Origin of the sequence: Mesorhizobium sp. CA10, from assembly GCF_020165285.1 — a bacterium.
In the GTDB taxonomy this organism is placed as follows: Bacteria; Pseudomonadota; Alphaproteobacteria; order Rhizobiales; family Rhizobiaceae; genus Mesorhizobium.
This window is the reverse complement of record NZ_JAIUHV010000004.1, coordinates 112,608-218,091: the sequence shown is the minus strand read 5'-3', so window position 1 is coordinate 218,091 and position 105,484 is coordinate 112,608. Positions and strand designations below refer to the sequence as shown.

127 protein-coding genes and 2 pseudogenes (1 of these 129 running past the window's edge) are annotated in these 105,484 nt (G+C 63.8%); 55 read left to right on the top strand and 74 right to left on the bottom strand.

The genetic code is table 11. From position 1 onward, the window contains the following. Positions 1–125 precede the first annotated feature (125 nt). The gene (locus tag LB535_RS11400; protein ID WP_140840737.1) at positions 126–320 is read left to right on the top strand and encodes a hypothetical protein; all 195 of its coding nucleotides are present in this window, start codon (positions 126–128) and stop codon (positions 318–320) included. A 112-nt stretch (positions 321–432) separates the two neighbouring features. On the opposite strand, the gene msrA is transcribed toward LB535_RS11400, so the two are convergent. From msrA to LB535_RS11370, 6 genes are all read right to left on the bottom strand, one after another. After that, entirely contained in the window at positions 433–954 is a 522-nt protein-coding gene (msrA, locus tag LB535_RS11395; protein WP_095768415.1) for a peptide-methionine (S)-S-oxide reductase MsrA, read from the bottom strand. 154 nt (positions 955–1,108) lie between these two features. Beyond that, a complete protein-coding gene (locus tag LB535_RS11390) occupies positions 1,109–1,429 on the bottom strand; it encodes a hypothetical protein (RefSeq protein WP_140840735.1) in 321 nt (106 codons plus the stop codon). Beyond that, positions 1,429–1,623 (bottom strand): hypothetical protein, encoded by a 195-nt coding sequence (locus tag LB535_RS11385; protein ID WP_140840733.1) that lies wholly within the window; start codon positions 1,621–1,623, stop codon positions 1,429–1,431. The genes LB535_RS11390 and LB535_RS11385 overlap by 1 nt, the downstream gene beginning before the upstream one ends. After that, positions 1,608–1,847, bottom strand: a complete 240-nt coding sequence (locus tag LB535_RS11380) for an ABC transporter permease (protein ID WP_140840732.1) — start codon at positions 1,845–1,847, stop codon at positions 1,608–1,610. The genes LB535_RS11385 and LB535_RS11380 overlap by 16 nt, the downstream gene beginning before the upstream one ends. A gap of 109 nt (positions 1,848–1,956) precedes the next feature. Further along, positions 1,957–2,160 (bottom strand): hypothetical protein, encoded by a 204-nt coding sequence (locus tag LB535_RS11375; protein ID WP_140697169.1) that lies wholly within the window; start codon positions 2,158–2,160, stop codon positions 1,957–1,959. Further along, on the bottom strand, positions 2,157–2,909 hold the full coding sequence (locus tag LB535_RS11370; protein WP_224632225.1) for a glycoside hydrolase family 108 protein: 753 nt from the start codon (positions 2,907–2,909) through the stop codon (positions 2,157–2,159). The genes LB535_RS11375 and LB535_RS11370 overlap by 4 nt, the downstream gene beginning before the upstream one ends. A 28-nt stretch (positions 2,910–2,937) precedes the next feature. Between LB535_RS11370 and LB535_RS11365 the strand changes: the two genes are divergently transcribed. Further along, a complete protein-coding gene (locus tag LB535_RS11365) occupies positions 2,938–3,366 on the top strand; it encodes a hypothetical protein (RefSeq protein ID WP_224632224.1) in 429 nt (142 codons plus the stop codon). On the opposite strand, the gene LB535_RS11360 is transcribed toward LB535_RS11365, so the two are convergent. The 8 genes from LB535_RS11360 to LB535_RS11325 all read right to left on the bottom strand — a co-directional run bounded on the left by LB535_RS11360 (position 3,363) and on the right by LB535_RS11325 (position 9,998). Next, a complete protein-coding gene (locus LB535_RS11360) occupies positions 3,363–4,121 on the bottom strand; it encodes a hypothetical protein (RefSeq protein ID WP_224632223.1) in 759 nt (252 codons plus the stop codon). The two genes, LB535_RS11365 and LB535_RS11360, sit on opposite strands and share 4 nt — an antisense overlap. After that, on the bottom strand, positions 4,121–4,561 hold the full coding sequence (locus LB535_RS11355) for a hypothetical protein (protein WP_224632222.1): 441 nt from the start codon (positions 4,559–4,561) through the stop codon (positions 4,121–4,123). The genes LB535_RS11360 and LB535_RS11355 overlap by 1 nt, the downstream gene beginning before the upstream one ends. 12 nt (positions 4,562–4,573) lie before the next feature. After that, entirely contained in the window at positions 4,574–6,187 is a 1,614-nt protein-coding gene (locus tag LB535_RS28985) for a terminase large subunit domain-containing protein (RefSeq protein ID WP_411969559.1), read from the bottom strand. Between the two features lie 164 nt (positions 6,188–6,351). Continuing rightward, on the bottom strand, positions 6,352–7,353 hold the full coding sequence (locus LB535_RS11345) for a bestrophin family protein (RefSeq protein WP_224632221.1): 1,002 nt from the start codon (positions 7,351–7,353) through the stop codon (positions 6,352–6,354). Between the two features lie 207 nt (positions 7,354–7,560). Further along, positions 7,561–8,301: a terminase large subunit domain-containing protein gene (locus tag LB535_RS11340; protein ID WP_224632220.1), complete on the bottom strand. Its 741-nt coding sequence runs from the start codon at positions 8,299–8,301 to the stop codon at positions 7,561–7,563. Beyond that, a complete protein-coding gene (locus LB535_RS11335; protein ID WP_224632219.1) occupies positions 8,249–8,674 on the bottom strand; it encodes a hypothetical protein in 426 nt (141 codons plus the stop codon). Before LB535_RS11335 ends, LB535_RS11340 begins: the two co-directional genes overlap by 53 nt. Beyond that, a complete protein-coding gene (locus tag LB535_RS11330; RefSeq protein WP_224610587.1) occupies positions 8,667–9,035 on the bottom strand; it encodes a hypothetical protein in 369 nt (122 codons plus the stop codon). The genes LB535_RS11335 and LB535_RS11330 overlap by 8 nt, the downstream gene beginning before the upstream one ends. A gap of 246 nt (positions 9,036–9,281) precedes the next feature. Beyond that, the gene (locus LB535_RS11325) at positions 9,282–9,998 is read right to left on the bottom strand and encodes a hypothetical protein (protein ID WP_224632218.1); all 717 of its coding nucleotides are present in this window, start codon (positions 9,996–9,998) and stop codon (positions 9,282–9,284) included. Here LB535_RS11325 and LB535_RS11320 point away from each other — a divergent pair. Then, complete coding sequence (locus LB535_RS11320) at positions 9,997–10,182, top strand: hypothetical protein (RefSeq protein WP_224632217.1); 186 nt, start codon at positions 9,997–9,999, stop codon at positions 10,180–10,182. The two genes, LB535_RS11325 and LB535_RS11320, sit on opposite strands and share 2 nt — an antisense overlap. A gap of 276 nt (positions 10,183–10,458) precedes the next feature. Here the strand turns inward: LB535_RS11320 and LB535_RS11315 are convergent, their stop codons facing one another. Further along, positions 10,459–11,430 carry an IS1595 family transposase gene (locus LB535_RS11315; protein ID WP_224632216.1) on the bottom strand — a complete coding sequence of 324 codons (972 nt, stop codon included), beginning with the start codon at positions 11,428–11,430 and terminating at the stop codon, positions 10,459–10,461. A 240-nt stretch (positions 11,431–11,670) separates the two neighbouring features. Between LB535_RS11315 and LB535_RS11310 the strand changes: the two genes are divergently transcribed. From LB535_RS11310 to LB535_RS11295, 4 genes are all read left to right on the top strand, one after another. After that, complete coding sequence (locus tag LB535_RS11310; RefSeq protein ID WP_224632215.1) at positions 11,671–11,994, top strand: hypothetical protein; 324 nt, start codon at positions 11,671–11,673, stop codon at positions 11,992–11,994. 153 nt (positions 11,995–12,147) lie between these two features. Next, positions 12,148–12,612, top strand: coding sequence for a hypothetical protein (locus LB535_RS11305; protein WP_224632214.1), 465 nt, complete (start codon positions 12,148–12,150; stop codon positions 12,610–12,612). 244 nt (positions 12,613–12,856) lie between these two features. Continuing rightward, positions 12,857–13,111: a hypothetical protein gene (locus tag LB535_RS11300; protein WP_224632213.1), complete on the top strand. Its 255-nt coding sequence runs from the start codon at positions 12,857–12,859 to the stop codon at positions 13,109–13,111. Between the two features lie 71 nt (positions 13,112–13,182). Beyond that, positions 13,183–13,488, top strand: coding sequence for a hypothetical protein (locus LB535_RS11295; RefSeq protein ID WP_095768409.1), 306 nt, complete (start codon positions 13,183–13,185; stop codon positions 13,486–13,488). Positions 13,489–13,579: 91 nt separating this feature from the next. Here LB535_RS11295 and LB535_RS11290 read toward each other — a convergent pair whose 3' ends face one another. Beyond that, the gene (locus LB535_RS11290; protein WP_140841066.1) at positions 13,580–13,993 is read right to left on the bottom strand and encodes a DoxX family protein; all 414 of its coding nucleotides are present in this window, start codon (positions 13,991–13,993) and stop codon (positions 13,580–13,582) included. Between the two features lie 213 nt (positions 13,994–14,206). Next, positions 14,207–14,998: a tryptophan 2,3-dioxygenase family protein gene (locus LB535_RS11285; RefSeq protein ID WP_224632212.1), complete on the bottom strand. Its 792-nt coding sequence runs from the start codon at positions 14,996–14,998 to the stop codon at positions 14,207–14,209. A 137-nt stretch (positions 14,999–15,135) separates the two neighbouring features. Here LB535_RS11285 and LB535_RS11280 point away from each other — a divergent pair, with 137 nt between their 5' ends. Further along, entirely contained in the window at positions 15,136–15,609 is a 474-nt protein-coding gene (locus LB535_RS11280) for an Lrp/AsnC family transcriptional regulator (protein WP_095768406.1), read from the top strand. A gap of 429 nt (positions 15,610–16,038) precedes the next feature. Here LB535_RS11280 and LB535_RS11275 read toward each other — a convergent pair whose 3' ends face one another. The 3 genes from LB535_RS11275 to LB535_RS11265 all read right to left on the bottom strand — a co-directional run bounded on the left by LB535_RS11275 (position 16,039) and on the right by LB535_RS11265 (position 17,925). Then, positions 16,039–16,398 (bottom strand): SPW repeat protein, encoded by a 360-nt coding sequence (locus tag LB535_RS11275; RefSeq protein WP_224632211.1) that lies wholly within the window; start codon positions 16,396–16,398, stop codon positions 16,039–16,041. Positions 16,399–16,563: 165 nt separating this feature from the next. Then, the gene (locus tag LB535_RS11270) at positions 16,564–17,619 is read right to left on the bottom strand and encodes a PAS domain S-box protein (protein ID WP_224632210.1); all 1,056 of its coding nucleotides are present in this window, start codon (positions 17,617–17,619) and stop codon (positions 16,564–16,566) included. A gap of 60 nt (positions 17,620–17,679) precedes the next feature. Beyond that, complete coding sequence (locus tag LB535_RS11265) at positions 17,680–17,925, bottom strand: hypothetical protein (protein WP_095768404.1); 246 nt, start codon at positions 17,923–17,925, stop codon at positions 17,680–17,682. A 268-nt stretch (positions 17,926–18,193) separates the two neighbouring features. Here LB535_RS11265 and LB535_RS11260 point away from each other — a divergent pair, with 268 nt between their 5' ends. Then, positions 18,194–18,526 carry a hypothetical protein gene (locus LB535_RS11260; protein ID WP_224632209.1) on the top strand — a complete coding sequence of 111 codons (333 nt, stop codon included), beginning with the start codon at positions 18,194–18,196 and terminating at the stop codon, positions 18,524–18,526. Positions 18,527–18,566: 40 nt separating this feature from the next. On the opposite strand, the gene LB535_RS11255 is transcribed toward LB535_RS11260, so the two are convergent. Further along, positions 18,567–18,980, bottom strand: coding sequence for an HD domain-containing protein (locus LB535_RS11255; protein WP_140840707.1), 414 nt, complete (start codon positions 18,978–18,980; stop codon positions 18,567–18,569). A 546-nt stretch (positions 18,981–19,526) separates the two neighbouring features. Between LB535_RS11255 and LB535_RS11250 the strand changes: the two genes are divergently transcribed. Together LB535_RS11250 and LB535_RS11245 are read left to right on the top strand one after the other, a co-directional pair. Then, positions 19,527–19,730 carry a CsbD family protein gene (locus LB535_RS11250; protein ID WP_095768401.1) on the top strand — a complete coding sequence of 68 codons (204 nt, stop codon included), beginning with the start codon at positions 19,527–19,529 and terminating at the stop codon, positions 19,728–19,730. 358 nt (positions 19,731–20,088) lie between these two features. Continuing rightward, positions 20,089–20,289, top strand: a complete 201-nt coding sequence (locus LB535_RS11245; protein ID WP_095768501.1) for a hypothetical protein — start codon at positions 20,089–20,091, stop codon at positions 20,287–20,289. Between the two features lie 94 nt (positions 20,290–20,383). Here LB535_RS11245 and LB535_RS11240 read toward each other — a convergent pair whose 3' ends face one another. Then, positions 20,384–20,578 (bottom strand): hypothetical protein, encoded by a 195-nt coding sequence (locus tag LB535_RS11240; protein WP_224632208.1) that lies wholly within the window; start codon positions 20,576–20,578, stop codon positions 20,384–20,386. Between the two features lie 106 nt (positions 20,579–20,684). Continuing rightward, the gene (locus LB535_RS11235; protein ID WP_095768399.1) at positions 20,685–20,894 is read right to left on the bottom strand and encodes a cold-shock protein; all 210 of its coding nucleotides are present in this window, start codon (positions 20,892–20,894) and stop codon (positions 20,685–20,687) included. Positions 20,895–21,298: 404 nt separating this feature from the next. Between LB535_RS11235 and LB535_RS11230 the strand changes: the two genes are divergently transcribed. From LB535_RS11230 to LB535_RS11210, 5 genes are all read left to right on the top strand, one after another. Continuing rightward, positions 21,299–22,609: an Nramp family divalent metal transporter gene (locus tag LB535_RS11230; RefSeq protein ID WP_224632207.1), complete on the top strand. Its 1,311-nt coding sequence runs from the start codon at positions 21,299–21,301 to the stop codon at positions 22,607–22,609. 203 nt (positions 22,610–22,812) lie between these two features. Further along, on the top strand, positions 22,813–23,325 hold the full coding sequence (locus LB535_RS11225) for a ferritin-like domain-containing protein (RefSeq protein ID WP_224530884.1): 513 nt from the start codon (positions 22,813–22,815) through the stop codon (positions 23,323–23,325). Between the two features lie 286 nt (positions 23,326–23,611). Next, positions 23,612–23,914, top strand: a complete 303-nt coding sequence (locus tag LB535_RS11220) for a DUF982 domain-containing protein (protein WP_140840699.1) — start codon at positions 23,612–23,614, stop codon at positions 23,912–23,914. Between the two features lie 26 nt (positions 23,915–23,940). Beyond that, positions 23,941–24,228: a DUF982 domain-containing protein gene (locus LB535_RS11215; RefSeq protein WP_224530880.1), complete on the top strand. Its 288-nt coding sequence runs from the start codon at positions 23,941–23,943 to the stop codon at positions 24,226–24,228. A gap of 381 nt (positions 24,229–24,609) precedes the next feature. Then, entirely contained in the window at positions 24,610–24,822 is a 213-nt protein-coding gene (locus LB535_RS11210) for a hypothetical protein (RefSeq protein WP_224530878.1), read from the top strand. A 26-nt stretch (positions 24,823–24,848) separates the two neighbouring features. Here LB535_RS11210 and LB535_RS11205 read toward each other — a convergent pair whose 3' ends face one another. Continuing rightward, positions 24,849–25,907 carry a YihY/virulence factor BrkB family protein gene (locus tag LB535_RS11205; protein ID WP_224530875.1) on the bottom strand — a complete coding sequence of 353 codons (1,059 nt, stop codon included), beginning with the start codon at positions 25,905–25,907 and terminating at the stop codon, positions 24,849–24,851. Between the two features lie 9 nt (positions 25,908–25,916). Next, the gene (locus LB535_RS11200; RefSeq protein WP_095768393.1) at positions 25,917–27,020 is read right to left on the bottom strand and encodes a flavodoxin family protein; all 1,104 of its coding nucleotides are present in this window, start codon (positions 27,018–27,020) and stop codon (positions 25,917–25,919) included. A 267-nt stretch (positions 27,021–27,287) separates the two neighbouring features. Between LB535_RS11200 and LB535_RS11195 the strand changes: the two genes are divergently transcribed. Continuing rightward, positions 27,288–27,473 (top strand): hypothetical protein, encoded by a 186-nt coding sequence (locus tag LB535_RS11195; RefSeq protein ID WP_224632206.1) that lies wholly within the window; start codon positions 27,288–27,290, stop codon positions 27,471–27,473. 22 nt (positions 27,474–27,495) lie between these two features. Here LB535_RS11195 and LB535_RS11190 read toward each other — a convergent pair whose 3' ends face one another. Both LB535_RS11190 and LB535_RS11185 read right to left on the bottom strand, forming a co-directional pair. Continuing rightward, the gene (locus LB535_RS11190; protein WP_095768391.1) at positions 27,496–27,801 is read right to left on the bottom strand and encodes a hypothetical protein; all 306 of its coding nucleotides are present in this window, start codon (positions 27,799–27,801) and stop codon (positions 27,496–27,498) included. 19 nt (positions 27,802–27,820) lie between these two features. Next, entirely contained in the window at positions 27,821–28,840 is a 1,020-nt protein-coding gene (locus tag LB535_RS11185) for an SDR family oxidoreductase (RefSeq protein WP_224632205.1), read from the bottom strand. A gap of 545 nt (positions 28,841–29,385) precedes the next feature. Here LB535_RS11185 and LB535_RS11180 point away from each other — a divergent pair. Next, positions 29,386–29,685: a DUF982 domain-containing protein gene (locus tag LB535_RS11180; RefSeq protein ID WP_095768390.1), complete on the top strand. Its 300-nt coding sequence runs from the start codon at positions 29,386–29,388 to the stop codon at positions 29,683–29,685. Between the two features lie 4 nt (positions 29,686–29,689). Here LB535_RS11180 and LB535_RS11175 read toward each other — a convergent pair whose 3' ends face one another. Then, entirely contained in the window at positions 29,690–30,409 is a 720-nt protein-coding gene (locus tag LB535_RS11175; RefSeq protein WP_224632204.1) for a Crp/Fnr family transcriptional regulator, read from the bottom strand. A 163-nt stretch (positions 30,410–30,572) separates the two neighbouring features. On the opposite strand from LB535_RS11175, the gene LB535_RS11170 reads away from it, so the two are divergent. Both LB535_RS11170 and LB535_RS11165 read left to right on the top strand, forming a co-directional pair. Then, a complete protein-coding gene (locus LB535_RS11170; RefSeq protein WP_095768388.1) occupies positions 30,573–30,803 on the top strand; it encodes a DUF6894 family protein in 231 nt (76 codons plus the stop codon). Between the two features lie 39 nt (positions 30,804–30,842). Next, complete coding sequence (locus tag LB535_RS11165) at positions 30,843–31,736, top strand: alpha/beta fold hydrolase (protein ID WP_224632203.1); 894 nt, start codon at positions 30,843–30,845, stop codon at positions 31,734–31,736. Between the two features lie 55 nt (positions 31,737–31,791). Here the strand turns inward: LB535_RS11165 and LB535_RS11160 are convergent, their stop codons facing one another. Then, positions 31,792–32,064 carry a hypothetical protein gene (locus LB535_RS11160; protein WP_224632202.1) on the bottom strand — a complete coding sequence of 91 codons (273 nt, stop codon included), beginning with the start codon at positions 32,062–32,064 and terminating at the stop codon, positions 31,792–31,794. 274 nt (positions 32,065–32,338) lie between these two features. Between LB535_RS11160 and LB535_RS29060 the strand changes: the two genes are divergently transcribed. The 5 genes from LB535_RS29060 (at position 32,339) to LB535_RS11135 (ending at position 34,044) form a co-directional block, all read left to right on the top strand. After that, on the top strand, positions 32,339–32,554 hold the full coding sequence (locus LB535_RS29060; protein ID WP_095768385.1) for a KGG domain-containing protein: 216 nt from the start codon (positions 32,339–32,341) through the stop codon (positions 32,552–32,554). Between the two features lie 144 nt (positions 32,555–32,698). Next, positions 32,699–33,193 carry a hypothetical protein gene (locus LB535_RS11150; protein ID WP_224632382.1) on the top strand — a complete coding sequence of 165 codons (495 nt, stop codon included), beginning with the start codon at positions 32,699–32,701 and terminating at the stop codon, positions 33,191–33,193. Between the two features lie 27 nt (positions 33,194–33,220). Then, positions 33,221–33,439, top strand: coding sequence for a hypothetical protein (locus LB535_RS11145; RefSeq protein WP_140840683.1), 219 nt, complete (start codon positions 33,221–33,223; stop codon positions 33,437–33,439). 50 nt (positions 33,440–33,489) lie between these two features. Continuing rightward, positions 33,490–33,687, top strand: a complete 198-nt coding sequence (locus tag LB535_RS11140) for a hypothetical protein (protein WP_095768383.1) — start codon at positions 33,490–33,492, stop codon at positions 33,685–33,687. Positions 33,688–33,723: 36 nt separating this feature from the next. Beyond that, positions 33,724–34,044, top strand: coding sequence for a plasmid stabilization protein (locus LB535_RS11135; protein ID WP_095768382.1), 321 nt, complete (start codon positions 33,724–33,726; stop codon positions 34,042–34,044). Between the two features lie 41 nt (positions 34,045–34,085). On the opposite strand, the gene LB535_RS11130 is transcribed toward LB535_RS11135, so the two are convergent. Beyond that, positions 34,086–34,544, bottom strand: a complete 459-nt coding sequence (locus LB535_RS11130) for an Lrp/AsnC family transcriptional regulator (RefSeq protein WP_224632201.1) — start codon at positions 34,542–34,544, stop codon at positions 34,086–34,088. A gap of 171 nt (positions 34,545–34,715) precedes the next feature. Here LB535_RS11130 and LB535_RS11125 point away from each other — a divergent pair, with 171 nt between their 5' ends. Further along, positions 34,716–35,459, top strand: coding sequence for an AzlC family ABC transporter permease (locus LB535_RS11125; protein WP_224601430.1), 744 nt, complete (start codon positions 34,716–34,718; stop codon positions 35,457–35,459). Then, a complete protein-coding gene (locus LB535_RS11120) occupies positions 35,456–35,755 on the top strand; it encodes an AzlD family protein (protein WP_224530856.1) in 300 nt (99 codons plus the stop codon). Before LB535_RS11125 ends, LB535_RS11120 begins: the two co-directional genes overlap by 4 nt. Before the next feature lie 5 nt (positions 35,756–35,760). Here the strand turns inward: LB535_RS11120 and LB535_RS11115 are convergent, their stop codons facing one another. The 3 genes from LB535_RS11115 to LB535_RS11105 form a co-directional block, all read right to left on the bottom strand. After that, positions 35,761–36,264: a hypothetical protein gene (locus tag LB535_RS11115; protein WP_224632200.1), complete on the bottom strand. Its 504-nt coding sequence runs from the start codon at positions 36,262–36,264 to the stop codon at positions 35,761–35,763. Positions 36,265–36,430: 166 nt separating this feature from the next. Beyond that, a complete protein-coding gene (locus tag LB535_RS11110) occupies positions 36,431–36,829 on the bottom strand; it encodes a hypothetical protein (protein WP_224632199.1) in 399 nt (132 codons plus the stop codon). 90 nt (positions 36,830–36,919) lie between these two features. Then, entirely contained in the window at positions 36,920–39,034 is a 2,115-nt protein-coding gene (locus LB535_RS11105) for an EAL domain-containing protein (RefSeq protein ID WP_224632198.1), read from the bottom strand. A 35-nt stretch (positions 39,035–39,069) separates the two neighbouring features. On the opposite strand from LB535_RS11105, the gene LB535_RS11100 reads away from it, so the two are divergent. Beyond that, positions 39,070–39,231 carry a hypothetical protein gene (locus LB535_RS11100; protein WP_224632197.1) on the top strand — a complete coding sequence of 54 codons (162 nt, stop codon included), beginning with the start codon at positions 39,070–39,072 and terminating at the stop codon, positions 39,229–39,231. A 140-nt stretch (positions 39,232–39,371) separates the two neighbouring features. Here the strand turns inward: LB535_RS11100 and LB535_RS11095 are convergent, their stop codons facing one another. The 3 genes from LB535_RS11095 to LB535_RS11085 all read right to left on the bottom strand — a co-directional run bounded on the left by LB535_RS11095 (position 39,372) and on the right by LB535_RS11085 (position 43,206). Next, on the bottom strand, positions 39,372–40,568 hold the full coding sequence (locus LB535_RS11095; protein WP_224632196.1) for a diaminopropionate ammonia-lyase: 1,197 nt from the start codon (positions 40,566–40,568) through the stop codon (positions 39,372–39,374). Positions 40,569–40,771: 203 nt separating this feature from the next. Then, the gene (locus LB535_RS11090; RefSeq protein ID WP_224632195.1) at positions 40,772–42,007 is read right to left on the bottom strand and encodes a Zn-dependent hydrolase; all 1,236 of its coding nucleotides are present in this window, start codon (positions 42,005–42,007) and stop codon (positions 40,772–40,774) included. Beyond that, positions 42,004–43,206 (bottom strand): diaminopropionate ammonia-lyase, encoded by a 1,203-nt coding sequence (locus LB535_RS11085; RefSeq protein ID WP_224611539.1) that lies wholly within the window; start codon positions 43,204–43,206, stop codon positions 42,004–42,006. Before LB535_RS11085 ends, LB535_RS11090 begins: the two co-directional genes overlap by 4 nt. 106 nt (positions 43,207–43,312) lie before the next feature. Between LB535_RS11085 and LB535_RS11080 the strand changes: the two genes are divergently transcribed. Beyond that, the gene (locus LB535_RS11080) at positions 43,313–43,786 is read left to right on the top strand and encodes an Lrp/AsnC family transcriptional regulator (protein WP_224544621.1); all 474 of its coding nucleotides are present in this window, start codon (positions 43,313–43,315) and stop codon (positions 43,784–43,786) included. 191 nt (positions 43,787–43,977) lie between these two features. Here LB535_RS11080 and LB535_RS11075 read toward each other — a convergent pair whose 3' ends face one another. After that, a complete protein-coding gene (locus LB535_RS11075) occupies positions 43,978–44,304 on the bottom strand; it encodes a DUF1330 domain-containing protein (RefSeq protein WP_140840663.1) in 327 nt (108 codons plus the stop codon). Positions 44,305–44,478: 174 nt separating this feature from the next. On the opposite strand from LB535_RS11075, the gene LB535_RS11070 reads away from it, so the two are divergent. The 3 genes and pseudogenes from LB535_RS11070 (at position 44,479) to LB535_RS11060 (ending at position 45,974) form a co-directional block, all read left to right on the top strand. Beyond that, positions 44,479–45,171, top strand: coding sequence for a winged helix-turn-helix transcriptional regulator (locus LB535_RS11070; protein ID WP_140840661.1), 693 nt, complete (start codon positions 44,479–44,481; stop codon positions 45,169–45,171). Between the two features lie 178 nt (positions 45,172–45,349). Continuing rightward, a pseudogene (locus tag LB535_RS11065) lies at positions 45,350–45,632 on the top strand (type II toxin-antitoxin system RelE/ParE family toxin). 39 nt (positions 45,633–45,671) lie between these two features. Continuing rightward, on the top strand, positions 45,672–45,974 hold the full coding sequence (locus LB535_RS11060; protein ID WP_140840657.1) for a HigA family addiction module antitoxin: 303 nt from the start codon (positions 45,672–45,674) through the stop codon (positions 45,972–45,974). Here the strand turns inward: LB535_RS11060 and LB535_RS11055 are convergent. The 7 genes from LB535_RS11055 to LB535_RS11025 form a co-directional block, all read right to left on the bottom strand. After that, the gene (locus LB535_RS11055; protein WP_224601409.1) at positions 45,971–46,951 is read right to left on the bottom strand and encodes a branched-chain amino acid ABC transporter permease; all 981 of its coding nucleotides are present in this window, start codon (positions 46,949–46,951) and stop codon (positions 45,971–45,973) included. The two genes, LB535_RS11060 and LB535_RS11055, sit on opposite strands and share 4 nt — an antisense overlap. Before the next feature lies 1 nt (position 46,952). Beyond that, positions 46,953–47,840 carry a branched-chain amino acid ABC transporter permease gene (locus LB535_RS11050; protein WP_224632194.1) on the bottom strand — a complete coding sequence of 296 codons (888 nt, stop codon included), beginning with the start codon at positions 47,838–47,840 and terminating at the stop codon, positions 46,953–46,955. A 7-nt stretch (positions 47,841–47,847) separates the two neighbouring features. After that, positions 47,848–48,552 (bottom strand): ABC transporter ATP-binding protein, encoded by a 705-nt coding sequence (locus LB535_RS11045; protein ID WP_224632193.1) that lies wholly within the window; start codon positions 48,550–48,552, stop codon positions 47,848–47,850. After that, the gene (locus LB535_RS11040; RefSeq protein ID WP_224632371.1) at positions 48,545–49,297 is read right to left on the bottom strand and encodes an ABC transporter ATP-binding protein; all 753 of its coding nucleotides are present in this window, start codon (positions 49,295–49,297) and stop codon (positions 48,545–48,547) included. The genes LB535_RS11045 and LB535_RS11040 overlap by 8 nt, the downstream gene beginning before the upstream one ends. 44 nt (positions 49,298–49,341) lie before the next feature. After that, on the bottom strand, positions 49,342–50,550 hold the full coding sequence (locus LB535_RS11035; RefSeq protein WP_224632192.1) for an ABC transporter substrate-binding protein: 1,209 nt from the start codon (positions 50,548–50,550) through the stop codon (positions 49,342–49,344). A gap of 289 nt (positions 50,551–50,839) precedes the next feature. After that, on the bottom strand, positions 50,840–51,256 hold the full coding sequence (locus LB535_RS11030) for a type II toxin-antitoxin system HigA family antitoxin (protein WP_224632191.1): 417 nt from the start codon (positions 51,254–51,256) through the stop codon (positions 50,840–50,842). Beyond that, entirely contained in the window at positions 51,256–51,552 is a 297-nt protein-coding gene (locus LB535_RS11025) for a type II toxin-antitoxin system HigB family toxin (protein ID WP_224632190.1), read from the bottom strand. Before LB535_RS11025 ends, LB535_RS11030 begins: the two co-directional genes overlap by 1 nt. Before the next feature lie 307 nt (positions 51,553–51,859). On the opposite strand from LB535_RS11025, the gene LB535_RS11020 reads away from it, so the two are divergent. Next, positions 51,860–52,150, top strand: coding sequence for a hypothetical protein (locus LB535_RS11020; RefSeq protein WP_224632189.1), 291 nt, complete (start codon positions 51,860–51,862; stop codon positions 52,148–52,150). 157 nt (positions 52,151–52,307) lie between these two features. On the opposite strand, the gene LB535_RS11015 is transcribed toward LB535_RS11020, so the two are convergent. Continuing rightward, a complete protein-coding gene (locus LB535_RS11015) occupies positions 52,308–52,904 on the bottom strand; it encodes a YdeI/OmpD-associated family protein (protein ID WP_224632188.1) in 597 nt (198 codons plus the stop codon). Between the two features lie 294 nt (positions 52,905–53,198). Between LB535_RS11015 and LB535_RS11010 the strand changes: the two genes are divergently transcribed. Then, positions 53,199–53,927, top strand: a complete 729-nt coding sequence (locus LB535_RS11010; protein WP_224632187.1) for an SDR family oxidoreductase — start codon at positions 53,199–53,201, stop codon at positions 53,925–53,927. On the opposite strand, the pseudogene LB535_RS11005 reads toward LB535_RS11010, so the two are convergent. After that, positions 53,878–54,827, bottom strand: a pseudogene (locus LB535_RS11005) (LysR family transcriptional regulator). The gene LB535_RS11010 and the pseudogene LB535_RS11005 overlap by 50 nt on opposite strands. A 13-nt stretch (positions 54,828–54,840) precedes the next feature. Continuing rightward, on the bottom strand, positions 54,841–55,743 hold the full coding sequence (locus tag LB535_RS11000) for a S1C family serine protease (protein WP_095768364.1): 903 nt from the start codon (positions 55,741–55,743) through the stop codon (positions 54,841–54,843). Positions 55,744–55,946: 203 nt separating this feature from the next. On the opposite strand from LB535_RS11000, the gene yghU reads away from it, so the two are divergent. After that, positions 55,947–56,816, top strand: coding sequence for a glutathione-dependent disulfide-bond oxidoreductase (gene yghU, locus LB535_RS10995; protein ID WP_224632186.1), 870 nt, complete (start codon positions 55,947–55,949; stop codon positions 56,814–56,816). Positions 56,817–56,853: 37 nt separating this feature from the next. Here yghU and LB535_RS10990 read toward each other — a convergent pair whose 3' ends face one another. Both LB535_RS10990 and LB535_RS10985 read right to left on the bottom strand, forming a co-directional pair. Then, on the bottom strand, positions 56,854–57,399 hold the full coding sequence (locus tag LB535_RS10990) for a YbhB/YbcL family Raf kinase inhibitor-like protein (RefSeq protein WP_140840635.1): 546 nt from the start codon (positions 57,397–57,399) through the stop codon (positions 56,854–56,856). Between the two features lie 280 nt (positions 57,400–57,679). Further along, entirely contained in the window at positions 57,680–58,849 is a 1,170-nt protein-coding gene (locus LB535_RS10985) for a PLP-dependent aminotransferase family protein (protein WP_224632370.1), read from the bottom strand. Positions 58,850–59,125: 276 nt separating this feature from the next. On the opposite strand from LB535_RS10985, the gene LB535_RS10980 reads away from it, so the two are divergent. Further along, positions 59,126–59,866 (top strand): sulfotransferase family protein, encoded by a 741-nt coding sequence (locus LB535_RS10980; RefSeq protein WP_224601391.1) that lies wholly within the window; start codon positions 59,126–59,128, stop codon positions 59,864–59,866. 57 nt (positions 59,867–59,923) lie between these two features. On the opposite strand, the gene LB535_RS10975 is transcribed toward LB535_RS10980, so the two are convergent. The 4 genes from LB535_RS10975 to LB535_RS10960 all read right to left on the bottom strand — a co-directional run bounded on the left by LB535_RS10975 (position 59,924) and on the right by LB535_RS10960 (position 62,968). Further along, complete coding sequence (locus LB535_RS10975) at positions 59,924–60,079, bottom strand: DUF1127 domain-containing protein (protein ID WP_140840629.1); 156 nt, start codon at positions 60,077–60,079, stop codon at positions 59,924–59,926. Positions 60,080–60,384: 305 nt separating this feature from the next. Beyond that, a complete protein-coding gene (locus LB535_RS10970) occupies positions 60,385–61,584 on the bottom strand; it encodes an amidohydrolase family protein (RefSeq protein WP_224632185.1) in 1,200 nt (399 codons plus the stop codon). Between the two features lie 316 nt (positions 61,585–61,900). Beyond that, the gene (locus LB535_RS10965; RefSeq protein WP_224632184.1) at positions 61,901–62,356 is read right to left on the bottom strand and encodes a GFA family protein; all 456 of its coding nucleotides are present in this window, start codon (positions 62,354–62,356) and stop codon (positions 61,901–61,903) included. Between the two features lie 60 nt (positions 62,357–62,416). Then, a complete protein-coding gene (locus LB535_RS10960) occupies positions 62,417–62,968 on the bottom strand; it encodes an isochorismatase family protein (RefSeq protein WP_224632183.1) in 552 nt (183 codons plus the stop codon). Between the two features lie 141 nt (positions 62,969–63,109). Here LB535_RS10960 and LB535_RS10955 point away from each other — a divergent pair, with 141 nt between their 5' ends. After that, positions 63,110–63,637 (top strand): hypothetical protein, encoded by a 528-nt coding sequence (locus tag LB535_RS10955; RefSeq protein ID WP_224544605.1) that lies wholly within the window; start codon positions 63,110–63,112, stop codon positions 63,635–63,637. Between the two features lie 12 nt (positions 63,638–63,649). Here LB535_RS10955 and LB535_RS10950 read toward each other — a convergent pair whose 3' ends face one another. Further along, the gene (locus LB535_RS10950) at positions 63,650–64,558 is read right to left on the bottom strand and encodes a LysR family transcriptional regulator (protein ID WP_224601387.1); all 909 of its coding nucleotides are present in this window, start codon (positions 64,556–64,558) and stop codon (positions 63,650–63,652) included. 21 nt (positions 64,559–64,579) lie between these two features. After that, positions 64,580–64,873 carry a hypothetical protein gene (locus LB535_RS10945; protein WP_224632381.1) on the bottom strand — a complete coding sequence of 98 codons (294 nt, stop codon included), beginning with the start codon at positions 64,871–64,873 and terminating at the stop codon, positions 64,580–64,582. A gap of 33 nt (positions 64,874–64,906) precedes the next feature. Between LB535_RS10945 and LB535_RS10940 the strand changes: the two genes are divergently transcribed. After that, the gene (locus tag LB535_RS10940) at positions 64,907–65,890 is read left to right on the top strand and encodes an MFS transporter (protein ID WP_318012283.1); all 984 of its coding nucleotides are present in this window, start codon (positions 64,907–64,909) and stop codon (positions 65,888–65,890) included. A 35-nt stretch (positions 65,891–65,925) separates the two neighbouring features. Here LB535_RS10940 and LB535_RS10935 read toward each other — a convergent pair whose 3' ends face one another. From LB535_RS10935 to LB535_RS10925, 3 genes are all read right to left on the bottom strand, one after another. After that, complete coding sequence (locus LB535_RS10935; protein WP_224632182.1) at positions 65,926–67,923, bottom strand: amidase; 1,998 nt, start codon at positions 67,921–67,923, stop codon at positions 65,926–65,928. Positions 67,924–68,151: 228 nt separating this feature from the next. After that, positions 68,152–68,829, bottom strand: coding sequence for a hypothetical protein (locus LB535_RS10930; RefSeq protein ID WP_224632181.1), 678 nt, complete (start codon positions 68,827–68,829; stop codon positions 68,152–68,154). 150 nt (positions 68,830–68,979) lie between these two features. Further along, positions 68,980–70,581 carry a WD40 repeat domain-containing protein gene (locus LB535_RS10925; protein WP_224632180.1) on the bottom strand — a complete coding sequence of 534 codons (1,602 nt, stop codon included), beginning with the start codon at positions 70,579–70,581 and terminating at the stop codon, positions 68,980–68,982. Between the two features lie 420 nt (positions 70,582–71,001). Between LB535_RS10925 and LB535_RS10920 the strand changes: the two genes are divergently transcribed. Both LB535_RS10920 and LB535_RS10915 read left to right on the top strand, forming a co-directional pair. Then, the gene (locus LB535_RS10920) at positions 71,002–71,100 is read left to right on the top strand and encodes a putative RiPP precursor (protein WP_224632179.1); all 99 of its coding nucleotides are present in this window, start codon (positions 71,002–71,004) and stop codon (positions 71,098–71,100) included. 116 nt (positions 71,101–71,216) lie between these two features. Then, positions 71,217–71,306: a hypothetical protein gene (locus LB535_RS10915; protein WP_095768352.1), complete on the top strand. Its 90-nt coding sequence runs from the start codon at positions 71,217–71,219 to the stop codon at positions 71,304–71,306. Positions 71,307–71,395: 89 nt separating this feature from the next. Here the strand turns inward: LB535_RS10915 and LB535_RS10910 are convergent, their stop codons facing one another. The 10 genes from LB535_RS10910 to LB535_RS10865 all read right to left on the bottom strand — a co-directional run bounded on the left by LB535_RS10910 (position 71,396) and on the right by LB535_RS10865 (position 83,771). Further along, positions 71,396–72,586, bottom strand: coding sequence for a hypothetical protein (locus tag LB535_RS10910; RefSeq protein ID WP_224632178.1), 1,191 nt, complete (start codon positions 72,584–72,586; stop codon positions 71,396–71,398). Between the two features lie 181 nt (positions 72,587–72,767). Then, entirely contained in the window at positions 72,768–73,544 is a 777-nt protein-coding gene (locus LB535_RS10905) for an exodeoxyribonuclease III (protein WP_224632177.1), read from the bottom strand. Between the two features lie 153 nt (positions 73,545–73,697). Further along, entirely contained in the window at positions 73,698–74,333 is a 636-nt protein-coding gene (locus LB535_RS10900; RefSeq protein WP_224632176.1) for an alpha/beta fold hydrolase, read from the bottom strand. Between the two features lie 211 nt (positions 74,334–74,544). Further along, complete coding sequence (locus tag LB535_RS10895; protein WP_411969563.1) at positions 74,545–75,642, bottom strand: tetratricopeptide repeat protein; 1,098 nt, start codon at positions 75,640–75,642, stop codon at positions 74,545–74,547. A 17-nt stretch (positions 75,643–75,659) separates the two neighbouring features. Continuing rightward, on the bottom strand, positions 75,660–76,568 hold the full coding sequence (locus LB535_RS10890) for a Ku protein (protein WP_224632174.1): 909 nt from the start codon (positions 76,566–76,568) through the stop codon (positions 75,660–75,662). A gap of 405 nt (positions 76,569–76,973) precedes the next feature. Further along, a complete protein-coding gene (gene ligD, locus LB535_RS10885) occupies positions 76,974–79,466 on the bottom strand; it encodes a DNA ligase D (RefSeq protein ID WP_224632173.1) in 2,493 nt (830 codons plus the stop codon). 265 nt (positions 79,467–79,731) lie between these two features. Next, complete coding sequence (locus LB535_RS10880) at positions 79,732–79,956, bottom strand: hypothetical protein (RefSeq protein ID WP_140544568.1); 225 nt, start codon at positions 79,954–79,956, stop codon at positions 79,732–79,734. Positions 79,957–80,052: 96 nt separating this feature from the next. Beyond that, the gene (locus LB535_RS10875) at positions 80,053–81,273 is read right to left on the bottom strand and encodes a GNAT family N-acetyltransferase (RefSeq protein WP_224632172.1); all 1,221 of its coding nucleotides are present in this window, start codon (positions 81,271–81,273) and stop codon (positions 80,053–80,055) included. A 9-nt stretch (positions 81,274–81,282) separates the two neighbouring features. Then, positions 81,283–82,590: a hypothetical protein gene (locus tag LB535_RS10870; RefSeq protein WP_095768344.1), complete on the bottom strand. Its 1,308-nt coding sequence runs from the start codon at positions 82,588–82,590 to the stop codon at positions 81,283–81,285. Further along, on the bottom strand, positions 82,587–83,771 hold the full coding sequence (locus tag LB535_RS10865) for a glycosyltransferase family 4 protein (protein ID WP_224632171.1): 1,185 nt from the start codon (positions 83,769–83,771) through the stop codon (positions 82,587–82,589). Before LB535_RS10865 ends, LB535_RS10870 begins: the two co-directional genes overlap by 4 nt. A gap of 355 nt (positions 83,772–84,126) precedes the next feature. On the opposite strand from LB535_RS10865, the gene LB535_RS10860 reads away from it, so the two are divergent. Both LB535_RS10860 and LB535_RS10855 read left to right on the top strand, forming a co-directional pair. Beyond that, the gene (locus LB535_RS10860; RefSeq protein WP_224632170.1) at positions 84,127–85,314 is read left to right on the top strand and encodes a DUF1972 domain-containing protein; all 1,188 of its coding nucleotides are present in this window, start codon (positions 84,127–84,129) and stop codon (positions 85,312–85,314) included. Then, positions 85,311–86,582 carry a glycoside hydrolase family 5 protein gene (locus LB535_RS10855; protein WP_224632169.1) on the top strand — a complete coding sequence of 424 codons (1,272 nt, stop codon included), beginning with the start codon at positions 85,311–85,313 and terminating at the stop codon, positions 86,580–86,582. Before LB535_RS10860 ends, LB535_RS10855 begins: the two co-directional genes overlap by 4 nt. A gap of 76 nt (positions 86,583–86,658) precedes the next feature. Here the strand turns inward: LB535_RS10855 and LB535_RS10850 are convergent, their stop codons facing one another. Then, the gene (locus tag LB535_RS10850) at positions 86,659–87,978 is read right to left on the bottom strand and encodes a VpsF family polysaccharide biosynthesis protein (RefSeq protein ID WP_411969557.1); all 1,320 of its coding nucleotides are present in this window, start codon (positions 87,976–87,978) and stop codon (positions 86,659–86,661) included. A 1-nt stretch (position 87,979) separates the two neighbouring features. Beyond that, positions 87,980–90,073 carry a GumC family protein gene (locus LB535_RS10845; RefSeq protein WP_224632168.1) on the bottom strand — a complete coding sequence of 698 codons (2,094 nt, stop codon included), beginning with the start codon at positions 90,071–90,073 and terminating at the stop codon, positions 87,980–87,982. A 239-nt stretch (positions 90,074–90,312) separates the two neighbouring features. Between LB535_RS10845 and LB535_RS10840 the strand changes: the two genes are divergently transcribed. The 5 genes from LB535_RS10840 to LB535_RS10825 all read left to right on the top strand — a co-directional run bounded on the left by LB535_RS10840 (position 90,313) and on the right by LB535_RS10825 (position 95,474). Next, the gene (locus LB535_RS10840; RefSeq protein ID WP_224632167.1) at positions 90,313–91,845 is read left to right on the top strand and encodes a formyl transferase; all 1,533 of its coding nucleotides are present in this window, start codon (positions 90,313–90,315) and stop codon (positions 91,843–91,845) included. Then, positions 91,842–93,104 (top strand): FAD-dependent oxidoreductase, encoded by a 1,263-nt coding sequence (locus tag LB535_RS10835; protein ID WP_224632166.1) that lies wholly within the window; start codon positions 91,842–91,844, stop codon positions 93,102–93,104. Before LB535_RS10840 ends, LB535_RS10835 begins: the two co-directional genes overlap by 4 nt. 189 nt (positions 93,105–93,293) lie before the next feature. Further along, a complete protein-coding gene (locus LB535_RS28820) occupies positions 93,294–93,419 on the top strand; it encodes a hypothetical protein (protein WP_263490657.1) in 126 nt (41 codons plus the stop codon). A gap of 191 nt (positions 93,420–93,610) precedes the next feature. Further along, positions 93,611–94,108, top strand: coding sequence for a GNAT family N-acetyltransferase (locus LB535_RS10830; protein ID WP_224632165.1), 498 nt, complete (start codon positions 93,611–93,613; stop codon positions 94,106–94,108). A gap of 364 nt (positions 94,109–94,472) precedes the next feature. Next, on the top strand, positions 94,473–95,474 hold the full coding sequence (locus LB535_RS10825; protein WP_095768336.1) for an aldo/keto reductase: 1,002 nt from the start codon (positions 94,473–94,475) through the stop codon (positions 95,472–95,474). 39 nt (positions 95,475–95,513) lie between these two features. Here the strand turns inward: LB535_RS10825 and LB535_RS10820 are convergent, their stop codons facing one another. The 4 genes from LB535_RS10820 to LB535_RS10805 all read right to left on the bottom strand — a co-directional run bounded on the left by LB535_RS10820 (position 95,514) and on the right by LB535_RS10805 (position 98,041). Then, positions 95,514–95,741 carry a hypothetical protein gene (locus LB535_RS10820; protein ID WP_224632164.1) on the bottom strand — a complete coding sequence of 76 codons (228 nt, stop codon included), beginning with the start codon at positions 95,739–95,741 and terminating at the stop codon, positions 95,514–95,516. 115 nt (positions 95,742–95,856) lie between these two features. Then, positions 95,857–96,486 (bottom strand): glutathione S-transferase family protein, encoded by a 630-nt coding sequence (locus LB535_RS10815; RefSeq protein ID WP_224632163.1) that lies wholly within the window; start codon positions 96,484–96,486, stop codon positions 95,857–95,859. Between the two features lie 137 nt (positions 96,487–96,623). After that, positions 96,624–97,721 carry a flavin-containing monooxygenase gene (locus LB535_RS10810; protein WP_224632162.1) on the bottom strand — a complete coding sequence of 366 codons (1,098 nt, stop codon included), beginning with the start codon at positions 97,719–97,721 and terminating at the stop codon, positions 96,624–96,626. A gap of 86 nt (positions 97,722–97,807) precedes the next feature. Then, on the bottom strand, positions 97,808–98,041 hold the full coding sequence (locus LB535_RS10805) for a hypothetical protein (RefSeq protein WP_224610248.1): 234 nt from the start codon (positions 98,039–98,041) through the stop codon (positions 97,808–97,810). 112 nt (positions 98,042–98,153) lie between these two features. Between LB535_RS10805 and LB535_RS10800 the strand changes: the two genes are divergently transcribed. The 8 genes from LB535_RS10800 to LB535_RS10765 all read left to right on the top strand — a co-directional run. Beyond that, complete coding sequence (locus LB535_RS10800; protein ID WP_224632161.1) at positions 98,154–98,753, top strand: DUF922 domain-containing Zn-dependent protease; 600 nt, start codon at positions 98,154–98,156, stop codon at positions 98,751–98,753. A gap of 180 nt (positions 98,754–98,933) precedes the next feature. After that, complete coding sequence (locus tag LB535_RS10795) at positions 98,934–99,953, top strand: hypothetical protein (protein WP_224610252.1); 1,020 nt, start codon at positions 98,934–98,936, stop codon at positions 99,951–99,953. Positions 99,954–100,226: 273 nt separating this feature from the next. Beyond that, complete coding sequence (locus tag LB535_RS10790; RefSeq protein WP_224632160.1) at positions 100,227–101,303, top strand: ABC transporter ATP-binding protein; 1,077 nt, start codon at positions 100,227–100,229, stop codon at positions 101,301–101,303. A 36-nt stretch (positions 101,304–101,339) separates the two neighbouring features. Further along, on the top strand, positions 101,340–102,665 hold the full coding sequence (locus tag LB535_RS10785) for an ABC transporter substrate-binding protein (protein WP_224632159.1): 1,326 nt from the start codon (positions 101,340–101,342) through the stop codon (positions 102,663–102,665). Between the two features lie 98 nt (positions 102,666–102,763). Further along, positions 102,764–103,702, top strand: coding sequence for a carbohydrate ABC transporter permease (locus tag LB535_RS10780; RefSeq protein WP_224610256.1), 939 nt, complete (start codon positions 102,764–102,766; stop codon positions 103,700–103,702). A 1-nt stretch (position 103,703) separates the two neighbouring features. Next, the gene (locus LB535_RS10775) at positions 103,704–104,597 is read left to right on the top strand and encodes a carbohydrate ABC transporter permease (RefSeq protein ID WP_224632158.1); all 894 of its coding nucleotides are present in this window, start codon (positions 103,704–103,706) and stop codon (positions 104,595–104,597) included. 285 nt (positions 104,598–104,882) lie between these two features. Continuing rightward, on the top strand, positions 104,883–105,116 hold the full coding sequence (locus LB535_RS10770; RefSeq protein ID WP_224632157.1) for a hypothetical protein: 234 nt from the start codon (positions 104,883–104,885) through the stop codon (positions 105,114–105,116). A gap of 63 nt (positions 105,117–105,179) precedes the next feature. Next, a protein-coding gene (locus LB535_RS10765) for a winged helix-turn-helix domain-containing protein (protein WP_224632156.1) crosses the window boundary here: on the top strand, positions 105,180–105,484 show its beginning. 1,219 nt of this gene lie beyond the right edge of the window; the window shows 305 of its 1,524 coding nt (coding positions 1–305); its start codon is at positions 105,180–105,182; the stop codon falls past the right edge of the window.

The window sequence follows — 105,484 nt, the reverse complement described above, 5'->3', positions numbered from 1 at the left end:
TGTCCAACAGCTTCGTTGATCGGGCGTCCCCAGCGCAACCGAGTACAGCTTCACCGCGAGCGAGGCGATAATCTTCGTACAAGCATAGTGAGCCAAACTTACCGCACCGACATTTGGGGGCACCCATGGACCAGCCTAGCAAAATGGAAAACCTGCAATTTGCGCAGGGAATCCTGCGAGAACTTCGCCAGAAGGCGGAGGCCGATGGCGAGAAGCTTCTGACCTACCTGATCGACATGGCTTATCTCGAAGCCAGCGACCGCATCCGCGCCCACTGGATCGGCAACCACGAACACGAAGGCCGCCGAGCCAAGGGCTAAGGCCCGCCGGGCCGGGACAACCAGCCGAAACGCAAAAAAGCCCGCCATGCCTTCCGGCATGGCGGGCAGATCAAAGCGCGTGAAGACTATGTCAACACACCGCGGTCGCTGATTATGATGCGGCCGCCTGTTGGCGAACCGGAAGCTTCCAGCCCGGCCGTGCGAAATGGCAGGTGTAGCCGTTGGGATAGCGCTCGAGATAGTCCTGATGCTCGGGCTCGGCTTCCCAGAAGGGCCCGACCGGAGCGAGCTCGGTGACGACCTTGCCAGGCCACAGGCCGGACGCGTCGACATCGGCTATCGTGTCCTCGGCGATCCGTTTCTGTTCATCGCTGGTATAGAAAATCGCCGAGCGATAGCTCGCGCCGATATCGTTGCCCTGGCGGTTCTTCGTCGTCGGATCGTGGATCTGGAAGAAGAATTCGAGCAGCGTGCGGAAGCTGGTCTTGGCCGGATCGAAGATGATCTCGATCGCCTCGGCGTGGGTGCCGTGGTTGCGGTAGGTGGCGTTGGGGACATCGCCGCCGCTGTAGCCCACTCGCGTCGAGATCACGCCGGGCAAGCGCCGGATCAGATCCTGCATGCCCCAGAAGCAGCCGCCGGCAAGGACCGCGCGCTCGGTGGAAGAAGCCATGTCGTACCTCCTTTGGATTGCTCCATAGATAGGCGTTGCGCCTGGATTCTTCCAGCGGCTCGAGCGGGCAAACCGCTGAAACCGTCATCTTGGTATCGTGTGGACGATCTCCCGGTCGATGTCTCGATGCCTGCACGGTGTCGGTCCGCCGCGATCAGGAATCCGGCATTTGTTTGAATCTTCGCACGACCACCTCGAAAACGATGTCCGAGATCCACATGGCCGAGACTCCGATGAGGAAGGCTGCGGCGAGCGTGGTGGTGTCGTCGGCGGCGGGAATTGGCAGGCCGCTTGCCCGGACCCAAGCGACGACAGGCAATGTCAGATAGGCGGCGGCCAAGGCGCCGCAGATGGGCGAGGCAATCATCTCGCGCAGCTTGTAGCGATGGCGCGACAGCGCCCGCAGCACGCCGCCGGCGAGCCCCGCTGCCACGACCTGGCCCTTGATGCCGAGAAGATCGAAGATGTCATGCATCACGGCCTCCAGCCGCAGAGTTTTTCGCCCTTGCGGTTGTGCGCAAGCAGCGCCCTCGCCTCCTGGTCGGACAAGGCATCGACCGCGCTGGCAGAGAGGCGCATCGGCGGGGCGACGGCGCAGAAGCTGCCCCTGCCCGTCGTGCAGCCGGCGAGCGCGGCGACGATGGCGGCGACGATCAATCCCTTGCCCATGACTTCAGCTCCTTTCTGACCGCGTCAGCCGGCAAAGCGCCGACATCGTTGTCGACCTGGTCGGCGACATCCCGGGCCGCGGCCTCGGCGCCGGCCTGCTTGCTGCGCTCGGCCCTTGCGCCTGCGAGGCGCTGGCGGAAGCCCCAGCCGAGCGCGCCGACAAGGCCGGCTCCGATCGCCAGGATTGTCGGATTGGTGAGAAGCCATGCCAGCAGCGCGCTCATAGCAGCGCTCCGATGAGAAGACCGGCGACAAAGCAGGCGGCGCCGATAACGACATACGGCCTGGCGGCTTCGATACAGGCGGTGAGCAGAGCTTTCAGATTTTCCATGGTCAATGCTCCCAGCCGAAGCGGCGCGCGAGCAGATGCCACCACTCGGCCGCGGCGGCGATGGCAAGACCGAGGCCGGTCTCCAACGCCATTTGAATGTCGGGATCGGCGGAGAATGCCGAGGCGTCGTCGGCGCCCAGAAGGCCGCGCGCGACAAGCACGCCCGCGCAATAGCGCAGGGCGACGCGGATGATGACGGCAATCATTGGCAGAGCACTCCGAAAAGATTGCAGGAAAGATGCGCGGTCCAGGCGGTGAGCGAGCCGAGCGCCAGCGTGATCAGCGCGAAGACGCCGGCTGCCTTGGCAGCCGATGCGGATTTGTGTGGCGCAGCGGGCGCCTCGCCGGCGGCAGGCAATCCGGCGCCGGCAGGAGTTGCGGCTAGCGGGACGTCATCGGGGGACGTAGGCCTCGGCGAAGCGTATCCCTCAGTCGCCGACGGCGCCGCCGACATCAGCAGCGCCTGCCGGCGCACGGAGGCGACTCGGACGCTCCAGCCCCGGCCGAAGCTCGGCCAGGTCGATAGTTTTTTCAGGAAGGCGAGCCGCGCGTCGCACAGCGCATCGATGACGACGCCGGCGGGTTTTGCCCTCACCGCCGCCAGCGTGGCCGGGCCAATGCGGCCATCCCTAACAACGCCGAGCACACCTTGAAGATACTTCGCCGCCCTGCGAGGCCCGCTGTTCACGGCGAAGTCGAAGACGGCGTAGTCGATGCCGCCGGGGAGCTGCGCGCCCACCACAGCATCCCAATAGAAACGGCGGTAGACGGTGGCGACTTGGTCATCCGAGATGGCGCGCAGATCGGCCTTCGTGGCGTCTGCTTTGACGTAGCGGCGGAAATTGGCGAGCGTGACACCTTTCATGGTGGCGCCGCCCGGATCGGCGGGGTTGTCGGACCAGCCGCCTTCGGAGGTGAGGACGAGCGAAAGGGCACGCGTAAAGTTGCGGTCCATGGGGTTCCTTTCCGCCGGGAGGGGCAGGATGGGAGTTGTTGAAATTGTCGGTGGCGCGAGCGTAGTGGCCCAGACTATAAAACGGAGCCGCGCACCAAATCAGGGCAAGGATCGTATGGGAGTCTTATCATTGCTCTTTGGAGCACGATCATCGACGGACAAGCCGCACTGGCTGAAGGTTGAAGACAGAACTGGTAGCCCCAGTTTCTGGAATGATATTCAAAGTCTTTTTGAGCGTGCGATGAGCGAAAGCCAACAGACTGCCGGCGCGGCCATGTATCGGGTGGCGGCACCCGCGAACATTTTCTATTTTTCACCTTCGGCAGCGGACTTTCTGCAACCTCAGATCGCTTTTCTGGAAAGCGCAGAAGTCAAAGTGACGCGATGCAGCCCGCCCCGACCAATCGACGTGGTGTTCATCTCTGGCGACAAATCGCTCACGAGCGGTGCACGCTAGCGCCACGATGCGCCAACAAGCACGTTGCTTTGACTGCCTGTCCAAGAAAGAGTTTCGACATGAGGCGCCTCGGCAGTGGTGTTGATCTTGCTGGCCCAAGTGTTGCGGCGGTTCGACCCATCAGTGAAATCCTGGGAAGCTGAAGACCACGAGGTGCTGGCGCTGTTGTTGACAAGGGCCCCGTAGACAGCAACCCCGCCCGACGCAAGATTGAACGAGACGGCTACCGAGGTGCCGGAGCTTCCGGACGCGCCGTTGGACCCAACCGGCATAGCACTCTGGTATCCAGTGAGTGCATATACACCCAGCCCATGGCTTGACGAGGTGCCACCATTGCCATTCAGCACGACGTTGATGGTATATGTTCCCGCAGTGATGACTCGTGATGCGAGACCACCCTTGGTCAGCGTCGAAGGCGTGGTGACGTGGAGCGTTCCTGCCGTACCGCCGAACGTGATAGACGAGACTACTCGCGAATTGGTGGCCAACGAGCCGAAGCAAGCAATGGCGAGGCAGTCATTCGGAAACGTGAAGTCACCGAAGTTGATAGTTGTTGCGCTTTCCTGCGTAAGGATGCTCTGGCCGATATAGGCAAGTTTGAGCGGCTTCGGCGCCGTTGTGACGGGGATGATCCCTGGCAGTACCCCCAGCAATGGCTTCCTATGCGGATGAAGCAGCTCGAGTTCTGCCGGCCGAATAACGGCTGGCTTCGGTGGGGTGTACAATTTGGCTGGCGGAGAAAGATCAATGAACATCAGACCCCCAGGCCCAGCGCGAATTTCAACTCGCTGATCGAGAGATCGTAGCTCGCCAGCATAGCACCCACCTTCTCCTCTGCCGTCGGCGGCTCCGGTGGCGGCGGGGTGTCCTCGACTTCGTAGACCTGCTGGATCACGCCATCGGTTTCCACATAAGACGGTGCGCCGACGACCTGTTTTCCTTCCGGCGCTTCGAAGGGCACGGCAATCCTGCCGCCCACTGCCTCGACTTCGTCGATCGTCCAAAGGCCCTGGTCGTAGAAGCAGCGCAGGCTGTCGCCGTTCATCTGGATTTCGACAGGATAAGGATCGCATCGCGTCTCCACTTGCCGGCCATCCCCGTAGATGGCGGTATAGGTACCGACCATCTGGGTCACGATCGAGGAGGCGTGCCACTCCTGCCAAACGTCATTGATCTTGCGAACGAGAAGGGACATCGGGTTCTCCTGTTAGGTTCTCAAAACGCTGGTGATGACAAGGCGGCTCGCCGTGTCGACAAAGCCGGCCAGGAAGACGGTTTCCGTCGTCTGGATGGTGATCGGAAAGCTCTCGACGCCGGCCGCTGGCACAAGATTTGCGCTTAGGCTCACGGTGCGTGCGGACGTCACGGCGGTGATCTTGAGCACGAAGCCGAACTGGGGCACCGCATTTGTCGGATTGCCGATCGTCACGTTCGTCGACGCAGCCAATGAAGCGTTGTTGCCAAGCGACATATCCCACGAGACCGACGCGCCGGACGTAAGTGTCTGGTAGGCTACGGTCGACTTTAATGCGGCCGCTGTGAGAAGCTTGTTTGCCGTGCCGAGCTGGAATTCGCTGTTCGAAGCGATCGCCGCCGAAGCGAGCATGGCATAGGTCACCAGCCCGGCCGGCACCATGCCTGCCGTCAACTGGCCGAAACCCAGCGCCGAGGACACGCGCCGCAGCAGAGTGTCATCCGACCCAGCCGCGATGTCCGCGCGTGCGCCGCTCGAATTGGCCGATCGGCCGAGGACCGACACCGCAGCGCTGTCAGCCAGGGTATTCAGTGCTATGGCGTTCGCCGGCGGGCTGAAGGTGCCGGTGAAAGAGGCATTGGCTTTCGGCGCCAGGCTCGCCACCGCCACGCCGCTGTCCTTCACCAGCTTGCCCGTCGTGCCGTTGAATGTGGCGATGTTGTCGGCCGCGGCCGAGGCCGGCCCTGCCACCAGGCTTCCCACTGCCACGCCACTGTCCTTACCGGCCTTCCCCGTGGTACCGGCGAAGGTGACGATGTTATCGGTCACCGAGGAGGCCGGGCCCGTGAAGTCACCCACGCCAGTGCCATCCGCACCCTTGTCGCCAGCGCGTGTGAAGATCAGCCAGATGCCGTCGGTGCTGGTCGGCAAGGTGCCGGCGCCGCTGACATAGGCGAGCGTAAGCTTCCGATAGCGCGTGGCGGCCATCAGATCGTCGCGCAGCTTCACCACCTGGCCGTTCTTGCGATGGTAGAGGCGGAACTCCTCGAACCACGCGGCCAAGGTCGAAAACACCTTGAAGCGGCCGGACTGCATGCGGTCGAGCATGTCCATCAGCCCGGCCTCGACCGAGACGGAGCCGTCGGCGAAGCGGGCGTGGCTGGTCAGCATGTTCAGCCCGTGGGCGGCATATTGTCTGGCCAAAGCCACGCCGGCGCCTTCCAGCGTTTCGCGGCGGCCGTCGCGCGGCCAGGCGAAGGGGAGCCATTCACCCCAGGCCTTCAGCGCCAGCGCCTGCATCGCTGGCGTTTGCTGGGAGGCGCGATGCGCCTTCGTCACGTAGACGACATCCGCTTCGGTATCCCAGGCAAGCTCGACCGCGGCCGACGGATGGTCCCAGCCGAAATCGAGCGCGCCGATGCGCGGCCACCACCGCGGCAATTTGAACGGCTCGCAGGCGATCGTCTCCTCCGCCACCGGAAAGATGCGGCCTGAGCCGAGAACAGGGATACCTTTCGCGCGGGCTTCGCGCTCATGCTCGGGATAGGCCGCGACGATCTCAGCGCGCTGTTCGGACGAATAGTGCCCGGCATCGTCGATGGTCATGAAGGTGACGTGTCGGGACATGGCAAACCTTTCCCTTCTCCCCTTGTGGGAGAAGGTGGATCGGCGCGCAGCGCCGAGACGGATGAGGGGTGTTCCAGCGGAGAGACGCGCTGGCGTTCCCTGGAGCACCCCTCATCCGGCCGCTTCGCGGCCACCTTCTCCCGCAAGGGGAGAAGGAAAGAACTTCACGTCGCGATGTCGTTGACCGGCGCCAGCGGCGCGGGAAGCGCGGCCTCGCCAAGCCCACGCCGCAACTCGATCTCGATGTCGCGGCAGATTTGTGAGATCGGCACGTCGTTGGCGTTGCCTTCGAACGGATTGGCGCTGCTTTCGCCGACCAGGTCCAGCGACATGTAGACCCAGCCCAGCAGCGCGCTGAACGGGATGGTCAGCCAGATCGAGATCCAGCCGAGCGCGCCGCCCAGTTTGGCCATGTCGGCAAAGACCGGGACGACGCCGAAGGGCAGCAAGGTGCAGAAGATAATCATGAACATCGAGCTGACGATCGCGTATTGCCGGGGATAGGGATTGTTCTTGATGCGATCGCAACGCGCCTGCTGGTCCTGGAAGTCGCGTATCAGCTTGATCAATTCGGAATAGACCTGTGTCGGAACGGCTGAGCTCTTCAACAAGCCGTTGACCTCGGCCAATTGCCTGTCGAGAAGTTCTATCGCCGGCTGCGGCGATTTCAGCACGCTTTCGGCTTCCTCGCCCAGCAACCTACGCAGTTCCTCGGCAAGCGAGGTCTTATCCTCCTGGATGTGATAGCGCCGCCGCCGGAACTCGATGTTGGCCGCTTTCGCCAGCGATTCCCAGGGCATCGGCCGCCGCAGCGAAAAGCGCAGCGCCGTCAGCCAGGCGAGATGACGGTAGATCAGCTGGCGGGCGGTGGCAGCATCCATGAAATCCCGGCAGAAGCCGGACAGCATCCGGCTGCTGGCGGTGATCTGCGAGAAGGCCTGCAGAGCCTCGTTGGCGCGGGTGAAGACCTGCGAATTCTTGAATCCGGCGACGAGCGACACCGTGGTGCCGAGCACCAGCACGACCGACCACGGCACCGAGAAGCCCGCGGTCGCCGGAAGGCGGTAGGCGGCGATCGCCAACCCGCTCACCACGACCATGTAGATGACGCTGCGCCGCGACCAGAGCGCGAAGTCCAGCAACCTGTAAGAACGGCCTACATACATTCCTGAAATCCCTTACGGCATGCAAGTCGCGCGACCGCGCGTCGCGCACCATAAGGGGTGGAAATCGTTTTGACAGAGCCTACGGCAAGCTCCAGTTCGTCGCCCCCACGCAAGTGAGGGAGAGATGGCGCGGCGAAGCGGCGATGGAGTGGCGGCAGCGCCGGCCTTCGATGCAAGAGCGGAAAGCTATTCGTAGAGCTTATCGCCCTACGAAGCCCCCCTCTCCGGCCGCTGCGCGGCCACCTCTCCCCCGCCTTGCGGGGGCGAGGAACCCAAGTCCTGAACCGCCTCCGCGCTCAAAAACCGCAGCACCACGTCGCTCATGCCGAGCAGCGGCGTGAACGTGACGATCGTGATGCCGTCCGTGGCATTCGTACGGGTGAGGCCCTCGGAATAGATATCCAGCGGCGGTTCCTCGTCAAACCAGACGCCGTGCAGCGTCTCGCCCTGCCATTTCTCGCGGCCTTTTTCGTAGCTCTTGAAGGAAAGCACGCTCTCGCCGGTCTGCACATCGCCGCCACCGCCCCAGCGCACGACGACGCTGTCCAGCGCTCCCGGCGCGCCGCGGCCCATTACCGTGTCGGCGATGGCATCGGCCGGGATCATGCCGCTGCCCCACTCGCTTTGCTGCTGCGGCGGGCCGACCAGCACGCGCTGCGGATTGTCGCGCGTGCCCTCGCCGGTGACGCCGGCGGCCCAGAGCCTGACGGGTTGGCCGAACACCTTGCCCTTCCACCAGCCCGGATAGCGACCGGTGAGGTGCATGGCCCATTCCGCGCCCCCTGCCCTGGTCTTGCCGAGCTGGTTTCCGGCCATGAACAGACGCTCGCGGTGCGTCGCGCCTGCCGAATGAAATTCGGCCTGCTGCTTGTAAGGCGCGTAGGCTGCAAGAAGGTTACGGCGACGCCTGCGGTCCAGCTCCTCGAGCAGCGCCAGATAGGTCTGCATCGCTGTCCAGGAGGGGCCGGAGGCTCGTTTCGAGGCTGCGGATGCGGCTGCGGATCTCCTCATTGCTCAATTGCCCGAGGCTGGTTTGCTTGGCATCGACACGTTCCGAGAAATCCTTGGCCGAGAAATCCTTGGGCAGCAGCGTCAGCACGACCTTCAGATACTGCTCGGGTTTTTCGGCGCGCACCGCGGCGATGACGCCGGCGCCATGGACGCGGAAATCGGCGCGAAGCGCGGCGGCGAAATCGTCGACGAGCGTCCTTCGCGAGCGCTTGGGGCGGGGGGACGGAGCGGCAGCGGCTTTGGTAGCTTTCGGCTTTCGCCCCGCCCGCTTCGCGCCTACGGCCTCGCGGCGTCTGTTTTCGTCAGCCATGCGTGACAGAATCCGATGGCGCTGCTTTCGCCGCCTTCGCCTTGCGGACCTTGCGGGCCGGCTTCCTGCGCGGCCTTGCCCTGGCCGGCCTGGCGGGCCGGGCATCGGCGGACGGCGCGGCCATTGCCTTCAGCCCCGCCGTGGCTGTGCGGACCGCAGCCGGGCCGAGGCCCTGGCGCGGGAAACCGAAACCGGCGACGGCTTCATCAAGGCCACCGCGAACCATACCGATGCGCACGCCCGGCGCGACCTGCTCGAAACGGCCCGAGCGGTGCGGAAGGCTTGTGCCTTCGAATTCGCCGATAGCGCTGACGATTTCGGCGCCGTCATCGGCGGTGACGATGGTGGCATAGCGTGGCATCTGGGCCTCCAGCAGAATGTTGAAAGCGCCGCAGGACAGGGAAGGCGCCGCCAGCGCTTCGAAAGAATGGATGGCGCGAAAAACAAAAAACCCGCCGGCGGCGGGTCGTTGGCGCAAATCAGCACCATGGACAAAATAGTAGCATAGCTGCCTTCACCAGGCAATAGCCTCTAGGTACATTTTCCTAATTATATACTTGACGTACCAATGAGCGATTCGCTACAACGACCGGGACAGGCCGGCACATCAATCGAACAGTTTGACGATAGACTCCGTAAGGCTCGTGAAATCGCGGAGCACGGTCGCCAGTGGGCGACCCCGAAGCCCTTCCGGTTCGGAGAGGTTTATATCTACCCCCATGTCAGCCTCAATCCAGCTACCCTTTCCGAGGATGGCAAATCGCTGCCTTTTCTTAGTCAGGGGGCTAACGCCGAAAAATTGTCCTGTCGTGATGAGGGCCTGACGGAAGCCGATTTGACCGATGTCCTGCGTCGTCATCATCAATCGCTGGTGCTTTCGCAACAGATCGGCGGAATGGAGCGCGAACAGCATCGGGTTGCCATCGGCGTAGGGCTTCAATCCAGCGATGACGTCACGGTCGGCTTGCGAAAGATTTCTGAGTTTTCGCTTGAGGCCGTCGTCCTCGAAAACGGCGAGGTCTCGGGACACGGGAAAGTAAACGTTTTTGGTCCCTTTGCCGTTTCGAACGGCAAGAACACAGGCCAAAGCGTCTAGACTTGCCCTTAGCTCATGGATGATGAGCCCAGATTCAATGATTAGCGAGCGGGGCGGCTCCTTAGCCAATTCGATATAGAGCGTGGCGTCGCCGCTTATCGGATCGACTTCGTGCGATATCTGGTATGCGCCGGACCTGATAAATGCATCGATCTCGGCAGCTAGAATTGTGGAGCGATTCCGACACCATTGGATACGCTCTTTCGTTTCGTTAAGATCGGCAGCCATGTCAGATGCTCAAAAAGACAAAGACCAGGAAAAGGGCGACGAGGTATTGCGCCGCCTTTTGAATACGCCGCCGGACCATAGGACGGCCAAGAAGCCGGTTAACCGGCCATTAACCAAGAAGCCTGCAAAACAGAAACCGGGCGGCAATCCCGCGAAGAACAACCGCCCGGAAGAAGACGGCTAGGCCGCCTTACTTTTTGATCGTGCGAACAATGTGCGTGTTGGGTTTGCTTTGCGCGGTTTTCACCGACGTAAAGCGGCCCGTCACGGCACTCTGGCCGATCTTGTGGGTCTTGCTCATGCGTATCACCTCCTTTCTCGGGCAGTGGCCCGCCTTGGAGGTGTGCCCGTGAGGTGTGGTGACGACCGAATCACAAGACCGGCGAAATAATGGTGAAGCGCCTACTCGGAGTCGAGTCGGCGTTTCTTGCGCATACGGAGAAGTTTTCGCGCCTTCTGCTTAGGCGAGACTGGTTTCACCAATCCGCCGATAGGTAAGGCGCTTGTCGCGGGCCATACGAAGCAGATCTGCGGCGCGTTCAGCGTCCGAAATCTTCAAGGCGGCGCGGCGATTGTAGCGGAAATCGAACTCGGCAAGGTAGCGGTGCAAATGCGCTTCGCCGCAATGCTGATAGACGCCGATCATGCCGCGCTTGAAGACCGAGAACACGTTCTCAATGGTGTTGGTATGAACGATGCCGCGAACGTATTCCTTCGCCGAATGCTTCACGGTGTCGTGCGTGGCAAACTCTAGGCCGGTGATCGGATAGAGGTTGCTCTCGTCGGTGTAGAGCGTCGATTTGCGATCGGCGTTGCGGACCAAGATGTCGCGCACGGTAGCTTTCGTGGCGTGCTCGACATGGAAGGAACGGACGGAACCGCCGCGCTCGACCAGCGCAACAACGGTACGCTTCTGGGCGCCGCCGCTCTTGCCCTTCTTGATGAACGGACGGCCCTTGCGCTGCGGTGAGACGTAAGGAACGTCGCGCTTGCCAATATAGGTTTCATCGGCTTCGATGGTCTTGCCTTCGCCGCCGAGCGGACCGGACGACTTAGTGTCTTCCTTCATGGCTTCACGAATGCGGTGCGCCATGAACCAGGCGGTTTTGTAGGTGACGCCAAGCATACGGTGCAGCTGATGCGCGCTCATGCCTTTCTTGGACGAGGCATAGAGATGCGACGCCAGCACCCACTTATTGAGCGGGATTTTTGAGCGTTCGAACACGGTGCCGACTGTAACGGAAAAAGGCTGGCGGCATTCATTGCACTTGTAGACGCCGGGGCGCGTGGACTTGCCAGCAAGCTTGGTGATGCGCTCGGGATTGGCGTTACCGCAATGTGGGCAGAACGGACCGTGCGGCCAATGGATGGCTTCCAGATGTTCGCGGGCCTTGTCGGCGTCGTGGTAAATCTCGGCGGTCAGATCGAACATTGCGGTAACTCCTTGGGTTTGTTATCGCAAATTCCGTCTGGTACGTCAAGTATATAATTAGGTACATTTTCCTAAATTTCTCAAAATACCGGCGGCAAAGCCCCCGTGCGCGCCACACCTATAGATTGAAACGCCGGGCCAGATCACAACAATTTTTGTCGGAACGAACCTTGGTCCGACGGATTCCACCCCTAGTCGCAACGCGACAGATGACCGTCTCGCAACCGAGGAGAAGAGATCATGCTTACAAGGATTCTTGCAGCTTCGGCCTTGACCATCGGCCTCGCGACGGCGGCGATGGCCCAGAACGCGGGTACCGCCGGAAATGACGGCACGGGCAGCGGCCAGACCGTTACCGTCGAGCCGAAGACGCCGGCCGCGCCGTCGCCTGACCAGGCCGCTCCGCCCGATACCGGCACGACCGGCAGCATCACAGGCGGCGACATGAATTCGAGCGCCGACAAGAACTGCGCGAATCATCCGCAGGGCGCAATGGGCGATGCCAACAACAGCACCGCCACCACGGTGCAGCCGAACGTGAACGACAACAACTGCAGCAAGTAACTGCGGCAAGCAAGGGCATCGGGCTTGGACCAAGGGCCGTGGAGTTCGCTTCGTGGCCCTCGTCTTTTGGTCTGGCGGCGCGCCTGCGGAAACCGCGGGGGAACAATGGCACGGCTCGGCCGTTCGTTCCCAGGAGGCAAAAAGGAGAGACCGATGGCAGACAATGACAGCAGCACCACCAATTCAGCCAACGGCAACGCGAAAACCGCCGCCGCGCGCGCCACGCGCAACCGTCCCGCGTCCCGCAGCAGCGCACGAGCCTCGCGGGCATCGGAAGACGCGATGAAGAAGCAGATCGCCGAATTGAAGCGTGAGGTGAACCGGCTGAACCGCACGCTTTCCGAACAGGCCGGGGAAGCCGCAGAGACCGCGCATGGCTGGTATCGCGGCGCGGCCGACCGGGCTTCGAACCTTTACAGCGGCGCCTCTGACCGCGCGTCGCGCGCGGCGAGCCAGTTGCGCAGCCAGGCGCAGAGCGTTTCGGAGACCGTGCAGCAGAACCCCGGCACCTTCTCGACCGCGATGTTGATCGGCGGCCTGGTCGGCTTGCTGGCCGGCATGGCGATCAGCCGAAGCTCCGCCCCCGAGCCGGACTGGCTGCATCGTTGGCACAGGTAGGCATTTCCGGCCCGGCTAGAGAGCCGAGGCGAAAAACAACAGTGAGCGAGGATTGCCTTGCGGCGCCCGCGCGGAAGGAAAGGCCAGGCCTTCGCGCCCGGCCTTTTTCTTTCCTCGCCGCCTGTTTCCGAGGTTCTGCTGGGCCTGCTCTGTTCCGGCGGCCGTCCCGGGCTGGTCATTAGCCGATGCTTATGGGATCATTCCCTAAGGGGAATCGCGGAGAGCAGGCATGGACAAACCTGGCATGGCATCCGTCTTTCGGATGCGGCATGTGCCAGCAAGCATTTCGGGCGTTCGCAGCCTGGGCCGGGGCCAGGCCGATCCGATCTTCCATTCGAGACCGCTCGGCGAAGCGATCCGCTTCATCGCCCAGGCCGAGGGCCAATATGACCTCAGCGCCGTCGCTGTCTTCTACGGCGATCGCCAGACGCCGCCGCTCGGCAACCGCGAGATCAGGCGGCTTTGGAGCGAATATGGAGAGCGCTGGATGGAGGCCTAAGCGAGGCTCGCGCATCTCCGGATCGTAACCGCGGCTCGCGCGTTTCACCCCGGTCAATGGGAGCAAAAGCCATGAATGTCGCCAATCTGCAGCTCGAGGGCCTCCTGATGGCCGTCGCTTCGGTCAACCAGGTGCTGGTGCGCAAGGGCGTGCTGACGGTCGAGGAGATCGACATCGCGCTGCGCAAGGCGGAGGCCAGCGAAACCAGCGAGGAGCGCTCGGAAGGCATGTCGGCCTCGAGCCGCGACGCCGTCAACTTCCCGATCCGGTTGCTCGAACTCGCCAACCAGTGCCAGCCGGAGGCCGACATGCCCTCCTTCTCGAAGCTGGCGCGCATGGTCGGCCAGATGAAAGAGCCGTATAACGATCAGATGTGAGCATGTGGGAAGGCGCCTTGTCTTGAAATGTTAGCGCCGCCCCTCATCCGGCCTTCGGCCACCTTCTCCCGTAGAACGGGAGAAGGAAAGTTCATGCCCTGCCCGGCCAACCCAGCTTGACGGCCAGCACGCTGCCCGGGCCGTGGACGGCGGCGTAGAGCAGGCCGGCGGCGAACGGGAAATGCGACATGAAGGCGCCAAACTCGGCCTGGTTTCCGGCCCAGTGCGACGGGCCGTGAAAGGCGAAGCCGAGGAAGGTGACGTAGACGGCGCCGATCAACGCCAACGGCGTCAGATAAGCGCCGGTGAGGAAGGCGATCACCAGCAACGCTTCGAGGATCGCCGCGCACCAGGCCAGGAACAGCGGGAACGGGAAGCCGGCGGCCGCGATGTAGCCAGCAGTGGCGCCGATATCCATCAGCTTGAAGGCGACGGCCATCGCGAACATGGCGGCGAAGATCAGGCGGGCGATGAGAATGGCGGCGGTCTGCCAGGTCGACTGCATTTCCACGATGTCCTCCGGATTGTTGAAGCGGTTGATGCCCCCAAGGACGGGCGGAGAGAGATGGTTCCGACAGGCGCTGGAAAAAATTGTTTGGCGAGGCGCCACAACTTTCTCCTTCTCCCCTTGTGGGAGAAGGTGGATCGGCGCTTCAGCGCCGAGACGGATGAGGGGTGTTCCAGCGGAGTGAAACGCTGGCTTTCCCTGGAACACCCCTCATCCGGCCGCTTCGCGGCCACCTTCTCCCACAAGGGGAGAAGGAGAAAGTTGCGGCAGATGGCTGATCGAATCCCGAACGGTGCCGTATTCGGCGCCCCAGCGGTCCGTCATGGCGCAGCGAATGTCCCAGAGCTCGGGGAAGAAGCGGTGGCGGGCGCCGCCTTCGAGGATCTCCACCGGCCTGCCTTTCAGCGACTTCGCGCCGAGCCCGATCGAGCGGTGGATCAGATAGAGGTGGTTGGCGCGGAATTTCTGGAACAGCTCGTCGAACTCGATCAGTGCCTCGGCCACGACATAGGAATCACCGTGGTCGTAGTGCTCGTCATAGATATCTTCCACGGTCAGCTCGCGGCCGTCGAGATAGGCATGCCTGAAGGCCCGCCAAAGATCCGGCGGCAGGCGCAGCAAGAGCTTGAAACCTGGCGATTCCTGGCCGCTGCCATTGCCGAGCTGCAGGCGGATCTGCTGATACTCTTTGGGCGACATGGTCTCCAGGAGATCGAGCTGCGCCGTCATCATGCGCATCAGCCGGTGCACGCGGCCCATCAGCGTGATGATGCGGTGAGTGTCCTGCCTCTCCAGATAGTCGAGCACATCGACCAGTGTATAGGCGATGAGCTTCATCCAGAGTTCCTCGACCTGGTGCACGATCTGGAACTGCAGCTCGTCGGCGTTGACCATGTCAGAGAGCGGTTTCTGACAGGTCAGAAGCTTGTCGCATTTCAGATAGACGCCGTAGTCGCGCATCTCGGGGGCCTCGATGCGAGCGTGATATTCCGTCTTGTCCATGGCTTATCCTCCTCGCGGCAACTTTTCGACTTGGCGACAAGGATAGTGCTTTCGGCTTGAACATTGTTCCTTTCTGTTATTCAAATGACGTGGAATGAAGGACGATCGCCGATATCTTCTGTCATATTGGAGAACGAATGACGCTGGATGCTCTCGACCGCAGAATAGTCGCCGCGCTTGAGCGCGACGCACGCATCTCGTTCGGCGAACTCGCCGAGGAGGTCGGCTTGAGCAAGACGCCTTGCTGGAAACGGGTGAAGGCGTTGGAAGAGGCCGGCGTTATCCGGGGATATTCGACCCGCATCGACCCGGCCAGGATCGGCTTCGGCATCGAGGCTTTCATTCAGGTGTCGATCGACTTCGAGGTGTCGGATGCCTTCGAGGCGGCAGTGAAGAAGCACCCGCTGATCCGCCGCTGCTACGCCACCACGGGCGAAGCCGACTACCTGCTCCAGATCGTCACCGTCGACATGATGGCGCTCGACCGGATGCTGCGCGAAGAACTCAGCCGCCTGCCCGGCGTGCGCCGCACGGTAACTTCGATGGCGATGCGCGAGATCAAGGGCGACATCTCGTTCGCCGAGGCGGCGGCGCGTGCGCTGAGGGGATAAGGCGAGCGCCAAATTGAGACGTCGGCTCGACGGTATCCCTGTCGGCAATCGAGCCGTGGACGCAGGCCGCGCAGGCCCGCGCCGCATGGTGTCTTTATGGCGACGCAAGGCGCGATCTACTGGTTGGAGGACGCGTGACGAGAATATGGGAGCCTGATCACGGCCGGCTCCCGCTCCACCTTTTCCTTCTCAGCGTCGGCCTTGCGTTTCGGGCATTCCTCGAAATCATGGTCGCGGCCGCCGCAGTATGAGCAGCACTTGGCCGGGGTGTCGGGGTTAAGCATCGAGAACCATTCCCAAGAATGCACCAAAACGCTTCCCGTTGCAGCAATCGCGTGAAGACGCTGCAATGGCCGCTCAGCCCGATGCCCAGACGCCGCAGTAGCAGGAGCTCGCCGCTTGCGCGGCGGGCTCCCGCTCAATCACCGCTCACGCATGAGCGTGGGGATGACGGAAGTCCCAGACAGCCCAGGCCGATGCCGCGACCACCAGTACGCCGAGAACGACATGCGTGGCCATGATATACGTGTCAGCCGCGAAGTGTAGCAACCAGGGCGACACGATCAGCCAGAGCCCGAGGACGACGTTTACCCATTCTTCCCATTCGGCGAACACCGAAAGCGTCGCGAGCGCCAGCGCGCCGAGAAGAACGCCGACAATCCAGGCGTTCCACGCGGGCACCGTCGCTGCGGTGAATCCGATGACCCATGGTGAGATGAACAGGCAAATCGCCAGGATCAGGGTGATCCAGTCCTGACTCTTTCTTGCTTCCATCAGTTTGCTTGGCATGACAACCTCCATAGACGAAGCTTGACCAAAGCAACTGTATCCGCGTGGACATTGCACGCTTAGCGATTGATGTAATTACGTTTCTATCAGGCTGCAAGTGGCGGGCGGGCAGGCCCGAAACGCGCGTCGCCGGCGTGGGACGGCAGAAATCCCGCCGCCTGCCGCTCAGACGCCGAAGTCGGTGTCGCCCTCTGCCCCGAGCTGCGGAACGACGATTGCCTCGAGCGGCGCGTCGAGCGTCCATTTCACGCTGCCGGGCGAGCGTTCGAGACTTGAGGAACCGCTCAGCGACTGCGGCGCCACCCGCTGCAGCACCACGGTGCCAAAGCCCTTGCGCTCACTCGTCTTCTGCTCAGCTCCAACGGCCGTCGCGCCGGATGTCTCGTGCCACAGAAGATGAAAGCGCCGCTGCGCTTGCGGGCCGGGCTCGACCTGCCAGGTGATTTCGATGCGGCCGCCTTCGCCCGCCAGCGCGCCATATTTGGATGAGTTGGTGCCCAACTCGTGGAAGGCCATGCCGAGATTCTGCACGGCGTTGGACTGCAGCGTCAGGAGCGGCCCGGAAAGCGAGATGCGCTCCTCATGGCCGAAAGGCTTCAGATGCTCCTGGATCAGGTCGAACAGGCTGGCGCCGGCCCATTCGGAGGTGACCAGGAGATCGTGCGAGCGCGACAGCGCCATGATGCGCGAACGGATCAGTTCCTCGAACTCGCCCGGATCGGTGGAGCGCTTGCTGGTTTCCCTGATCATCGACAGGATCACGGCGAACTGGTTCTTCACGCGGTGATTGACCTCGCGCATCAAGAGCCGGATGCGGCGCTCGCTTTCCTTGGCAGCGCTGATATCGCGGGCGATCGTCGAGGCGCCGATGATCTCGCCCGCATTGTTCTTGATCGGCGAAATCGTCAGTGAAACGGTGATCAGCGAGCCGTCCTTGCGCCTGCGCACCGTCTCAAAGCTCGGAATGCGCTCCCCCTTGCGGATGCGGCCGATGATCTCGGTTTCCTCGTCTTGCATATGCTCTGGGATCAGCATCAGGATCGACCGGCCGATGGCCTCTTCGGCGGTATGGCCGAACATCCGTTCGGCCGCGTGGTTCCAGTCGGTGATCACGCTGTCCAGAGTCTTGCCAACGATGGCGTCGTAGGAAGAATCGACGATCGCGGCCAAGCGCGCATCGGCGTTCGGATCGTGTCGGAACGTCCCCCCGGGATTGGTCATGGACGGTAATTAGGGCCGGCCGAGGTCAAGGCAATCTGCCGCGAGCGAGCGTGCATCTGCTCAGGGTTTCGAGTCGCTGGAGCCATCTGCGACCTTCCGATCCAGCGATATCACGCCAAAATCCTGCGACTTCGCGCCCAGATCAGCGGTCAGAAACCCATCGGACGCCAGCCCACGGCGCAAAAGCTCGCGCACGGCGGCCGAGCGGCTTGGCATGCGTTTTTCGAAACGCCAGTTTTCCAGCGCCGCCAATTCCTCGTCGGTCAGCATGATCTGCAACCTTTGCGGCCGTTCAAGCTCAACCACTTCCGCCTCCATCCGAGCCGAATACGGGGAGTTAGTATGTGCCTAACTGTGAGTAGAAATAGGAAGCGGCCATAAGGCGTCAAGAGGGGATGATTTGCCGACTGGCAATGAAGCCAACGATGCTAACGATGCGGTGAACCCGCGTTTGATATACCTTGCTAACCGGCTGATTTATTTATTGTTTTTAAAATTTGTGTATTGCCAACCGCACTGCTCCAGCGCATGGTCGCAACAGAGGGATAGACCCCCGCGAAAGGAGGGTTTTCCAATGATGCGAGGATTTTCCAACCGGCTGCGCGACGACTCTCACTGCAAGGTCCAGCAGGCCCTGCGGATCGACGGGATCGTCAACATCATCCGGGTTGCGGAAGAAATCAGGCTCAAGAACCTCGCCGAGAACATCGCCCGCGAGGACATAGAAAGCCTGGTGATGCAAATCGCCCAACTTTACGGGGCGCCGATCGAGTTCGACGACCAGGCCTTAACGGCGCTCGACCTGCCGAAAGCCACGGGCGGCGACAACCGCAACGACCTCGAAAGGGCCCTGTGGGAGCACGCGCTGCCCGACGCGCGGCTCGATTTGCTGCAGCTCGACGAATAGCGGGGCGACGCCGGCAGCAGCCTAGTGCCCCCAACGCCGCTCAGTCCCTGGCGGCCAACTCGCCCAGAATGTCGAGGCCCGTCTCATACCGGTCCGGCGCAACGCCCGCCTGATGAGCTTGCCACAGATTGTCGCGCAGGTCGGCTATCTTAACCGGCAGGGCAAGCTCGTTCGAGGCGGCGCGGAAAATGAAACCCTCCTCGCTCTCATCCATGCGCCTGGTCAGCGCATCGACCGCCGCCACCACCGGCAGGCCGAAGCCGGCGCCGTGCAGCCGCTCGAGACTCCAACCCTCGCCTTTCTCGACCACGTCATGCAGATAGGCAACCGTCTTTTCGTCCAGCGTTTCGACCGCATCGGCAACCCGTCTCAGATGTTCGATGTAGGGTCTGCCGGTCTTGTCTTTCTGACCCCGATGGGCCTGCTCGGCGATTTTGGCGGCTTGGTGAAGCATGGTCCTTCCGATCTCGTCACGATAAAGCCCGTCCCGGCGAGGGACGGCCGAGGCGGGCTTGCTCGGGTCGGAACCCGGTCCGGATGACGGGCCTTCGGGGAAACTGCGCGCCATCCATGCCGCAAGAACCTCGGCACCGGCCTAATGTTCCAACGCTGCCGGATTTTTGAGGATGCGCCATCCCCAATCCGCGCCACCCGTTCCAGGCGGGATGCCAGCACCTGGGCGCGTCGCTGAAATGAATTCAGACGACACGCTTTAAGTCTTTGTTTTGATGCCCGTCGTCCCAGAACCGCTGCGCATTCTGGGCGACATGCATTAAAAAGAAGCCCGGACCAGGAGCCGGGCAAGAGAGGTCTTGGGAACATGCTGACCGGGGGTCACGTTCAGCGTTTGCTAATTTGGCGGTTCATTATGACGGCCAGATGAAGGCACATTCGTTCGTGTCGTTGTGCTCAGCGCCTGCCTCGACGCAGAAAGAGCTTTCGACAGGAACTTCGCGGTCGTGTTGCCGTTAGCCCTCCGTGTCCAACAGGAGGTCCGGCCATGGACTGGAACCGCGTCGAAGGCAATTGGAAGCAGGTTAAAGGCAAGGTGAAGGAACAGTGGGGCAAGCTGACCGACGACGATCTCGATCGTATCGCCGGAAAGCGCGACCAGCTCGAAGGCGTAATCCAGGAACGCTACGGCCTGGAGAAGGATCGCGTGCGCCGCGACATCGACGACTGGTACAGGATGCAGGGCTGGTAACAGCCGGCTCCCAAAACGAAGGGCGTTGCCTCGCGGCAGCGCCTTTGAGTAAGCCGGTCAAGCCTGCGCGACGGCGGCGTATCCGTCTCGACCTGCAGGTCGAAACGGCATGAATGGCTCTGATGGGCTACCATGGCCGAGTTCCGCACGCGCCGAAGGCGCGCTGGATTATCCGGATCGGCTTGCCTTCGGGAGGCCCCGGGCGCGCTGCCTTGCGCCGGTTCCAGAAAGGCGCCGCATCCGGGATCAGCCTCGGACCTTATGGTCCGCCGCCAGCGGGACGCCCCGGACATCAAATTGCAGAAACGCATGAAACATGCCGCCGCCTCGAAAGTTCCTACCCGGAAGGAGTTGGCTCATGATCAACCGAGGCGACGGCGCCGAACCCGGCGATGGCAAAGCGGCTCAACCAGCACAGGGCGATGTGGAATTGCTTGCCCGCCGCCTGGCAAAGGATACGGACATCTCGGAGGACGAAGCTCGCGAACTGATCAAGCTTATCGGCCCTGACTGGACTTCACTGGTGAGAGAGGCGAGGTTCCTCAAGGGACGGCACTGATCAAAGGCTTATCGAGATTTCCCGCAGCCGGGGCGACCATCTCAGGAAAGGGTGAACCCAGCCCGGCCGCCACGGCGCCGCCCACGCCGCGCCCCTATTTGGCGGCGGCCTTCTTCTTCGCCTTCTTTACCGGCTCCTCCACCGGCTCCTGCGCAAGCCTGGCCTTGCGAAGACGCGCCGTTTTGGCAACCCTGGCCGCCGCCTCGCTGTCGATGATGGCGCGCGCGGTTTTTGTAGTGGCCTCGTTCTTGGCGTCGCCTTTCGGCTTGAACACATTCGTATCAGCCATCTGCTACCTCGCTATGCAAACGAAAAAGGCCGGGCGAACCCGACCTTCCCTCAAAGCCCCAGCGCCTGTGCCGGTACATCCGTGGTCAAAGGCGCCGACGCATGGCTTAGGCTGCCTGGAGGTTCTCCGCGGCGCTCTTGCCGCTGCGAGCGTCCTTGACGACGTCAAAGCTTACCTTCTGGCCTTCGACGAGAGAACGCATCCCTGCGCGCTCCACGGCGGAGATGTGAACGAACACGTCCGGCTGGCCGCCGCCCTGTTCGATGAAGCCAAAGCCCTTGGTGGCGTTGAAAAACTTCACGGTTCCAGTAGTCATACGATTTCCTTTCAAATCGACGCAAATTACCGCCGCTTGGCCGAATGCCAAACGTCACGGTTTTCGAAATTGAGAGGGAAGATCGTCGGGCGCAAAAGCCCTGAAACAACGTTCGTTCAACAAGATCGATGTCACACATATAGCGTTTAAACTGACTCCCGGCAAGACAACCCCCGATATATTTATGCTGGACCCTTTTCGGCACCCGACCGGATCCGCCCTCTGATGCGAAAGTGACGATGACGGCGGAACCGACGTCATCGCCGCCAGTTACTCACCATCTTCGTTAGCTCTTGCTTATCTACGTAAAACACCTGTCCGAGCCTGTCGTGCAAGTCGCTCCGATTACCCCTGGCCTCGGCTGCCATTGCGCCAGCGCTCGGCCGGGCATGGAAGAACCAAGGATGGCCGAAGTCGGTTCGCACATCGAGAGAGAACGAAGCAACACGACGGCGAAGGGACCTTTGCAACGGTTCCTGCGCACGATCGGCCCCGGTTTTATCACCGGCGCATCCGACGACGATCCCTCCGGTATCGGAACTTACAGCCAAGCCGGCGCGCAGCTCGGTTTTGATATCGGCTGGACCATGCTGTTCACCTTCCCGCTGATGGCGGCGATCCAGGAGATCGCCGCCCGCATCGGCCGCACCACCGGCAGGGGGATTTCCGGCAACCTCAGCAGACACTATCCCTCCCCGCTGCTCTGCGTCGTGGTGGTGCTGCTTTCCGTCGCCAACGTCATCAATATCGGTGCCGACCTCAGCGCCATGGCGGACGCGTTGGAGCTGCTCATCGGCGGGCCGAGCCCGCTCTATGTCATCGCATTCGCGATCGTCTGTACCTGCGCGATCGTCTTCATCGACTACACCCGCTACGCGAAAGTGCTCAAATGGACAACTTTGAGCCTCTTCGCCTACGTCATTGCCATGTTCGCCGCGAATGTAGCCTGGGCCGATGCGGCCAAGGGCCTGCTTGTTCCGCACATTGAATGGAGTGGCGCTTTCTTCACCACGCTGCTCGCGATCCTCGGCACGACGATCTCGCCTTATCTGTTCTTCTGGCAGGCCTCGCAGGAAGTCGAGGAGGAGGAACTCAAGCCAAGCGCCAAGCCGCTGCGATGGGCGCCGTGGCAAGCTTCCAGGGCATTCCGGCGGATACGCGCCGATACGGTGGTCGGAATGGCGTTTTCGAATTTGATAGGCGTCGCGATCATCTTCACCACGGCCGCCACGCTTCACAAGGCGGGGGTGACCGATATTGCTTCGTCCACGGACGCGGCCAAGGCTCTGGAGCCGGCCGCCGGAAAGTTCGCCTTCATCATTTTCTCGATGGGAATTATCGGCACCGGGCTTTTGGCTGTGCCGGTGCTGGCGGGGTCAGCGGCTTTCGCCGTCGGCGAAGCCTTGCACTGGACGGTGGGGCTGCAGCGCAAGCCGAAGGAAGCGTTGGCGTTTTACGTCACACTCGCCGCCGCGACCGCTCTTGGCACCGGGATCATGTTTACCCCGATCGACCCGATCAAGGCGCTTTACTGGAGCGCCGTCATCAACGGCATATGCGCCGTTCCCGTGCTGATCGTCATGATGCGGATGGCCGGCCGCAAAGACATCATGGGTGAATTCCCGGTTCAGGGTTGGCTGCGCGCACTGGGATGGCTAACGACAATGACCATGGCAGCCTCGTCAGTAGGCCTCATCGCGCAGTGGTTTGCGTGAATCCCGAGCAGGGGAACGCGGCTTTTCAGATGCGACAGTCGGGCGGTTCATGCGTCGGTCCGGCCAATTGCCTGGCCGCGGCGGTGCTTCGTCGTCGTCAATAACAATTGATGCTTTTAGCTGTGTCGCCGCATGTATTTCTTTCTGGAACAACTTTGGTCGGGCCGTGTTGGTGGTGATCCAACCCCACCAGGAGATTCAGAATGGCGACGACGAAAGCGGCCTCGAACAAGGGCCTCAACGAACTTTTCCATGACACGCTGAAGGATATCTATTTCGCCGAGAAGAAAATCCTGACGACGCTGCCCAAGATGGCGAAGGCGGCGCAGGACGACGCGCTGAAAATGGCCTTCGAGAAGCATCGCGACCAGACGGAGGAACATGTCGCCCGTCTCGAGGAAGTGTTCGAGGTGATCGATAAGAAACCGGCGGGGAAGACTTGTGCCGCCATCATAGGCATCACCGAGGAAGGTGCCGAGATCATGGACGAGTACAAGGGCTCGCCCTCGCTCGACGCCGGCCTGCTGGCTGCCGCCCAAGCCGTCGAGCATTACGAGATCTCTCGCTACGGCACGCTCAGGACTTGGGCGCAGGAACTCGGCCTGACGGAGGCCGTCACCTTGCTCGACAAGACGCTGAACGAAGAAAAGGAAACGGACGCCGCGCTCACCCAGCTTGCCGAATCCGCGGTCAACGTCGCGGCTGAAGCCGCATAGCGGACGATCCGCTGACGGCCGCCGAGCCCGGGCAGCTTGCAAGGGCTCGCTGCCACATTGCAGGTCTAATCGAACGACGGCGGCCGCTGCCCGCGCCACCAACGATCTTAGCTGTTTGTTGGACCGACAATTCGTCGTGGATGGCAGAATTGGCGCGCCGGTTCTTGCAGCGACCCCGGGCCTCTTGACGGTCAAGATCTACAAACCCATATCGCCGCTGAGCTTGGGCCGCTGTCGGCACCAAGCCGTTGCCTGAACTCAATTGTTCGTTCGATTGGAGGACGTTATGAACGATCGCATGTTCGACAGCCCTGTTTTCGTGAAGAGCGGAGACAGCCTCATCCAGGAAATCGCGTGCCTGGAAGATGCCCTGGAATTTCTCTACGCGTGGCCCAAGAACAGGCGCGGAACCATTTTTGAAACGGCACTTCGTGCCTGCCAGCGGGCATTCGACAGCGGCTATCCGCTGACTGCCGCCAGAGATGCCTTTAGCGGTTTCGCAAGGTCGGTCAAAATTCTCGAAGACGTGAGTATGCCCTTGCCATGGATGACCGGCAAAGGCGGCCGCGGTGGCGGACTGACTGTTTGAAAGTTTCGCGGTTATGGGAGTTCGCGATGCTTTCCAAACCTTTCGAGAAACCCCTTCGCGTTTGGGTCGGACTGGGCTTTCCCCGGCAACTGAACACCGTCGTCGATGCCTATCAGTTCGCGACCGACTGGTGCGGCAATAGCCCGGAGCAGAAAGCGGCTATCCGTGCCTGCAAGGCGGCTTTGGCCGGTGATGTCGACGCGGAAACCGCACGAGGCGTTTTCGCCGCATTCGCGCGCAAGAAGGATATCCTCGTCGAGGACGGACCAATCCCCCTCGCGATAGAAAAAGCTCGGCCGTCAGATTACCGATGAGGATCGGGGCGCGCCCCGCGACCGCTGTCGGGGCGCCTCACAGCGTGCCGCATGTCATCCGGTCCGCCCCTTGGCACTGGATCGTTGGCCTCGAATGAACGCCCACCAGTCGCGGGAATGATGGGCGTTCAAACAGTTGACGATGAAGGGACTCAAATATCCGTCAAACCGTCCCCAACCACCAACGGCGGGCCAAGGTTTCACTGCTTGGACCAAAGCGGCGCTGCGTGCGACTTCAGTCCCAAGTGAGTTGTATGTCGCGGCCGGGCCAGCCTGCCTTCCCGGTTTCCAGCAAGTGCCTCATGCCGCAACCTTCGTGGAGGAATATCGGCTAAATGGAACCTCGATCCTGATTGTCTGTTCATTGGAAGGCGGGCCAACATGACCAGATCGTCGCTTCATCTTCTCAAGGGTGCAGGGTATCTGATTTCCACAGTGAGCGTGGCGCTGCTGGCGATCGTCAGCTGGGACAGTGCCTCGAAAAGTCCGTTGTTGATTGCTTGTCTGCTCGGCGGAGCCGCTACCTCGGTTATCGGCATGTTCTGCCGCTGGCTGTCCTACGAAATCGAGAAACGGCAGGAAGAACGGCGGTAAGGCACGAGCCTGGCGACGAGGTCGTATCAGCCTGAGCGGCGCAAGACCCGCGTGACAAGCAGAGTGATCAGGCTGCCGAGGACAATCCACAGGACGATCCCGCCGCCGGATGCCCGAGGCGCCGCCGCGCCGACACTTGCACCAGCGTCGGCCGGCATCGTCGTCTCGGGTTTGGCTACTTCTTCGGCATGGTGCAGCGCAGCCCGGTCGGTTGCATTCGCGACGACCGGCGCGAGGTCGCGCCGGCTGCCGCGCCGTACCGAATAGGCGCGGGTAATCTCGGCGCCGAAAAGAAAAATCTGTGCCGAGTAATAAACCCAGACCAGCACCACCATCAGCGCGCCCGCCGCTCCGTAAGACGTCGCTATGGCGCTGGTGCCGATGTACCAGCCGATCAGCGACTTGCCGATGGTGAAGAGCAGCGCCGTGACCGCGGCGCCGATGCCGACATCGCGCCATTTGAGCGTGCGGTCCGGCAGGACCTTGTAGATGGCGGCGAAGAGCAGCGCGATCAATGCGAAGGAGACGACCGTGTTGATGCCGCTGACGATCAGCGTTCCAAACGGCAGGCTGCGGTTAATGACTTCGCCAAGCGCGGCGATTGCAGTGCTGGCTGCAAGCGACACCAGCAGCAGGAAGCCGAGCGCCGCCACAAGTCCGAGGCTCACCGCCCTCGCCCGCACCAGGCGCGAAAACGACACGCTGGTGGGCTTGACCTTCCAGATCTCGTTCAATGTCTGCTGCATCTCGCCGAAGACGCCGGACGCGGTGATTAAAAGCGTGACCAGCCCGATCAAGGCGGCCAAAGTACCGGACCCGCGCTGCGAGGCGGTCTCGACCGTTGCCTTGAGAAGATCAGCGCTCTGCGGTCCCATGACGCCCGATATTTGTGCCGAGAGCGCCAGTTGCGCGGCATCGTTGCCGATGACGAACCCGGCGATCGCGACCACGATCAGCAGGATCGGCGCCAGCGAGGTGGTGGCGTAGAAGGCCATCGCCGCGCCGTGGCTCAGCGCATTGTCGGCAATGTAGCCGGAGACGCTTTCCTTGAGGATTGTCCAGCCTTCGTTGGCCCAGCGCGGCATCTTCTTCCTCTATTTTGGGCGTGGATCCTTGAGGTCGGCTCCGATGGTGGGGAATTCCCCTGCCCGGCGCCTCGCCACCGCTTCGGCCAGGGCTAGCGCGGCGTTGGTTACTTCAACCTGAACGTCCTTGTCAGCGTCGAGCTCGTCATGGCTGGTTGCATAGGGCTTCCAGTAGCCAATATAGCGATCGAGTTCGGCAATCTCGCCGACGGGATCGAGCTTCATCGAACGCAGCCAGTCGGCAAGCGCATGCCGCACGTTCGCAGCGCCTTCCGTATCGCCATGAACGACAACCGAAAACAACCGGCCTTCGAGATGGCGGGGATAGCTCCAGCCAGCGAGTTCGGCTTGCTTGGCAAGCGCTGCATCCTTGCCCTGCGTCAAAGACGGATCGGGATTGCCACCGTCAGCGCAGACCAGCCGGTCCATCATCAACTTCACCGGCGAGGAGGTCTGGTACCAGTTGACGGGCGTGACGATCATCACGCCATGTGCCTCGACCCAAAGGGGATAAATGTCGTTCATCCAGTCGTGCACCTGGCCGAGCGAATGGTTCGGATAGCACGAGCACGGCCAGTGGCAGAGCGCCGCCGCTGTCGAGAAGCAGGCCTTGCAAGGGTAGATCCTGCGGCCATATTCGGAAGCGAGCCGCGACAGATCGAGCACTTCAACGGAAAAGCCCGGCCTGCCGGCAATGGCGCGGCGCGCCAGTTCGACGAGACGAAAGCTTTTCGACATTTCGCCCGGGCAAGTATGCTCGCTGCGTGAGGAGCCGTTGATGATCAGGATGCGCGAGGGTGCAGTTCTGTCCTCGTGGCGCCGTTGCGCGGCCTTGACCGCATCGTGAGCGGCGATCCATTCGACGGAGAGATCGTAGCTTGGGTCGTGAAAACCCTCTCCCGCTTTGCGGGTCACCGGACTTTTGCGTTCCTCGCTATAGGCCTGCCAAGCGATTTCGGCCAGCCTGCCTATGGCTTCGGCCTCCGGCTCGAAGGCCGGATCGTAGAACAGCTTCCTGTAGCGTTGCTTGAACTCGCTCTCGCCGAGACGCGGGCTGGGCATGCCCTTGCGCGGTTCGACGCCGCCACCGTTTAATTCCGTATCCACTGCCATGTACTGCCCCAAGCTCGGAGCGGGCCGGGTGGGACAAGAGCTCGACTGCCTTTTCGTTGGCCAGGGCGGGAAGCCGGAGAAACCAGCCCTGTTCTCTTTGCCACCAGGTCCGGCTGACGCGGCCCGCAAGTCACAATCCTGTGCCGGTGCAATGGTTCCCAATGGCACAGGCAGCCCAGCAGGATCGCCAAAAGCAGCGGTGAATTTGCAATGAGAAACAACGGGCCTATATTTAGCTGGCTAAGTGATTCATGGCGCGGTGAACCGATGGCCAAGAAGAAGCACAGACGGCCGGCTTCCACTGTTTCGGCGGCTTCCGAGGCCGAGATCCTCGAAGCGGCTTATTTTGCCCGCAAATGCGGCCTCACGCGTGAGGAGGCATTGCAGATGATACGCGAGGCCCACAACTTGCCGGCCGCCAGGGCGACCGAAGGCGAGAAGCGCAAGCATTGAACCCTTGTTGTTGAAGACGGCCTCATTGGCCGGTCTGCGGCGGAATTTCGCCCGGCTTGATCACCGGCATGTCGCTGCCTGTCGGGGGCGGCGGCGTCGCGTTTTTGTCGCCGGTCGGCGGCGGCTTCAGCACGCCGCCGCAATTGCCGAGTTTTTTCGACAGCTCATCGGTGTCGGCCTGCTGCTTCTGTTTCTGCTGCTGGTCGTTGGCGTCGGGCTTGGCCTGGCAGTTCTGCGCCTGCTGGTCGTTCGGCTGGGCGGCATTCTGGGCCACCGCCGGCAGGGCCGGGATCAGGGTGACGACTGCAATGAGAAGCGCTTTTTTCATGAGATCCTCCTCATGGGTGTCAGTAACCCCCGATGATCGGCAGGATTTCGCCGGTGATGTAGCTTGAGCATTGCGGCGAGGCCAGGAACACGTAGGACGGCGCGATCTCTTCCGGCTGGGCGGGCCGCTTCATCGGCGTCTTGGCGCCGAACTGCGAAACGTCTTCCGCTTGTTTTTCGGATGGGTTGAGCGGCGTCCAGACCGGACCCGGCGCCACCGCATTGACGCGGATACCCTTCGAGATGAGGTTGCCGGAGAGAGCGCGGGTGAAGGCGTGAATGCCGCCCTTGGTCATCGAGTAGTCGACCAGTTCCTTCGAACCCTCGATGCCGGTGACCGAACCCGTGTTGATGATCGCCGAGCCCGGCTTCATGTGCGGCACAGCTTCCTGCGCCATGTGGAAATAGCCGTAGAGATTGGTCTTCAGCGTGGTGTCGAAATGCTCCTCGGTCAGATCGGCGAAATCGGTGGAGTGGATTTGAAAGGCGGCATTGTTGACCAGCACGTCGAGCTTGCCAAAGGCCTTGAGCGTTTCCGCCACCGCCTTGCGGCAGAAGGCGCGTTCGGCCACGTCGCCGCGCAAGGTGATGCAGCGCCTGCCCTCCGCCTCGATCGCATGCTTAGTCGCCTCGGCATCGCGGTCCTCGCTGAGATAGGCGATGGCGACATCGGCACCCTCGCGTGCGAAAAGCACGGCCACAGCGCGGCCGATGCCGGAATCGCCGCCGGTGATCAGCGCGACCTTGTCTTTGAGCTTGCCCGATCCTTGCCAGAAGGGCGCATCATAAAGCGGCGCCGGCTCGATAGCCCATTCCTCGCCGGGCTTGGGATGATGCTGCTTGGGAAAAGGCGGTACCGGGTACGGGCGTGCTCCGGCCTGCATGGCGCCCGGCGATTTGGGTTTCGGCTTGCTGCGGTCGGTGGCGTCGACTTTGCGCTGCACGCCGCGCTGCCTGTTCGCGGCCTTCGCCGTGTCTGTCTTCTTGGCGGTCGCTGATTTTCTGGCTGTGTCGGTTTTCGTTCGGCTGCTGGTCGGCATGGTGGTCTCCTTTCGGAGGACAACGCATGCCAACGGAAAAGGTTGGCCCCTGGATCGCCGCACCTCGCCGAGATGCCTGCGCGTACATCAAAGTTAAATGCGGCCGCCCGGCCGCGGTGCTAACGCTTGGTCGCTGGGGGACTCTTCAGGAGGAGTCCACATGGACGTTCGAACTCTCATCGGCAGTCTCTCGGCCGCAATGCTGCGCCGGCGCGCCGCAGCGCCACCAGTCCCCGTCAGGGTGATCCGTGCTTCGCTGGCCGAAGTGCCGCTCAGGCCGCGCCCACGTCCGCCGCACCGCCCGGCGCCGCCGGCCCGGCCCGCGAGCAATATGTAGCCTCGGATTTGCAGCCTCGGACCATCCGGCCGGATGCAACCGACTGCCGAAGTCATCGTTTACTGCCATCCGCAATTTTTACGGTGAAACATGAAATCCATGCGTACGAACAGCCCGCTTTTTGTCCTCGCCGCCGCCATGATCACGGCCGCGCCCTTTGTCGGTCTTGCCTGGCGCACGCGCGAATGGCTCGGATGGTGAAGGACCGATGAGCCGTTTCCTGCCCCTCACCATACGCTTCGTCAGCGGCGGCACGATGGTGGTCACCACCGTCGCCGAGGCCAAGAAGGCGCTCGGAGGCGCATGGAAGAACAAGGAGGCGCCAGCCTATCTCGAAGCGGCCCGGCTGGTGGACGACGCGATCGCCGGCACCTGCCGTCCGGCCATCGCCTTTGCCGCCTTCAAGAAGGTCGCCGCGCAGCAGGGCCTGCTGAGGCCTGCCCAGCCGAGTGCCGCGCTTACCATGCTGGACGAGTTGTGGTCGCGCTCCAAGACCCCGCGCAGCTAGATGCCTATCTCGGCTCGCGCGTCATGCTGAGATAGGTTGGATCGAATTCGGCGATCGCAACCAGCCGCTCCCAGTCGAGGATCGTGATCATATGGTTCGTCCAGCTGACCACGTTCATGCGGCGCAGCGTGCCGATGACCCGGTTCATATGGACGACGGAGAGGCCGAGCACGTCGGCGAGCTCGGCCTGCGACAGCGGCAGATGGAAGCTCATCTCGCGCGTCTTTTTCACCACCTGCAGCCTGACGAACAGCTCGCATATCAAATGCGCGAGATGGGAGGTCTTGGAGCGCCGGCCCATGGCCACGATCCATTCGCGGTGGATGGCGCCATCGACCAGCGTGTCCAGCCACAACAGCCGGGTAAGGTGCGGCGCCTGCTCGGTAATCGTCTTGAGCTTGCTATGCTCCGCTGCGGCGACGTGGCAGGGAGATAGCGCGACGATGCCATGGTCCATCGTCTTCAGCAAAAACGCATGAAGGTCGACGAAATCGCCCGCGACCTGCAGCGAGGTGAACTGGCGGCCGCCGTGCTCCAATACTTTGTAGCGGGCGGCAAACCCGTCGATGATGAGCGTGCTGTAGGTCGGCCGCGTGCCTTCCGTGACGATATCCTCGCCGGCGGCGACGTATCTTTCGAGCGGCATGGCGCCCGCGAGCAGCGCCTTCTCTTCTTCTGACAGCGCGTCATGCTGGCCCAGGTTGAGGTAAAGCGATTCCAGCATCCGCGGTTCTCCATGCGCAACAGCTAACGCCGCAGGGCCGGGCCGGTTGCAGGCGGCGGCGCAGCAAGGGCCGGCGCAGCGCGGATTCTCCTGGGGATCAACCGCTTGGAACCATGATCGGGGCCAGGGATTGAACTTGCCAAACGCCCGGAGTGCTTCATCGATGGAACGCTACTATTTCGACCTCCATAACGCCGAGCATGGCCAGATTGACGACCACGGGCAGCTTTTTGCCGACCGCGAGCGTGCCCGTCTTGAGGCGTTGCGCATCCTGCACGACATTGCCCGCGACGAGGCGCCCGGGACCGAACAGTTGAAGATCACCGTGAAGCTGCGCACCGAGAAGGAGCAGATATTCGAGGCTTCGCTGACGCTGGACTCGGCCTGGAAGTGAGGCCTTTGCCATCCGCATCGCATCCCGCCGGAGCCAAGCATGTTCGCCGATTTTGACACATTGGAAATAGACACCGGCGAGGCGCGTATCTTCGTCCGCCATGGCGGCAGCGGGCCTGGCCTGCTCCTGCTGCACGGCTTTCCCGAAACGCATGCGATGTGGCGCGACGTGGCGCCCAGCCTGGCGCGGGATTTCAGCGTCGTCTGTGCCGATCTGCGCGGTTATGGGCAAAGCTCCTGCCCGCCATCGGCCGCCGACCATGCGCCCTACGGCAAGCGCGCCATGGCGGCCGACATGGCGGCGCTCATGGGGGACCTCGGCTTCCAACGTTTCCTGGTCGCCGGCCATGATCGCGGCGGGCGCGTCGCCTACCGGCTGGCGCTCGATCATCCGGACCGTGTCGAGAAGCTCGCCGTGCTCGACATCGTCCCTACCGCCGAGGTCTGGGACCGGGCCGATGCCAGGATGGCGCTAGGCTTTTGGCCATGGTCGCTGCTGGCGCAGCCCGAGCCGCTGCCGGAGACGATATTGGCGGCGACGGCCGAAGCAATCGTCGACAATGCGCTTTCCGGCTGGGGATCCACAGCCGACGCATTCCCGCCCGGCGTACGGCAGGCTTATGTCGATGCGCTGCGCGATCCGGCGCATATCCACGCCATCTGCGAAGAGTATCGCGCGGCGGCTTCGCTCGACCGGCTGCACGACCATGCGGACCGCGAGGCCGGCCGGCGTATATCCTGCCCCGTGCTGGCGCTGTGGAGCGAGCATGGCGCACTGGCCGATTGGTATCGGGACGAAGACGGACCGCTGGGCATATGGCGGAACTGGGCCGACGATGCCAGCGGCGGGGCGATGCCCGGCGGCCATTTCTTTCCGGAGGAATCGCCGATCGAAACGGCGGCCACGCTCGACGCCTTCTTTTCCGGAAGATAGAGGCGATCCTTTCCGGCAGATGGCGCCGGCCGGCCAAGCGGCCGGTCGGCCTGGCTCACCTCAGCATCAGCCAGAGCAACGGCAGGGCCGCCAGGCCGATCGCCATTGCGATGAGCGCGGCATGGCCGAGACGCTCTGCGCGCCTGGCAATATCGGCGACCTCGTCCTCGTCATTGATGATGTCGAGGAACGAAAGATCGGCAAGGGTGGTACGCTGGTTGTCATTGGCAGGCAGGCTTTCGGCATCCTGCCGAGCGGGCTTTGCAGAGATATAGGTCAAAACGTCGTCTCGCTCCGAGGTCGGCTGCGCGGCCTTCTGTTTATGCATAACGGTGCCCGCCGGAATTGCGCGGGGCTGACCGGCGGGCACCATGATAGCCGGCGATGGAGGGGGCTTTCTCGTCGGCCGCTCACCAATTCGCAAAAGGAGGTTTGGTTGCACAAGCCAGCCCAATGCGCTGGCCGGATCGGACTTCAGTCTGACGAGTCACAAAATGTTTCGACCGGAACATCGGTTGCCGGTGCCTGTTGCCCTTACTCAGGGATGTTGGACGCGTCCTTGAATCACCCTCAAGAAAATCCGAACCAACGGAGAATTCGATATGCCCAATCAAGGCGGAACCCACGAACAGCACGTCAAAGCCGGCCAGCAGAGCCACAAGAACCGCGAAGACCAGCATCGCGGCAGCGGGCAGCAGCAGGCCGAGGACCGCAACATGGGTCAGCGGAGCGCCGGCCAGCACCGGGGTGGCAGCGGCAACTTCGCCGAAGACCGCCAGCGCGCCTCCGAGGCCGGCCGTAAAGGCGGTCAGCGCTGAATTCAAATGGCGTCCGTGTCCTTCACGGACGCCATTTCATCTGCCCGCGGGATCGACCCCGCGATGGAACTTCTGCCCCGCCCTCCAGTTCCTCTTCAGTCGGTTGCCCAGGCTGCCGTCGCAGGAGTTTGAACGGAGGCATCAATGTCGCTGCAAACGCTTCATCCCGAACAGGTGGATGAGACCCGCATGCAAGCTTACTCGACCTTCGGTCCGTTGCTGATCCAAGCTCTGGCGCAGAAACTTGGGCACTGCCAGGGCATGCGCGAGTTGGACAAGCTCGAACAATCGCTTGTTCGCCTGATCGAGGAGACTGACGTCGCCGCTCCGCACGGCGAGGAGATGAAGGAATTCGCCGTCGAACTCGTCGTGTCGACGCTGCGCAATGTGCGCGAGCATCCCGACGCCAAGCAAGATCTGGAAGAGATCGACGGACGTCGCGCCGAAGGCCGTTCGGAAGACCCGGATACGCTGGAGGAACAGTTGCAGTCCGGCCTTGAGGACTCCTTTCCGGCAAGCGATCCGCCGGCCGTGGTCTCGACCGCGATCACCGGCGGCTCGAAGGACATCGTCGGCACCGACGAGGTGCTGCGCCGCAAGAAGGAAGCGCGCCGCAGGCACACCCAGACAGCGGACTGATACGGCGGAAATCGAAGGAGGCCTGCGATGACCCAGGCGAACGACAATATACCGAACCGGCCGGGCGCCGCCGATGCGACGGCGACCGGCAATTTGCCGACCAAGGGCGGCGACGATCCCGACGTGCGCTTCCTGGCGGAGAACACCGATCTGTCGCCGAAGCAGGCGCGCGAACTGATCCGCGAGCACGGGCACGACCGCGACAAACTCTTGAAGATCGCACGGACCATGAAAGCGGAAGGCTGACGGTTCTCCAAGGATGGAGGGCAAACGGCTTTCTCGAAAGCGAGGTTAAGATGAGCAATTCACCCAATACCGGACGTCCCGGAACCTCCGATCAATGGCCGCGCTGGGAAGGCCCGAAGGCCAACAAGCCGCGCGGCTATCTGCCGGCCAAGGATGATCCCGACGAGGATCGCGACGCGGCCGACGAGAACAACAAGGATCCGGAACGGGCCGACCTCGGCGACGTCGCCAAGAAAAAGAGTTCCTGAGACTCTCAATCACTCAGCGCAACAAGGAGCAGGACAATGCCACGAGGAGATAAATCGAAATACACCGACAAGCAGGAACGCAAGGCCGACCATATCGCCGAAGGCTATGAAAAGCGCGGCGTGTCCGAGAAGGAAGCCGAGCGGCGCGCCTGGGCGACGGTCAACAAGGACGACGCCGGCGGCAAGAAGGCAGGCGGCTCCGGCCGCGGCAAGCACACCGGCCATCCGGCGGCGCATAAGGGCGGGAAGGCTGGCGGCAAGGCTTCGGGCGAGCGATCCGCGGCCGCGCGCTCCGCTTCCGCGAAGAAGGCAGCGGCCACGCGCAAGCGCAACGCGGAGCACCACGCCCATCATTGAGGACTTTGCCTTCTCCCCTTGTTGTGGAGAAGGCAAGAGCCTCACAGCGGCATCTCCGAGGTCTGCTTGATCGTCTGGCTTGGCACATCCGTCTTGACGTTCTGCACGCCCTTGATGCGGCTCAGATGCTCCGACTGGAAGCGGCGGTAGTCGTCGATGCCGGCCGCCACGATCCGCACCATCGCGTCGCAGTCGCCCAGCATCAGATAGCACTCCATCACTTCGGGGAATTTCGCCACCTCGGCGGCGAAATGCTCGATCGTGTCCTCATCCTGCTGCTTCAGCCAGATGCGGGTGAAAAAGGTCTGGCCGCGGCCGATCTTGGCCGGGTTGAGGACCGCGACGTAGCGATCGATGACACCGGCCTCCTCCAGCAACTTGACGCGCCGCAGGCAAGGCGACGGCGAGAGGCCGACTTCCTTGGCCAGATCGTTGTTGGCCATGCGCCCGTCGCGCTGCAGGACGCGCAGAATGCGCCTGTCGATCTCATCCAGCTTCATAGTGCCAAATTCCAATCTCTTGCTTGAACGCGCTATTCAATGCTAAATTTTGGCAGAAACGGGGCATCTTCGCAACCCGATTGCGAGGCAATTCGGCTATAGTGCCGCACCGATAGCAACCCACAACCGAGCGGGAGAACGGCGGCCGCGAGGCCAGCCGAAAGCAAAGCCATGAGCGTTTCCGAGATCGCCCTCGCCGAGGGTCAAAGCGCCGATGGACGCGGCGGCGAGTTCCGACGCGGGCTCGCCGCTTCGACGCCGGTGCTGCTCGGCATCATCCCCTACGCGCTGGTGCTCGGCGCGCAGGCCGCGCAGAAGGGCCTGAGCGTGGCCGAGGTGCCGCTGATGACCGGCCTCAACTTCGCCGGCGGCTCAGAATTCGCCGCGATCCAGCTCTGGACTTCGCCGCCGCATATCCTGTTGATCGCCGCCATCACCTTTCTGGTCAACAGCCGGCATTTCCTGATGGGCGCCGCACTCGCGCCGTTCATCAACCATCTGCCGAAGCGGCAGGTTTTTCCGGCGCTGTTTCTGATGTGTGACGAGAGCTGGGCCGTAGGCCTCGCGGATGCGCGGCGGCGCGCCGACGTCGGCATGCGGCCGGCCTTCAGCCTGGCCTTTTATTTGGGCGCCGCGCTGCCCTTCTATCTCGCCTGGGTGGCGTTTACGACCTGCGGCGCGGCACTCGGGCCGGTGCTTGGCGACGTCGAGACCTACGGTTTTGCCTTGGCTTTCCCTGCTGTCTTCCTGGTGTTGCTTCGGGGCATGTGGACGGGCTTTGCCGCGGCGCGGCCCTGGCTGGTCAGCCTGGCGGTGGCGACGCTCACCTATCTCGTCGTGCCCGGCGCCTGGTATGTGGCGGCCGGTGCGCTGTCCGGCCTGGTGGCCGCGTGGTTCCTGGCAGGTGAGAGATGATCGATCCGATGACCGTGCTCGCCATCCTGGCGATGGCCGGCGTGACGTATCTCACCCGCGTCGGCGGCTATGTGGTGCTGAGGAACCGCGCGCTCGGCCCGCGCGCCACGGCGGTGATGGAAGCCGCGCCCGGCTGCGTGCTGATCTCGGTGATCGCTCCGGATTTCGTCTCGAAGAATCCGGCCGATCTGGCGGCGCTTGCAATCACGGTGCTGGCGGCGACACGGCTGTCGATGCTGCCGACGGTGGTGATCGGGGTGGCTTCGGCGGGCATGCTGAGATGGCTGATAGGCTAGCTGCCTCAGCCGCCGTAAAGCCCGAGCTCGTCCAGCTGGATCGATGCGGCGTCGCCTTCGCCAGGTCCGTCCGCATGCTGCTTCAACGCGGCATCCAGCCTTTTGCTATCGCTGCCTCGCGGATCGGCTATCGCGTCGACGAGCCTATCGAGAGAAACGCCAAGCTGGTCCAGGCCAAGCTGTCTCTCGATCTCGGCGATCGCCGACGGCGATTGCCGTTTCAACGCTTCGACGGCGTTCTTGATCGCCGTACCGTAGGACGACACTGACTCATATTCGGCCTGATCGATGCGGAACTCATTGCCCGCACGTTCCATCAGTCGGACCTTCGTCGCTGTGATATTGAGGTTGTCGAGGCTGAACTTGGATGCTGGGGCCGTGGACTCCGCCTGCATGAGCGGCGAAGCCGCGGCGCCGACGGCGCTGTGGCTACTGGCAGCCGGCCTGGCCGTCGGCAACAGGCGCTGCGGCTGCAGGGTCACAATGGCGATGTTGACGGTCGAGGACATTACGGGTCTCGCAGGCGGCCCTCCGTCATGGTTCGGACGCCGGACAGTCGAGCCAAGACGTCATGTCCCGAGCAAAGCGTTTCACAGGCAATTAGCCCAGTTGTCCTAAGAGTTCGATAGAAGGATGGCTCACCTTTTAACGATGGGCGCGTTATCACCCCAAGACTCAGTCGTCCCCGCCACCGTCATGGCCGCCGCTGCCCCCGCCGCCCTCGTGGCCACCACTGTCGCCGCCACCGACGTGGCCGCCGCTGTCTGCGCCGCCGTCATGGCTGGCACCGTCCCCGCCTTCGTGATCGCCGTCATGATTGTCGCCCTGATGATCGCCGTGCTGGTCGCCTTCATGCGAGCCGGTAGCGGCGCCGTCGCCCTTGTGCCTGGCCTCGTCATTCTCCGCGGCCTCATGATCGTCGCTGACGCTGGATGTATTGACCTGATCGTCGTCACCTTCGATCGTGGATGGCGTCACCCCGCCACCGTGGTCCGAGCCGGCATAAGACGGCTGCGTGGCGAAGATGCCGAGCAGGCCGATTGCAGTTGCCGCAACCAAGGGAAGGGTTTTCATCCACGCGCTCCGGTCCGTTTTGTGAGATCGGATCATCGTCGCGCCGGATTACGGCGCCCTTAAATGAGTGATTGAAATTTTAGGAACGCCTTACTTTTGTGCCGACCTAGCATGCGGCCGCGACGGTGACGCAGTGCCGCTTACGGCTCTTGCCACGATCGCCTCCAGCGGCTCGGGCCGGTGCAGGAAGTAGCCCTGGCCATAGGCAACGCCCATGTCCATGAGGATCTCCAGCGCGTTCCTGTCCTCGACCTTCTCTGCAACCACGGCAGCGCCCATCGAGCGGGCGATACCGGTGATCGCCGAAACGATCTCGCGGTCGAACCGGCTTTCGGCGATGTGCTCGACGAAGGAGCCGTCGATCTTGATGGCATCGACGGGGAAGCGCCTGAGATATTCGAACGAACTCATCCCGGCGCCGAAATCGTCGAGGCTGACGCGGCAGCGGCGTTGCCTGGCCTTGCGCACGAACTCGGCCGCGGCATCGAAATTGGTGACGGCGGCGGTTTCGGTGATCTCGAAGCCGATGGCCGGCGCCGGCGCGCCACTGTCGGCGATGGCCTCGTCGACGAAATCCCAGAGCTGCGGATCGGAAAGCGTCTGCGCCGACAAATTGAAGTCGAGCGAGATGGCGCCCGCGCGCATCGCCTCGCCATGGCGCGTCAGCGCGGTGCGGATGATCCAGCGGTCGAGCCGGGCGGCAAGGCCGAAGCGTTCGGCGACCGGCATGAAATCGCCGGGCGGGATCATCTTGCCGTTGCGGGCCTCGAGCCTGGCCAGCACCTCGACGTGGCGGCTGTCTTCCCATGGCTGGCCGAGCCGATGGATTTGCTGGCCGAACAGCTTCAACCGGCCGTCCTCCATCGCATCGACAAGGTCCGCGGCCAGCCGTGCGGCATTGAGGCCGGCGCCCGACGTCGTTTCCGGCGAGAACACCGCGAAGCGGTCCCGGCCGCCGGCCTTGGCGGCGTAGCAGGCATCGTCGGCGCAGGCGAGCGCGTCGGCCACGCTCATGTTGGGGTCGCGCACGAAGGCGATGCCGATGCTGGCGGCAAGCCTGCGCGAGGTGACGGCAGTGCCGATATCGGCGTCGCGCACCGCGGCAAGCACCGCGCGGGCAAGGTGCTCGGCACAGGCGTCATTGCAGTTCGGCACCAAAAGCGCGAATTCGTCGCCGCCGAGGCGCGCCGCCTGCGCCGACGCGGGCAGGCTGGCGAGGATGCCCGCCGCGACGCTTTTCAGCGCGAGATCTCCGGCGGCATGGCCGGCATAGTCGTTGAGCGCCTTGAAGTAGTCGAGGTCGACATAGAACACGGCAAGCGGCAGGCGCCCGGCCATGGCGATGTTCTCCGCAAGCAGCCGGTCGAAGGCCGAACGGTTGAGCAACCCGGTCAGCGCGTCGTGACGCGCGGCGAAGGCAAGCTCCTCGGCGCGCGTCTTCTCCTCGGTGATGTCTCGTACCGTGCCCAAAATCTGGCCGGCCGAGCCGACGCCGGCAATGAAACGCACCAGCGACTCGAGATGGCGGACCTGGCCGTCATGCAGGACGATCCGGTACTGCGAGGCGACGACGCTGTTCGAGCCGGGGGCGATCAGATGCGCTCGCTCGGTAGCTTCCTTGTCGTCGGGATGAAGGTAGGTGTGCCAGAGGTCGGCCGTCACCTCATCGGTATCGGCAACCAAGCCGAAGATCTCGCGGGTGCGCGCGTCCCAATAGCTCTTCTTCGTACCGATATCGTGGTGCCAGATGCCGGTGCCGCTGGCGGCAATCGCGAGGCGGAAGCGGATGTTGACCTGCTCGAGCGCCGCCTCGGCCTCTTTCTGGCGGGTGATGTCGGTCTGCACGCCCATCATCCGAAGCGGCTTGCCGTCGGCGTCGCGCTCGACAATGCCGCCGCGGTCGAGCACCCAGACCCAGTGGCCGTCCTTGTGGCGCAGGCGCAGCTCCGTCTCGATGGAATCGACGAGGCCCGCAATATGCCGGTCGCCGCTTTCCTGCGCGCGCTGGCGATCGTCGGGATGGGTCAGCTTCAGCCAGAGATCGGGCGTGTTGGCGAGCTCGTTCGCCTCATAGCCCAACATCTTCGACCAGGTCGGCGAGTAGTAGCAATCGCCGGTCGACAAATTCCAGTCCCATAGGCCGAGATGAGCGCGATCAAGCGCCAGCGACCAGAACTTACCGTTGCGTTTATCGTCGTCCGCCATTCCTTGTTCTTGCCATCCCGTCCGGGCAATATTGCATGAAAGCAGAGAAAAAAGGGTTACCGGGAGTGGTTCAGTTAATCTCCCCCCAAGAGGGGGAGATGGCCGGCAGGCCAGAGGAGGGCGTGAAGGATCGCGGCGCTGATCTTGTTGGGGTGGAGCTGGTCGCTACCGGCTTGGCTGTGACTGCAAAAAACTGAAACGCCGGTGGGACAGCGCCCCCTCTGGCCTGCCGCATCTCCCCTCTTGGAGGGAATTTAGCGCTCGACCGCCGTCGCCGATCGCCTAGCCACTGCGAACCTTCTTCGCACCACCGTCGCAAGTTTTCCTGGAATTGCTCTCAGGCAGTCTGCAGGAACACCTCTGCCGGCGCCATCCCGACCAACTCGGCAAAGCGGCCATGGTCGGTGGCGCCCTCCGAGTTGACGACGAGCACGCGGGAGCCGGCATCGAGGCCTAACGCCGCGCGCATCTGCCCGTCGCCCGCAGCGCGGACCAGTCCGGCGAGCCCGACGCCGCCGCTCTCGCCGGAGACGATGGCCGGATCGTTGCCCAAGGGCCGCGCCAGCCGCTTCATCACGGCGACCGCGTCCTCTTCTTCGACCGTCATGAAGGCATCGCCGACGCGCGCCAGCACGCGCCAGGCGACCAAGGACGGCTCGGCACATTCGAGCATCGCCATCACGGTCGGCTGCTGCTGGGCGATCGTCACCGGACGTCCGGCCTCAGCCGAGGCGTAGACGCAAGCCGAGCGCCGCGGCTCGACCACCACGGCTTTCGGCCGCCTGGAGCCAAGCATGACCGCCACATGGCCGGCGATCGCCGCCGCGAAGCCACCGACGCCAGCCTGCAGGAAGACATGCGTCGGTGGCTCGGCCAAGCGCCGCAGCGTCTCGCGCACGATCACCGTGTAGCCCTGCATGACCAGTCCGGGGACGCGCTCATAGCCCAGCCAGGACGTGTTGGAGACGATCTTCCAGCCGCGCTCGGCACCGACGCGGGCGACTTCGCGCACCGCATGGTCATAGCCGCCCTCGACCTCGACAATCTCGGCGCCGAAGCGAGCGATGGCCGCGACACGCTCGCGGCTTACGCCAGCATGGACGTAAATCACCGAACGCGCGCCGACGAGGCCGGCCCCCTGCGCCACCGAACGGCCATGGTTGCCATCCGTTGCGCAGCAGAATGTCATCTGAGCAGCGATGGCGCGCAGCTTGGGATCGTTGATCTCGCCGATATCGACATCGCGCCCGAAGCGTTTGCCCGCCTCCTCCAGCACCAGTCGCATGACGGCATACGCGCCGCCCAGCGCCTTGAAGCTGCCAAGGCCGAGACGCTGGCCTTCGTCCTTGACATAAAGCGCCGCGACGCCGAGGTGATCGGCCAGCGCCGGCAAGGCGTGCAGCGGCGTTTCGGCATGATCGTCGCGCGCCTTGAGGTAACGCTCGGCCCGCTCGCCCCCCGCGATGCCGAGCGACTCGGCATCGGCGGCAACCAACGGCTGGTTGTGTTCGGGACGTTGGTTGAGAAGCAACATGCTAGTCTTCCTGCGAGGCACTGAACTCTGTCGGCGGGCGCGATTCGGGCGCGATTTTGGATGCTTTAATTGGCTAAGTGATTGAAGTTTGTTTCGATTGGATGTCGCCGGATATTCGCTTCGGGACGACCAGATACAGCCAGCATGACTATTTTTGGTGGTATTTCACCCCCAGCGGCACGCCTATCTGATTCCTCCCGCGATCAGTCGGCCGCCAGCCGGGCGGCGACGCCAAGCAGGATGTTGGCGCCGGCGACCAGTTCGTCGGGAGCGGTGAACTCGGTGGGGTTATGGCTGATGCCGCCCCGGCTCGGCACGAAGATCATCGCGGACGGCGCGATACGGGCGATCATCTGCGCGTCGTGGCCGGCGCCCGAGGTCATGCGCCGGCACGAAAGGCCGGCGGCCCTGGCGCCGTCCTCGATCAGCGAGACGATGCGGGCATCGAAGGTCACCGGCTCGAAACGCGCCAGGCTTTCGGCATGGACGGTGACGCCGGCGCTTGCGGCCAGCTTGTCGAGGAAGGCGGCAAGCGCCGCCTCCTCTTCGCGAAGATGCGTTTCGTCGGGATCGCGCAGGTCGATGGTGAAGATCACCCGCGACGGGATGACGTTGATGGCGTTCGGCTCGAACGCGATGGTGCCGACGGTGGCGACGGTGCGCGTCGACGAGGCGCTGGCCCGGTCCGCCAAGAAGCCGATCACGCGGGCGGCGGCGACGCCTGCGTCCTTTCGCATCGACATCGGCGTGGTGCCGGCATGGTTGGCCTCGCCGTCGATGGTAACGCGCTGCCAGGAAATGCCCTGCAGGTTTTCGACCGCGCCGATGGCGATGCCCTCGCGCTCGAGCACCGGCCCCTGCTCGACATGCAGCTCGACATAGGCATGCGGCTTGAGGAAGCCGGGCTGATGCCGACCGGCATAGCCGATGCGCTCCAGCTCCTTGCCCAGCACCGTGCCGTCGGTGCCGACCGAGGCCAGCGCTTCCTCGAGGTTCCGACCGCCGGCAAAGACCAGCGAGCCCATCATGTCGGGCGAGAAGCGCACGCCCTCCTCATTGGTGAAGGCGGCAACCACGATCGGGCGCGCCGGCGCGAAGCCGGCCTCCCTCAGGCTCTCGATCGCTTCGAGGCCGGCAAGCACGCCATAGCAGCCGTCATAGATGCCGGCGTCGATCACCGTGTCGATATGCGAGCCGAGCATGACCGGCGGCTGGCCCGCATTGGCGTCGTCCCGCCAGACGCCGAAAATGTTGCCGATGCGGTCGACGGCGACCTCGAGCCCTGCCTCTTCCAGCCAGCCGACGAAGCGGTCGCGGCCGAGCCGGTCCATCTCGGAGGCGGCGACGCGGACCAGCCGCCCCTGCGCATCGCGGCCGATACTGCCGAGCTCCTGGATACGGCCGAGAAGCCGGTCGGCGTTGATCATCAGATTGCTCATGCCGGCAGCCTCGCTTGCGCGACTTCTTCCGGCGCCATTCCGACCAGCTCGGCATAGCGGCCGGGATCGGTCGCGCCTTCGGAATTGATGATCAGCACGCGGGAATTCCCATCGAGACCAAGCGCCGCGCGCATCGTCTTGTCAGCGGCCGCGCGGATCAGACCGGCGAGCCCTGCCCCGCCGCTCTCGCCCGAGACGATCGCCGGATCGTTGCCGGCAGGTCTCGCAAGACGGTTCATCACCGCGACGGCATCTTCCTCGTCCACGGTCATGAAGGCATCGCCGATCCGCGACAGCACGCGCCAGGCGACCAGAGACGGCTCGTAGCATTCGAGCATCGCCATGACAGTGGGCTTGCTGTGCGCGATCGTGACCGGGCGTCCGGCCTTGGCCGTCTCATAGACGCAGGCCGCGCGCGCCGGCTCGACCACGATTGCCTTCGGGCGATCCTCGCCAAGCATGATGGCGAGATGGCCACCTACAGCCGCGGCGAAGCCGCCGACACCGGCCTGAAGGAAGACGTGGGTGGGTGGCTCAGGCAAACGCTTCAGTGCTTCACGCACGGTCACCGTGTAGCCCTGCATCACAAGCCCGGGTATGCGCTCATAGCCCGGCCAAGACGTATCGGAGACGACGGTCCAGCCGCGCTCGGCGGCGACGCGGGCGGCCTCCCTGACCGACTGGTCGTAATCGCCGGCGACGCGCACCATTTCGGCGCCGAAGCGGGCAATGGCCGCCACGCGTTCGTTGCTGACGCCGGAGTGGACGAAGATGACGGAGCGCGCGCCGACAAGGCCGGCACCCTGCGCCACCGAGCGTCCATGATTGCCGTCGGTGGCGCAGGCGAAAGTCATCTGCCCGGCCATCGCCTTCACCTCAGGCTTGTGCAGGTCCTCGACCGCGACGGCGCGGCCGAGCTGCCTGCCTGCCTGCTCCAGCACCAGATGCATGACGGCATAGGCGCCGCCCAACGCTTTGAAGCTGCCGAGGCCGAGGCGCTTGCCCTCGTCCTTGACGTGCAGCGCGCCGATGCCGAGTTCGCCCGCCAGCGCCGGCAGGGCGTGCAGCGGCGTCTCGGCATGGTTGTCGCGCGCGGCAAGGAAGCGCTCAGCCTCGTCGGCCCCGGCGAGCCCAAGCGTCGCGGCGTCCTCCTCGGTCAGCGGATGGCGATGGTCCGGGTGGCGGTTGAGCAGGAACATGGTCGGCTTTCTCCTCTTGACGACTGAAATTTATTGCAGGCCAAGCGAGAAAGGCGCTCTGTTTTGGCGCTTGAATTGCAAGTTTGTTTCGTTGGGAAACGCTGCCATGTCCATTTCGCCCGAACTCGACGCCTTCGACCGCGCCATCCTCACCATCCTGCAGAAGGACAACGCCACGCCGCAGCGCACGATCGGCGAGAGGGTCAACCTGTCGGCGCCCGCCGTTCAGCGGCGCATCAAGCGCATGGAGGAGACCGGCGTCATCCGCGCCAATGTAGCGCTGGTCGATCCGGCCAAGGTCGGCCATCCGATCACGATCTTCGTCGAGGTGGAGGTGGAGAGCGAACGCGCCGAGCTGATCGACGCCGCTAAGCGCGGCTTTGCCCAAGTGCCCGAAGTGCAGCAATGCTACTATGTCACCGGCGAGGCCGATTTCATCCTCGTCGTCACGGTGGCGACGATGGCCGATTATGAGGCGCTGACCAGGCGGCTGTTCTTCGAGAACAACAACGTCAAAAGGTTTCGCACGTTCGTGGCGATGGACCGGGTGAAGGTGGGACTGGAAGTGCCGGTGGGGTGAGTCGTCGAAGCTGCCGACCTCTCCAACAAGTGGGGAGATCGGCTGCCGTCCTGGTTTTCGCTAATCTCCAACCTCTACTGGGTCGGCGACGCCGCGTGTTCGCACGACACCTTCGGGTTCATGTCGGCGAAGGTGCAAGCGCCGTGGCTGTTTGTGCTTGATGATCCCGGGTTCGATGCGGCGGCCGCCGATCATCCCTTCGGCAGGTATGAAATCGTTCCGGCTAGGTCGGTGTTGTCGAACAGCTGAAAGCGGCTGTCGCTGCCGCCCTGGCGGGCCGACACGAAGGGGGCGTAGGCCGGATCATTGGTGAAGGCGTGCGCCGCCGCTTCCGATGGGAAGGCCATCAGCGCGATCAGCGTCGTGTCGAGCGGCTTGCCCTCGAGCGTCTTCACATTGCCGCTGCGCGCCAGATACCTGCCGCCGTGCTTGTGAACGAGGTCGTGCACGGTAGCGGCGTAGTCCGGTATCCATTTCGGATCTTTCACCTTGATATCCGCGATAAGGTAAGCGGTCATGGTCATTCTCCTGGTTGCTGCGCACAGGGATATCCCGTGCGTCGGCCAAACGGCTCGCACGACAGGGCTCGCGCCAACCAGTCCTGGATCTGTACCGGCCCGGTACAGTTTCTGTACTCGCCGCTTCATTCATGAAGGTCTAATGTCCGGCCAACTCTGGAGGAGGCGCCGATCATGACCCAGCACGGTTACAAGCAGTTCTGCCCGCTATCGATGGCCGCCGAGGTGCTGTGCACCCGCTGGACGATGGTGTTGATGCGCGAGCTGGTGGCGGGCTCGACCCGCTTCAACGACCTGCGCCGCGGTGTGCCGAAAATGTCGCCGACCCTTCTGTCGCAACGGCTGAAGGAGCTGGAGTTGGCAGGGATCGTGGAGCGCCGGGAAGTCCCGGGCGAGAAGGGTATCTTCGACTACCGGCTGACCGAGGCGGGACGCGACTTGCGCCCTGTTGTCGAGGCGATGGGTTTTTGGGGACAGAAATGGGTCGAGTCCCGGCTGTCGTTGAAGAACCTCGATCCATCGCTGCTGATGTGGGATATGCGGCGTAATCTGAACCCCTCGCCGCTGCCCGATGGAAGAACCGTGATACAATTTCTGTATCAGGACCTCCCAGCCTCGAAACGCTCGTGGTGGCTGATCGTCGAGAAGCATGGTGAGGTCGATTTGTGCTGGTACGATCCGGGCTTCGAGGTCGACCTCTACGTCTCGACCGATCTCCACACGATGACCGCAATCTGGATGGGCGTGCTGACTGTCGAGAAGGCCGGCGTGAAGGTCGTCCTGACCGGCGACAAGGCCATTGGCAGGAAGATGCAAAGCTGGCTCGGGCTCAGCCCGTTCGCGGTCGAACCGAAGCGCGCGGCGTAGCCGGGCACCACCTTGGCTGTCACGTTTATGGCGATGGACCGGGTGAAGGTGGGCTGGAAGTGCCGGCGGGCGCACCTTGCCTCAATATAATCCCTTCGGGGCGTTTCGTATCACGACATGATACTTTACGCTTGATCTTGGAGACGCATCATGAGAAGATACGTTTCGGGGGAAGTGGATGATACGCTCGTTCAAAGACAGGATCACTGAGGCGGTTTCGACAGGCAAAGCTCCGAAAGGATTCCCGGCAGATCTCGTTCGTGTCGCTCAACGGAAACTGTTCATGTTGGACAACGCTCCCGAACTGGCCGACCTCAAGGTCCCACCGGGAAACCGGCTTGAAGCGCTGAAGGGCGATCGCGCCGGTCAGTACTCGATCCGTATCAACGACCCAATTTCGCGTTTGCTTTCGGTGGACGGATGGCGGAGCGGACGATGTAGAGATCACCGACTATCATTAGCTGAACCAACCAGCTCTATCCCGACAGGAGCGGAACCAAATGATCAACCTCGACAAGCCTATCCATCCCGGCGAGATATTGAGGGCCGAGTTCCTCGAACCACTCGGCCTGAAGCCCTACACTTTGGCGAAGAAGCTTCACGTCCCACGTACGCGTATCGAACGCCTTGCCAACGAGACCACGCCCGTTACGCCAGACACCGCTTTGCGCCTCGCAAAGTTCTTTGGAACGACTCCGCAGTTCTGGATGAACATGCAGGCCAGCTATGACCTCGCCGTCGAGGGCACCTCCATACGGGATGAACTCAAAGAGATTGAGCGGTTCGGGGCGGCCGCAGCTTAGGAGTTCTTGCCGCCCGCCCTGCGCCCCAGCCATCTTGCATAGATCTCTCCGACAATCCCACGCCGGAATACCAGCACGCAGACCATGAAAATCAGCCCCGTGGCGATGGTCACCGGAAAGCCGGATGTCGCGAGCGTATTCTCCAGTCCGACGACGAGGCCGGCTCCGACCGCCGGGCCGGCCATGGTGCCGATGCCGCCGAGCAGCGTCATCAGGATCACTTCGCCAGACATCTGCCAGGTGACGTCGGTGAGCGTGGCGAACTGGAAGACGATCGCCTTGGTCGCGCCGGCAAAGCCGGCAAGCGCGGCCGACATGACGAAGGCGGCGAGCTTGTAGCGGCCGACGGAATAGCCGAGCGAAATGGCGCGGTTCTCGTTCTCGCGGATGGAGCGCAGGATCATGCCGAAAGGCGAGTTGACGATGCGCCAGACGGCGAAGACGCCGATCAGGAAGACGGCGAGCACGAAGAAATACATGTTCATCGTGACGTTGAGGTCTACGACGCCGAACAGGTGGCCGCGAGGCACACCCTGGATGCCGTCCTCGCCCTCGGTGAAGGGCGCCTGGACGCAGAAGAAATAGAACATCTGCGCCAGCGCCAGTGTGATCATAGAGAAATAGATGCCCTGCCGGCGGATGGCGAGGAAGCCCATGACGAGGCCCATGCCCGCGGCACCTGCGGTGCCGAGCAGGATGCCGGCCTCTGGCGGCCAGCCCCAGGCCTTCACCGCATAGGCACAAAAATAGGCCGCGCCGCCGAAGAAGGCGGCATGGCCGAAGGAAAGCAGGCCGGTGTAGCCCAAGAGCAGGTTGAAGGCGCAGGCGAACAGCGCGAAGCACAGCATCTTCATGACGAAGATCGGGTAGATGACGAAGGGCGCGGCGATCAGCGCCACGATGCCCAGCACCACCAGCGCCCGTTCGAGCCTCAAGGAGGCGGCGGCGCGTTCTGCGTGAAGGGTCGCTTGGCTCATCTCAGGCGTCCCTTCCGAACAGGCCGGCGGGCCTGAGCAAAAGCACGATCGCCATGATGACGAAGACGACGAGGTTCGAGGCCTCGGGATAGAAGACTTTGGTCAGGCCCTCGGCGAGGCCGAGCAAGTAGCCGGTGACGATGGCGCCGAGAATCGAGCCCATGCCGCCGACCACGACGACGGCGAAGACGACGATGATCAGGTCCGAGCCCATCAGCGGGCTGACCTGGTAGACCGGAGCGGCGAGAATGCCGGCGAGCCCAGCAAGCGCCGCGCCCAGCCCGTAGGTGAGCGTGAGCAGAAGCGGCACGTTGACGCCGAAGGCCTGGACCAGTTCCGGGTTCTCGGTGGCGGCGCGCAGGTAGGAGCCTAGCCTGGTCTTCTCGATCAGCAGCCAGGTGCCGATGCAGACGATGAGCGAAGCCGCCACCACCCAGCCGCGATAATTGGGCAGGAACATGAAGCCGAGATTGGTGCCGCCGGCAAGCAGCGCGGGCACGGCGTATGGATTGCCGGAGACGCCGTAATAATAGCGGAACACGCCTTCGATGACCAAGGCGAGGCCAAAGGTGAAGAGCAGGCCATAGAGTGGGTCGAGGCGGTAGAGATGCGACAAAGCAAGGCGCTCGACCGCCATGCCGAACAGGCCGACGACAAGCGGCACCAGGACCAGCGCCAGCCAGTAGCCGACGCCCAAATGCACCAGCAGCAGATAGCCGATGAAGGCGCCCAGCATATAGAGCGCACCATGGGCGAAATTGATTATGCGCAGCAGGCCGAAGATGACGGCGAGCCCGAGGCTGAGCATGGCGTAGAAGGAGCCGTTGATCAGGCCAACGAGGAGTTGGCCGAGGAACGCCTGGATGGGGATGCCGAAGATCATGGTCATGGCACCATCATACCCCCAGCACCTCGTGCAGCTTGTCGGTATGCGCGGTCAGCTGGCCGACGGCAAAACCCTCCACCACCTTGCCGTGGTCCATCAGGTAGAAGCGGTCGGCGATGCGGGCGGCGAAGCGGAAGTTCTGCTCGACCAGCAGGATGGTCATGCCGCGCTTCTTCAACGTCGCCAGCAACTCGCCGATTCGCTGGACGATGACGGGCGCCAGGCCCTCCGTCGGCTCGTCGAGCAAAAGCATCTCGACGCCGGTCCGCAGGATGCGGGCGATGGCCAGCATCTGCTGCTCGCCGCCGGACAGCTTCGTGCCCTGGCTGTTGCGGCGTTCCTTGAGGTTCGGGAAAAGTTCGAATATCTCCTCAACGCTCATGCCGCCCTCGGCCACGACCGGCGGCAGGATCAGGTTCTCGTCGACGGTAAGAGTGGCGAAGATGCCGCGCTCCTCCGGCACGAAGCCGATGCCCTGATGCGCGACGCGGTGCAACGGCAGGCGGATCAGGTCCTTGCCGTTGAAGGTGACGGAGCCGGTGCGCTTGCGGATCAGGCCCATGATGGCCCGCAGCGTCGTCGTCTTGCCGACGCCGTTGCGGCCAAGCAGCGTCACGGTCTCGCCGCGCATGACGTCGAGGTTGACGCCATGCAGCGCATGGCCCTCGCCGTACCAGGCGTGGAGATCGCGCACGGCAAGCAGCGGCTCACTCATGCTCGGTCCCCATGTAGGCGACGCGCACACGCTCGTCCTTGCTGACTGTGGCGTAGTCGCCGGCCGCCAGGACCTGGCCGCGCTGCATGACGGTAATCCAGTCGCAGAGATCGGCAACGACGGTGAGATTGTGCTCGACCATCAGCACGGCGCGGTCTTTTGCCAGCGCGCGGATAATGCCGGAGATCGTGCCGACATCCTCATGCCCCATGCCGGCCATCGGCTCGTCAAGCAGAAGCACCTTCGGTTCGAGCGCCAATGTGGTCGCGATCTCCAGCACGCGCTTGCGGCCATAGGAGAGATCGCCGGCGAGACGATGCGCGGCGTCATCGAGGCCGACGATGGCGAGCAGCTCGCGCGCCCTCGGCGTAAGCCGATCCAACGCCGAGACCGGGCGCCAGAACTGGTAGCCCAGCCCGCTTGGACGCTGCAGCGCCACGCGAACATTGTCGAGCACGGAGAGGTGCGGAAAGATCGCCGATATCTGGAAGGAGCGGACGAGCCCCATGCGCGCCACTTTCGCCGGCGGCGTGCGGGTGATGTCGGTGCCGAGCAATTCGATCCTGCCGCTGGTCGGCTGCAGGAATTTGGTCAAGAGGTTGAAGATGGTCGTCTTGCCGGCGCCGTTCGGGCCGATCAGCGCATGGATCTTGGCGTGATGGACGTCGAGGTCGACATCCTTCACCGCGACGAAGCCGGCGAAGTCGCGCCGCAGGCCGCGGGCGGAAAGCACCACCCGCGGCATCTGGTCCGTGCTGCCCGGCCGGACAGCGGTGGCGGTGTCGAGCGTCACTTGGCGACGAGCGGACAGCCGCTGTCCTCGGCCTTCATGAAGGCCTTGTCGCCCGGAATGGTGGCCAGATAGGTGTAATAGTCCCAGTCCTTCTTCGACTCTTCCGGCTTCTTGACCTGGTAGAGATACATGTCGTGCACCATCGAGCCGTCGGCCTGCACCTTGCTGTTGGCGGTGAAGACGTCGTTGACCGGCATCTCATGCAGCTCCTTGGCAACCGCCTCGGTCTCGTCGGTGCCTGCCTTGTCGATGGCCTTCAGATACTGCGTCACGGCCGAATAGGTGCCGGCCTGGATCATGTTCGGCATGCGGTTGGTGCGCTTGAAGAAGCGCTGGGCGAATTCACGGCTCTTGTCGTCGCGATCCCAGTAGAACCCTTCGGTTAGCACCACGCCTTGCGCCGCCTGCAGGCCCAGCCCGTGCACTTCGGCGAGTGTGAAAAGGAGCGCGGCCAGCCGCTGGCCGCCGGCGACGATGCCGAATTCGGCTGCCTGCTTGATCGAGTTCGAGGTGTCGAGGCCGGCATTGGCGAGCCCGACGATCTTGGCGCCGGAGGACTGCGCCTGCAGCAGGAAGGAGGAATAGTCGGTGGAGCCGAGCGGATAGCGCACCTCGCCCAGCACCTTGCCGCCGCTCGCCTCGACCAGCTTGGCGGTCTGATCTTTCAGCGAATAGCCAAAGGCATAATCGACGGTGATGAAATACCAGCTATCGCCGCCCTGCTTCACCAGCTGGCCGCCGGTGCCGACCGCTTGGGAGTGCGTGTCGTAGGCCCAGTGGAAGCCATAGGGCGAGCACTGCTTGCCGGTGAGGTCGGTGGAAGCCGCCCCGGTGACGATATCGATCTTCTTCTTTTCCTTCGAAAGCCCCTGGACGGCCAAAGCCACGGACGATGTCGTGAGCTCCATGATCGCGTCGACCTGCTCGGTGTCGTACCACTGGCGCGCGATGTTGGAGGCGATGTCGGGCTTGTTCTGATGATCGGCGCTGACGATCTCGATCGGCGCGCCCTGCACCTTGCCGCCGAAATCATCGACCGCCATCTTGGCGGCCTCGACCGACCACTTGCCGCCGAAATCGGCATAGACGCCCGACTGGTCGTTGAGGATGCCGATCTTGACCTTGCCATCGGAGATTTCGCCAGCCGCGGCCGGCATTGCGGATGCCGCAAGGAGCGCGGCCGAGACGAGATAGGATGCTTTCACTGGTGGTTCCTCCCATGTGGCAACCACGGGAAACGCGGCTGCCTCGCGATGGTTCAACAGTTCCTTCGGATTTTGGATTGGAGCCTCGATCCCGCTCTGCCGCTCCTCCTCTGGCGGGCCCTCCTGTTTGCGAGCTGGGCCGCAGCGTGCCTTGGGTGCACGGGCGCGAGCCTAGCACCACATGTCGCAGGCCGAGAATGCTATTTTCGTAGCATGGCAGATGGATGGGATGCCCGGTTGCCGGAGATGATCGAGAGACGCTCACGCGGTGATGAGACGCCCGGGACGGTCAAGCGCGAGCGGCGGCTTTTTTATCGTCTTTGTTGCCTTGATCGGCCAAGTGGTAAGGGACGATCAGAACCTCTGCAGGGATATGCCATTCACGGTTGAGCTTAAAAGCCATGTCCATCGTCAGCGCTCGCTTGCGGGCTAGAATCTCAGATGCGCGCGATGCTGACCCGAGCAGCTTTACCAGCGCGTGCCTGCTGAGATTGGCCATCTCCATATGAGCAGTGATGGCGTCCACCGGGTCGGTTTCCGCGATAGGGTAGTGTTTTGCCTCATATGCTTCGATGAGCTCAGCAAGAACATCGAAACGGTCAGCATCAGGCGTGCCGGGAATGGGCTCCTTGTCAAAATAGCGAGTGATCTCCGCAATCGCCCAATCGTAATCGGCTTCGGTCTTAATCGGTCGGATATTGTCCATCACACCTTCTCCGCGTCTATCTTGTCGTACTCGGCGTGAGTGCCGACGAATTTGATGAGCACCCGCTTGAACGTGTAGCTGACATGCACAATCAGCCGGTATCTATTGCCCGCAATATCGAACACCAGACGGTTATCAGCTAAGAAATCGACGTTTGCGCCGAACTGTTCCTTGATATCAGCCGGCCCCTTCCATTCGACCTTGCTCGACGCATTGAACCAGGCCGTCAGCGGCACTTTGGATTGCGGGTGCTTCGTCCAGAAGGTGACGAGCGTTTTCCTGCTTACGATCTGCATGAACCGATATAGCCATTTCCCAAACTGGGAACAAGAGGAATTTACCCAAATTGGGAAATATCCATCTCATCGACGCCCGCTCACCACGGCAGCCGCTTGCCGTCGCGAAAAAAGCCGCCGGTCGGACCCGTCGTCGGGCAAGGTCGCGGCCCAGACGATGCCGGCGGCGCCAGACACAATCCGGAAACAAGATTCAACAGTCGGGAAAAACTCGCGAAAAGAGCCGGTGTCATAACGGTACCCGCAGCAGCCGATCCACCACGGCGCGCAACAACAGACATTGATCCGAACCCAAGGAAAGCCGATTATGAAGAAGACCGTTCTTTCCGCACTCGGCCTCGCCGTCGCTCTCGCTTTCGCCGTGCCCGCCGCCAACGCCCAGACCACCACCACGACGACCGCCGCCCCGGCGACGAGCACCACTGCTCCTGCCGCGACCCCGGCCGCTTCCGAGACGGCGAAGGCTGGCGCCAATGGCCCGCACAAGAAGCTCAGGAAGCACCACCGTCATCATGCTCGCAAGCATCATCACGTGAAGAAGCACCACGTGCGCAAGCACCATGTGATGAAGAAGCATCTTGCGAAGAAGGCCGCATAAGGCCTGACGCGTTGCGGCCTTCATGACCGGATGATCCGAGACCGCTTACTAAGGGTTCAGGATCATCGCTTCCCGAAAACGCCGCCCTCCCTCCCGGGCGGCGTTTTTGTTTGCGGACTCAGTGGGCAACCCCCTGCAACCATTTCGGGATCATGCCTTACTTCTTCTGCGGGTGGATCGTCTCGCCCCGCTTCAACATCGCCACCAGATCAGCAATCTTCTTCTTGCGGCCGGCCTCGGTCTTCATGTTGTGGACGCGGAAGGCGAGCGCGAAGCGGTTCTGTGCCGAAAGCTTCTCCAGCACCGCTTTCGCCTTCGGTTCGGCATCGATCGCGGCCTGCAGGTCGGGCGGGATGGTCATCTCCTTCGATCCGCCATAGGCGCGGTCCCAGCGACCGTCGGCCTTGGCGGCCTCGACCTGCTTGAGGCCATGCTCGGTCATGCGGCCCGCCTCGATCAGGCGCGCGACATTGTCGATGTTGATCTTGCTCCAGATGCTCTTCCTGCCGCGCGGCGTGTAGCGCTGCAGGAAACTCCTCTCGTCGAGCGACTTCCGCACCGCGTCGATCCAGCCGAAGCAAAGCACGACGTCGATCGCCTCCTTTGGCGTGATCGAGGCGAGGCCAGAACCGACCTTGTGGATCTTGATCCAGACCTCGCTTTCGCTGGCGTGGTTGTCGGCAAGCCAGGCATGGAAGCTTTCGGCATCCGCGAATTCGCGCACCTTGTCCGGATCGACCTTAATGGGGGCCATCGTTGTTCCTCCTTGCGCGGCGCCGAAGTTGCTAATCTCCCCTCTCGTGGGGGAGATGGCCGGCAGGCCAGAGGGGGGCGCTGTCCCGCCGACCGACAATGACGTTCGTTCTATCCGATCGAGATGAAACTGAAAGGTCGCATTCCTTCGCGCCCCCCTCTGCCCTGCCGGGCATCTCCCCCACAAGGGGGGAGATCGGCTGAACCGCCATCGGAGTTTCCGATACCACCATCGGTTTCTTCCGTTTCCGCTTCGCGCCAGGGTCTGCCAAACCCCTCCATGCAAAGGAAAGGCATGGACATGGAGAAGCAAAAAATCCTGGTCGCCGGCGGCAGCTCGGGCATGGGGCTGGCGCTCGCCAGGCGATGCCTCGAGGAAGGCGCGCACGTCATCATCGCTGGGCGCGGCGAAGCGAAGCTGGGCGCGGCGCGGGAAGAACTGGGCCAGCCGGGCACGCTCGAAACAGCCGTGGTCGATATCAGCCGCGAGGATGAGGTCGCCGCACTGTTTCAGCGCATCGGCAGGCTCGACCATATCGTCAGCACGGCGGCCGACATCGAAGGCGCCTACCGGCTGTTGCCCGAGATCGAGCTTTCAGCCGCGCAAAAGGTGGTGGAAAGCAAGTTCTACGGGCCGCTTTTGCTCGCCAAGCATGGCGCGCCGAAGCTGCCGCCGAGCGGCTCGCTCACCTTCGTCTCGGGCATTGCCGCCTACCGGCCGGCGGCACGCGGCGCGGTCGTTGCCGCCGTCAACGCCGCATTGGACGGGCTGGTGCGGGCTTTGGCCGTCGAACTGGCGCCGATCCGGGTCAACGCTGTCTCGCCCGGCTGGGTCGACACGCCGATCTGGAAGTTCGTCGCCGGCGACAAAAAGGACGACACGCTTGCGGCGATGGCGAAACGACTGCCGGTAGGTCGGGTCGGAAAGCCGGAGGACATCGCCGACGCAATCCGCTTCCTGATCGGCAATGGCTTTACGACGGGAGAGACGCTGCATATCGAGGGCGGGCATCGCCTGGTGTGACCAAGGCGAATCCCTCCCCTATGGCGGTGAGCAGTGCCTTAAGCGCCGGTGGCTGGACGCGCCGGCGGCGCCAGATCATCACACGTCCGCCGAGCGGACCGGCCCAGGCCAGGCAAGCTCGGACACCTCGCCGCGATCGATCGCGGCGGCGACCGCGATCCGCGGAACGAGACCGAAGCCGGCGCCGGCCGCCACCAGCCCGGCAATGGCGTCGATGCTGCCGGCTTCGGCGGCGAGGTTGGGATTGCCGAGGCCTGCCTCGGCGAATGCCTTGTCGACCATGGCGCGGTAGACGCAGCCTGTCTCGGTGGCGACGAAATGCTTCTCGGCCAGCGTCGCCAGATCGACATCCGCCCGGTTGTCGCCGGGCGGCGCTATCAGCGCCAGTGGCTCGATCGCCATGACGCGCCTGGCAAGGCGGCGGTCCGTCTCACCAACATCGATCTCTGGGGGCCGCTCGAAGCAGAAAGCGACGTCGATCTCGCCGTCGCCCAGCCTGCGCAGCAACTCGCCGCTTCCGGCTATCTTCAGCTTGATGTCGATGTCCGGATGACCGGCGCGGAAGCCGGCAAGCCAGCCGGCAAGCGTTGCCGAGGCGATGGTCTCCAGCGCGCCGATCGACACTGTGCCGGCCGTCCCGGCCCTCGTGGCATCGATGGCGGCCCGCGCGTCGCCGGCGAGCGCCAGCAGCTCCTCGGCATAGGGTTTCAGCGCCTCGCCGGCCGGCGTCAGGGTGAGCCCCTGCCGCGAGCGGGTGAAGAGACTGGCGCCAAGTTCGGTCTCCAGCGCCTGGATCTGGTCGCTGACGCTCGACTGGGCGAGATAGATCTCCTGCGCCGCGCGCGTGACGTTGCGGGTACGCGCGACCGCGAGAAAGGTCTTCAGCAGCCTGGGATGCACCGGCGCTCCGAGCCTACTGCAGCTGCGGCTTCTTCAGGAAGGAATTGCGGTCCGCGGATTTGACGCGCAGCCATGTCTCGCGGCCGTCGCGCACGACGCGCAGCGGAATTTCCGCACCGGCCGGGTTCTGCCAGAGTTTTCTGTAGAAATCGGCCAGACCATCGACTTCGCCGTCGCGCACATCGGAGATGATGTCGCCCTGGCGCAAGCCCGCCTGTGCGGCCGGGCCGCCTTCGGCGACGCTCATCACCACCACCATGCCGTTCGACTCGGCCGAGAAGGCGCCGAGCCACGGACGCGGCGCCTTCGCCGCCTGGCCGCGCTTGATCAGATCGTCGAGGATCGGCGTCAGAAGATCGATAGGCACGACCATGTTGATGTCGGCCACCTCGCCGGCGCGGCTCATCTGCAGGCGCAGCGAGCCGACGCCGAGCAGCTTGCCGGCGCGGTCGAACAGCGCGGCGCCGCCCCAGGACGGATGCGCGGGCGCCGTGAAGATCGCCTCGTCGATCAGATATTCCCAATAGCCCGCGAATTCCTGCTTGGTCACGATATGGGCGTCGACCTGCTGGCCGATGCCGTCAGCGAGCGTCACGGCATCGCCGATCTTGGCTTTCCGGGCATTGCCGAGCTGGACCGCCGGCAGGCCGAGCGGCGACAGCGCCTGCACGAGGCCGAAGCCGGTCTCCTGGTCGTAAGCCAGCGCATGCGCCGCCACCACACGGCCATCCTGGTCGGTCAGCCACACTTCCTCGGCCTCGGTAATCAGATAGCCGATGGTGAGCACAAGCCCATTGTCGCGGATCACCACGCCGCTGCCCTCGCGGCGCGTGCCCAGCGCATTGGCGGTGAAGGCGTCGTCCGGAACCGTGGCGCGCACGGCAACAACGGAGCGCGAAATTTTCTCGATGGTCATCGATCCATCCTGCGTTGCGGGTCTCTGCCTATAAGTATGGCCGAAGGAGCGCCGTGCAAGGGCGGATTTCCCCTCGCCCAAGCTGGCATAAGCGCTAGTTCAACGAAGATTGAACTTTTTTCTTTGACGCGCGCGGAACCGCACCTAAGTCTATCGGCATCCGTGGCAGATGCCCGCACTTCACGAAACACAAGGCCTTCAACATGAACCAATATGTCCCGCCGAAAGTCTGGACCTGGAACAAGCCAAATGGCGGTGAGTTCGCCTCGATAAACCGGCCGATCGCGGGCCCCACGCATGACAAGAAACTGCCGGTCGGCAAGCAGCCGCTGCAGCTCTACTCGCTGGCCACGCCCAATGGCCAGAAAGTGACGATCATGCTGGAGGAGCTTCTGGCGCTCGGCCACAAGGGTGCGGAATACGATGCCTGGCTGATCAAGATCAGCGACGGCGACCAGTTCGGCTCGGGCTTTGTCGACGTCAATCCGAATTCGAAGATCCCGGCGCTGATGGACCATAGCGAGCCGAAGCCGGTGCGCGTGTTCGAATCCGGCTCGATCCTCACCTACCTCGCCGAGAAGTTCGGCGCATTCCTGCCGACCGAACGCGCGGCGCGGGCGGAAACCTTCTCATGGCTGTTCTGGCAGATGGGCTCGGCGCCTTATCTCGGCGGCGGCTTCGGCCATTTCTATGCCTATGCGCCCGAAAAGATTGAATACGCCATCGACCGCTTCGCCATGGAGACCAAGCGGCAGATGGATGTGCTCGACCGCCGGCTGGCGGAGAGCGAATATCTCGCGGGCCCCGACTACACGATCGCCGACATTGCGGTCTGGCCCTGGTATGGCGGGCTCGCCAAGGGCCGCAGCTACACCAACTCCGCCGAGTTCCTCTCGGTGCACGAATACAAGAATGTGCAGCGCTGGGCCGACGCGATCGACGCGCGGCCTGCGGTGAAGCGCGGCCGCATGGTCAACCGCATGTCCGGCGATCCGGCCTTCCAGCTGCGCGAGCGCCACGACGCCAGCGACTTCGAGACGAAGACGCAGGATAAGCTGCAAGCGGCGGAGTAATGTAATCTCGCCCTCGTGCGGGAGATTGGCCGTCCCGTTACCTCCCATATGTGTATGTCACGGTCGCCTGGCCGAGCGCAGAGCTTTTAGCGGCGACCGAGATCATCTCCGGCAAGGGGTTGGCCGGTATGCGCAATGTCTTTTCACCCAGCGCATAGAGCGTGAAGACATAGTGATGGTCGCCGCTGCCGGGCGGCGGGCACGGGCCGAAATAGCCGGCGCGGCCGACGCCGCCTTTGCCCTGCACGGAGCCCTTGGGCATGCGCTTGCCGCCCTGCGCGCCGGCGCCCTCGCGCAGACCCTTGGCGCTCGCCGGGATGTTCCAGGCCAACCAGTGCCAGAAGCCCTTGCCGCCATTGGCATCGGTGTCGAACATGGTCAGCGCGTAGCTTTTCGTTCCGGCCGGCGGATCCTTCCAGGCAAGCGCGATCGAGACGCTCTGCCCGCCACAGCCGGCTTTGTCGCCGAGATATTTCGCGTCCCATTTGCCGTTCGACACCGACGGGCTGGATATCTCGAAGGCCGCCGCCTGACTGGCGAAGGCGACAAGGGCAAGCAAAGTGAAGCCGAGGCGCAAGGTCATCTGATCCTCCCTGAATAACGCAGCGTAGCCGAAAAGCGGCCCGAAAAAGGGCAAGTTAGCGCGGCCGCCTGCCGGGACAATGAAAAAGCCCCGCCGGTGGAGGCCGTCGGGGCTCTTTCGTTCGGACCGTGGAGGTGGGACCCCACGGCCGGGTCGATCCAGGGGGTTGGATCGATCGCGACACTAGCCGAGGAATCGGGCGCGCGGACAATCACGCCTGCGCACGACCAATCACGCCTGCGCGAGTGGACGGCCGGCTGCTGATCTCCCTGGAGGAAGATCAGCCCCGCAGCAGCTTTGCCAGTCTCGGCACGCCTTCGTTCACCGCGTGGTCGTCGGCAAGCGTGAATGACATGCGCAGCGTGTTGCGGCCGGTGCTGTCGGCGTAGAAGGCGTTGCCCGGCACGAAGGCGACGCGCGCCTCCTTGATCGAGCGCGCCAGCAACTCGGTGGCATCCGTACCTTGCGGCAGCGTCAGCCAGACAAACATGCCGCCGTCCGGACGGCTCCAGGAAATGCCGGCGGGCATGTCGGCTTCCAGCGCGGAAAGTAGCGCATCGCGGCGCTTTCGGTAGGCGCCGATCAGCTTTTCCACCTGGGCGTCGAAAATGGTTTCGGCGACGCGGTGCATGACCATCTGGTTGATCGAGGGGCTGTGCAGGTCGGACGCCTGCTTCATCAGCACCAGTTTCTCCACCACATGGCGCGGCGCGCAGACCCAGCCGACGCGCATGCCGGGCGACAGGATCTTCGAGAACGACCCGCAATAGAGCGTGCGTGCACGATCGATGCCGCCGGAGCGGGCGCAATCGAGCGCAAGGATCGGCGGTTCGCCCTGGCCGTCATAGCGCAGCGCGCGGTAGGCGGCATCCTCAATCACGGCGATGTCGAGCTCACCGGCGAGGTCGAGCACCGTCTCGCGCTGCTTGGTATCCAGCGTATTGCCGGTCGGATTCGCGAAATCCGGCACCAGATAGGCGAACTTCACCTTGCCGCCATTTGCCGCCGCTGCCGCGCGATAAGCCTCGGGCGTCATGTTGCCGCCGGCGGTGTTCAGCCGGTCGTAGCGCGGCTCATAGGCGTTGAAGGCCTGCAGCGCGCCGAGATAGGTCGGCCATGTCACCAGCGCAGTGTCGCCGGGGGACAAAAAGAGCTTGCCGAGATAGTCGAGCGCCTGCTGCGAGCCGGAGGTGATGAAGATGTTGCCCTCGTCGCATTGAACGCCAAGCTTGCCCATGTAGGCGGCCAGCCATTTGCGCAGCGGCAGGAAACCCTCGCTGACCTGGTACTGCAGCGCGGCGCCCGCCTCCTTGCCGCCCAGCACGGCCTGGTAGGCATCGCCGATGGCTTCGGCCGGAAACAGCGACGGGTCGGGAATGCCGCCGGCGAAGGAGATGATGTCGGGCTGGTCGAGCAGCTTCAACAGCTCGCGGATTTCCGAAGCCTTCATGCGCGAGGAACGCGAGGCCAGAAGGTTCAACAGGGTCAAGACGCACCTCCCGCAGCGTGCTTCTATTTAGGTCAGCTTAGTTGACCTATTATCAGGCCTGGCCTTTCGCGTGAATACACAAAACGGTCATGGCTCATCGTCCAGGCAACATTTGGCCCACAGATTTTCGCAAATGCTAATGAAAAGCCATTGCACGCTCGGCAAGGCCAGCGCACGATTATGACCAGAAACTGGAAGTTGATAGAAAATCAATCCGGAGCAAATGGGGGAACGCGTATGACGCTCGAGGTCATCGGGGCCGGCTTCGGCCGCACCGGCACGTGGTCGACTTTCGCCGCGCTGAACAGGCTCGGCTTTCCGAGCTACCACATGCAGGAAGTCATCATCAACAAGGCCAACAAGGGCCATCTCGACTTCTGGCGCAAGGTGGCGAACAGCCCGCCCGGCGCGCAGCATGACTGGAACCGGGTCTTCGCCAATTATCGGGCGACCGTCGACAATCCGGGCTGCTGCGTGTGGCGCGAGCTGATGGCCGCCTATCCGGAAGCCAAGGTGCTTCTGACCCTGCATCCGCGCGGAGCCGAGGCCTGGTACGACAGCACCATCGACACGATCTACTTCACCGAGAATGTCTGGCAGTTCAGGGTGCTGGAATGGCTGACGCCGTTCGGCCGCAAGTTCGGCGACATGTCGCGCAAGCTGGTCTGGGGCCGGACGCTGAAGGGCGTGATGAACGACCGCGACAAAGCGGTGGCGCGTTATAACGCCTATGTCGACGAGGTGAAGGCGGCGGTGCCGCCTGAGAAGCTGCTTGTCTTCAAGGTCAGCGACGGCTGGGCGCCGCTCTGCGATTTCCTTGGCGTCGCGATGCCCAACGAACCCTTCCCTAATCTCAATGATCGCGCCAGCATCAAGAAGATCATCAACGAGATGATCGTGGGATCTTATCTGATGCTTGCCGGCGTGGCGGTCCTAATCGCGCTGGCCATCGGCGCCCTGTGGTGGTGGCTGGCGTAGCGGCCACCCGGATCGGCCTGCCAGGGCCGCGGCGCTCCGGCTCCGGCGGCCGCGCGATTAGAACGGCAAACGGATCTCGTCAGGTTCGATCCTGTCAGGCCAGCCGATGTCCTTCTGGATCTCCGTCGGCAGCTCGTTAAGCTCGCGCGCCGTGCGGCGGCGCTTGCTGGCCTGCGCGAAGGCGGCGCGGATTCGGTTGAGACTTTTGAACATGAAAAACCTCCTAAATCAGCGGCGGAAAACCGGTGCCGCCTCTTCCCGGCGTCGCTTTTGCGATGCGTCTGTAACCGGTGGATTGCGCGCGAACGGTGAAATGCTTCACGAAGCCGGAACGGCTTGAAACATATGCATGCAAATTAGTTTGCAGGATCAGCCACGCGGTCTGCATGAAAACCAGGAGCTTGCATGACCTGCATGTCAGACACTTGGGCTGGTCGCCTTGATGGATTGATTCACGTCTCCGAGAGGGAGGCGAATAGCGCGAGTTGTAGCTCGGCAACAAATTAACGGCTTCTAATTCACCTGGTTTTCGGCCCCACTTTCCCGCCTCGCGCCACTTCCCAGCCCGCGCGATAGACTATGCGATCCTTTGGCACCGCCACCACCGCTTCCGGGACATGCTCGGCCTTCAGCGCAACGAAATCCGCCTTGGCGCCGACAGCGATGCCGTAGCCTTCGAGCCCCAGCGCCTTGGCGCCGGCGTGGCTGACCACGTCGTAGGCGGCCTCCAGTTCCCAATCTTCGTAGAAGCCGGAGCGGTAGCCGATCATGTTGGCGCGGTTTAGCATGTCGCCATCGCCATAGGGCCACCATGAATCGCGGATGTTGTCGGAACCGGCGAAGACGGTGACGCCCGCCTTGCGCAGCGCCGCCACCGGCGGGAATGGATGATCGCCGGGCGCGTTGGTCATGATGGCGACGCCGGCGCCGGCGATCCGCTCGCCAGCCTTGGCCAACGCATCGGCGGAGATGTCGCCCAGCCCGAAGGCGTGGCTGACGACAACCTTTCCCTGCATGCCCATTGTCGCGGTCCGGGCGGCGATCTCCTCGATCTCGAACAGGCCGAGTGTGCCGCGGTCATGCAGGTGGATGTCGATTCCGGCGCCGCGTTTTTCGGCAAGGCCGAACACCACATCGAGATGGCCCTTCACGTCGCGATCGAAGCTTGCCGGGTCGAGCCCGCCGATCAGGTCACAGCCGAGCTTGAGCGCCTCGTCGAGCAACTCCGCGGTGCCTGGCGAGGACAGAATGCCGCTCTGCGGGAAGGCGACGAGCTGGATGTCGATGAGGTCGCGGTATTTCTCCCGCACCGCTAGGATCGTCTCCACATGCTTCAACCCAACCGCGGCGTCGACCATGACATGGCTGCGCATGGCGAGGCTGCCATTGCCGACGCAGAGCTCGAGCTGGTTTCTCGCCCGCTCCGCCATGGGTGCTGCCTGCTGGAGGTTGCGCATCTGGACGGCAACCCGCTCGCGCACGTCGAAGCCGTTGGTGCAGGGAATGTACGGGCGCCAGACATCGCCGTAGAAGGAGGTGTCGAGATGGATGTGGCCCTCGACGAAAGCCGGCAGGACGAGCTGGCCGGCGAGGTCGACGGCACCGGACCTGGCTGCATTGCCGGCCGGAGCGATGGCGCTGAAGCGGCCGTCGGCGACGATGAGGTCACGGAGCGAGCCATCGGCAAGCCTGGCGTTGAGAAAACGAGTCTGATCCACGATGCAATCCGTTGACAAGGAAGGCGTCAGTCGTCGCCGGTCGAACGGACGAGGTCAATGCGGCAAGGGATAGAAAGTGTTTCGCCTTGCCTTCTCGTTGTGGGGGGCGGCAAGCTCAACCCTCGGCATATACCGTTTTCGCGGAAGTTTCAGCGGGCGGCAGATATGCGATGGTGAAGCCTGCGGTATGAGGCCGCCGTGGTCGACGCGGACGCCCAAGCACATCCCCAACAATGCGCCCCCAACGGCCGCGTCGACCATGAACGGAAATGGCAATGGCGACCCAGGTCGCCGTTTTTCGACCGACCCGCCTAAGTCAGCCTTGAATCCTGGCGTATTCGGCGACCAGCGGCTCATATTCCTCGAAGGCAGGCAACGTCGCGTAGCTGTGCACGGCCGATGTCGCCGCCCAGGGCAATTTCTCACTTGTCCAGGTTTCGATGAAGGGCGCGAACCAGGCATGGTCGTCGAGCATGGTCGGGCGCAGGTTGACGAACCAGTCGATCCCCTCCGGCCGCGTGAACATCCAGGTCATGCAGTAGCCGCAGAAATAATGTTTCGAGGCGCCATGCAGGCCGCCGACCACCGGTTCGCCCTTCGTCACCTCGAAACCTTCCGAGGGGATCGCCGCGCTCAGCGAATAGGCGCTGGACGACATCGACTGGCAACCCGTGCAATGGCAGGCCATGGTGAGCAGCGGCTTTGCCGAGATTTTCAGGCGCACGCGGCCGCAGCGGCAGCCTCCTTCGGCGGGAAGAGAAAGACTTGGCAAGATGGGCTCCTGAGGTTGGGGGTCTCCCTTCTCCCACAAGGGAAGAAGGGGAAGGCGCGCTCAGCCTTCGATCAACTCCGCCGTCGTCGCCATCCGCACGCCCTGCCCCGCGAAAGCCTTGTTGTGGCGGGCAATGATGTCGGGCGCGTTTTCCTCCAAAGAATCCAGCGTCGAATGCGCGTCCGAAACCACGGTGACGCCAAATCCCTCGGCAAAGGCACCCTTCACGGTGGCGGCGACGCAGAAATCAGTCTGGGCGCCGAGGAGCACGACGTCCTTCGCGCCGTGTCCCGCCACCCATTCAACGAGTTCGGGATTCGAGAAGGCGTTGCCGACGGTCTTGCCGAAGGTCGGTTCGTGGGCGGCCTGACCGAGCAGCGGCCATACCGGCCAACCGGAAGCGCCCGGCGCCAGCGGATCGCCTTCCGGTCCGTCATGGCGGATGAACGCCACTTTGCGGCCGGAACGCCGTGCCCAGTCGATCAGCCGACGGGCACGCTCGGCGATCGTGTCGGCGTCATGGATCGGCGGATCGAACCGACCGTCGAACATGCCGGTCTGCAGGTCGATGACGATCAGCGGCGCGGCGGCGGAGGGGGCTGTGTCTGGCATGGCGCGAAGATAGCGTGGGTGGGGGGCGGGTCAAGGACGAGGCAGGAGCCAACAAGCAGCAACTCGCGCAAACCATTTACAATTTTGAGTTGCATTCAGGATTAATCACAACTAAGATGATCGAGAGATCGGGGGATGACAATGGATGAACAATACACCGTATTCCTGATCGGAGGAGGCACGGGAGGTGACGAGCAGGCGGTGTTCACGCCGCACGATGCGGGGACCCGATGCAGGCTCACCTGCAGCTATCGCAATAAAGTCATCGCTGCTGAAGAAGACGACTATTTCGAAGCCCTATGCCAAATCCGCAATCAGCTCGAAGTGGAAGGACTACTACCCTTTTGTTATGGCGCGAGCGCCAATGTTTTCCCTGAAGGCACCGTGACAGAGATGAGTCGAGGATTGGTGGTCTGCAAAGTGAAAACGGGCGAGCGTCCCAAGAAGAGCGACTTAGTCAATATATTTGACGATGGCTATGACGTGATGCCCGTGTTCGTCTCGATGCAGCAGAAGTTTTGGGATTCGTGGCTCGCCTCCCTGCCCCGATCACAAGACCCGGAGATAGCGAACTCGACGGACGGTGCAACCCACTCCCTCTGGCAGTCTCTAACACTTCGCTTTGCCAAGATGTTGAAATCGCTTTTTCCACTGTCAGGGGGAAGATAAGGCACCTGGCTTCTACGACATCAGCGGCATCGGCCCCTTCAGCGCCTCCGCCAGCGCGTCGCGGAACACCGCGATCGGACGCGCCAGCCTGCCGGCCGGCGGGCGGTGGAGCAGCCAACAGCGCACCTGCGGCTTGAAGCCTGGGCAGTCGACCACCTCGACCGCATCGCGCCATTGGCTGCCGGACAGCGCGCCCGGCGTGACGACGCCGATGCCGTGGCCGCGCGCCACCAGCGACATTCTCAGATCCGCGCCCTGCGCCTCCACGCCGACATGGAACGGCAGCCGCGCCGCCTCGAAGCGATGGCGGATGAAGGCGCGGAAGCCGCAGCCGGTTTCGTTGAGCACCCAAGGGTAGCGCGCAAGATCGTTGAGCTCGGCCGGCTTCGGCACGCCGAGGCCTGGCGAAGCCACCAGCAGCACCGCCTGCACGCCGAGATCGTCGCCGACGAGCTCCGGCGGCGGCGCGACGCCCTCGGCCAGACAGACGGCGACCGCGTCGATCTCGCTGTGCAGCACCTGCTCCACCAGGCGCGGCGACAGGCTGGAGGTGATATTCAGCGTCAATTGCGGGAAGGCCGCGCGAAGACTGTCGAGCGGCTCGGACAGCGCGCTGGTCGACAGATAAGGCATGATGCCGAGGCGGAACTCGCCCCTCACCTCGCCGGCCGGCGAGACGCCCGCCTTCAGATCCTCCAGCGAGCGCAGCAGCCGACGGCCATGCTCATAGGCCTCGCGACCCGATGCGGTGGGTTTGAGCGGCTTCGACTGGCGGTCGAGCAAAGGCGTCGCCAGCCGCTCCTCGAGATTCTGCACCCGGCGCGTCACGCCGGGCTGGGTGAGATTGAGCCTGGCAGAGGCGCCGACGATGGAGCCGGTTTCGACGACGGCGACGAAGGCTTCAAGGTCATGGATGTTCATGCGTATCTCGCATAATCATTATCAAATAATTTCAATTGTAGCATTATGATCAGCGCGAATAAAGTCCTCGCGAGATATGCAAACAGCGAGGCTACCCATGAACGGAACAGACAACGCCCGGATCGCGACGGCCGAGTTCGCCGATCCGTCGCCGCATGCCGGCGGCGGCACGATCACGCGATCCCAGACGCTGCTGTTCGCCGCTTCGGTCGGCATCATCGTCACCAATCTGTTCGCGCCGCAGACGCTGGTCGGGCTGATCGGACCGTCGCTGGGCGCGGCGGCATCGGAAAGCGGCCTAGTGTCGATGGCCACCTGCTCGGCTATGCGGCCGGACTGTTCTTCCTGGTGCCGCTGTCTGACCTGGTCGAGAACCGTGTGCTGGTGCTGCGCATGCTGTGCGCGGCCGCGCTGGCGGCGGCGGTCGCTTCATTCGCGCCGTCGGCCGCCTCGCTGCTTGCCGTGCTGTTCGTGCTTGGGGCGGCCTGTTCCTGCATCCAGGTGCTGGTGCCGGTCGCGGCCTCGATGGCGCCGCCGGGACAGGACGGGCGCGTTATCGGTGACGTGATGAGCGGGCTGATGATCGGCATCCTGCTCTCGCGTCCGATCGCCAGCCTCGTCGCCGACGCCTTCGGTTGGCGCGCCTTCTACGGCATCAGCGCCGCGGCACTTGGGCTGCTCGCCATCCTGCTCGGCCTCGCCTTGCCAAGGCGCAAGCCTCTGGCGCATGCGAGCTATGCGGGGCTCATCGCCTCTCTGGTCGGACTTCTGGGTCAGGAACCGGTGCTGCGGCGGCGTGCCTTCACCGCGAGCCTGGTGATGGCGGCTTTCAGCGTGTTCTGGACGGCGGTGGCGCTACGCCTGTCCGCCTCGCCTTTCGACCTTGGCCAGAAAGGCATTGCGCTGTTCGCATTTGTCGGCGCCGGCGGCGCGGCTGTGACGCCGATCTTCGGCCGCGCCGGCGACCGCGGCTTTACGCGCACCGCCACGATCCTCTGCCATCTCGTGCTGATTGCGGCGCTCGGCCTCGCCGCATGGGCCGGGGCGGCCAAAGCCGGGGCATGGCTGCCGCTCATCCTGATGGGTGTCAGCGCCGTGCTGCTCGATTTCGGCGTCACCGGCGACCAGACGCTGGGCCGCCGTGCGGTTAATCTCCTGCAGCCCAAGGCGCGGGGCCGCATCAACGGGCTGTTCGTCGGCATCTTCTTCATCGGCGGCGCGATCGGCTCGCTGCTTGCCGGCATCGCCTGGACCTGGGGCGGCTGGAACGCGGTGTGCGCGGTTGGAGCGCTGTTCGGGGTGGTGGCGCTGGTGGTGGATTGGACCGAGTAGCTCGATCTTCTCCTCTCCGCTTGTGAAGGAGGAAGCTATCCAATCCCACCCGTCACCCTATACGCCCCGCTGACGCGCCCATCCGGCGACCTCACAATGGCCGTGACGATGGAGCCATAGGCGCCGCGCCAGACGCTGTGGAAGCCTTGATGGGTCGTGGCCGGTACGATCACGCGACCGGTGAATCGGTTAGCGCTGCCTTGCATGGAAACCGGCTCGCCGTTGACGTGGACTTTCACCACCGCCGCGTCGCCGGTCTCCAGCGCGATCGCGATCTCATCGGTGTCGCCGGCGCGGGTCGTCTCAGCCGTGAGCACCAGCGTGAGCAGGGGATCGCCAACACGACTCGACGCGCCCCTGCCCTCGAACACATCATCGGCCAGCGCCGGGGTGCGCGGCGGAACGGTGCGGCGCCTTGTGGAGCGCTCGTAATCACCGGCGATCATCAGCAATGCCACGTCGTCATAAGCCTTGCCAGCGAAGGTGAGGCCGACGGGCATGCCGATATCGGCCATGGTGCCCATCGGCACCGTCACCGTCGGGATGCCGAGATGCCGCCAGACCAGATTGCCGTTGGCGACCCAGGTGCCGTTTCGCCAGGCAAGCCGGGCGGAAGCCTCGTTGATGTCGGCATCGGCCGGACCGACATCGGCGACCGCCGGCAGCACCACGGCGTCGAGCCGGTTGGCATCGAGCCAGTCTTCGAACTCGGCGCGGCGCGTTGCTTCCAGGCCTTTCAGGCCCGCCTCGATGGTGGGAATGTCCGCAAGCGACGCCACCCCGCGCTTCGCTCGCTCGACATACTGCGCCAGCTCGAAATCGGCCTCGCCGTAACGGTCGCGCAACGTGCCCGGCGGCTGCGGGAAGATCTTTGCGCCGTCGACCGAAGCGAGATCGGGGATGGCCGGATCGGCATTGGCGCGCAGGAAATCGTCCCAGGACCAGATGGACAGGTCCCAGATCTCGCGTTCGGCGAATTCCGGCGGCACAAGGCCGCGGTCGACCATCGACAGCGCGCCCGGACGATCGCGCTCGTAGTTGGAGACGACAGGGAAATCGACCTCAACCACTTCGGCGCCGAGTGATTCAAGGTCGCGCGCCGCCTGCCGCCAGAGCTCAAGTACTGAGGCGCCGGTCTCGATCGGGCGGTCGGCGCCTTCGTCCTTGCCGATATACATTCTGGGCACACCGAGCCGCTTGCCGTTGAGTGCGCCTTGCAGAAGAAGCGCAGCATAGCTCGCCGGCCTGAGCTCGGATGCCTTCGGGATATTCACCCAAGGCTGCACGCGCCAGAAATCGCCGCGCGTCTCGTTGTCGTCGGCGACGATCACATCGAGCAGCTCCAGCATGTCGGGGATGGTGCGCGTATGCGGCACCACCACATCCATGGTCGGCACCAAAGGCCAGTTGCCGCGCACCGAGATCACGCCGCGCGAAGGCGTGTAGGCGACCAGCGCGTTGTTGGAGGCAGGCGCGCGCCCGGACGACCACGTTTCTTCGCCGAGCCCGAAGGCGGCGAAACTGGCTGCGGTCGCGGTGCCCGAGCCGTTGGACGAGCCGGAGGCGAAGGCGGCGGTGAGGAAATCCTTGTTATACGGACTTTCGGCGCGGCCATAGACGCCGCGCTGCATGCCGCCATTGGCCATCGGCGGCATGTTGGTGAGGCCGATCAGCACCGCGCCGGCCGCGCGTAGCCGGGCGATGGTGAAGGCGTCTTCCGTAGCGACGAGATGCTCGAAGGCCGGCGAGCCGGCGGCAACCGTCAGGCCCGTCGCCTTGTAGCTATCCTTGGCGGTGTAGGGGATGCCGTCGAGCGATCCGAGCGTCTTGCCCTCGCGCCGGCGCCGGTCGGACGCTTCGGCCTCCTCGAACATCTTCGGGTTGAGGATGGGCACGGCGTTGAGCGCGATGCCGTGGCGGTCGTAATGGGCGATGCGCCGCAGATACGCAGCGACAAGTTCGACGCTGGTGACGGTGCCATTTTCCAGCGCGCGGCGCAGATCGGCGATCGAGGCTTCGACGAGGTGGAGCATGATGGCGAGCGAATTCCCTTACAGAAGCTGCGTTCCGTCACACCCCCTCTGCCCTGCCGGGCATCTACCCCGCAAGGGGGAGATTGGATGTCGCGACGGCTTCGCCAATCGGCGACGCTGCAGAGAGGGCGCCGTCGCAGGAACTGCCAATCTTCCTCCTTGCGGGGAGATGCCCGGCAGGCCAGGGGGGCTGTCCAGCCGGCCTGTCAGGTAATCCAAGGGCGCTATTCATTTTTCCGGACGAATGCCCGCCTCTCGCTCTCGTGCTCTACGCTCGATCCACCAATCATTCTGCCAATCCTCATAGCCGAGAAGCGAGCCCTCCATCCGTTCGAGGGCTTCGTTCCAGCCGGTCTTGGCGGAGACTTTCGATGCCAGCAGATATGCGTCTATTCGCCATTCTTCGCCGGGGAGTGCGAAGAAGGCGCGCCGCCATCTTTCGAACTTTGGGAAGCGGGCGCGCTCGGCCTCGGTGAAGGGCGTGTCGATTATGCGGCGCACCAACCGACCCGAACGGACGAACGGGTCGAAGCGGGCCAGCATTTCCGTCAACCACTCCACCGGATAGGCGTCTTGGAACACCGCCAGAGGCTTGCGACCTTCAAGCATCAGCGGCAGCTCGAAATTCGTGTGAACGAGATACGGTGTCTCGCGGATTGGATGCCAGGGCTCGATGCGATTGAGCCTCGGATCAAGCTCGCGAGGTGGGATGCATATCGCGCCCAGCCTTTGAATATCTCCCGGGTCCAATTCCCATGAGCCTGATAGTTGTGTGTTGCCGCAACGCAGAACCGCGCCAAGCTTTTTCAGGTCCAAGACGCGGATTCGGGCCTCAGCGATAGCCGAACCGGTCGCAGGATCGATCTGCTGCAGAACAAAATAAGTGGATTCGGCAGTGTTGCTCATGCGGCGACGATGGCTGCTCGGAGAGTCCTTGTACAGGTCTCCTTCTGACAGGCGCCGTTCGTGGCGCCCCATCTGCTCTGCCGGGCATTTTTCCCCACTTGGGCGAGATTGGCTGTCGAGGCCGCTTTTCGCCCACCTCCAACGTCACACTCACTCCGGCGCCCCGGCAAACAGCACCGTGCCCTCCCCGCCCGCCGCCGGCCAGTCGCGGATGGCGCGGTCGATGCCGCCGGTCAATAGCGTGCCGTCGGCGGCGAAGGCGACCGAGTACATGGGACCAGTGCCGGGATCGAATTCGGCGATCTCGGCACCGGTATCCATGTTCCATATCCTGGCGGTGCCATCCAGCGAGACGGAGCCGAGGCGCTTGCCGTCGGCCGACAAGGCCAGCGCATAGACCGTGCCGGAATGCCCCTCGAAGCGGCGGACCTCCTTGAAGGGGTCGAGGTCCCAAAGCTTGATCGTGTAATCGCCGCTGCCGGTCACCGCGTGGTGGCCATCGGCCAGGAAGACCGCGCCATAGGCGCCTCGGTCGTGGCCGAGCCAGCTGCGCAACTGCTTGCCCGAAACGATGTCCCAGAGCTTCAGCTCACCGTCGATGCTGCCGGTGAGCGCCCTGGTACCGTCGGGCGAGATGGCGACGGAACTCACCGACCAGTCGTGGCCCGGCAGCACATGCAAGACCGCTCCCTTCCCCAGATCCCAAACGACGACGGAACCGGTGTCGTGACCGCTAACGGCACGCCTGCCGTCCCGGCTTATCTTCAGTTGCCTGACGCCGCCGTTCGCCCCTGAGGAGAAGACGTGCAGCACCGTGCCGTCAGATAGCTGGCGCAGCACGATTTCGCCGTCGTCGCCAGCAGTGAGCACGGTCGTGCCATCGGGCATGAAAAGCGCGCTGCGCGCCATGTCCTTATGCTCACCAAGGTCGCGGATCAGCCGCTTGCCCTCGATATCCCAGAGCTTGATCATGCGGTCGGTGCTGGCGCTCATGATCTGGTGGCCGTCGGCCGACACCGCCAGCCAGACGACGGCGTCGCGGTGGCCTTCCAGCGCGGTCGGCTGGGCCGGAGGCACCGGTGGAGGCGGCGCCACCGTCTGCGGCGGCGTTGCGGGAGCGAGCGCCGTCTGCTGGGTTGGCTGGACCGGCTCTGCCGGCTGGGCAGGCCGCGGCGGCGCGGATTCGGCCGGTGGAGTGGCTGTCGGCGCCGGCTGAACGGGAGCCGCAACCGGCTCGGGCAACGGGGGCTTTGCAGCCTCTTGCTGTGCGGGTACGGGCAAGGCTGGCTCGATACTCGACTCGGGCGTGGTAGGTTTTGCGCTCGCCTCCGGCTCGGGCTTCGGTTCGGGCGGTCGAGGCGCCGGATCTGCCGGCGCGGTGGCGACTTCCTTAGCCTCTTCGCCGCCCGGTTCCTGAGTCCGCCACGGATCGAACTGGTCGGCGACGATGACGACCAGGGCCAACAGCGGCAATGCGAGCGCTGCGCGGCGCAACCGCGGATGGCCGGCCGGCGCGATCTCGGCGTCGCGGCCGAACAAAGGGGCGGCCGGATCGTGCCCGGCGGCGCCCGGCACCAGACCGGCGAGGAAAAGCAGCCCGGCAAGGACCGACAGCACGCCGGCTGCGCCGAAGACTTCCAGGCGCACCGTCGCCGGCGGCCTGCCGCCCAGCGCCGCATAGAGCTTGGCGAAACAGGCAATGCCGACGATCAGCATCGCCAGCGCCAGCAGCCTTTCGGTCGATCTCTTCATCGGTCTCCCCGCATCGCCGCCCGCCGCGTTGCAACCGGTGGCAGCGGGCCGGCCCCGGCATCCTAGCCGAGCTTGCAGCCAAGGCTAAGTGCAAGACGTCACACAGCTTCGCCGGGCGATATCCTTCGCATCCGGTTCCGGCCGGCGCGGTCGCCCCACTATTGGGCGGCGGCTCTATCAGTAGAACGCTATCCCCAGGAACAGAACAGCCCACTGGAGCGGTGATTGACAGAAATTGCTTATGTGAGATTATCCGCCAGGGATTTTCTGAGGAGAGCTATCTTATGAAGAAGACTTATGAGAAGCCTGTGTTGGCCCGCAAGGGCAAGCTTTCGACAGTCGTGGCGGGCTCGCTGCCTACGCCGGGTTGATGAAATAATCGGTACTTTTGTCGGCATTAATTAACGGGGGAAATTTGCAATGAAGAAGATTTACGAGAAGCCGATTCTCGTCCGCAGGGGCAAGCTTTCGGCGGTGGTGGCAAGTCCGTCGCTCGCCATCACCAATGGCGCTACCTGACGATATAATATCAGTGCAGTAGCAGGAATACGCAACGGGGAAGCGCTTGCCCGGGCGTTTGCTTGACGGCAGACGTGCGTATGAGATCATGCGGCGGAATTTTCGGGAGAGCGTGGATGAGGAAGACCTATGTGAGGCCGACGCTGGTCAAGAAGGATAGGCTTTCGGCAATCACCGCTAACGGCGCAGCTTCCGTCGTATTCTGAGCCAAAGGCGCCTTGCACAGGCCTTCAGGCGGCGCGGGTTAGTCTTGCTTGAGAACTCGCAAGAATTGCCGTGCTTTGGCCGGCATATGTCAAAGCGCCACGATCAGATCGTCGAGCACGGCCTGCCAGTGGTGTCTGGTGGAGATGCGGACACGCGTCACCGCCTGCAGCATGGGCGCGTATTGAACCGGTGCTAGCGCCGACAGCGCGATCTCCTCGCTGGCGATCAGTTCCTCCCCCAACCAGCTTTCGACAAGCGCGGTCTCGCCTTCCGAGGCCAGCCAGGCCGCCGTCAGCATCACCGAGTGGAAGCCGAAGGGCGCATCGCGGCCGAACTCGGCCGGATGGCCGCTGCTGGTATAGGCGATGTAGGCGCCCGAGACATTGCCGTTGACATAGCCCTCGCTGTTGGCGGTGTGGTCGCGCGCCATGGCGTTGAGATTGCGCCAGTCGAGCCCGGCATGGCCCGACGGCACCTTGCACAGGCCGCGCGGGGTTATGTCGTCGAAGCAGATGGCGTTGCGCGCAGCGTCGGGCGCGAGCGCGCCGGAGACCAAAAGGCCGAGATCGACCGGGTAAGCCGACAGCTTCAGTCGCCGATCGAGCCCAGAGCCCGCAATGACGATTTCATCGGCGTCGACGCCGAGCGGGAAGCGGAAGGCGGCGTCGGCAGGCAGCGCCCGGTTCTCAAGCAACTGACCTTTGCCCATGACCGACAGCGTGACCCCCGTCGCGACCGGCGTCCTGCCGTTCAACGTCCGCCCCGGCGCTAGGCCGACCGGCTTCGGCAACGCCTCGCCGATGAGGCCGACCATGGATCCGGGGGCATCCGCGATACGCACCGCCTGGTCCTGATTGGCGCTGCTGGCGCGCCAGCCGGACGGCACCGAGACGGAAAAGCGGTAGCTGCCGGGCCGTTGGATCGCCGCGCTGCGGCGCTTCGACGACATCGGGAAATTGGCGAAACCGGCGGCGTTGCTGCGCGCCGAAGCCAGGAAAATGCCGCGCTCGTCATAGAGCCGCACCACGATGCCCGCCATCGGCCGGTCGGCTTGACCATAGGCGCCGTCGCCGTCGACATCCATGTAGACGAAGGACGAGAAGTTGAGCTTGCCGGATGTCGGCGCCCACGCGGCGCGCGGCGCGTAGTCGCCCGCCGGATCGGGATTGCCGCGCGCCCTGCGGCGCTTGCGGCGCCGGCGCAGCGCGATCGCAATGAGAGCGATGGCGCCGGCAAGGACAAGGGCTGAGATAAGCGCGACGAGGGCGGTGTCAGCCATGGCGGAGAGGCGATGGCTGGAGATCGCCGTTCAAGACCGCGTGCATGAAATTGTCCCCCCATCCAAGTTTGCAGCAGATTAGCGTTGGGCATCGATGCCGCAAGTCATTGCGATGGACGAGTCAGGATTGAGATGCTGGCGGGACAGCGCCAGCTTTCCCTTCTCACCTTGCGGGAGAAGGTCAGGTTGCCAACTCCACCCAGACCGGCGCGTGGTCGCTTGGATTGTCCCCTCCCCGCACTTCGCGGTCGATGCCCGCCCCTTTCAGTTTTCGAGCGAGCTTCTTCGACAACAGAATGTGGTCGAGCCTCAGGCCGGCGTCGCGCGGCCAGCGGTTCCGGCGATAGTCCCAGAAAGTGTAGAGCCTCTCCTCCTTGGGAAAAACCTTTCGCAACGCGTCTGTCCAGCCCTGCGCGATCAGCGCGGCGAAGGCGGCGCGGCTTTCCGGTTGCACCAGCGCGTTCTCGTCATAGGAGCGGGTCTCATAGATGTCGCGCGGCTCGGGCACGATGTTGAAGTCGCCGGCGAGCGCCACCGGCAGGCCGGTGTCGAGGAGCTCACCCGCATGCGCGGCGAAGCGGTCGTGCCAAGCGAGCTTATAGTCGAATTTCGGGCCCGGTCGAGGATTGCCGTTCGGCGCGTAGAGGCAGGCGATGACAACGCCGTCGACCGCCGCCTCGATGTAGCGCGCCTGGCGGTCGGCATCGTCGCCGGGCAGCGCATCGCGTGTCAGCACCGGCTCGGCGCCGCGCGCGAGGATCGCGACGCCATTCCAGGTCGGCTCGCCCTTCCACACAGCGCCATAGCCGGCATTGGCGAGCCGGGTCAGCGGAAACTGCGTGTCGCGCGCCTTCAGTTCCTGCAGGCAGACGACGTCGGGCTTTGCGTTGGCGAGCCAAGCCAGCAGGTTGTCCAGCCGGCTGTTGATGTTGTTGATGTTGAAGGTGGCGAGTTTCATCAAGTCTGACGATATTCAGGTGATGCCGGCCTGCAAATGGTGGCTTCCTGCGCTTCCGGTGCTCACGTACGAAAAGTACGCTCCGCTCCGGTTCTCGGAAACCACCATTTTCGACTCGGCCTGACCTGAATCTCGCCAGACTTGGCGGCGTAGTCAGTCCGCCATCCGGATTTTGATCGTCTCCGCCACCGTCTTCAGATGATCACCCGCCGTAAAACCCGAGATCGCCTTGCGTGGTTTTAAATCATGGTCGCCGTCCTCCAGCCAAACCACCTCTATAGCCGAGGAAAGGCCGTAGGTCGCAACTTCTTCTTTGGTGCCGAACTCGTCGCGCGTGCCCTGGAAGATCAGCGTCGGCGTCTTCAGGTCGGCGAGATGTTTTGTCCGCAACTGCTCAGGCTTGCCCGGCGGATGGAAGGGATAGCCGAGACAGACCAGACCGGCGATCTCGCCCTTGGCGAACATCTCGTCGGCGACCATCGAGGCGACGCGGCCGCCCATCGACTTGCCACCTATGATCAGCTTTCCGGTCACGCCCTTGGCGCGCAGATCGGCGATCGCCTTCACATATTCCGGGTTCACCGTCTCGGCGCGCGGCGGCGGCTTGCGATGGCCGTAGCGGCGCGCGGCCATATAGTGGAACTCGAAGCGTGCGACCTGAAAACCGGCGGCCGCGAGCGCCTTGGCGGTGGCGGCCATCGAGGTTGAATCCATCGGCGCGCCGGCGCCATGGGCGAGCAGGATGGTGACGGGGGCGGTGTCGAAGCCGTCGAAGAGGAAGTGGGTCATGGGAGCGCCAATCTCTCCTTCTCCCCTTGTGGGAGAAGGTGGCCGAGCGAAGCTCGGACGGATGAGGGGTGCTCCAGCTTGGCGGATACGCCCTTCAATACTCCTACTTGCGACAAGGTCACCAACGTCTCATTCCTTCCAGCACCCCTCATCCGTCTCGGCGCTGGCGCGCCGATCCACCTTCTCCCACAAGGGGAGAAGGAAAAGGCGCTCACCCCGCCGTCCGCGCCATATGCAGATCCACGAACTGTATGCCCTTCTGCGCAGTCCGCGCCCAATCGGACACCGCATCCAGCTCCAGATATCGCACCCACAGCCGGCGAGCCTCGGCCAGATTGCCCGCATCGAATTCCAGGCGCGCGAGGTTGAACACCGGATCGGCATAGCTCTTGTCGAGCGCAACAGCCTTCTGGAGGTGCCTTCGCGCCGATGCCACCCTGCCCTCGTCGCTCATCAGGCCGGCGAGGTTGAACCAGGCCTCGACGAAACCGGGGTCGAGCTTTATCGCGCGGGCATAATCATGCGCGGCTTCGGTAACCCGGCCGGCACCGCGCAGGCAATTGGCGCGGTTGAAGGCGGCAATCGCATCCTTGGGATCGATCGCCAGGCAACGCTGGTAGAGCGCGGCCGCATCGTCGTGGCGCCCCTCCTCTTCTGCCATCTCGGCCTCGGCGAATAATTCCTCCAGCCTGTCATCCTCGGGTGAACCGAGGTCGAACAAAAGCTGGCCGTCGAGCTCGCTCCTGCCTTCGTCGAGATAGATCGCATCCGGGCGGCCATGCTGCGAGCCGAGATTGAGCGACTTGGCGGTGAGCGAGGCGACCGGGCCCGAGCGATGCACTGAGCGCGCGATCGCGCCCCAAGTGGCGCCGCTGGCGATCAGCCCGGCATATTTGCGCGCCAGGATCAGGTCTCGGAAGGAATAGGGTTCGCCATCATGCTCGAAGGAGTCGAACAGTGACAGCATGTCGAGATCATCACCCGCCAGCCGCGACTGGTCGACGAGCGATTGCCTGGAGAGCGACGAGGCATCGGGCGCCTTCATCAGTCCAAGCAGGCGCAGGAAGCCGTTCTCGCTGATGAGTTGGCGGCCTGCTTCGCGCTCCGCTTTCACGCGGCGCTCGATCTCGGCATCGCCGGATTTCGCCGCCTTGGCGAGAAGCGCGCGGCCGAACACGACGTGCGTGGTGCGGCGCGTGACGCCGCGCCTCAGCTCCGCATGGCGGCGCCCGACCTCGCGGGCAGCGAGCCGCAATGGAAAGGCGGCCAGCGCGCCGACGACGCCGAAGACGGCGCCGGGAACGATCACTGGCCCAGCATTTCCCGTCACTTCTTGCTCTTGCCGACGGCCTTCAACAGGTTCGCCTTCAGCGGGTTCTCAGGCGCACCGCCCGCGGCCGCCTTCTTGGACGGCTTCGCCGGCGCTTCCTCGCCCTTGCTCTTCGACTTGGCCGGGGGTTTCGCCTGCTGCGACAGGCTCGCCTTCAGCGCATCCATCAGGTTGATGACGTTGCCCCGCTCGGGCGCAGCCGCGATGATCGGCTTGTGGCCCTTCAGCTTCTCGCGAATCATCGCCATCAGCGCCACCTCATAGCGATCCTCATAATTCTTCGGATCGAAATGGGTCTGCTTCTGCTTGATCAGCGCCTCGGCCAGCTGCAGCATTTCGGGATCCGGCTTGGCATCCGGGATGTTTCCAAAATATTCAGCTGTGCCGCGCACTTCGTTGGGGTTTCTCAAGGTGCAGACGAACATGCCGTTCTCGCGCGGGCCGATCGTCACCACGCGCTCGCGGCTGGAGAGCACCAGGCGCGCGATGGCGAGCTTGCCGGACTTGCGCATCGCTTCCCTCAGCACCGCGAAGGTTTCCTCCGCCATGGCGCCGTCGGGCGCGAGATAATAGGGCGAGTCCTGGTAGATGACGTCGACCTCGTCCTCGTCGACGAAGGCCTCGATGTTCATCGTGTGGTTGGATTCGATCCGGACCGCGTCGAGGTCGGCATCATCGATGATGATGTACTGCTTGTCCTCATATTCGTAGCCGCGCACCAGGTCCGAACGCTCGACAAGGCCAAGCTCGGGATCGACCGGTTTCATGTTGATGCGGTTGTGCGTCTTCTTGTGCAGCTGATTGAACGAAATGCGCTCGCTCGCGCTGGTGGCCGGGTAAAGCCGGACCGGACAGCTGACGAGGCTGAGCTTGAGGTAACCTTTCCAACTTGCCCTGGGCGCCATGATGAACTCCTACGCGGCCATGCACTGACACTATGTTGGAGCATGGTCTTGTCCAAAACCGGTTCCGGCCTTTTTAGGACCATGCTCTTTGCAGCGCTTCGTCCGTAGGACGATCAGCGCCGTGGAAATTCTACACCGACCCCTGATTGTACTGCCGAATTCCTGACGAAGTGTTTTCTGGGGCGGTTGGCGCGGAGAATAGTTCAAATTGTAGCAAGCGTCGATGCCCTGACGCCGTTCCTCGCCCCCGCGGAGGCGGGGGAGAGGTGGCTCGGCGAAGCCGAGACGGAGAGGGGGAATGGCGCGGAGCTGAATATCTTTTGGCGCCTCGATCACATACGTTGGCGCTGCCCCCTCTCCGGCCGCTACGCGGCCACCTCTCCCCCACTTTGTGGGGGCGAGGAACTAGCGCTCAACCACCGGCAAATCCCGCGCCGCCTCGTCGATCTCCGCCCAGGGATCACCAGATGTCTCCAACAGCCCCGGCAGCGAGGCGTAATTCAGGTCCTCCGGCGCGTCGATCGTCTCCAGGTCGGTCCAACTCACCGGCGTCGAGGCCGGCAGATTGGTGCGGGCGCGCAGCGAATAGGGCGCGGCGGAGGTGTGACCGCGGGCGTTGCGGTGGAAGTCGATGAAGATGCGCTTCTTGCGGTTTTCCTTGCCCATCGTGGTGGTGAAGGTGTCGGGCGCGCTTGCCGCCAGCAAAGTCGAAATCGCGCTCGAAGCCTGGTGCAGCTTCTTCCAGTTCTGCTTGCGCGTCACCGGTACGGTGATGTGGATGCCCTTGCCGCCAGAGGTTTTGGCGAATGGGACCAGTCCCAGGCTCTCCAGCCCGCCCTTGATGTGGACCGCGGCTTCAACCACCTCGCGCCAGGAAATCCCCTCGCCCGGGTCGAGGTCGAAGACGATCTGGTCGGGCTTGTCGAGTTTTGACCGGTGCGTGCCCCAGGTGTGGAATTCCACCACGCCGAATTGCGCCAGCGCCAGATAGCCCTTGGCGTCCTCGACCGAGAGATATGTTTTTGTCTCGCCTTCCGAATTGATCGACTCGAACACGGCAACCGAAGGCGGCATGCCGGTGAAGGCGTGGCGCTGGAAGAAGCAGTCCTGCGGCTTGCCGGTCGGGCAGCGCACCAACGACACCGGTCGGCCGATAATATGCGGCAGCATGAAATCGCCGACCAGCGCGTAATACACCGCGATGTCGAGTTTTGTTGGCCCGGTCCTACCGAACAGCCGCCGCTCCGGATTGGTGACCCAGATGGTGGCGAGGTCGGATTCGGCGATTAGCCGTTTGCGCTTGACCGGCACCGGCGTGGTCAGCCCGCAGATATCGCGCAACCCGCGGAAGACGCCGTGCCGGATCGCATTGTCGGCGGTGCGGTTCGAATAGCGGACGCGTGCCGACAGCAGCGGCTTCACCCAATGCATCTCGCGCATGATCTCGCGCGGCACGCCTTCGGGCGGGGTCGCGCCGGCGGTTAGCCGCTCCAGACGGGCGAGCAGGTCCGCCGCCATATCTGCGTCGAAACCGGTGCCGACCTTGCCGCGATAGTGCAGTTCACCATTTTCGAACTCAGCCATGCCGAGCGCCGCCAGCCCTTCCGCCTGGTCGGAGACGGTATAGCCGGCGATGACGAAATCATCCGTCTTCTGCGCCTTGGCCTTGGTCCAGTTCTTGGTGCGGCCGCTCTGGTAGATCGCGTCGGCGCGCTTGGAGACGACACCTTCCAGCCCAAGGTCCGAAGCCTGATCGTACAGGCCCTGGCCGTCGCCCTCGACATGATCGCTGTACTGGATGGCGGAATTGGCGGGCTGACCGGCGAGCAGTTCGGCGAGCAGGGCTTTGCGCTTCTGCAGCGGCACCTTGCGCAGATCCCAGCCGTCGAGATGGAGCAGGTCGAAGGCGTAGAAATGCAATTTGGAACCGGCGCCCTCGGCAAGCGCGTCCTGCAGCAGCGTGAAGCGGGAGATGCCCTTTTCGTCGAGCACCATGATCTCGCCGTCGATGATCGCTTGGGCGATCGGCAGCCGCGAAAAGGCCTGCGGCAGATCGCCATAGCGTTTCGTCCAGTCGATGCCGCCGCGGGTGATCAACCGCACCTCGCCGCCCACGACATGTGCCATGGTACGGTAGCCGTCGAACTTTATCTCATGCAACCAGAGCTCGCCCGTGTCCTCGGCAACGCTCGTGCCGCCCGGCGGCTTAGGCACCTGGCTGGCGAGTTGCGGCTCGATGCGGGCGGGTGGCTCGGCCCTAACCGCGCCGGGCAGCGCGCCCGGTTTGAGCGAGCCGGCTTTCGGCGGCAGGCGCTCGCGCTTCCTCGGCGGCGCCGCCAGTTCCTCGATACGGCGGCCGGTCTTCACGCTTTCCGGGCGCGCCTCGAGGATGTCGAGCTTTGTATCGGAGGCGAGGTCACGCTCTTTGAAGAGCAGCCAGTTCTTCTTGTTCTCGTCCTCGCCGGGCTTCGGCTTCAGCCGGGTCAGCATCCAGCCGCCATTGAGTTTTTGTCCTGCCAGCCGGAACTTGAAGGCGCCGGTCCTGAGGCTTTTCTCGACATCCTCCATTGGCGCCCAGGTACCCGTGTCCCAAACGATCATCGGCCCGCCGCCATATTCGCCCTCGGGGATGACGCCCTCGAAATCGATATATTCGATCGGATGGTCCTCGGTCTCGACGGCGAGGCGCTTGTCGGCCGGATTGAGCGAAGGCCCGCGCGGCACCGCCCAGCTTTTGAGCACGCCGCTGACTTCCAGGCGCAGATCGTAATGGTCGGCGGTGGCGTGGTGCTTGTGCACGACGAAGCGGTTGCCGGCACCCGCGGACAGGGTGCCTGCCGGTTCGGGGGTGCGGGAGAATTCGCGCTTGGCGCGGTAGGGTTTGAGGTTGGCGGGCATGGGTTAGACGGCGAAGGGCGGAATGGAATGCGGCGAAGGCCGAGTTCCTTCGCGCCCCCCTCTGTCCTGCCGGACATCTCCCCCACAAGGGGGGAGATCAGCAGCTTCGTCGGCACCGCTTTTCCTGCAATGTGGGCGATTGGCGAAAGCCGGCGCGACATCCAATCTCCCCCCTCGTGGGGGAGATGTCCGGCAGGACAGAGAGGGGTGCTGTCCCGCCAGCATCTCGGATTTTCCTACATTGATGCGGAGCAAGGGATTTGGATCAATCGTCAACAGCCGGCGTCAGTTCCAACTCGGCGGGCGAAAGCCCTTGCCTCAGTTGCGAAAGCCGGAACTCGTCGACCCAGTAGGCCTCGCCGTCGACCAGCACGCGGGCGCTGTAGGAGCCGCCGGAAAAGCGCTGCGCGGTGACATAGACCTTATGGCGCTCAAGCGCGGTCTTCACCGCGGCGCGGCGGGACTTTTCTCTGGCGACGGGACTGGCCATGGCCTCACTCGAGCACGCTGCCGCTCCGATAGCGGCTGCCCATAAGGATGGCGGAGAGCGGGATGTGAGTCAATTTGCCGGGTGAAGGCGGCCCATTCACCGCCCCGCACGCAGCCGCCGCCAGCGCTGCATCGCCTCCTGCGCGACCTTGAACAGGCGCGGGTTGGCGCGCACGAAAGCCACGCCCCGGCCACGGTATTTGATGGCCTCGCTCGCCGCCATGCCCTTCGGCGTGATGCCGTAGCAAAGTTCGGACAGAACCGACTTCACCGCGCCCATATGTTCCTTGTAGCTCTGGTTGCCGACCGACAGGTCGAAATAGTCGAACCCCTGCCCGCGCCCCCATCTGATCAGCTCGCCCATGATGCAAAGTCCCGGCGAGACATTGGGAACTGCACCCTGGTCGATCGCGACCAGCAGCGCGTGCAGGGTGCCCAGATGGACCGCCAGATATTGGACCGCGACCATCACGTCGCCGGCGCGCAGGCCAAAGATCCGCACCGACCCGTCGGTCAGGCCGCGATGCGCGGCCTTGCGGTAGAAATCGACGACCGGCGGCTGCGCCAGCAGATCGAAGCGGCCGAGCTCGCGAAAACGGCTAAGCCGCATCTCGACCAGCTTGTCGAAGGTGGAATCCACCAGGGTTGGCGTGTCGGCCTCGACCAGGGCCAGGCCGCCATTGCGATCGAGCCGGCGCAGGTCCTTGTTGAGCGCCTTGACGAAGGACGGGCGACAGATGCGCTTGACGACGGTTTCGGCATCGCCATCCATGGCGATGCCGTAGTGGGAATGTATGGAATCGCGCGCCGGAGAAAGCAGCGCCAGGGGATTGGCGATGCCGCCGATCTGTTTCGGGATACCGACGATGTGGATGCGGTCGGCCGGCGGCAGCACGGCAAGCACCGCCGCCCATGCGGCCTCGGCTGATTGCCTGGTCCAGGGCGTCGCGTCGGCGAGCAACGGCGCGGAATAATCGCACACCCCGCAGCTCAGCCACTCGATCACCCAATGCTGGAATGCGCGGCGCCGCATCAACGGCACCAGCATCCTCGGCTCGCACGTGGCGGCGTCCCTCACCTCGACGATGGCGAGATCGGCTTTTGGCGGCACAAGCCCTTCGACGATCACTTCGGCCCAGGCAAAATGCTGGTGGCCGGTGCACACGCCCTCTGTCTCGAGACGCCGCCAGAGCGGTTTGACCGCTTCGAGGCTGGTGTGCAGCTGCGCCACATAAGCGCCGCCGGTGGCGTGCACTGCAGCCTCGTCACCGGCCAAGCCGGTCGTCATCGCGGCCATCGGCATTGCCTGGCTTGCCACATCATTCTCCTATCGTCTCTGCACTGCCAGCGTGGCCGCGCGGCGCCAGGCGCCGAACACGCTGGGGCGCTGCTCGTTCGGGTGCTTGGAGTTCCACATACGGTGAGCAGCGAAATACCATGAGGCCACTAGCACGAAGATCTCGGAGACCGCGGCTCCGGCCAGCGACCATGTCGACGGGGCGACGGCCAACAGAATCCCGATCGCCGCCAGCCCGATAATCGCGCCGGCCATGGTGATGAAGGCGACGATGCGGAAATCGCCAAGGATCTCGAGGACCACGCGCGGCATGATATAGGCCATGATCGGCACGAAGTTGGCGATGGCGAAAAGCCCGATCAACCCGACCGAGGCATGCTGCAGCGCCTGGGATTTAATCATCGGCAGGATGAACAGGATGCCGCAACCATAGGCCAGGCTGCCGAGCCCCATGACGAGCGCCCAGATCTTGGCCTGCGTCCACACGCGGTCGAACTCCTTGTTGCGCACCAGCTTTGCGAGTTCCGGCTGGGTCATGTTGGAGAAGGCAAGGCTGGAGATGCGCAGCGGCGCAAACAGCACCAGCACCGCCGCCAGCGGCGCATAGGCCGCGGGTCCGGCGATGCCGGCGACCAGCAGGGCCAGGCATTGTCCCTGGATGTTGGTGGTTGTGGCGCTGAACCCCGACCAGCGAAGCTGCGGCCAGAGCTTTGCATAGCGCCGCAAGGTCGGCGCACGAAAGGAGATACGCAGCCTGCGGCGCGCCAGTCTCACCAGCACGGCGATGCCGACCACATTGGCCACGGCAAGCGCATAGAAGGTGACCTGAAGCGCGTCCGCAAAGAACCAGATCGCCGCTCCTGCGAGCACTATGCCCGCGATCGTGAACGCGGCGTCGCTGATGGAGACGACGAGCTGCATGCGGCGCGCGAAGAAGGCGGTGCGCATATGGCTGCGCAGCGACCAGGCCCCGACGAAGCAGGCGGCGCCGATGCCGCTCGGGTCGCCCAGGAGGCGCATCAGCAGCCCGGTGCCCAATCCCATCAGCAGCGCCACCACAAGCGCCGCCGATCCGAAGGTCACGTCGTAGGCGTCGACGCCGGCGCTGTTGGCGCTTTTGCTCATCCATATGGTGGCGGGAACGGCGGTGAGCGAGCGGATATAGGACAAGCCGACGCCGCCCATCACCATGGCCAGCGCGAAGAGCCCATAACCTTCGGCCGACAAAAGATGCAGCAGCGCGATGTTCAGGGCGAAATGGAAACCGCTCTGCATCGCCTCGCCGCCGATCATCAACATGAGGCGCCGCACCAGATGGGCCGGGAAGGTGAACTTCACGGGCTCGTCTCCGCCTCGCGGGCGACACGCGCCCGCCCCTGCCGCGGCGGCGTCGCCTTCAGCTTGTCGGCCACGATCGCCAGGATCGCGGCGGCGGCGATCGGCTCGCTGAAGAGCGCCTCGTAGCGCGCGCGACCGGCAGCGGCGAAGCCGCGCCACAGATCCGGCCGCAGGATGATCTCGCTGAGCTTGCCGGCGAGGGCGGCCGCGTCGCCCGGCGGCACATGCCAGCCGGTCTCGCCGTCGGCCACCACTTCCACCAGTCCGCCGATCGCCGAGACCAGCGGCGGCCGTCCCCAGCCCATCGCCTCGATGGCCACGCGGCCGAGCGATTCCGGGCGGCGCGACGGCACCGCGACGATGTCGGCCCAGCGATAATGGTTAGTTGGGTCGGAGACGAAAGGCAGCACCTCGACATGCCCTGTCAGGCCCATGCGCCCAACCAACTCGGCCAACGCCTGCTCGCGCTCGACGCTTTCGAAGGCGCCACCGACGAGGCGGACCTCGACACGGTCGCGCAACTCGGCGGGGAGCGAGGCGACGGCTTCGAGCAGCACCTCCTGCCCCTTTATGCGGTTGACGCGGCCAAGCAGCAGGACCTTGAGCGGCCGGTTGCCGTCATAAGTCATCGGCAGTGCCGCGACGGGACCGGCAACGCCGTTATAGACGACATGCGTGCGCCGCCCCTTGGCATCGAGGGCCGGCGGATCGCCGAAGGTGGCGCGCGTTGCGCGCGAGTTGAAGATCAGATCCGCCTTGCTCCAGCGCATCAGCGCGACAAGCACCTTGCGCAGGATGCCCTCGGGAATCTCATGGATGTGCAGCAGCGCCTTGCGCGGCAGGAGACGCGCGGCCAGCGCATAGTCGGCGATGATCGAGGTGTTGATGTAGGTCAGGTCGCTGCCCCGCATGCGCCGCCAGGCGCGCCAGAGCGCCGTCGGCAACCGCGCCATCTCGACGGTGGCGAGCTTGAGCATCGCCTGGCGCCTGAGCACCCAGAGCGGCTCGAACACGATGCGGCTGGCATGCGGCTTGAGGATATCGACAATCGGTCCCTCGCGCGGCAGCACGATCTCGATCTCGGCGGCCGGAAACGCGGCGCGCAGCGCAGCCACGCTCTCCGCGAAGCTGCGGTCCGAACCATAGAGCTCGTAGCCCTGATGAACGCAGGCTATGCGCATTGCTATCTTTCCACCTTGCACCCCGAGTCCGCTCAGCACCGGACCTTTCAAGCGCGGAAGGAACTTCATGCCAAATCCGCACGCCGCTCTACCCGGCGATGGCCACTGCAGGCCGGGAGCAAGGATCGTGCCGGGTCTCGAATGTCCGGCCGCGACGCAGGAACCCCAGCCGTGCCCCATATCGATACAGATACGTCGCGAAAGTTGACCGATGATGAAGCAAGCCATGTAGCTTGAAGAGAAATTTTACACCTTCATGTGAATATTCGCCCTTGGGGGTACCCTGGCACGGAAGTTGCTGGGCGTGTCATTGCCGTAACAACAACTATGACCGGACCCTGGGGATTCCTTTATTTTGAAACCGGAACGACCTTCCACCCTGATCGAAAAGCCTTCGATCCTGATCCTGGGGACGCGCGGCATTCCGGCTTCTCACGGCGGCTTTGAAACCTTCGCCGAGCGGCTGGCACTTTTCCTGGCCGGACGCGGCTGGAAGGTCGGCGTCTACTGCCAAAAGGAGGTCGGGCGCGTCGGGCAAAGGGTGACGAGCGAGACCTGGCGCGGGATAGAGCTCATCACCATCGAGGTGGCCTCCAAGGGTCCCCGCGCGACACTGGAATTCGACTGGCAATGCGTGCTCAACGCCGCCAGGCGGCCGGGCGTGTGCCTGGTGCTCGGCTACAATGGCGCGGTGTTCCTGACCTGGCTCAGGCTCATGCGGCGCAAGATCATCACCAATATGGACGGCATCGAGTGGCGGCGGCCGAAATGGGGGCCGGCGGCGCGCAGCTGGTTCTGGCTCAATGAATGGATCGCCGCCTGGGTCTCGCATCGGCTCATCGCCGATCACCCGGCGATCGCCGACCATCTGGCAACAAGGCGGCCGCGCGGCTCCATCGCCACGATCGCCTATGGCGCGGACCCGGTGACCTCAGCGCCGGAAGAACCCGTTCGCGCGCTCGGGCTCGAGCCAGGCAAATATCTGGTCTCGATCGCGCGGATCGAACCCGACAACAACATCCTGCCGATCATCGAAGCCTTCCGCAGCCGCGATCGCGGCGACATGAAGCTGGTGGTGCTCGGCACGCTCAACGACGACATTCCCTACCACCGCGCCGTGCGCGCGGCGGCAGGCAGCACGGTGATCATGCCCGGCGCGATCTACGATCAGGCGACGGTGCAGGCGCTGCGCTACCACGCGCGCGCCTATATGCACGGCCACACAGTGGGCGGCACCAATCCCTCGCTGGTCGAGGCGCTTGCCGCCGGCAACATGGTGATCGCGCATGACAACCGCTACAATCGCTGGGTCGCCGGCGAGGCGGCGATCTACTTCAGCGATGCCGACAGCCTGAGCCAGCGGATCGACGAGGCGCTGGCCGACGACGCGCTGGTGGCGCGCTGCAGCAAGGCGGCGCGAACGCGGGCCCGCGAGGCTTTCCGCTGGGAAGACGTGCTCATTGCCTACGAGAAGGAAGCGCTGCGGCAACTCGGCGTCACCACCGCCGCGCCGGCGAAAGCCGACCGCGCCAAGCACGCATGACCGGTTGGTCGCGCCGCCGGTTCCTCTGCGCGACGCTGGTCGCGGCAATAGCGCCGCTGGCGAGCGCGCTTCCGCCACTGTCATCTCCAGCGCGTGCCGCTGGCGCATGGCCTTTCAGGCGCGGCGTCAATACCTGGCCCTGGTTTGCGCTGACGCGCGAATTTCCTGCACCCCGCACCGACTATGACTGGCCGCCTTTCCAGTCGCAGCGGCCGGTGCCGACGCCAGCCGACCTTGCCCGCCTGCGCGCCAGCGGGCTCGACTTCATCCGCCTGCCTGTCGATCCGGGGCCGTTCCTGGCCGCCGACGCGGGCCAGCGCGCCGACCTCATGGCGATGCTGAGCGCGGCGGTCGAGGCAGCGCTCAGCGCCGATCTCGGCGTCATCGTCAATATACAAGCCAACGGCGCCACGCATTACTGGAATCCCGACCGCATGTATTCCAGCACCGCGGCGCCGGAATTCGCGCGCTACCAGGTCTTTGTCGGCGAAGTGGCCGGCATGCTGGACGATATGGCGCCCGGCAGGATAGCGCTGGAGCCGATCAACGAGCCGCCGCAGGATTGCTCCTCCGGGCTGTGGCCCAAGGTGCAGGCGGCTCTGCTGAGCGCGGCTCGGGTCTCGGCGCGCAACCTGCCGCTACTCGCCACCGGCGGCTGCGGCTCGATGGTGCGGGGCCTCGCCGCGCTCGATCCGGCGCCGCTGGCGGCCTTCGAGCCGATCCTGTTCACCTTCCACTTCTACGAGCCCTACCTGTTCAGCCATCAAGGCGCGCCGTGGATGCGCGAGCCGGTCTACCGGGCGCTGAACAATGTGCCGTGGCCAGCCTCCGCCGGGACGCTGGAAAGAACGCTGGCCTCTGTCAGGACAAGGATGGCGCAGGATTCCGAGAGGTCCGACGAAGCCAAGAAGGCCGCCTATGCCGAGACAGAGAAGGTGCTAAAGGTCTATTTCGATGCGCAGCCCGACCGCCGCTTCATCGACCGCTACCTCAAGCAGGTGAGTGACTGGGCGCAGACCCATCGCATCGCGCGCGAGCGCATCATCATGGGCGAGTTCGGCGCGTTGCGAACCGATGCACGATACACAGCCGCGCCCAACCCGGACCGCGCCCGCTACATCGGCGATGTCCGGCAGAGCGCCGAGGCATTCGGCTTTCCCTGGGCATTCTGGGACCTGTTCGACGGCATGGGCATGATGGACGACACCACGCGCGCGCTCGATCCCGCGATGGTCGAGGCGCTCGGGCTGAGGATGCCGCGCGCTTGACTTGCTGAATCACCAAACCGCCCTAAGGGTTTGGTTTCCATCTGGCGGCGAATGCGTAGCGAGACTCGCCGCGTTCCTACGCCTGCGTCCTTTGACGCGCAACAGGCCTCGCCGGCCGATAAAGCGCCAGCGCGATGACCACGAATTTGGTCATCAGTGTCGTCTTGGAGGCGATGCTTTCGGAGGTGTTGAGCAGGATGAGCCAACCCAGCATCGGCAGCCAGATGCCCGAATGGCAGCGGCGCGCGACCTCGTGCATGAACAGCGCGAAGCCGAAGAAGATCAGAAGCGTGAAGAACGCCCCCTGGTAGAGCGTCAGGCGCAGGATCGGATTCTCGATGCCCTGCTCCAGGCCGGTGATGCGGCGCATGCTGTCGAGCAGGTCGACATCGGGCCCGACGATCAGGTCGCGCAATTCCAGATGCCTGAAGAGATCGAACATCTCGACGCGGGCGTTGGCGCTGCCGCTGTCGGAGACGAAACGTTCGAGCAGCGCGTCGAAGAAGCCGTAATAGCCGGCAAGCGCGATGGCCAGCGGCAGCAGCGCCGCGAGCATGATCGCCAGCGCGGCGCCCAAGAGGTTGACGCGTCCGGTGCTGAGCTGCGCCAGGCCCTGGATCAGCAGATAAACGCCGCTAAGCAGGATCGTCAGCACCATGCCCGAGCGGCCGCCGAAGGCGACCAGTGCGCAGAACTGCAGGCCGACAAGCGCCAGCCTGAGCGGCGTCGACAGGGAACGCGAGCCGGACAGCAGCGACAGCACATAGATTGAGGTGACCGTGGCATTGGAGAGCGGGTGCCCCTGCAGCGCCGTCGAGCGCAGATCGTTGACGAACACCGCGCCGTCGAACCTGTAGGGGAACACCAGATGCTTGGTGCCGAACTCGAACAGCGCCAGCAGCGCGTTCGCCGTCATGACGACATGGATGACCGCCTGCAGCCAGGCAAAGGTCTTCTCGTCATCCTCGCTCAGCAGCAGCACGATCAGCGCCGGGGCGACGAAAGTGTCGATCATGCCGGCCATGCCGGGGCGCTGCCTGAGGATGACGACGAAGAGAAGCACGGTCGAGATCACCGCCATCAGCATCGTGGCCGGCCGCCTGTTGGTGACATTGACCACATAGCCGACCGGATTGCCAAAGATGCAGGAGCGCCAGACGAAGACGAGCACGAAGAGATAGGTGGAAGGGTGGATCTTGCTCAGCGGGCTGCCTTGCAGGCCGTCGTAATTATAGCCTGCGAGCCACAGCATGCCGCCGGAGACGGAAAACAGAAGCAGCACCGCGATAGTCAGGCCAAGACGGGTCAGCGTGTCGACTGGGACAGTGCGCGGGCCCGCCATGCCATAGCCCGAAACGGGGACAGGCCGGGCAGGACCGGCCGGGATCGAGGCCATGTCAGGCCGCCTCGTCGACCAGCATGGCGCCGGTCGGCAGCCGCCCCATGACGGACACCGCTTCCGAGATCGCGGCGACGTCGCGCATCGGCGTCGCATTCAGCCTGGCGACGAGCAGGATCTCGTCGGCCATGGCGACCAGCGGCAGGACGTTGAGGTCGTCGGCAAGCGCGCCGCCGTCGACGACGACGAGCTCGAAGCTGTGATTGGCCTCGGCCAACATGCGATGGGCGAAATAGAGCGCCTGCGCTTCCTGGAACACCGCGGTCGGCCGCCCCCGGCTGACCAGCGCCACGGAACTGCCCGGTGCATAGCGGCTGACCGCGTCGAGTGGATATTCGCCGCGCAGCACGTCGAGCACGCCGGGCTGCGGGTCCTTCTGGCCCTTGCCGGCATTGATGTCGATGAACAGCACGCGGCGCCCTCTGGCCGCCGCCGCGTTGGCGAGCTGCCATGCCACCCTCGACCGCTCAGCCTTATCCTCGGGCGGCGACGCCACCAGGATGGAGGGTACCAGCGGCCAGTCCGGCGGGCGCCTGGTGGCGGCGGCGATGCGCTGCAGCGCGAGCCCGGCCACGGCGTCGGTCTTCTGGGCGGCAGCGCCGGAGCGGCGGCGCCCCCTGCCCGGCAGAACGCCCAGCACCGGCGCCTCGATAGCCGACTGCATCTGATTGGCGGACAGCACGGTCGGCGACAGATATTCGGCGATCAGCGCCATGCCGCTGCCCAGCGCCAGCCCGCCGAAGATGGCGCCGAAGATAAGCAGCCCCTTCGGCGGCCAGCTCTTTTTCAGCGCCGGCATGGCCTGCGAGATGATGCGGGCATTGGTGCTGTTGACGTTGGTCTGCTCGCGCGTTTCCTGGGCGCGTTGCAGGTAATTGGCGTAGACGGTGCGCACGGCGTCGAGATCGCGCTGCAGCTCGCGCAGCCTGACGGAGGCCTGGTCGGTGTCGAGCGACTTGCCTTTCAGGGACGCCACCTTGGCCTCCAGGGCCTTCTGGTTGGCCGACGCGCGCTCGTAATCGGCCTCGGCGGCAGTGACGAGGCGGCCCAGCTCACGCGAAATCAGCTTGCGCAGATCGCTGAGCTGCTGCTGCGCGGAGATCATCGAAGGATGGCGCGGCCCGAGCGCGGTGCCGAACTGCGATATCTGGTCGACCAGCGTCGCCTCCTGCGCCCTGAGGCTCGCAATGACCGGCGAGCGCATCGCCTCCGATGTCGCGTCAGGCGCGCCGCCCTGCCGGCGCAGCTGGTCGACCTGTGCCTTGAGCTGGGCCGTACGGGTCTGGGCGGCCGTCAATTGCGTGTTGAGATCGGTCAGTTCCTGGTCGCTCACCAGATTGCCGCCCGCCATTACCATGTTGTGCTCGGCCTTGTAGGTCTCGACGGCGTTGGCAGCCTGCTCGACGCGCTTGCGCTGGTCTTCCAGCCGGGCGCTGATCGCTTCGGAGGCGTCGGCCGCGGCCTTCGAGCGCGCTTCGGCCTGATCGTCGAGATAGGCCTGCGCGATGGCGTTGGCGAGTTCGGCCGCCAGGTCGGCGCTCTTGGCCGTGATGATGATGTTGAGCACCAGCACCTTGTCGTCGCGCTTCACCGCCAGGCCGCGGCGCAGCGCGTCGAGCGTTTCAGCTGTCCTGTCGCCGTCGCCCGAGCCGAAGAACATGCCCAGCCAGCCCCCGAGCCCGCCCTGCCCGTTGAAGTCCGGGTTCTCGGTCAGGTTGGTCGCCTTGATGGCGCGCAGCAGGACGCCGTTCGATTGCGCCACACTCACCTGGCTTTCGACCTGAGTGATGCCGCCATCGGGCGAGATGCGGCTGGGATTGACATCGTTGGTGACGACCTGGAGGTCTTGCGGATCGATGATGATCTGCGCCGTCGAGGAATAGAGCGCCGGCGTCAGGAAGGCGTAGATCAGCGTCGCGATGGTGAGCAACGCGACGGTGGCGAAGATCAGCTTGCGGCGGCGCAGCAGGATGCGGCCGAGATCGCCAAGCTCGACCGTGGCAGGCGCGGGCGCAGGCGCGTGATAGGCCGGCGCCGGCGCGATCGCCTCCGGAGCGTTCTGCTGAGGCACCATGAGCAGGGGTGATTGCAAAGGTCGCTCCGAGAACGCTCCATCGGCCGGCAAACGAGAAATGCGGCGTTGGTCTAGCTATTCCCGGCAACGATTAAAACACTGTTAATTATGTTCATAAATTGAGGCCGCTCTGGCACGAAGTTTGCACCAACGCAGTAGAATCTAAGTGCAGCCTAAATTGGAGACATCGTGCGCATGCGGCGGGAATTTGATCTGGCCAGCCGGGTCGGCGGCACCGGATGTGCCCGGGGCTGGCAATGCGCCTGACCCTGCGCCTCGACGGCGATTGCGTGCGCGCTTTTCATGTGGCGCTGGCCGAGCGGTTGTCGCTGCTGCCCGGCGTGGAGCTTGCGGTCGACGGTCGTCCCGCGGCGGGCGGCGTGCCGCGCGAAGCCGAAGCGCTGTTCCAGCTTGAGACGCTGATCCATCGCCTGCCCGCCAATGGGACGGCCAGGCGTGTGCCCCTTTCGGCACTGGCCGGCCATGCGAGAGCGTCCGCGCCGGCCGACCTCACTATCGATCTCATCGGCGACGTCGAGCCGCAGGGCAGACGGGTCTGGCGGCTCGCCTATGACGGTGTCTGCGGTGAGCAGACCCTCCTGGCGCTGATCCTTGCCGGCCGCACGCCGCTGGCCCGCCTGGAACAGAACGGCGCGACAGTCGCCGAGGGAAGGCTCGGCACCGAATATCACGGCATCGCGCTGGCTTCTTTCCAGGACATGCTGGCACGCAGCGCCAGCCTGATCGTCGCGGCGGTCAACGGCGCCGCCCGCTCATCGCTTCCGGTGCTGCCCGAACCGCCATCCGAGACGGCGCCGCCAGCCATGCCGTCGGCCACGAAGCTCGGTGTGCGTGCGGCCAAGGCGACGGCACGCCGCATCGTCCAGCAGATCTACCATCTGTGCTACAACGCCCCGCATTGGCGGGTCGGCTGGCGCGAGACCGGCGGCAAGGATCTCTACGAGCTGCGCGCCCATCCGCAATCCGGCTGGCGCGATTTGCCGGACGACGGCAGCCGCTTCTACGCCGACCCGTTCCCGGTGCTTTACCGCGGCCAGGTGACGCTGTTCGTCGAGGACTACATCCACCGCACCGGCAAGGCGATCCTGTCGGCAGTGGCGTTTGGCCCGTCCGGCCCAGTCGGCACTCCGAAGCCGGTTCTGGAGCTGCCCTACCATCTCTCCTACCCCTTCGTGTTCGAGCGCGACGGCGAGATGTGGATGGTGCCGGAAAGCTCGGCCAACCGGACCGTCGACCTCTACCGCGCCACCGCCTTTCCGGGCGGCTGGGTCAAGGAAGCGACGCTCCTGTCGGACATCATCGCCAGCGACGCCACGCTTGTCGAGCATGGCGGGCGCTGGTGGATGCTCGCTACCGTACGCGACGCCGGCGGCGCCTTCTCGGACCAGCTGCATCTGTGGTCGGCGCCGGATTTCCGCGGGCCGTGGACGCCGCACCCGAAGAACCCCGTTATGATCGACATCGCCTCGGCGCGGCCGGCGGGCCGCATGGTCAGCCGCGGCGGCCAACTCCTTCGCCCGGTGCAGGACTGCCGCAGGAGCTATGGCGCCGCGCTCGGCATAGCGCGCGTCACCCAGCTCGACGAGAACGGCTTTGGGCAAGTCGTCGAAACGATCCTCAACCCCGGTGCCGGCTGGACCGGCCGCAAGCTGCACACGCTCAACGAGGCGGGCGGGCTGGAATTCATAGATGGTTCGGCAATGGCGCCGCGCTGGAAGCAGATCCAACGGCGCGACGTCATGCCTGCGGGCCGTGGAGACCACAAATGAGCATCATAGAGGACCGCAAAGCGCCCGCCGTGCCGGCCGACCGGACCGAAGTCGAAGTGGCGATCGTCGGCGCGGGGCTCGCCGGAACCGTGCTGGCGCTGTCGCTCGCCAAGGCGGGTCGCAAGATCGCGCTGGTCGATCCGCATCGTATCCACCATGACGAATTCCGGGCCGAGAAAACCCGGGCGGAGCAGATGGGACTGTTCGAGAAGCTTGGCCTTGGTCCGGTTTTCAGGTCTCTCGTCACCCCGATGACAGACATCCATGTCTTCCGCTTCGGTCAGCTGTTCGAGCGCAAGCAAAGCTGGGAGTACGCCTTTTCCTACACGCCGCTGGTCAACGGCCTGCGCGCGGCGCTGCCTCCGCAAGTGCCGCTGACGATCGGCAAGGTCGCGGACGTCTCGACGGGACCGGACCGGCAGCGGCTGGTGCTCACCGACGGCTCCGTGATCGATGCCCGACTGCTGGTCGTGGCCACCGGCTATAGCGAGGCGGTGCGGCGCGCGATCGGCGTCGAGCGCGTCGAGGAATCGAAGGCGCATTCGCTGACGTTGGGGTTCGATCTCGCGGTCACGCCGCAGGAATTCGGCTTGCCGTCCCTCACCTTCTACGGAAGGCGGATCGCCGATCGCATTGCCTTTCTTACCATCTTCCGGATCGGCGAGCGGATGCGCGCGAACATGTTCGTCTACCGGACCGTCGCCGATCCGTGGGTGCGGTCGTTCCGTGAGGATCCGCAAAGGATGCTCCTGGCGTTGATGCCGGAGATCGCGGCTCGATGCGGCAACTTCGCCGTCGCCAGCGAGGTCGAGGTGAGGCAGGTCGGCCTGACAACGACGCAGGGCCATCGGCGCGACGGTGTCGTCTTCATCGGCGATGCGTTCGCCACGACCTGCCCGGCGCAAGGCGACGGCATCCACCGGGTACTGACCGATGTCTATTGCCTCAGCTCGACGCATATCCCCGCCTGGCTCGAGACGCCCGGCATGGCGGCCGACAAGATCTGCGCCTTCTACGACGATCGTGCCAAGATCGCCGCCGACGCCAGGGCCATGCGCGCCAGCATCTATGCAAAGCGGATAACCACCGAGACGGGGCTTGAATGGCGGCTGCGCCGCCTGCGCAACAACACCGCGCGGCGCTTGATGATCTTTGCCCGTCGATTCCGCGAGGCGGGAAAATCGGGTGACGCCGGACCTGGCCCAGAGGGAACTGCTTTCGACCAAACCAGCAAGGCACCGGCCGGCCTGGGAACATGATCGTGAGCGATCTTACCAATCCGTAAGTCGCGGTCCCTGGCAAAGCCGGTTTAGATCGTGGCGAGCAGTGTCTCCTGCTCGGCGGGACAGCACGCCCGTCGCTCCAATGGCCCGCTGCCACCTTTATCGGTTCGGCGGCGGGCTATCGAATGGCAACTCTCACAAAGCGGATTATCCTACGAGGACCCGGTGAAGGTCGCGACCGGCAAAGCCAGCATGCGTTCCAGCATCTACGCCAGGCGCCTCGCCATGGAAACAGGGCTCGAATGGCGGCTGGGCCGCCTGCGCAACAACACCGCGCGCGCCAGCTTGTGATTCTGGGCCGCAAGATAAGCCGTCGCGAAGAATTGCCGGCGCCGGGCGCGGCGTAAAGCGGAGATCCCAAGCGCGGATAGGCTGGCGGGACAGCACCCCCTCTGCCCTGCCGGGCATCTCCCCCGCAAGGGGGGAGATTGGCTGTACCCATCGCTTCGCCCTATCTTCAGACTCCAACAAGGATGGCGACCATGACCCGCATCCGGGCGATGACGAGAAACGACCTGGCCGATGTGTCGCGGCTGCTCGGCCAATCGTGGCGGCGGACCTATGCGCCGATCATGGGCGACGAGACCGTGGCCAGGCTCTCCGATGAAAGGCACGCGCCGGAAGGGCTCGCGGCTGAGCTCGATGACGAGGACAAGATGTCCTTCGTCGCCGAGCGCGCCGATGGCTCGATTGCCGGCTATGCGATGGCGGCAATGGACGGAAAAGGCGATGTGATGCTGCAGCGGCTCCACATCGAGCCGCAGGCCTTCGGCAGGGGTCTTGCGGTCGACCTTCTGCATGCGGTGCTTGCCGCGCATGCCGGCATCCCCAGCATCGCGCTGGAGGTGATAGAAGGCAACGACCGCGCGATCGCCTTCTACCGCAAGCACGGCTTCGAAGTGGTCGAACGCCGGGAAGCGGCCCACGGCGTCGGCGGTCACGCCTCGCTGATCATGCGCCGCATGCTGCCGATGGCTTAGAGGTTATGAAGTTGATGAAAGCACCCCTTGCTGACCTGCCGGGCATTGCCTGCTTGCGACGCAGCTGCCACGCTTGGGACAACAACTATCGGCTTTTTTGGCGGCCCTCGGCGGCAATGCCGATCGCGTCACAGCCAGGCGGCGCTCCGCCAGATTCGAGACGGTCCAGGTGGTTTCGTCAGAGCTCCGAGGGAGTGCAGCCAGCCGCAACCACCCGCCCGCCTTGTGTCCTTCCCAAGACGCATGGACGATACGAGTCTGTGCCCGGCCCAGCTTTGATCCGGATCAAGCGAATGTGCCGGCTGGACGTCCCGCCTTAGGCCCCTATATTCGCGAGCGCTGATTTTCCTTCGGAGCAAGACGCATGAGCCTCGGCAAACAGAAACTCGGCAGCCAGGGACTCGAAGTCTCTGCCATCGGCCTCGGCTGCATGGGGATGAGCCAGGCCTATGGCCCGGCCGACGAGGCGGAGTCGATCGCGACGATCCACCGGGCGATCGAGCTCGGCTGCACTTTTCTCGACACAGCCGAGGTCTACGGCCCCTTCGCCAATGAGGAGCTGCTTGGACGCGCGCTGAAAGGTCGGCGCGATCAGGTGACGATCGCGACGAAGTTCGGCTTCCGCATCGCCGACGGCAAGCAGGCCGGGCTCGACAGCCGGCCCGAGCATATACGCGAGGTGGTCGACGCTTCGCTCTCGCGGCTCGCCACGGACCGCATCGACCTCCTTTACCAGCACCGCGTCGACCCCGCAGTGCCGATGGAGGATGTCGCGGGCGCGGTCGGCGAACTGGTGGCGCAGGGCAAGGTGCGCTTCTTCGGCCTGTCGGAGGCGGGCATTGCCAACATCCGCCGCGCGCATGCCGCGCATCCGGTCTCGGCGCTGCAGAGCGAATATTCGCTTTGGGAGCGCAACCTCGAGCCCGAGATCATCCCGGCTCTGAAGGAGCTCGGCATCGGCCTGGTGCCGTTCGCTCCGCTCGGCCGCGGCTTCCTCGCCGGCGACGTCAGGCGCGCGGAGGAGTATCCCGAAGGCGATTTCCGCCGCGGCGATCCGCGCTACCAGGGCGAGAATTTCGACCTGAATGTCGCGGCGGCCGCCACGGTGCGCGACATCGCCGCGGCGAAGGGCGTCAAGCCCGGCCAGATCGCGATCGCCTGGCTGCTCGCCAAGGGCCCGGATTTCGGCATCGACATCGTGCCAATCCCCGGCACCAAGCGCCGGATCTATCTGGAGGAGAACGTCGCGGCGGCCGATATCGCGCTCGACGCCACCGAGATGCTGGGGCTCGACATGGCACTGACGCCCGACAAGGTGTCAGGGCCGCGCTACAACGAGCGGACGATGTCTCTGGTGGACCGGTAGAAGCTGGCTAATCTCCCTCGGGAGGATTGGGCAACGGCCCTATTTTTTCTTGCAGTCCGACATCGCCTCCATCGCCTTCCTCGCCTCACCCTCGCTGGCGTATTTCTTCTTGCCGAGATCGACGACAAGCGTGCCGTCGGGCTTCTTCGGCACGATCTCGCACTGCTTCGACACGGCGTCTCTGGCGACCCAGTATTGCTCGGCTGCCATGACCGGCAGGCTCATGATGCCGGTGGCGAGGATTGCGGCGAGGATGATGCGAACCATTGCGGACCTCCATGGCTCTGGTTGGAACGCAACGCGAAACAGGCGGGCGCCGATTGGGCGACGCACGACACGCTGCCTTTGGAAAACGCCCTGTCGGCCGCTGTGTTCCGGCGGCTCAGGCGTGCGAATGCGGATCGATGCTGTAAGGATGCACCGGATAATCCCGGCCGATCGTCTCCCTGACGCGTCCCATCCAAGCATCGACCGCGGGATAGTCGGCGAGCGAGAAACCGCAGTCCTCGGCGCGGTGGCTGTAGGCGTAGACGGCGATGTCGGCGATGGTGAGCGCGTTGCCGACCAGGAATTGTGTGTCGGCCAGGTTGCGCTCCAGCGCGGCAAGCGCGCGCACGCCCGCCTCGCGCTTGCCGGCAACCATCGCCTGGTTACGGTCCAGCCGACCGGTCAGCGTCCAGTAGCGCAGCGAGCCGATGACCGGCTCGATATGGTACTGCTCGAAGAACAGCCATTGCATCACCTTGGCGCGGGCAAAGCGGTCCGACGGAAGGTAAGGTGTGCCCTCGGCGAGATAGGCGAGGATCGCGTTCGACTCGGCGATTGCCTCGCCATTGTCCAGCCCGAGAACCGGAACTGCGCCTGCCGGGTTGAGCTTCAGGAACGTCTCAGTGTGGCTCTCGCCCTCGAAGATCGAAATGATGCGGGTGTCGTAGGCGATGCCGAGCAGCCCGAGCAGGACGCGAACCTTCCAGGCATTTTGCGACGGGAGATAATCGTAGAGCGTGAGCATGGAGTGCATTCCTCGTTGGTGGATTGGCTTGCCACGCGGCAAATGACGGCGCCACCCGATTCAGGCGGGGCGCAGATCAACGCAGAAAGGTCTGCGCCGTGACGGAACTCGGCCTGTCATGGTGGCCGCGTGAACCCTCACCGTCTCGCAATATCCTTTGCCACCGCCTGCGCCTCGATGCCGATCTCGCGCAACAGGCCGGTGACCGGGTTGTAGAAGCCGACGAGATAGACGCCGAGCTCCGTCGCGCGGGCGTTCACGCCGCTCTTGTCAGGCCTGAGCTCCGCCGGCAGGAAGCCGTCATAGGCCGGGCGATAGCCGGTGGCGAAAATAGCCGCGTCGAATTTCTTCTCCACCCCGTCGGCGAATTTCACGCCGTCCCCGGTGAAGCTTGCGATGTCCGGTGCGATGCCGATCCGGCCGGCCTTGATCGCCGCCACCGTGCCGACGTCGATCACCGGAATGCGGCCGGCTTCGATCCCCTGCATGATGCCCTGCCGCGGCCGCACGATGCCGTATCTCTCCAGCCGGCCCAGCGCCAGATCGAGGATCTTTGGGAACACCCAGTCGTTCAGCGCCTGCGGCATTGCCCGGCTGGCGATCCCCACCATCTGGATCGGCACGCCGAACAGCTGGCGCGGCACGATGTGGACGCCCTTGCGCACCGAGATTGTGGGCCTGGCGCCGCTTTCAGCCAGGTCGAGCGCGATCTCCGCGCCCGTATTGCCCATGCCGACGACCAGCACGTCCTTGCCGACATAAGGCGCGGCCTCGGTATAGGCGGCGCTGTGCAGCACCTTGCCCTTGAAGGCTTCGATGCCCGGGAAGTTTGGTGTGATCGGCTCGGCATTGTTGCCGGTGGCCACCACCACTTTGCAGGCATTGAACAGCCCGGCATCGGTCTGGACCAGCAGACGCTCGCCTTCACGGCTGACCGATTTGACGGTGACGCCGAAGCGCGGCCTGAGCCCGAAACGCCCGGCATAGGCATCGAGATAAGCGACCACCTTCTCGCGCGGCACGTAGCGCGGGTGGTTTTTTGGGAACGGCACGAAGGGCAGCGACGAGAAGGATTTCACCGTGTGCAGGTGCAGCCGCCGGTAATGCCGCCGCCAGGCGGGCGCCACCTCATTGGCCCTTTCAAGGATGATGAAGTCCTGCCCCGCCTGTTTGAGGCAGGCAGCAACGGCGAGCCCGGCCGGACCGGCGCCGACGATGACGACATTGGTATCCAAATGGCTTTCCTCCCGCCAAAGCGGCAAAAACTATGACAGGAGGAGTTCGAGGGGCAAGTAGGGAGAAGCACCTACAGGCAGCCGCCCTACTCCATCGCGCCCGGTGCCTCGGGCTCATCCTCGGGCGGTTCGAGGATCTCGATCAGTTTCGCCACACGGGCGCCGGGCATGGCGCGGCCTTCATTGACCAGCGCCTCGTCGGCGCCGATCCAGGCGAAGGCCTCGCGCAATTCCTCGAGGCTGGCGCCGGTGAGCGCGATATCGGCGATGACGGCCTCGTCGACCGGTCCAAGCACGGAAATGATCTCGTTGCGGGTCATCTTGTCCTTCCCCATGGGTCGATTGCCCAGGAAAACGATCGACCGGTGAAGCCGGTTCCGAAAATCCGCGGGCCGGCTTCTACCAAACGAGGCCCAATGCTATGGCTCGCCCATGAAGCCCGCCCTCCTCCTCGCCGCCCTGCTTTCGTCCACGCCGGCGCTCGCCGATTGGAAACCTATCGAGAAAATCGAGACTTATGCCGTCTCGGGCGAAAGCGCGGAGCAGCTCTATCTCTCGATCGGCAAGAAAGGCCCAGTGATCGGCAAGGATTCGGCCGGCAACGAACGGCGCGTCATCGCGCATACTTTCTTCAAGCTGACCTGGCAGCGCGACTACCAGCCGCAAGGCGACGCCTGCGTGCTGAGGACGGCGCGGCCGAAGCTGATCATCACCTACACGCTGCCCAAGCCGGCGCGGAAACTTGGCTCAGCCTTGCAAACGCGCTGGGACGCCTTCGCCGCCGGGCTGATCGCGCATGAGAAGGTGCATGGCGCCGGCATCGTCGACATGGTGCACAAGATCGTCGCCTTCAGCACCGGCCTCACTGCCCAGAACGATCCCGGCTGCAAGAAGGTCCGGGCGGAGCTGACAGCCTATCTCGACCAGCTCTCCAAGGCGCAGCGCCAGGGCAGCCGCGATTTCGACAAGATCGAGTTCGGGCAGGAGGGCAACATGCTGAAGCTGATCGCGACGTTTCTGGGCGGAGGCTAGCCTAGCGGGAAGAGCTGCGGAGCCGGTACAGCGATTTCAACAAAGGAGCCGGAGCTAAGCCTTAGAAAACGCGAGCGCGAGATTTGCTTGGCAACTCCAAGTCTTCTTTCCGGCCCTCTGGTTGAACTTGGAACTCCGGTGTAGTCTGCCGACGGCGACAACTGTGGGGCTTCGGGGCAAGTGTCGAGATTTCTGCGCTATTTTTTGGGCATGCTGTTGGCCATTGTCGCCGGCGCTTCAGCCGTTCGGGCCGAGGAAATGCCGAAGCCAGACCCCTCCTGCGCCGACGTCGACAGGTTTTACGATCAGTTCAACCGGCCAATGTACTATTCCATCATGACATATCAACTGAAAGATGATGGATCGCTCAAGCTTTTCCAAGACCTCCGTGTCGTCAACGGCCATTACTACACGCGCTACTCTTTCTCAGAAAAATGGCTGGCGCATGGTTTGGCAGATTTTTCGTCCATGAGCCGCATGGGACCGGTCTTTACGTCCTGCAAGCTGACGGGCAAAGAGGACAACCTACTGCACTATTCAGCAACATGGCACGAGTTTCCCTATGCCGCCGATGCGGAACTGTGGGTCAGCGAAGACAGCCGTAGGCTTGCCAAGATAATACGTCGCTATCCGGATCGACTGTGGCAGTTTCCCTTTGCCACCGCGGTAGAGCTTTACGAATATGACGACGAAAGCGAGCGCGTGCCGGATCCATCGTGCGCCAATGTAAACAAGGCATATGATGGGGAAAACCGCCCCCGGCAATATTCAATTGCTGAATACGAACTGAAGGACGACGGATCGACCACGCCCCATGGCGAGTTTAGGATCGATGATGGTGAATATTACACCAAGCCTCCCGGGTCAGCCGGTTGGGTGAAAGGCGGTCCGATAATTTTTCGGACCGTTGACGGGCTCGGCCCGAGGTTTATCTCCTGCAAATTGGTCGCTGAAGAATCTTCCGCGTCTGGAAAGCTCCTTCACTACGCAGCGATCTGGCAAAAGGCTGGCTTCGGGGCGGCTAGTGATATCTGGGTAAGCCAGGACGGCTCCAGGCTGATCAAGCTGGTTCGACACTTTGCCGAAAACGGTCGACGGCCGCCCTATCCTGTCATCCTCGAGATCTATGACTACGCACCACTTCCTCATGGTGTGGATGTGAGGGATAAATCTGCCACCTCGGCGACCAAGCCGCACTAACGCCCAGACTGGGTGGCCGCCAGCGACTGGCTGGATCCACTTCGCTTCAGGGCGGCCTTCGCTCAACTGTCTTCAGCGACGAAAGTAAGCAAGGCGCGCCGCCGCTTTACAGGCGGATGTGGTAGCGCTACCGTTTCACAGTCGCGTGACCCGGGGGGAGCTGGGGCAAACGTCGCCGACGCCAGTGGTGGGTGCTTGCCGGCATCCGTTTCAGCCACACCTTGATTGGAACGGCTCCCCGCGAGATTCGCAGGGACCATCGGGAGGAGTTCGATGGCGTCTGTCGCGATTGGCGATGTATACAAATCGTTCGGGGCCACCCAGATCCTGCATGGCGTCAGCGTCGACATAGACGACGGCGAGTTCGTCACGCTGGTCGGACCCTCAGGCTGCGGAAAATCGACTCTCCTCAGGATGATCGCCGGCCTGGAAAAGATTTCGCGCGGCCATATCTCGATCGGCAGCCGTATCGTCAACGACGTTGCGCCGAAGGAGCGCGACGTCGCCATGGTCTTCCAGAACTACGCGCTCTATCCGCATATGACGGTTGCCGAGAACATGGCGTTCTCGCTCATGCTAAAGGGCGTCCCGAAGGCTGAAAGCGATGCCGGGGTGAAACGGGCGGCCGAAATCCTCGGGCTGGTGCCGCTTCTGTCGCGCTATCCCCGCCAGCTTTCGGGCGGCCAGCGCCAGCGCGTCGCCATGGGCCGGGCAATCGTGCGCAATCCGCAGGTGTTCCTGTTCGACGAGCCGCTTAGCAATCTCGACGCCAAGCTGAGGGTGCAGATGCGGGCCGAAATCAAGGAACTGCACCAGCGGCTGAAGACCACGACGGTCTATGTCACCCACGACCAGATCGAGGCTATGACCATGGCGGACAAGATCGTGGTCATGCATGACGGCCTCGTCGAGCAGATCGGACCGCCGCTCGAGCTCTACGACCGGCCAAACAACCTGTTCGTGGCAAGCTTTATCGGCTCGCCCGCCATGAACCTGCTCAAGGGCGCATTCGCCAATGATGGCCCACCGTTGTTCAGGGGTGCAGGAGGCATTTCCGTGCCTTTGCCGAAGCCTCTCTCGATTGGCAACGGCGAAGCCATGGTGCTCGGAGTACGACCCGAGCATCTGCGGCTGGCCGACGACGGCATTCCAGTCAAGGTGGCGGTGATCGAGCCGACCGGGTCGGAAGTGCAGATCATCGGCCGCACGGTCGGCGGGGAGGACATCGTCGCCAATTTCCGCGAGCGCCATTCCTTCGCGCCGGGAGAAACCATTCGGCTGTCGGTCGACCCCGGTCCGATCCACCTGTTCCACGGCGAGACCGGCAAGCGAATCGAGACGGCGCGATAAAACCAGGCAACGGCAGAGCAACAGGAGGAAACGAGTATGAAGTTCACCAGACGCGATGTAATCCGCACGACCGCAGCCGCGGCGGCCGGAGCCCTGGGCAGCCGCTTCGTCGGCTCGAGCGCCTTCGCCCAGGAAGGCCTGACCTACAAGCCCGAGGAAGGCGCCAAGCTCAGGCTGCTGCGCTGGTCGCCCTTCGTGCAGGGCGACGAGGACCAGTGGCTGAAGAATACCAAGCGGTTCACCGAGGCGACGGGCGTGGAGGTGCGCGTCGACAAGGAAAGCTGGGAAGACATCCGTCCCAAGGCGGCGGTCGCCGCCAATGTCGGCTCCGGCCCCGACCTGATGTTCGTCTGGTTCGACGACCCGCACCAGTATCCCGACAAGCTGCTCGATGTGACGGAACTGGGTGATCATCTCGGCAAGAAGTATGGCGGCTGGTACGACGGCCCGAAACAATATGCGACGCGCGAGGGCAAATTCATCGGCTTGCCGCTGGCCACCATCGGCAACGCCATCGTCTACCGCGAAAGCTGGGTCAAGGAGGCAGGCTTCTCCGAATTCCCAAAGGACACAGCCAGTTTCCTGGAACTTTGCAAGGCATTGAAGGCGAAAGGCCATCCCGCCGGCTTCACCCATGGCCACGGCGTCGGCGACGGCAACAATTACGCGCATTGGCTGTTGTGGAGCCACGGCGGCCAGATGGTCGACGAAGCCGGCAAGGTGACGATCAACAGTCCGGAGACGCTCAAGGCGATCCAGTATGCGCAGGAGCTCTACAAGACCTTCATCCCCGGCACCGAAAGCTGGCTCGACGTCAACAACAACCGCGCATTCCTGGCTGGGGAAGTGAGCGTGATCGCCAACGGCATCTCAGCCTACAACACAGCGAAGATCAACAAGGACAAGGACCCGAAGCTGGCCGAGATCGCCAAGGACATCCGCACGACCAACATGCCGATCGGTCCGGTCGGGAAATCGGTCGAGCTTTTCCAGGTGACCACGGCCGTCATCTTCAACTACACGCCCTACCCCAATGCCGCCAAAGCCTATCTGCAGTTCATGTTTGAGGACCCCCAAATGTCCGACTGGATCACCTCGTCGGCAGGCTATTGCTGCCAAACGCTGAAAGCCTTCGACAACAACCCGGTTTGGAAGGCCGATCCTAACAATGCAGCCTACGCGAAAGCCTCGGCGACTCTGCGCCCCAACGGCTACGCCGGGCCGCTCGGCTATGCATCCGCCGCGACAATGGCTGACTACGTGCTGGTGGACATGTTCGCCAAGGCGGTGACGGGCCAGGCGACGCCGCAGGAAGCGATGGAGGAGGCCGAAAAACGCGCCAATCGCTACTACCGCGTCTGATCCTGGCGCAGTTTGAAGCAGGATGACCGCGCTTTGCGGCTTACTCGAGCCAAGCGCGGTCAGCCACAGTTCCACCCGCATAAGAAGGAGCCCGCGCCATGGCCGTGCCGTCCGTTGCCGTTCAGACGCGCCCGTCGATCCGTTCGAGGCTCGCCGAGAGCAGGAACGTTCTCGGCTTCGGCTTCATGCTGCCGGCGGCGGCGCTGCTCCTGGTCTTTCTCACCTATCCGCTCGGGCTCGGTGTCTGGCTCGGCTTCACCGACACGCGCATCGGCCGGCCGGGCATCTTCATCGGCGTCGAGAACTACGAATATCTGTGGAGCGACAGCGTCTTCTGGCTCTCGGTATTCAACACGCTGCTCTACACGGTCAGCGCTTCGATCCTAAAATTCGTGCTCGGCCTCTGGCTGGCTCTCATCCTCAACGAGAAGCTGCCCTTTAAGTCATTCTTCCGCGCCGTCGTGCTGCTGCCCTGGGTGGTGCCGACGGTGCTCTCGGCCATTGCCTTCTGGTGGATCTACGACTCGCAGTTTTCGATCCTGTCCTGGGCGTTGCAGCAGATGGGCCTGATCGACCACCGCATCAATTTTCTCGGTGACCCGACCAATGCGCGCGCCTCGGTCATCGCGGCCAATGTGTGGCGCGGCATTCCCTTCGTCGCCATCACGCTGCTTGCCGGACTGCAGACCATTCCGCAATCGCTCTACGAGGCCGCTACGCTCGACGGCGCCAGCCGGTGGCAGCTGTTCCGCTACGTGACCCTGCCGTTGCTGACGCCGATCATAGCCATCACGATGACGTTTTCGGTTCTGTTCACCTTCACCGATTTCCAGCTGATCTACGTGCTGACCCGTGGCGGGCCGGTGAACGCCACGCATCTGATGGCGACATTGTCCTTCCAGCGCGGTATTGCGGGCGGCCAACTGGGCGAAGGCGCGGCAATCGCGGTTGCCATGATTCCCTTCCTGCTGGCCGCGATCCTGTTCAGCTATTTCGGACTGCAACGGCGCAGATGGCAGCAAGGCGGCGGAGACTGACATGGTCGCGATCAAGGAAGTCGAGCGCCTGGAAACCGACGAAGGCGGCATGGGCTACCTGCAAAGCCTTCCGCGACGGGTGGTGACGGTCTATCTGCCGCTGCTGGTGTTTCTGATCGTCCTCCTGTTTCCGTTCTACTGGATGACGATCACGGCGGTTAAGCCCAATATCGAGATGACCGACTATGTGAACTACAATCCGTTCTGGGTCGTGCATCCGACGCTGGAGCACATCCGCTACCTGCTCTTTGAGACCTCCTATCCAGGTTGGTTGCTCAACACGATCATCATCTCGACCGCCGCGACTTTCCTGTCGCTGGCGGCTGCCGTTCTTGCCGCCTACGCCATCGAGCGGCTGAGGTTTTCGGGGGCACGGCAGGTTGGCCTCGCCGTCTTCCTCGCCTATCTCGTGCCGCCCTCTATCTTGTTCATTCCGCTGTCGGTGATGGTGTTCAATCTCGGTCTTTACGACACGCCGTTCGCGCTGATCCTCACCTATCCGACCTTCCTCATCCCGTTCTGCACCTGGCTTCTGATGGGCTACTTCCGCTCGATTCCCTTCGAGCTGGAGGAATGCGCGCTCATCGACGGCGCAAGCCGCTGGCAGATCCTCACCAAGATCGTGCTGCCGCTGTCGGTGCCCGGCCTGATCTCGGCCGGCATCTTCGCTTTCACCTTGTCCTGGAATGAGTTCATCTATGCGCTGACCTTCATCCAGTCTTCGGAGAAGAAGACGGTGCCGGTCGGCGTGCTCACCGAACTCGTTCGCTCCGACGTCTATGAATGGGGCGCGCTCATGGCCGGCGCGCTGATCGGCTCGCTGCCGGTGGTGGTGCTCTATTCCTTCTTCGTCGAGCACTATGTTTCATCGATGACGGGCGCGGTGAAGGAATAGAGGCGCACCAACGCCTGCGTCGCCGCGTCGCGGATGGTGCGGACACGACGAGAGTTCCGCGTTAAGCCGCCCGCCAGATAGGCCATCGATGGCATCGCCCGACGCCAGACCATCGGCACGCCGAAAGTATCGGGTGTTTCGATGCGTCACAACCGACTTTGTCCGCCATCGTAAAGCGGCCGCGGCGATCGAATTCAGCAAAATATCAGCAGCCGTTCAGGACAAATAAGCTCGCCGCGGCAATGCTTGCGCTTCGATCACTGCGACGAGCACTGGAGGTTGGTCATGAACATCAACGCTGACGCGCCGTTCCCTCCCGCCCAGTTGGCGCGAGAGGAATTGCTTCGTTTCCTCTCGACCGGTTTCGCCGGCCCGTGCTTCGGCGAAAGCAACGAGATGCTGAACTATCTCGAAAAGGCGGCATCCAGCGAGACATCGGTTGATCCGACCTTCGGACGCCCCCGGCCGCGGCTGCGCCTTCGCGGCATTGTCTCACGCTTGCACCTGTTTCCGGCTTGACCTCAGCCGCATTTGCCGTTCCCATGAACGGCGCGCAATGAGGCGCGGCGATGAGGCGGCGGGTTGGCGCTACGGATCGGCGGCGCGGTTCTGGATCTTGACCGGGGTACGCTCCGGCGCGACGGCGAGATTGTGCCCGTCCGGCCAAAAACTCTTGAGTTGCTCGCCTTCCTGACGCGCAATCCCGGACGGGTGCTGAGCAAGGACGAGCTGTTGCAGGCAGTCTGGCCGGGCGTCATCGTCACCGAGGACTCGCTCACCCAATCGATCCGTGATGCGCGCAAATCGATCGGCGACGAGGCGCAGGCGCTGATCCGCACCGTGCCGCGCCGCGGCTATCTGTTCCAGCCTCCCGACAGCCAGGCAGC

Excerpts from the sequence above, each read along its gene's own strand:
- LB535_RS11400 (WP_140840737.1), top strand. The coding sequence starts at position 126 with ATGGACCAGCCTAGCAAAATGGAAAACCTGCAATTTGCGCAGGGAATC.
- msrA (WP_095768415.1), bottom strand. The coding sequence starts at position 954 with ATGGCTTCTTCCACCGAGCGCGCGGTCCTTGCCGGCGGCTGCTTCTGG.
- LB535_RS11390 (WP_140840735.1), bottom strand. The coding sequence starts at position 1,429 with ATGCATGACATCTTCGATCTTCTCGGCATCAAGGGCCAGGTCGTGGCA.
- LB535_RS11385 (WP_140840733.1), bottom strand. The coding sequence starts at position 1,623 with ATGGGCAAGGGATTGATCGTCGCCGCCATCGTCGCCGCGCTCGCCGGC.
- LB535_RS11380 (WP_140840732.1), bottom strand. The coding sequence starts at position 1,847 with ATGAGCGCGCTGCTGGCATGGCTTCTCACCAATCCGACAATCCTGGCG.
- LB535_RS11375 (WP_140697169.1), bottom strand. The coding sequence starts at position 2,160 with ATGATTGCCGTCATCATCCGCGTCGCCCTGCGCTATTGCGCGGGCGTG.
- LB535_RS11370 (WP_224632225.1), bottom strand. The coding sequence starts at position 2,909 with ATGGACCGCAACTTTACGCGTGCCCTTTCGCTCGTCCTCACCTCCGAA.
- LB535_RS11365 (WP_224632224.1), top strand. The coding sequence starts at position 2,938 with ATGGGAGTTGTTGAAATTGTCGGTGGCGCGAGCGTAGTGGCCCAGACT.
- LB535_RS11360 (WP_224632223.1), bottom strand. The coding sequence starts at position 4,121 with ATGTTCATTGATCTTTCTCCGCCAGCCAAATTGTACACCCCACCGAAG.
- LB535_RS11355 (WP_224632222.1), bottom strand. The coding sequence starts at position 4,561 with ATGTCCCTTCTCGTTCGCAAGATCAATGACGTTTGGCAGGAGTGGCAC.
- LB535_RS28985 (WP_411969559.1), bottom strand. The coding sequence starts at position 6,187 with ATGTCCCGACACGTCACCTTCATGACCATCGACGATGCCGGGCACTAT.
- LB535_RS11345 (WP_224632221.1), bottom strand. The coding sequence starts at position 7,353 with ATGTATGTAGGCCGTTCTTACAGGTTGCTGGACTTCGCGCTCTGGTCG.
- LB535_RS11340 (WP_224632220.1), bottom strand. The coding sequence starts at position 8,301 with ATGCAGACCTATCTGGCGCTGCTCGAGGAGCTGGACCGCAGGCGTCGC.
- LB535_RS11335 (WP_224632219.1), bottom strand. The coding sequence starts at position 8,674 with ATGGCTGACGAAAACAGACGCCGCGAGGCCGTAGGCGCGAAGCGGGCG.
- LB535_RS11330 (WP_224610587.1), bottom strand. The coding sequence starts at position 9,035 with ATGCCACGCTATGCCACCATCGTCACCGCCGATGACGGCGCCGAAATC.
- LB535_RS11320 (WP_224632217.1), top strand. The coding sequence starts at position 9,997 with ATGTCAGATGCTCAAAAAGACAAAGACCAGGAAAAGGGCGACGAGGTA.
- LB535_RS11325 (WP_224632218.1), bottom strand. The coding sequence starts at position 9,998 with ATGGCTGCCGATCTTAACGAAACGAAAGAGCGTATCCAATGGTGTCGG.
- LB535_RS11315 (WP_224632216.1), bottom strand. The coding sequence starts at position 11,430 with ATGTTCGATCTGACCGCCGAGATTTACCACGACGCCGACAAGGCCCGC.
- LB535_RS11310 (WP_224632215.1), top strand. The coding sequence starts at position 11,671 with ATGCTTACAAGGATTCTTGCAGCTTCGGCCTTGACCATCGGCCTCGCG.
- LB535_RS11305 (WP_224632214.1), top strand. The coding sequence starts at position 12,148 with ATGGCAGACAATGACAGCAGCACCACCAATTCAGCCAACGGCAACGCG.
- LB535_RS11300 (WP_224632213.1), top strand. The coding sequence starts at position 12,857 with ATGGCATCCGTCTTTCGGATGCGGCATGTGCCAGCAAGCATTTCGGGC.
- LB535_RS11295 (WP_095768409.1), top strand. The coding sequence starts at position 13,183 with ATGAATGTCGCCAATCTGCAGCTCGAGGGCCTCCTGATGGCCGTCGCT.
- LB535_RS11290 (WP_140841066.1), bottom strand. The coding sequence starts at position 13,993 with ATGCAGTCGACCTGGCAGACCGCCGCCATTCTCATCGCCCGCCTGATC.
- LB535_RS11285 (WP_224632212.1), bottom strand. The coding sequence starts at position 14,998 with ATGGACAAGACGGAATATCACGCTCGCATCGAGGCCCCCGAGATGCGC.
- LB535_RS11280 (WP_095768406.1), top strand. The coding sequence starts at position 15,136 with ATGACGCTGGATGCTCTCGACCGCAGAATAGTCGCCGCGCTTGAGCGC.
- LB535_RS11275 (WP_224632211.1), bottom strand. The coding sequence starts at position 16,398 with ATGCCAAGCAAACTGATGGAAGCAAGAAAGAGTCAGGACTGGATCACC.
- LB535_RS11270 (WP_224632210.1), bottom strand. The coding sequence starts at position 17,619 with ATGACCAATCCCGGGGGGACGTTCCGACACGATCCGAACGCCGATGCG.
- LB535_RS11260 (WP_224632209.1), top strand. The coding sequence starts at position 18,194 with ATGATGCGAGGATTTTCCAACCGGCTGCGCGACGACTCTCACTGCAAG.
- LB535_RS11255 (WP_140840707.1), bottom strand. The coding sequence starts at position 18,980 with ATGCTTCACCAAGCCGCCAAAATCGCCGAGCAGGCCCATCGGGGTCAG.
- LB535_RS11250 (WP_095768401.1), top strand. The coding sequence starts at position 19,527 with ATGGACTGGAACCGCGTCGAAGGCAATTGGAAGCAGGTTAAAGGCAAG.
- LB535_RS11245 (WP_095768501.1), top strand. The coding sequence starts at position 20,089 with ATGATCAACCGAGGCGACGGCGCCGAACCCGGCGATGGCAAAGCGGCT.
- LB535_RS11240 (WP_224632208.1), bottom strand. The coding sequence starts at position 20,578 with ATGGCTGATACGAATGTGTTCAAGCCGAAAGGCGACGCCAAGAACGAG.
- LB535_RS11235 (WP_095768399.1), bottom strand. The coding sequence starts at position 20,894 with ATGACTACTGGAACCGTGAAGTTTTTCAACGCCACCAAGGGCTTTGGC.
- LB535_RS11230 (WP_224632207.1), top strand. The coding sequence starts at position 21,299 with ATGGCCGAAGTCGGTTCGCACATCGAGAGAGAACGAAGCAACACGACG.
- LB535_RS11225 (WP_224530884.1), top strand. The coding sequence starts at position 22,813 with ATGGCGACGACGAAAGCGGCCTCGAACAAGGGCCTCAACGAACTTTTC.
- LB535_RS11220 (WP_140840699.1), top strand. The coding sequence starts at position 23,612 with ATGAACGATCGCATGTTCGACAGCCCTGTTTTCGTGAAGAGCGGAGAC.
- LB535_RS11215 (WP_224530880.1), top strand. The coding sequence starts at position 23,941 with ATGCTTTCCAAACCTTTCGAGAAACCCCTTCGCGTTTGGGTCGGACTG.
- LB535_RS11210 (WP_224530878.1), top strand. The coding sequence starts at position 24,610 with ATGACCAGATCGTCGCTTCATCTTCTCAAGGGTGCAGGGTATCTGATT.
- LB535_RS11205 (WP_224530875.1), bottom strand. The coding sequence starts at position 25,907 with ATGCCGCGCTGGGCCAACGAAGGCTGGACAATCCTCAAGGAAAGCGTC.
- LB535_RS11200 (WP_095768393.1), bottom strand. The coding sequence starts at position 27,020 with ATGGCAGTGGATACGGAATTAAACGGTGGCGGCGTCGAACCGCGCAAG.
- LB535_RS11195 (WP_224632206.1), top strand. The coding sequence starts at position 27,288 with ATGGCCAAGAAGAAGCACAGACGGCCGGCTTCCACTGTTTCGGCGGCT.
- LB535_RS11190 (WP_095768391.1), bottom strand. The coding sequence starts at position 27,801 with ATGAAAAAAGCGCTTCTCATTGCAGTCGTCACCCTGATCCCGGCCCTG.
- LB535_RS11185 (WP_224632205.1), bottom strand. The coding sequence starts at position 28,840 with ATGCCGACCAGCAGCCGAACGAAAACCGACACAGCCAGAAAATCAGCG.
- LB535_RS11180 (WP_095768390.1), top strand. The coding sequence starts at position 29,386 with ATGAGCCGTTTCCTGCCCCTCACCATACGCTTCGTCAGCGGCGGCACG.
- LB535_RS11175 (WP_224632204.1), bottom strand. The coding sequence starts at position 30,409 with ATGCTGGAATCGCTTTACCTCAACCTGGGCCAGCATGACGCGCTGTCA.
- LB535_RS11170 (WP_095768388.1), top strand. The coding sequence starts at position 30,573 with ATGGAACGCTACTATTTCGACCTCCATAACGCCGAGCATGGCCAGATT.
- LB535_RS11165 (WP_224632203.1), top strand. The coding sequence starts at position 30,843 with ATGTTCGCCGATTTTGACACATTGGAAATAGACACCGGCGAGGCGCGT.
- LB535_RS11160 (WP_224632202.1), bottom strand. The coding sequence starts at position 32,064 with ATGCATAAACAGAAGGCCGCGCAGCCGACCTCGGAGCGAGACGACGTT.
- LB535_RS29060 (WP_095768385.1), top strand. The coding sequence starts at position 32,339 with ATGCCCAATCAAGGCGGAACCCACGAACAGCACGTCAAAGCCGGCCAG.
- LB535_RS11150 (WP_224632382.1), top strand. The coding sequence starts at position 32,699 with ATGTCGCTGCAAACGCTTCATCCCGAACAGGTGGATGAGACCCGCATG.
- LB535_RS11145 (WP_140840683.1), top strand. The coding sequence starts at position 33,221 with ATGACCCAGGCGAACGACAATATACCGAACCGGCCGGGCGCCGCCGAT.
- LB535_RS11140 (WP_095768383.1), top strand. The coding sequence starts at position 33,490 with ATGAGCAATTCACCCAATACCGGACGTCCCGGAACCTCCGATCAATGG.
- LB535_RS11135 (WP_095768382.1), top strand. The coding sequence starts at position 33,724 with ATGCCACGAGGAGATAAATCGAAATACACCGACAAGCAGGAACGCAAG.
- LB535_RS11130 (WP_224632201.1), bottom strand. The coding sequence starts at position 34,544 with ATGAAGCTGGATGAGATCGACAGGCGCATTCTGCGCGTCCTGCAGCGC.
- LB535_RS11125 (WP_224601430.1), top strand. The coding sequence starts at position 34,716 with ATGAGCGTTTCCGAGATCGCCCTCGCCGAGGGTCAAAGCGCCGATGGA.
- LB535_RS11120 (WP_224530856.1), top strand. The coding sequence starts at position 35,456 with ATGATCGATCCGATGACCGTGCTCGCCATCCTGGCGATGGCCGGCGTG.
- LB535_RS11115 (WP_224632200.1), bottom strand. The coding sequence starts at position 36,264 with ATGTCCTCGACCGTCAACATCGCCATTGTGACCCTGCAGCCGCAGCGC.
- LB535_RS11110 (WP_224632199.1), bottom strand. The coding sequence starts at position 36,829 with ATGAAAACCCTTCCCTTGGTTGCGGCAACTGCAATCGGCCTGCTCGGC.
- LB535_RS11105 (WP_224632198.1), bottom strand. The coding sequence starts at position 39,034 with ATGGCGGACGACGATAAACGCAACGGTAAGTTCTGGTCGCTGGCGCTT.
- LB535_RS11100 (WP_224632197.1), top strand. The coding sequence starts at position 39,070 with ATGAAAGCAGAGAAAAAAGGGTTACCGGGAGTGGTTCAGTTAATCTCC.
- LB535_RS11095 (WP_224632196.1), bottom strand. The coding sequence starts at position 40,568 with ATGTTGCTTCTCAACCAACGTCCCGAACACAACCAGCCGTTGGTTGCC.
- LB535_RS11090 (WP_224632195.1), bottom strand. The coding sequence starts at position 42,007 with ATGAGCAATCTGATGATCAACGCCGACCGGCTTCTCGGCCGTATCCAG.
- LB535_RS11085 (WP_224611539.1), bottom strand. The coding sequence starts at position 43,206 with ATGTTCCTGCTCAACCGCCACCCGGACCATCGCCATCCGCTGACCGAG.
- LB535_RS11080 (WP_224544621.1), top strand. The coding sequence starts at position 43,313 with ATGTCCATTTCGCCCGAACTCGACGCCTTCGACCGCGCCATCCTCACC.
- LB535_RS11075 (WP_140840663.1), bottom strand. The coding sequence starts at position 44,304 with ATGACCGCTTACCTTATCGCGGATATCAAGGTGAAAGATCCGAAATGG.
- LB535_RS11070 (WP_140840661.1), top strand. The coding sequence starts at position 44,479 with ATGACCCAGCACGGTTACAAGCAGTTCTGCCCGCTATCGATGGCCGCC.
- LB535_RS11060 (WP_140840657.1), top strand. The coding sequence starts at position 45,672 with ATGATCAACCTCGACAAGCCTATCCATCCCGGCGAGATATTGAGGGCC.
- LB535_RS11055 (WP_224601409.1), bottom strand. The coding sequence starts at position 46,951 with ATGAGCCAAGCGACCCTTCACGCAGAACGCGCCGCCGCCTCCTTGAGG.
- LB535_RS11050 (WP_224632194.1), bottom strand. The coding sequence starts at position 47,840 with ATGACCATGATCTTCGGCATCCCCATCCAGGCGTTCCTCGGCCAACTC.
- LB535_RS11045 (WP_224632193.1), bottom strand. The coding sequence starts at position 48,552 with ATGAGTGAGCCGCTGCTTGCCGTGCGCGATCTCCACGCCTGGTACGGC.
- LB535_RS11040 (WP_224632371.1), bottom strand. The coding sequence starts at position 49,297 with ATGCCGCGGGTGGTGCTTTCCGCCCGCGGCCTGCGGCGCGACTTCGCC.
- LB535_RS11030 (WP_224632191.1), bottom strand. The coding sequence starts at position 51,256 with ATGGACAATATCCGACCGATTAAGACCGAAGCCGATTACGATTGGGCG.
- LB535_RS11025 (WP_224632190.1), bottom strand. The coding sequence starts at position 51,552 with ATGCAGATCGTAAGCAGGAAAACGCTCGTCACCTTCTGGACGAAGCAC.
- LB535_RS11020 (WP_224632189.1), top strand. The coding sequence starts at position 51,860 with ATGAAGAAGACCGTTCTTTCCGCACTCGGCCTCGCCGTCGCTCTCGCT.
- LB535_RS11015 (WP_224632188.1), bottom strand. The coding sequence starts at position 52,904 with ATGGCCCCCATTAAGGTCGATCCGGACAAGGTGCGCGAATTCGCGGAT.
- LB535_RS11010 (WP_224632187.1), top strand. The coding sequence starts at position 53,199 with ATGGACATGGAGAAGCAAAAAATCCTGGTCGCCGGCGGCAGCTCGGGC.
- LB535_RS11000 (WP_095768364.1), bottom strand. The coding sequence starts at position 55,743 with ATGACCATCGAGAAAATTTCGCGCTCCGTTGTTGCCGTGCGCGCCACG.
- yghU (WP_224632186.1), top strand. The coding sequence starts at position 55,947 with ATGAACCAATATGTCCCGCCGAAAGTCTGGACCTGGAACAAGCCAAAT.
- LB535_RS10990 (WP_140840635.1), bottom strand. The coding sequence starts at position 57,399 with ATGACCTTGCGCCTCGGCTTCACTTTGCTTGCCCTTGTCGCCTTCGCC.
- LB535_RS10985 (WP_224632370.1), bottom strand. The coding sequence starts at position 58,849 with ATGAAGGCTTCGGAAATCCGCGAGCTGTTGAAGCTGCTCGACCAGCCC.
- LB535_RS10980 (WP_224601391.1), top strand. The coding sequence starts at position 59,126 with ATGACGCTCGAGGTCATCGGGGCCGGCTTCGGCCGCACCGGCACGTGG.
- LB535_RS10975 (WP_140840629.1), bottom strand. The coding sequence starts at position 60,079 with ATGTTCAAAAGTCTCAACCGAATCCGCGCCGCCTTCGCGCAGGCCAGC.
- LB535_RS10960 (WP_224632183.1), bottom strand. The coding sequence starts at position 62,968 with ATGCCAGACACAGCCCCCTCCGCCGCCGCGCCGCTGATCGTCATCGAC.
- LB535_RS10955 (WP_224544605.1), top strand. The coding sequence starts at position 63,110 with ATGGATGAACAATACACCGTATTCCTGATCGGAGGAGGCACGGGAGGT.
- LB535_RS10950 (WP_224601387.1), bottom strand. The coding sequence starts at position 64,558 with ATGAACATCCATGACCTTGAAGCCTTCGTCGCCGTCGTCGAAACCGGC.
- LB535_RS10935 (WP_224632182.1), bottom strand. The coding sequence starts at position 67,923 with ATGCTCCACCTCGTCGAAGCCTCGATCGCCGATCTGCGCCGCGCGCTG.
- LB535_RS10930 (WP_224632181.1), bottom strand. The coding sequence starts at position 68,829 with ATGAGCAACACTGCCGAATCCACTTATTTTGTTCTGCAGCAGATCGAT.
- LB535_RS10925 (WP_224632180.1), bottom strand. The coding sequence starts at position 70,581 with ATGAAGAGATCGACCGAAAGGCTGCTGGCGCTGGCGATGCTGATCGTC.
- LB535_RS10920 (WP_224632179.1), top strand. The coding sequence starts at position 71,002 with ATGAAGAAGATTTACGAGAAGCCGATTCTCGTCCGCAGGGGCAAGCTT.
- LB535_RS10915 (WP_095768352.1), top strand. The coding sequence starts at position 71,217 with ATGAGGAAGACCTATGTGAGGCCGACGCTGGTCAAGAAGGATAGGCTT.
- LB535_RS10910 (WP_224632178.1), bottom strand. The coding sequence starts at position 72,586 with ATGGCTGACACCGCCCTCGTCGCGCTTATCTCAGCCCTTGTCCTTGCC.
- LB535_RS10905 (WP_224632177.1), bottom strand. The coding sequence starts at position 73,544 with ATGAAACTCGCCACCTTCAACATCAACAACATCAACAGCCGGCTGGAC.
- LB535_RS10900 (WP_224632176.1), bottom strand. The coding sequence starts at position 74,333 with ATGACCCACTTCCTCTTCGACGGCTTCGACACCGCCCCCGTCACCATC.
- LB535_RS10890 (WP_224632174.1), bottom strand. The coding sequence starts at position 76,568 with ATGGCGCCCAGGGCAAGTTGGAAAGGTTACCTCAAGCTCAGCCTCGTC.
- ligD (WP_224632173.1), bottom strand. The coding sequence starts at position 79,466 with ATGCCCGCCAACCTCAAACCCTACCGCGCCAAGCGCGAATTCTCCCGC.
- LB535_RS10880 (WP_140544568.1), bottom strand. The coding sequence starts at position 79,956 with ATGGCCAGTCCCGTCGCCAGAGAAAAGTCCCGCCGCGCCGCGGTGAAG.
- LB535_RS10865 (WP_224632171.1), bottom strand. The coding sequence starts at position 83,771 with ATGCGCATAGCCTGCGTTCATCAGGGCTACGAGCTCTATGGTTCGGAC.
- LB535_RS10855 (WP_224632169.1), top strand. The coding sequence starts at position 85,311 with ATGACCGGTTGGTCGCGCCGCCGGTTCCTCTGCGCGACGCTGGTCGCG.
- LB535_RS10850 (WP_411969557.1), bottom strand. The coding sequence starts at position 87,978 with ATGGCCTCGATCCCGGCCGGTCCTGCCCGGCCTGTCCCCGTTTCGGGC.
- LB535_RS10840 (WP_224632167.1), top strand. The coding sequence starts at position 90,313 with ATGCGCCTGACCCTGCGCCTCGACGGCGATTGCGTGCGCGCTTTTCAT.
- LB535_RS10835 (WP_224632166.1), top strand. The coding sequence starts at position 91,842 with ATGAGCATCATAGAGGACCGCAAAGCGCCCGCCGTGCCGGCCGACCGG.
- LB535_RS10830 (WP_224632165.1), top strand. The coding sequence starts at position 93,611 with ATGACCCGCATCCGGGCGATGACGAGAAACGACCTGGCCGATGTGTCG.
- LB535_RS10825 (WP_095768336.1), top strand. The coding sequence starts at position 94,473 with ATGAGCCTCGGCAAACAGAAACTCGGCAGCCAGGGACTCGAAGTCTCT.
- LB535_RS10820 (WP_224632164.1), bottom strand. The coding sequence starts at position 95,741 with ATGGTTCGCATCATCCTCGCCGCAATCCTCGCCACCGGCATCATGAGC.
- LB535_RS10815 (WP_224632163.1), bottom strand. The coding sequence starts at position 96,486 with ATGCTCACGCTCTACGATTATCTCCCGTCGCAAAATGCCTGGAAGGTT.
- LB535_RS10805 (WP_224610248.1), bottom strand. The coding sequence starts at position 98,041 with ATGACCCGCAACGAGATCATTTCCGTGCTTGGACCGGTCGACGAGGCC.
- LB535_RS10800 (WP_224632161.1), top strand. The coding sequence starts at position 98,154 with ATGAAGCCCGCCCTCCTCCTCGCCGCCCTGCTTTCGTCCACGCCGGCG.
- LB535_RS10790 (WP_224632160.1), top strand. The coding sequence starts at position 100,227 with ATGGCGTCTGTCGCGATTGGCGATGTATACAAATCGTTCGGGGCCACC.
- LB535_RS10785 (WP_224632159.1), top strand. The coding sequence starts at position 101,340 with ATGAAGTTCACCAGACGCGATGTAATCCGCACGACCGCAGCCGCGGCG.
- LB535_RS10780 (WP_224610256.1), top strand. The coding sequence starts at position 102,764 with ATGGCCGTGCCGTCCGTTGCCGTTCAGACGCGCCCGTCGATCCGTTCG.
- LB535_RS10775 (WP_224632158.1), top strand. The coding sequence starts at position 103,704 with ATGGTCGCGATCAAGGAAGTCGAGCGCCTGGAAACCGACGAAGGCGGC.
- LB535_RS10770 (WP_224632157.1), top strand. The coding sequence starts at position 104,883 with ATGAACATCAACGCTGACGCGCCGTTCCCTCCCGCCCAGTTGGCGCGA.